At 71.5% G+C, this 114797-nt stretch carries 98 protein-coding genes (1 of these 98 cut by a window edge); 32 read left to right on the plus strand and 66 right to left on the minus strand.

What is annotated here, in order from left to right; all coding sequences use genetic code 11:
- Positions 1-128: 128 nt before the first annotated feature.
- The gene (locus ACFV9D_RS00685) at positions 129-1790 is read right to left on the minus strand and encodes an amidohydrolase (protein ID WP_385138711.1); all 1662 of its coding nucleotides are present in this window, start codon (positions 1788-1790) and stop codon (positions 129-131) included.
- Positions 1791-1820: 30 nt separating this feature from the next.
- The gene (locus ACFV9D_RS00690) at positions 1821-3206 is read right to left on the minus strand and encodes a purine-cytosine permease family protein (protein ID WP_385138714.1); all 1386 of its coding nucleotides are present in this window, start codon (positions 3204-3206) and stop codon (positions 1821-1823) included.
- A 141-nt stretch (positions 3207-3347) separates the two neighbouring features.
- Here ACFV9D_RS00690 and ACFV9D_RS00695 point away from each other — a divergent pair, with 141 nt between their 5' ends.
- On the plus strand, positions 3348-3962 hold the full coding sequence (locus ACFV9D_RS00695) for a TetR/AcrR family transcriptional regulator (protein WP_385139409.1): 615 nt from the start codon (positions 3348-3350) through the stop codon (positions 3960-3962).
- 6 nt (positions 3963-3968) lie between these two features.
- On the opposite strand, the gene ACFV9D_RS00700 is transcribed toward ACFV9D_RS00695, so the two are convergent.
- Positions 3969-4838, minus strand: a complete 870-nt coding sequence (locus tag ACFV9D_RS00700) for a 3'-5' exonuclease (protein ID WP_385138717.1) — start codon at positions 4836-4838, stop codon at positions 3969-3971.
- Positions 4835-6286 (minus strand): dihydrolipoyl dehydrogenase family protein, encoded by a 1452-nt coding sequence (locus tag ACFV9D_RS00705; RefSeq protein WP_385138720.1) that lies wholly within the window; start codon positions 6284-6286, stop codon positions 4835-4837. Before ACFV9D_RS00705 ends, ACFV9D_RS00700 begins: the two co-directional genes overlap by 4 nt.
- Positions 6287-6450: 164 nt before the next feature.
- Here ACFV9D_RS00705 and trxA point away from each other — a divergent pair, with 164 nt between their 5' ends.
- Positions 6451-6816 carry a thioredoxin gene (gene trxA / locus ACFV9D_RS00710; RefSeq protein ID WP_385138723.1) on the plus strand — a complete coding sequence of 122 codons (366 nt, stop codon included), beginning with the start codon at positions 6451-6453 and terminating at the stop codon, positions 6814-6816.
- Between the two features lie 75 nt (positions 6817-6891).
- Here the strand turns inward: trxA and ACFV9D_RS00715 are convergent, their stop codons facing one another.
- The 3 genes from ACFV9D_RS00715 to ACFV9D_RS00725 form a co-directional block, all read right to left on the minus strand.
- Entirely contained in the window at positions 6892-8079 is a 1188-nt protein-coding gene (locus tag ACFV9D_RS00715; protein WP_385138726.1) for a thiolase family protein, read from the minus strand.
- 202 nt (positions 8080-8281) lie between these two features.
- Entirely contained in the window at positions 8282-8548 is a 267-nt protein-coding gene (locus ACFV9D_RS00720) for a hypothetical protein (protein WP_385138729.1), read from the minus strand.
- A 33-nt stretch (positions 8549-8581) separates the two neighbouring features.
- Positions 8582-9604, minus strand: a complete 1023-nt coding sequence (locus tag ACFV9D_RS00725) for a LacI family DNA-binding transcriptional regulator (RefSeq protein ID WP_385138732.1) — start codon at positions 9602-9604, stop codon at positions 8582-8584.
- A gap of 155 nt (positions 9605-9759) precedes the next feature.
- Here ACFV9D_RS00725 and ACFV9D_RS00730 point away from each other — a divergent pair, with 155 nt between their 5' ends.
- The 4 genes from ACFV9D_RS00730 to ACFV9D_RS00745 all read left to right on the plus strand — a co-directional run bounded on the left by ACFV9D_RS00730 (position 9760) and on the right by ACFV9D_RS00745 (position 13482).
- Positions 9760-11016 carry an MFS transporter gene (locus tag ACFV9D_RS00730; protein WP_385138735.1) on the plus strand — a complete coding sequence of 419 codons (1257 nt, stop codon included), beginning with the start codon at positions 9760-9762 and terminating at the stop codon, positions 11014-11016.
- Positions 11017-11041: 25 nt separating this feature from the next.
- Positions 11042-11749, plus strand: coding sequence for an alpha/beta fold hydrolase (locus tag ACFV9D_RS00735; RefSeq protein WP_385138738.1), 708 nt, complete (start codon positions 11042-11044; stop codon positions 11747-11749).
- A gap of 14 nt (positions 11750-11763) precedes the next feature.
- Complete coding sequence (locus tag ACFV9D_RS00740; RefSeq protein ID WP_385138741.1) at positions 11764-11982, plus strand: hypothetical protein; 219 nt, start codon at positions 11764-11766, stop codon at positions 11980-11982.
- Positions 11983-12063: 81 nt separating this feature from the next.
- A complete protein-coding gene (locus ACFV9D_RS00745) occupies positions 12064-13482 on the plus strand; it encodes a flotillin family protein (protein WP_385138744.1) in 1419 nt (472 codons plus the stop codon).
- A gap of 83 nt (positions 13483-13565) precedes the next feature.
- On the opposite strand, the gene ACFV9D_RS00750 is transcribed toward ACFV9D_RS00745, so the two are convergent.
- Positions 13566-13730 carry a hypothetical protein gene (locus tag ACFV9D_RS00750; RefSeq protein ID WP_385138747.1) on the minus strand — a complete coding sequence of 55 codons (165 nt, stop codon included), beginning with the start codon at positions 13728-13730 and terminating at the stop codon, positions 13566-13568.
- 114 nt (positions 13731-13844) lie between these two features.
- On the opposite strand from ACFV9D_RS00750, the gene ACFV9D_RS00755 reads away from it, so the two are divergent.
- The gene (locus ACFV9D_RS00755; protein WP_385138750.1) at positions 13845-14261 is read left to right on the plus strand and encodes a type II toxin-antitoxin system PemK/MazF family toxin; all 417 of its coding nucleotides are present in this window, start codon (positions 13845-13847) and stop codon (positions 14259-14261) included.
- Positions 14262-14279: 18 nt separating this feature from the next.
- Here ACFV9D_RS00755 and ACFV9D_RS00760 read toward each other — a convergent pair whose 3' ends face one another.
- On the minus strand, positions 14280-15104 hold the full coding sequence (locus ACFV9D_RS00760; RefSeq protein WP_385138753.1) for a TIGR02452 family protein: 825 nt from the start codon (positions 15102-15104) through the stop codon (positions 14280-14282).
- Positions 15105-15247: 143 nt separating this feature from the next.
- On the opposite strand from ACFV9D_RS00760, the gene egtA reads away from it, so the two are divergent.
- From egtA to egtD, 4 genes are read left to right on the plus strand one after another with little or no spacing between them, the layout of a single operon-like run.
- Positions 15248-16507 carry an ergothioneine biosynthesis glutamate--cysteine ligase EgtA gene (egtA, locus tag ACFV9D_RS00765; RefSeq protein ID WP_385138755.1) on the plus strand — a complete coding sequence of 420 codons (1260 nt, stop codon included), beginning with the start codon at positions 15248-15250 and terminating at the stop codon, positions 16505-16507.
- The gene (egtB, locus tag ACFV9D_RS00770; RefSeq protein WP_385138758.1) at positions 16504-17820 is read left to right on the plus strand and encodes an ergothioneine biosynthesis protein EgtB; all 1317 of its coding nucleotides are present in this window, start codon (positions 16504-16506) and stop codon (positions 17818-17820) included. The genes egtA and egtB overlap by 4 nt, the downstream gene beginning before the upstream one ends.
- The gene (egtC, locus tag ACFV9D_RS00775) at positions 17820-18572 is read left to right on the plus strand and encodes an ergothioneine biosynthesis protein EgtC (protein ID WP_385138761.1); all 753 of its coding nucleotides are present in this window, start codon (positions 17820-17822) and stop codon (positions 18570-18572) included. The genes egtB and egtC overlap by 1 nt, the downstream gene beginning before the upstream one ends.
- Positions 18569-19534: an L-histidine N(alpha)-methyltransferase gene (egtD, locus tag ACFV9D_RS00780; RefSeq protein WP_385138764.1), complete on the plus strand. Its 966-nt coding sequence runs from the start codon at positions 18569-18571 to the stop codon at positions 19532-19534. Before egtC ends, egtD begins: the two co-directional genes overlap by 4 nt.
- Here the strand turns inward: egtD and ACFV9D_RS00785 are convergent.
- From ACFV9D_RS00785 to ACFV9D_RS00820, 8 genes are all read right to left on the minus strand, one after another.
- Positions 19429-20307 (minus strand): lysophospholipid acyltransferase family protein, encoded by an 879-nt coding sequence (locus ACFV9D_RS00785; RefSeq protein ID WP_385138766.1) that lies wholly within the window; start codon positions 20305-20307, stop codon positions 19429-19431. The genes egtD and ACFV9D_RS00785 overlap by 106 nt on opposite strands.
- Entirely contained in the window at positions 20304-21176 is an 873-nt protein-coding gene (locus ACFV9D_RS00790) for a GNAT family N-acetyltransferase (protein WP_385138769.1), read from the minus strand. The genes ACFV9D_RS00785 and ACFV9D_RS00790 overlap by 4 nt, the downstream gene beginning before the upstream one ends.
- A 139-nt stretch (positions 21177-21315) precedes the next feature.
- Positions 21316-22566 (minus strand): extracellular solute-binding protein, encoded by a 1251-nt coding sequence (locus tag ACFV9D_RS00795; RefSeq protein WP_385139412.1) that lies wholly within the window; start codon positions 22564-22566, stop codon positions 21316-21318.
- A 215-nt stretch (positions 22567-22781) separates the two neighbouring features.
- Positions 22782-24239 carry a cellulose binding domain-containing protein gene (locus tag ACFV9D_RS00800; RefSeq protein WP_385138772.1) on the minus strand — a complete coding sequence of 486 codons (1458 nt, stop codon included), beginning with the start codon at positions 24237-24239 and terminating at the stop codon, positions 22782-22784.
- A complete protein-coding gene (locus ACFV9D_RS00805) occupies positions 24236-25738 on the minus strand; it encodes a beta-N-acetylhexosaminidase (protein ID WP_385138774.1) in 1503 nt (500 codons plus the stop codon). Before ACFV9D_RS00805 ends, ACFV9D_RS00800 begins: the two co-directional genes overlap by 4 nt.
- 9 nt (positions 25739-25747) lie before the next feature.
- Complete coding sequence (locus ACFV9D_RS00810) at positions 25748-26581, minus strand: carbohydrate ABC transporter permease (RefSeq protein ID WP_385138777.1); 834 nt, start codon at positions 26579-26581, stop codon at positions 25748-25750.
- Complete coding sequence (locus tag ACFV9D_RS00815) at positions 26578-27480, minus strand: carbohydrate ABC transporter permease (protein WP_385138780.1); 903 nt, start codon at positions 27478-27480, stop codon at positions 26578-26580. The genes ACFV9D_RS00810 and ACFV9D_RS00815 overlap by 4 nt, the downstream gene beginning before the upstream one ends.
- The gene (locus ACFV9D_RS00820; protein WP_385138782.1) at positions 27477-28736 is read right to left on the minus strand and encodes an extracellular solute-binding protein; all 1260 of its coding nucleotides are present in this window, start codon (positions 28734-28736) and stop codon (positions 27477-27479) included. The genes ACFV9D_RS00815 and ACFV9D_RS00820 overlap by 4 nt, the downstream gene beginning before the upstream one ends.
- A gap of 176 nt (positions 28737-28912) precedes the next feature.
- On the opposite strand from ACFV9D_RS00820, the gene ACFV9D_RS00825 reads away from it, so the two are divergent.
- From ACFV9D_RS00825 to ACFV9D_RS00835, 3 genes are read left to right on the plus strand one after another with little or no spacing between them, the layout of a single operon-like run.
- The gene (locus tag ACFV9D_RS00825; RefSeq protein WP_385138785.1) at positions 28913-29680 is read left to right on the plus strand and encodes a GntR family transcriptional regulator; all 768 of its coding nucleotides are present in this window, start codon (positions 28913-28915) and stop codon (positions 29678-29680) included.
- A 31-nt stretch (positions 29681-29711) separates the two neighbouring features.
- On the plus strand, positions 29712-30476 hold the full coding sequence (locus ACFV9D_RS00830) for a GntR family transcriptional regulator (protein ID WP_385138788.1): 765 nt from the start codon (positions 29712-29714) through the stop codon (positions 30474-30476).
- A 26-nt stretch (positions 30477-30502) separates the two neighbouring features.
- Positions 30503-30718: a dodecin gene (locus ACFV9D_RS00835; RefSeq protein ID WP_385138791.1), complete on the plus strand. Its 216-nt coding sequence runs from the start codon at positions 30503-30505 to the stop codon at positions 30716-30718.
- Between the two features lie 9 nt (positions 30719-30727).
- Here ACFV9D_RS00835 and ACFV9D_RS00840 read toward each other — a convergent pair whose 3' ends face one another.
- Positions 30728-31216, minus strand: a complete 489-nt coding sequence (locus ACFV9D_RS00840) for a hypothetical protein (protein ID WP_385138795.1) — start codon at positions 31214-31216, stop codon at positions 30728-30730.
- 47 nt (positions 31217-31263) lie between these two features.
- Here ACFV9D_RS00840 and ACFV9D_RS00845 point away from each other — a divergent pair, with 47 nt between their 5' ends.
- Positions 31264-32295, plus strand: a complete 1032-nt coding sequence (locus ACFV9D_RS00845; RefSeq protein ID WP_385138798.1) for an LLM class flavin-dependent oxidoreductase — start codon at positions 31264-31266, stop codon at positions 32293-32295.
- Between the two features lie 9 nt (positions 32296-32304).
- Entirely contained in the window at positions 32305-34659 is a 2355-nt protein-coding gene (locus ACFV9D_RS00850) for an ATP-binding cassette domain-containing protein (RefSeq protein WP_385138801.1), read from the plus strand.
- Positions 34660-34694: 35 nt separating this feature from the next.
- Here the strand turns inward: ACFV9D_RS00850 and ACFV9D_RS00855 are convergent, their stop codons facing one another.
- The 4 genes from ACFV9D_RS00855 to ACFV9D_RS00870 form a co-directional block, all read right to left on the minus strand.
- A complete protein-coding gene (locus ACFV9D_RS00855) occupies positions 34695-36305 on the minus strand; it encodes a serine/threonine-protein kinase (RefSeq protein ID WP_385138804.1) in 1611 nt (536 codons plus the stop codon).
- A 102-nt stretch (positions 36306-36407) separates the two neighbouring features.
- Positions 36408-37157, minus strand: coding sequence for a succinate dehydrogenase/fumarate reductase iron-sulfur subunit (locus tag ACFV9D_RS00860; protein ID WP_385138807.1), 750 nt, complete (start codon positions 37155-37157; stop codon positions 36408-36410).
- Positions 37154-39100, minus strand: a complete 1947-nt coding sequence (locus ACFV9D_RS00865; RefSeq protein ID WP_385138810.1) for a fumarate reductase/succinate dehydrogenase flavoprotein subunit — start codon at positions 39098-39100, stop codon at positions 37154-37156. The genes ACFV9D_RS00860 and ACFV9D_RS00865 overlap by 4 nt, the downstream gene beginning before the upstream one ends.
- Before the next feature lies 1 nt (position 39101).
- Positions 39102-39824 (minus strand): succinate dehydrogenase, encoded by a 723-nt coding sequence (locus ACFV9D_RS00870; RefSeq protein WP_385138813.1) that lies wholly within the window; start codon positions 39822-39824, stop codon positions 39102-39104.
- Between the two features lie 72 nt (positions 39825-39896).
- Here ACFV9D_RS00870 and ACFV9D_RS00875 point away from each other — a divergent pair, with 72 nt between their 5' ends.
- Positions 39897-40775, plus strand: a complete 879-nt coding sequence (locus tag ACFV9D_RS00875; RefSeq protein ID WP_385138816.1) for a LysR family transcriptional regulator — start codon at positions 39897-39899, stop codon at positions 40773-40775.
- A gap of 338 nt (positions 40776-41113) precedes the next feature.
- Here the strand turns inward: ACFV9D_RS00875 and ACFV9D_RS00880 are convergent, their stop codons facing one another.
- From ACFV9D_RS00880 to ACFV9D_RS00890, 3 genes are all read right to left on the minus strand, one after another.
- A complete protein-coding gene (locus ACFV9D_RS00880) occupies positions 41114-43276 on the minus strand; it encodes a putative bifunctional diguanylate cyclase/phosphodiesterase (RefSeq protein ID WP_385138819.1) in 2163 nt (720 codons plus the stop codon).
- Positions 43273-44085 (minus strand): SAM-dependent methyltransferase, encoded by an 813-nt coding sequence (locus tag ACFV9D_RS00885; protein ID WP_385138822.1) that lies wholly within the window; start codon positions 44083-44085, stop codon positions 43273-43275. The genes ACFV9D_RS00880 and ACFV9D_RS00885 overlap by 4 nt, the downstream gene beginning before the upstream one ends.
- Before the next feature lie 266 nt (positions 44086-44351).
- Positions 44352-45338 (minus strand): SCO0930 family lipoprotein, encoded by a 987-nt coding sequence (locus ACFV9D_RS00890; RefSeq protein WP_385138825.1) that lies wholly within the window; start codon positions 45336-45338, stop codon positions 44352-44354.
- A 207-nt stretch (positions 45339-45545) separates the two neighbouring features.
- Here ACFV9D_RS00890 and ACFV9D_RS00895 point away from each other — a divergent pair, with 207 nt between their 5' ends.
- The 3 genes from ACFV9D_RS00895 (at position 45546) to ACFV9D_RS00905 (ending at position 47632) form a co-directional block, all read left to right on the plus strand.
- A complete protein-coding gene (locus tag ACFV9D_RS00895) occupies positions 45546-46097 on the plus strand; it encodes a hypothetical protein (RefSeq protein ID WP_385138828.1) in 552 nt (183 codons plus the stop codon).
- 20 nt (positions 46098-46117) lie between these two features.
- Positions 46118-46882 carry a hypothetical protein gene (locus ACFV9D_RS00900; RefSeq protein ID WP_385138831.1) on the plus strand — a complete coding sequence of 255 codons (765 nt, stop codon included), beginning with the start codon at positions 46118-46120 and terminating at the stop codon, positions 46880-46882.
- A gap of 189 nt (positions 46883-47071) precedes the next feature.
- A complete protein-coding gene (locus tag ACFV9D_RS00905) occupies positions 47072-47632 on the plus strand; it encodes a hypothetical protein (RefSeq protein ID WP_385138834.1) in 561 nt (186 codons plus the stop codon).
- A gap of 132 nt (positions 47633-47764) precedes the next feature.
- On the opposite strand, the gene ACFV9D_RS00910 is transcribed toward ACFV9D_RS00905, so the two are convergent.
- Positions 47765-48295, minus strand: a complete 531-nt coding sequence (locus tag ACFV9D_RS00910; protein ID WP_385138836.1) for a hypothetical protein — start codon at positions 48293-48295, stop codon at positions 47765-47767.
- Between the two features lie 366 nt (positions 48296-48661).
- On the opposite strand from ACFV9D_RS00910, the gene ACFV9D_RS00915 reads away from it, so the two are divergent.
- On the plus strand, positions 48662-49321 hold the full coding sequence (locus tag ACFV9D_RS00915) for a class F sortase (protein ID WP_385138839.1): 660 nt from the start codon (positions 48662-48664) through the stop codon (positions 49319-49321).
- Between the two features lie 64 nt (positions 49322-49385).
- Here the strand turns inward: ACFV9D_RS00915 and ACFV9D_RS00920 are convergent, their stop codons facing one another.
- Together ACFV9D_RS00920 and ACFV9D_RS00925 are read right to left on the minus strand one after the other, a co-directional pair.
- A complete protein-coding gene (locus ACFV9D_RS00920) occupies positions 49386-50264 on the minus strand; it encodes a polysaccharide deacetylase family protein (protein WP_385138842.1) in 879 nt (292 codons plus the stop codon).
- Between the two features lie 123 nt (positions 50265-50387).
- The gene (locus ACFV9D_RS00925; RefSeq protein ID WP_385138845.1) at positions 50388-51584 is read right to left on the minus strand and encodes a CapA family protein; all 1197 of its coding nucleotides are present in this window, start codon (positions 51582-51584) and stop codon (positions 50388-50390) included.
- 261 nt (positions 51585-51845) lie between these two features.
- On the opposite strand from ACFV9D_RS00925, the gene ACFV9D_RS00930 reads away from it, so the two are divergent.
- The 3 genes from ACFV9D_RS00930 (at position 51846) to ACFV9D_RS00940 (ending at position 53569) form a co-directional block, all read left to right on the plus strand.
- On the plus strand, positions 51846-52403 hold the full coding sequence (locus ACFV9D_RS00930) for a sigma-70 family RNA polymerase sigma factor (RefSeq protein ID WP_385138848.1): 558 nt from the start codon (positions 51846-51848) through the stop codon (positions 52401-52403).
- A 10-nt stretch (positions 52404-52413) separates the two neighbouring features.
- A complete protein-coding gene (locus tag ACFV9D_RS00935; RefSeq protein ID WP_385139415.1) occupies positions 52414-52827 on the plus strand; it encodes a PaaI family thioesterase in 414 nt (137 codons plus the stop codon).
- Positions 52828-53062: 235 nt separating this feature from the next.
- The gene (locus ACFV9D_RS00940) at positions 53063-53569 is read left to right on the plus strand and encodes a hypothetical protein (protein ID WP_385138851.1); all 507 of its coding nucleotides are present in this window, start codon (positions 53063-53065) and stop codon (positions 53567-53569) included.
- Here ACFV9D_RS00940 and ACFV9D_RS00945 read toward each other — a convergent pair.
- The 8 genes from ACFV9D_RS00945 to ACFV9D_RS00980 form a co-directional block, all read right to left on the minus strand.
- Positions 53551-54768 (minus strand): sensor histidine kinase, encoded by a 1218-nt coding sequence (locus ACFV9D_RS00945; RefSeq protein WP_385138854.1) that lies wholly within the window; start codon positions 54766-54768, stop codon positions 53551-53553. The two genes, ACFV9D_RS00940 and ACFV9D_RS00945, sit on opposite strands and share 19 nt — an antisense overlap.
- Entirely contained in the window at positions 54765-56600 is a 1836-nt protein-coding gene (locus ACFV9D_RS00950; protein WP_385138857.1) for a cation acetate symporter, read from the minus strand. Before ACFV9D_RS00950 ends, ACFV9D_RS00945 begins: the two co-directional genes overlap by 4 nt.
- A 15-nt stretch (positions 56601-56615) precedes the next feature.
- Positions 56616-57029 carry a hypothetical protein gene (locus ACFV9D_RS00955; protein WP_385138860.1) on the minus strand — a complete coding sequence of 138 codons (414 nt, stop codon included), beginning with the start codon at positions 57027-57029 and terminating at the stop codon, positions 56616-56618.
- Between the two features lie 106 nt (positions 57030-57135).
- Positions 57136-57891, minus strand: coding sequence for a LytR/AlgR family response regulator transcription factor (locus tag ACFV9D_RS00960; RefSeq protein WP_385138863.1), 756 nt, complete (start codon positions 57889-57891; stop codon positions 57136-57138).
- A gap of 52 nt (positions 57892-57943) precedes the next feature.
- Positions 57944-58816 (minus strand): Fpg/Nei family DNA glycosylase, encoded by an 873-nt coding sequence (locus ACFV9D_RS00965; RefSeq protein ID WP_385138866.1) that lies wholly within the window; start codon positions 58814-58816, stop codon positions 57944-57946.
- A gap of 76 nt (positions 58817-58892) precedes the next feature.
- Positions 58893-60254, minus strand: a complete 1362-nt coding sequence (locus tag ACFV9D_RS00970; RefSeq protein ID WP_385138869.1) for a wax ester/triacylglycerol synthase family O-acyltransferase — start codon at positions 60252-60254, stop codon at positions 58893-58895.
- A 63-nt stretch (positions 60255-60317) separates the two neighbouring features.
- A complete protein-coding gene (locus ACFV9D_RS00975; RefSeq protein ID WP_385138872.1) occupies positions 60318-62420 on the minus strand; it encodes a SpoIIE family protein phosphatase in 2103 nt (700 codons plus the stop codon).
- Positions 62421-62488: 68 nt separating this feature from the next.
- Positions 62489-63697 (minus strand): DUF6777 domain-containing protein, encoded by a 1209-nt coding sequence (locus ACFV9D_RS00980; protein WP_385138875.1) that lies wholly within the window; start codon positions 63695-63697, stop codon positions 62489-62491.
- A 170-nt stretch (positions 63698-63867) separates the two neighbouring features.
- On the opposite strand from ACFV9D_RS00980, the gene ACFV9D_RS00985 reads away from it, so the two are divergent.
- From ACFV9D_RS00985 to ACFV9D_RS01000, 4 genes are read left to right on the plus strand one after another with little or no spacing between them, the layout of a single operon-like run.
- On the plus strand, positions 63868-64722 hold the full coding sequence (locus ACFV9D_RS00985) for a YndJ family protein (protein WP_385138878.1): 855 nt from the start codon (positions 63868-63870) through the stop codon (positions 64720-64722).
- Positions 64710-65255: a DUF1990 family protein gene (locus tag ACFV9D_RS00990; protein WP_385138881.1), complete on the plus strand. Its 546-nt coding sequence runs from the start codon at positions 64710-64712 to the stop codon at positions 65253-65255. The genes ACFV9D_RS00985 and ACFV9D_RS00990 overlap by 13 nt, the downstream gene beginning before the upstream one ends.
- A 53-nt stretch (positions 65256-65308) precedes the next feature.
- Positions 65309-65479, plus strand: a complete 171-nt coding sequence (locus ACFV9D_RS00995; protein ID WP_385138883.1) for a hypothetical protein — start codon at positions 65309-65311, stop codon at positions 65477-65479.
- A 33-nt stretch (positions 65480-65512) separates the two neighbouring features.
- Entirely contained in the window at positions 65513-66970 is a 1458-nt protein-coding gene (locus ACFV9D_RS01000) for a lipase maturation factor family protein (protein WP_385138886.1), read from the plus strand.
- 11 nt (positions 66971-66981) lie between these two features.
- Here ACFV9D_RS01000 and ACFV9D_RS01005 read toward each other — a convergent pair whose 3' ends face one another.
- From ACFV9D_RS01005 to ACFV9D_RS01015, 3 genes are all read right to left on the minus strand, one after another.
- Positions 66982-67152 carry a hypothetical protein gene (locus ACFV9D_RS01005; RefSeq protein ID WP_361431199.1) on the minus strand — a complete coding sequence of 57 codons (171 nt, stop codon included), beginning with the start codon at positions 67150-67152 and terminating at the stop codon, positions 66982-66984.
- A gap of 248 nt (positions 67153-67400) precedes the next feature.
- Positions 67401-68876 (minus strand): SDR family NAD(P)-dependent oxidoreductase, encoded by a 1476-nt coding sequence (locus ACFV9D_RS01010; protein ID WP_385138890.1) that lies wholly within the window; start codon positions 68874-68876, stop codon positions 67401-67403.
- A gap of 62 nt (positions 68877-68938) precedes the next feature.
- A complete protein-coding gene (locus ACFV9D_RS01015) occupies positions 68939-69652 on the minus strand; it encodes a (2Fe-2S)-binding protein (RefSeq protein ID WP_385138892.1) in 714 nt (237 codons plus the stop codon).
- A 164-nt stretch (positions 69653-69816) separates the two neighbouring features.
- On the opposite strand from ACFV9D_RS01015, the gene ACFV9D_RS01020 reads away from it, so the two are divergent.
- Both ACFV9D_RS01020 and ACFV9D_RS01025 read left to right on the plus strand, forming a co-directional pair.
- Positions 69817-70536 carry a carbonic anhydrase gene (locus ACFV9D_RS01020; protein WP_385138895.1) on the plus strand — a complete coding sequence of 240 codons (720 nt, stop codon included), beginning with the start codon at positions 69817-69819 and terminating at the stop codon, positions 70534-70536.
- A gap of 117 nt (positions 70537-70653) precedes the next feature.
- On the plus strand, positions 70654-71637 hold the full coding sequence (locus ACFV9D_RS01025; protein WP_385138897.1) for a DMT family transporter: 984 nt from the start codon (positions 70654-70656) through the stop codon (positions 71635-71637).
- Here ACFV9D_RS01025 and ACFV9D_RS01030 read toward each other — a convergent pair.
- The 18 genes from ACFV9D_RS01030 to ACFV9D_RS01115 form a co-directional block, all read right to left on the minus strand.
- Positions 71518-72879 carry a transglycosylase family protein gene (locus ACFV9D_RS01030; RefSeq protein WP_385138899.1) on the minus strand — a complete coding sequence of 454 codons (1362 nt, stop codon included), beginning with the start codon at positions 72877-72879 and terminating at the stop codon, positions 71518-71520. The two genes, ACFV9D_RS01025 and ACFV9D_RS01030, sit on opposite strands and share 120 nt — an antisense overlap.
- Before the next feature lie 379 nt (positions 72880-73258).
- Positions 73259-73939: an arylsulfatase gene (locus ACFV9D_RS01035; protein WP_385138902.1), complete on the minus strand. Its 681-nt coding sequence runs from the start codon at positions 73937-73939 to the stop codon at positions 73259-73261.
- Positions 73936-74283: a GNAT family N-acetyltransferase gene (locus ACFV9D_RS01040; protein ID WP_385138905.1), complete on the minus strand. Its 348-nt coding sequence runs from the start codon at positions 74281-74283 to the stop codon at positions 73936-73938. The genes ACFV9D_RS01035 and ACFV9D_RS01040 overlap by 4 nt, the downstream gene beginning before the upstream one ends.
- A 27-nt stretch (positions 74284-74310) precedes the next feature.
- Positions 74311-74736 carry an aspartate 1-decarboxylase gene (panD, locus tag ACFV9D_RS01045; RefSeq protein ID WP_385138908.1) on the minus strand — a complete coding sequence of 142 codons (426 nt, stop codon included), beginning with the start codon at positions 74734-74736 and terminating at the stop codon, positions 74311-74313.
- A 396-nt stretch (positions 74737-75132) separates the two neighbouring features.
- A complete protein-coding gene (locus ACFV9D_RS01050) occupies positions 75133-77232 on the minus strand; it encodes a SpoIIE family protein phosphatase (protein ID WP_385138910.1) in 2100 nt (699 codons plus the stop codon).
- Positions 77233-77657: 425 nt separating this feature from the next.
- Complete coding sequence (locus ACFV9D_RS01055) at positions 77658-78317, minus strand: hypothetical protein (protein ID WP_385138913.1); 660 nt, start codon at positions 78315-78317, stop codon at positions 77658-77660.
- A gap of 13 nt (positions 78318-78330) precedes the next feature.
- Entirely contained in the window at positions 78331-78846 is a 516-nt protein-coding gene (locus ACFV9D_RS01060) for a hypothetical protein (RefSeq protein WP_385138916.1), read from the minus strand.
- Positions 78847-78851: 5 nt separating this feature from the next.
- Positions 78852-80042 carry an MCE family protein gene (locus ACFV9D_RS01065; protein ID WP_385138918.1) on the minus strand — a complete coding sequence of 397 codons (1191 nt, stop codon included), beginning with the start codon at positions 80040-80042 and terminating at the stop codon, positions 78852-78854.
- A complete protein-coding gene (locus ACFV9D_RS01070) occupies positions 80039-81337 on the minus strand; it encodes an MCE family protein (RefSeq protein ID WP_385138922.1) in 1299 nt (432 codons plus the stop codon). Before ACFV9D_RS01070 ends, ACFV9D_RS01065 begins: the two co-directional genes overlap by 4 nt.
- Positions 81334-82491, minus strand: coding sequence for an MCE family protein (locus ACFV9D_RS01075; protein ID WP_385138925.1), 1158 nt, complete (start codon positions 82489-82491; stop codon positions 81334-81336). Before ACFV9D_RS01075 ends, ACFV9D_RS01070 begins: the two co-directional genes overlap by 4 nt.
- A complete protein-coding gene (locus ACFV9D_RS01080) occupies positions 82488-83471 on the minus strand; it encodes an MCE family protein (protein WP_385138927.1) in 984 nt (327 codons plus the stop codon). The genes ACFV9D_RS01075 and ACFV9D_RS01080 overlap by 4 nt, the downstream gene beginning before the upstream one ends.
- A complete protein-coding gene (locus ACFV9D_RS01085) occupies positions 83468-84514 on the minus strand; it encodes an MCE family protein (protein ID WP_385138930.1) in 1047 nt (348 codons plus the stop codon). Before ACFV9D_RS01085 ends, ACFV9D_RS01080 begins: the two co-directional genes overlap by 4 nt.
- Positions 84511-85743: an MCE family protein gene (locus ACFV9D_RS01090; protein WP_385138932.1), complete on the minus strand. Its 1233-nt coding sequence runs from the start codon at positions 85741-85743 to the stop codon at positions 84511-84513. The genes ACFV9D_RS01085 and ACFV9D_RS01090 overlap by 4 nt, the downstream gene beginning before the upstream one ends.
- Before the next feature lie 6 nt (positions 85744-85749).
- Positions 85750-86568 carry an ABC transporter permease gene (locus ACFV9D_RS01095; protein ID WP_329113395.1) on the minus strand — a complete coding sequence of 273 codons (819 nt, stop codon included), beginning with the start codon at positions 86566-86568 and terminating at the stop codon, positions 85750-85752.
- A 2-nt stretch (positions 86569-86570) separates the two neighbouring features.
- Positions 86571-87341: an MlaE family ABC transporter permease gene (locus tag ACFV9D_RS01100; RefSeq protein WP_385138934.1), complete on the minus strand. Its 771-nt coding sequence runs from the start codon at positions 87339-87341 to the stop codon at positions 86571-86573.
- Complete coding sequence (locus ACFV9D_RS01105) at positions 87338-88270, minus strand: ABC transporter ATP-binding protein (protein ID WP_385138937.1); 933 nt, start codon at positions 88268-88270, stop codon at positions 87338-87340. Before ACFV9D_RS01105 ends, ACFV9D_RS01100 begins: the two co-directional genes overlap by 4 nt.
- 99 nt (positions 88271-88369) lie before the next feature.
- Positions 88370-89422 (minus strand): sigma-70 family RNA polymerase sigma factor, encoded by a 1053-nt coding sequence (locus ACFV9D_RS01110; RefSeq protein WP_385138940.1) that lies wholly within the window; start codon positions 89420-89422, stop codon positions 88370-88372.
- A gap of 59 nt (positions 89423-89481) precedes the next feature.
- Entirely contained in the window at positions 89482-90516 is a 1035-nt protein-coding gene (locus ACFV9D_RS01115; RefSeq protein WP_385138943.1) for a lytic transglycosylase domain-containing protein, read from the minus strand.
- Positions 90517-90836: 320 nt separating this feature from the next.
- Here ACFV9D_RS01115 and ACFV9D_RS01120 point away from each other — a divergent pair, with 320 nt between their 5' ends.
- Entirely contained in the window at positions 90837-91181 is a 345-nt protein-coding gene (locus ACFV9D_RS01120) for a hypothetical protein (protein ID WP_385138946.1), read from the plus strand.
- A gap of 490 nt (positions 91182-91671) precedes the next feature.
- Here the strand turns inward: ACFV9D_RS01120 and ACFV9D_RS01125 are convergent, their stop codons facing one another.
- Entirely contained in the window at positions 91672-97980 is a 6309-nt protein-coding gene (locus ACFV9D_RS01125) for an RHS repeat-associated core domain-containing protein (protein WP_385138949.1), read from the minus strand.
- 187 nt (positions 97981-98167) lie between these two features.
- Here ACFV9D_RS01125 and ACFV9D_RS01130 point away from each other — a divergent pair, with 187 nt between their 5' ends.
- Positions 98168-103975 carry a discoidin domain-containing protein gene (locus ACFV9D_RS01130; protein ID WP_385138952.1) on the plus strand — a complete coding sequence of 1936 codons (5808 nt, stop codon included), beginning with the start codon at positions 98168-98170 and terminating at the stop codon, positions 103973-103975.
- Between the two features lie 394 nt (positions 103976-104369).
- Here the strand turns inward: ACFV9D_RS01130 and ACFV9D_RS01135 are convergent, their stop codons facing one another.
- From ACFV9D_RS01135 to ACFV9D_RS01170, 8 genes are all read right to left on the minus strand, one after another.
- Positions 104370-105959 (minus strand): alpha/beta fold hydrolase, encoded by a 1590-nt coding sequence (locus tag ACFV9D_RS01135; protein ID WP_385138955.1) that lies wholly within the window; start codon positions 105957-105959, stop codon positions 104370-104372.
- Complete coding sequence (locus ACFV9D_RS01140) at positions 105959-107317, minus strand: alpha/beta fold hydrolase (RefSeq protein WP_385138957.1); 1359 nt, start codon at positions 107315-107317, stop codon at positions 105959-105961. The genes ACFV9D_RS01135 and ACFV9D_RS01140 overlap by 1 nt, the downstream gene beginning before the upstream one ends.
- Before the next feature lie 497 nt (positions 107318-107814).
- Positions 107815-108720 carry a DUF4436 family protein gene (locus ACFV9D_RS01145; RefSeq protein WP_385138960.1) on the minus strand — a complete coding sequence of 302 codons (906 nt, stop codon included), beginning with the start codon at positions 108718-108720 and terminating at the stop codon, positions 107815-107817.
- A 266-nt stretch (positions 108721-108986) separates the two neighbouring features.
- Entirely contained in the window at positions 108987-109988 is a 1002-nt protein-coding gene (epsD, locus tag ACFV9D_RS01150) for an exopolysaccharide biosynthesis glycosyltransferase EpsD (protein ID WP_385138963.1), read from the minus strand.
- 112 nt (positions 109989-110100) lie between these two features.
- Entirely contained in the window at positions 110101-111141 is a 1041-nt protein-coding gene (locus tag ACFV9D_RS01155) for a glycoside hydrolase family 113 (protein WP_385138966.1), read from the minus strand.
- Positions 111142-111206: 65 nt separating this feature from the next.
- Positions 111207-112709, minus strand: a complete 1503-nt coding sequence (locus ACFV9D_RS01160; RefSeq protein WP_385138969.1) for an O-antigen ligase family protein — start codon at positions 112707-112709, stop codon at positions 111207-111209.
- Complete coding sequence (locus ACFV9D_RS01165; protein ID WP_385138972.1) at positions 112706-114214, minus strand: oligosaccharide flippase family protein; 1509 nt, start codon at positions 114212-114214, stop codon at positions 112706-112708. The genes ACFV9D_RS01160 and ACFV9D_RS01165 overlap by 4 nt, the downstream gene beginning before the upstream one ends.
- A protein-coding gene (locus tag ACFV9D_RS01170) for a WecB/TagA/CpsF family glycosyltransferase (protein ID WP_385138975.1) crosses the window boundary here: on the minus strand, positions 114160-114797 show its 3' portion. The gene runs 133 nt beyond the window's last position; 638 of the gene's 771 nt are visible here — the last part of the coding sequence; the start codon falls outside the window, past its right edge; it ends in the stop codon at positions 114160-114162. Before ACFV9D_RS01170 ends, ACFV9D_RS01165 begins: the two co-directional genes overlap by 55 nt.

Raw genomic sequence — 114797 nt, forward strand, 5'->3', positions numbered from 1 at the left:
GCCCCGGTATGTTATGGCCCCCCACCGTTTATCTCGGTACCGTCCATACCCCTACCCACCCTCCCCCCCTCTTACGGGGTCAGCCGGTCGCGGCGGCCCTCCCTTCCCCGGGAGGGCCGCCGCCCACCTCAGCCGTGCGCGCCCGTACGGACGACCTCGCCACCCACCACGACCGTCTCTGCCACCGTTCCCGGAATCCGTTCCGGGTCGACGCGGAGGATGTCGCGGGAGAGGACGACGAAGTCGGCGAGCTTGCCGACGGTCAGCGAACCCCGCTCCTGCTCAAGGAAGTTCGCGTACGCCGAGCCCATGGTGTAGCCCTCGATCGCGGTGGCGACGTCGATCGTCTCCTCCGGGACCCAGGGCTCCCCGCCGCCGAGCGGGCGGCGGGTGACCGCCGTGTAGATGCCGACCATGGGGTCCATCTCGGCCACGTTCCAGTCGCTGGAGAGGGCAAGGACCGCGCCGGCGGTCCGCAGGCTGCGCAGGGGCCACGCCTTGTGCCAGCGGTCGGGGCCGATGTTCTCGGCCCAGTCCTGGCCCGGGCCCGCGATGTCGGGGGCGGCGTGCCGGGGCTGCATGCAGGCGACGACGCCGAGTTCGGCGAAGCGCGGGGTGTCCGCCGGGTCGAGACATTCGACGTGGACGATCTGATGGCGGGCGTCGCGCGGCCCGTTGGCGGCGCGGGCGCGGGCGACGGCATCGAGGACCGTACGGATGCCGCGGTCGCCGGTGGCGTGCACGAAGCACTGGAAGCCGCGCGCGTCGAGGCCTGTGAGCAGGTCGGCGAACTCCTCCGGCGGGTAGAACGTGTCGCCGCGGTGATGGCCGCAACCGGCGTACGGCTCCAGGAGGGCGGCCGTGCGGGGTTCGACGACGTCGTCGATGTACAGCTTGAGGGGGCCGACGCGCAGCCGGTCGTCGTCGAACTTCCGTGCCGCGGCGGCGAATTCGTCGAGGTCTCCCTCGGTGGTGCCGCGCGGGTGGAAGAGGGCGGCGACGATCCGGGAGCGGAGCCGGCCCTCGGCGCGGGCGCGCTCGAAGAGGGCGACGTCGTCGAGGGAGTTCTGAGGTTCGACGACGGTGGTGATGCCGTAGCCGATGGCGTCGTCGAGGCTCCTGGCGAGTCGGCCGTACTGGCGGTCGGGCGCGGCCCACGGTACGCCGAGCTCGCGCAGGGCGCGGTGGCCCGCGCGGGAGAGGCCCTTGACGGCGAAGTCCTTGACGAATCCGGTGGGTTCACCCGTCTCGGGGTCCGTCACGGCGGTGCCGAAGGGCAGGTCGAGGTGGTCCCGGTCGATGCCGAGCCGGTCCAGGGCCGCGGTGTTGAGCCAGGCGGTGTGCACGTCGTAGCTGAGGACCAGGGCGGGTATGGCTCCGGTGGCGGGGTCGAGATCGGCGGCGGTCGGCATCCGTCCGCCGGGGATCGCCGAGTAGTCGAAGGCCTCGGCCTCGATCCACGCGGCGTCGGGGTGGGCGGCGCGCCACGTACGGATCCGCTCGTGGATCTCGTCGAGGGTGCGGGCGCCGGCGAGCTGGACGCAGGCGTCGTCGGAGCCGAGGCGTACATGGTTGTGCGCGTCGATGAACCCGGGCAGGACGAGTCGGCCCCCCGCGTCGAGGATCCGGGTGTCGGGTCCGACCCAGGCGGCCGCTTCGGCGTCCGGGCCGAGCCAGACGATCCGTCCGTCGCGCACGGCGAGTGCCTCGGCCTCGGGCAGGTCGGGGTCGACGGTGTGGATTCGGGCCCGGGTGAGGACGAGATCGGCGGCGGGGGTGGTGCTGTTCATACGGGCGGACTCCAGCTTCTTCCAGGGGTGTTACGGCCGCACGGGGGTGACGCCGCGGCGGGCGAGGAGGACGTAGACGAGCGCGGAGACCGCCGCGCCGAGGAGGGTGAGGTCGGCGCCGCCGAGCGGGGCGACGAGCGGGCCGGTCCAGAGTTCGGAGTCGCAGGTGAGCGCGGCGAAGACCATGCCGGCGAGCAGCGCGACGGTGCCGGCGGGGTGCCAGCCGGAGCGGTACCAGTAGGCGCCGTGTTCGCCGCCGAACAGCGCGTCGGAGTCGTAGGTGCAGCGGCGCAGGACCATGTCGGCGAGGAAGACACCGCCCCAGGGGGCGAAGACGATGATCAGGAGGGAGAGGAAGGAGAGCAGCGAGGTGGTGAAGTCGGTGAGGAAGAGGGCGCCGAGCGAGCCGAGGGCGGTGACCGCTGCGCTGATCACGATGGCCCGGGCGCGGCTCCACGGAATGCCGAGGACCTGGAGGTTCAGGCTGGAGGAGTAGAGCGTGATGATCGAGTTGGTCACCGAGCCGCCGAGCACCAGGGCGAGGAAGAGCGGCTGGAACCAGCCGGGGAGCAGCCCTTCGGCACCCGCGACCGCGTCCGTCATGTCGGCCTGGGTCGCGGCGGCGACGCCGGCGACGCCGAGTGCGACGGACGAGAGGAAGCCCCCGAGCGCGCCGCTCCAGGTGAGGGCCTTGAGCGAGGTGGTACGGGGCAGGTAGCGGGTGTAGTCGGCGGGCATCGGGAGGTACGAGAAGGGGCCCGCGAGCATGACGACGAAGGCGAGGCTCCAGCCGGAGGCGCCGGGCGCCGCGGCCGGTGCGGTGGTGTCGGCGCCGGGGAGCACGAACACCAGCAGGGCGGCGAAGCCGAGCGCGAGGGCGTAGGCCATCCAGCGTTCGGCGAACTGGACGGTCGCATGGCCCCAGAGGGCGACGGCGAAGGTCATCGCGAGGGTGACGACCAGGGCGAGGGCGCGGGAGCCGTGGCCGCCGCTCCAGCCGAGGTCGGCGAAGAAGGCGTCCAGGGCGAGGGTGCCGACGACCGTGTTGACGATGGTGTAGCCGATGCTGACGACCCAGTTGAGCAGACCGGCGGGCCAGTTGCCGCGGACACCGAAGGCGGCGCGGGAGAGGACGAGGGTGGCGGTGCCGGTGCGGACGCCGCCGAGCCCTGCGGCGCCGATGGCGAAGAAGGACAGTCCGCCGATGACGACGACGGCGGTGGCCTGCCAGAAGGAGAGGCCGAAGGCGACGGCGAGGGCGCCGTTGATCACGTAGGTGAAGGTGAGGTTGGAGCCGAACCAGAGCCAGAAGACGCTGCCGTGGCGTTCGGCGTCCGGGATGGGGTCGATCCCGTGGCCCTCGACCTGGAAGACCTCGTCGCGGACCGTGTCCGCCACTCTCTCCTCTTGCAGCATGCGCACTCCCCAGACTTTGAATGCCGTTCTAGAACTTAGAACGGCATTCAAGATGTGCGAGCGGGGACCGTCGCGTCAAGACCCTGGGGACCTGCGGTTAAAGTCGTGACCATCGGGTCTGGGGCGACGGAGGCGGAGCGGGTGGCAGGGGCAGCGCGACGGCGCGACGGGCACATCGCCCAGGAGCGGATGCTCGAGGAGGCCATGGCGGCCATCGCCGAGGGAGGCCTCGCGTCGCTGACCATGTCGGCGCTGGCCGAACGCCTGGGCACGAGCGGCGGCCACATCCTGTACTACTTCGGCAGCAAGGATCTGCTGCTGCTCGCCGCGCTGCGCTGGAGCGAGGCCGCCCTCGCCGAGGAGCGCCGGGCGCTGCTTGCCCGCCGACTGACGGCGGAGCGCAAGCTGGACCTCTTCCTGCGGCTCTACCTCCCGCGCGGTCCGCGCGATCCGCGCTGGACGCTCTGGATCGAGCTCTGGGCCCGCACCCCGGCGAACGACGCCCTGCGCGAGGCGCAGCAGGAGCTGGACCGCGGCTGGCAGGAGGACCTGGAGGCGCTGCTCGCGAAGGGCGTGGCCCAGTCCCGTTTCGCGCCGATGGACGCGGCGGACGTCACGGCCCGCGCCTCCGAACTCCTCGCCCTCCTCGACGGATTGAGCACCCGCGTGGTACTTGGCCAGGAGACCGGACGGGATGTCCGCCCGGCGATCGACGCGGCGCGGGCGGCGGCCGAACGCCTGGTCCCGCGGAGCTGAGACGCCTCACCGGGCGGGCGGGGCCTCCCAGGGCAGGGGTTCGTCGGCGGCGAACGGCCATTCCAGAGCATCCGGGTGGCGCCGCATCTGGTCGGCGTACCAGCGGATCTGCTCGGTGTGGAGCGCGGGGCGCGACAGCTTGGCCAGGGAAGGGTAGGAGTCCGCGATCACCTGGGCGAGCGCGAGAGCGGCCTCCGCGTCGGACGCCGCGTCCCCGGGGTGAGGATGCGGCACGCCGTACCAGGCGGCGACTGCGGACAGTGAACGGCGGCCGGCGCGGTAGCGGTCGGCGTGGCGGTCCAGGACGAGGGGGTCGCAGACGGGTGCCACGCCGTGCGGGAGCCGGTCGGTCAACGGGGCCAGGCGGTGGCGCAGAAGCTCGGCGTGGAGCGTGCTCAGGACGTGCGGGGCGAACCACACGACCAGCACCTCGTTCGAGGCGAGGTGTTCGGCGAGGACGGTCGCGAGTTCGTCGAGGGCTCGCGACGCGGGGACGCCCTCGGCGCGGGCCCTTTCGATGGCGGCGCCGAGCCCCGTACCGGACACCGGATCATGGAGATTGGATCCAGGATCCATGATCCAATCTCCGATGCTGCCGTCGCTGACCCGCACCGAAGCGGCGAGGATCCGGTCCACGGCCGTCCGGTAGCCGGTCGTCACGATGTCCAGCGCCATGAGTCGGCGGTGGTGCCACCCGGGCAGGTTCTGCCGGGCCGGCGGCGCGGGCTCGGGCACGTGACCCGGGTGGAAGACCTCCCACCCGTCCTTCGGGCCGTGCCCGTGCCGGAGCACCCCCGCACCGGCCGGTACGAGGGCCCCGCACACCGCGCAGGGACCGTCGTACTCGTTGGTGAGGTCGGGGGCGCCCTCGCTCATGACGTCCCCGCACCGTCCCGGTAGGCCTCCAGGAGCCGCAGCCACGCCTCGCTCAGCGTCGGGTACGCGGGGACGGCGTGCCAGAGCCGGTCGATCGGCACCTCGCCCGCGACGGCGACGGTGGCCGAGTGCAGCAGTTCGCCGATGCCCGGGCCCACGAAGGTGACCCCGAGGACGGTCTCGCGGTCCAGGTCGACGACCATGCGGGCGTGGCCGCGGTATCCGTCCGCGTAGAGGCCCGCGCCCGCCACGCCCGAGAGGTCCAGGTCGACGGCGCGGACGCGGTGTCCGGCGCGCTCGGCCTCGGCGAGGGAGAGGCCGACCGACGCGCCCTCGGGATCGGTGAAGACCACCTGCGGCACGGCCGCGTGGTCGGCGGTGGCCGTGTGCGCGGCCCAGCGGGCGGTCTCCTGGAGGGAGGTGCCGGCCGCTCGGGCGGCGATCGCGGCCCCGGCGATCCGCGCCTGGTACTTGCCCTGATGGGTCATCAAGGCACGGTGGTTGACGTCCCCGACGGCGTACAGCCAGTCGCTGCCGGTGACGCGGAGGCTGTCGTCCACGGGCAGCCACGAGCCCGGCTCCAGGCCGACGGTCTCCAGGCCGATGTCGTCGGTGCGCGGGGTGCGGCCGGTCGCGAAGAGGACCTCGTCGCCCTCGACCCGGTCCCCGCCCTCCAGGACCACGGTGACCGGACCCGTGCCCCCGTCGCGTACGACAGCGGCGACGGTGACGCCCGTACGGACGTCGGCGCCGCGCTCGACGAGCGCGTCGGCGACGTGTTCGCCGACGAACGGCTCCATCCGGGGCAGCAGCCCCTTGCCCCGTACCAGGACGGTCACCCGCGAGCCGAGCGCCTGCCAGGCGGTCGCCATCTCCGCGGCGACCACTCCCCCGCCGACCACGATCAGCCGGCCCGGGACGCGGTGGGAGCTGGTGGCCTCGCGGCTGGTCCAGGGCCTGGCCCCGGTCAGGCCGGGCAGATCGGGCAGCGCGGCGCGGGTCCCGGTGCAGACGGCGACGGCGTGCCGCGCGGAGAGGAGATGGTGTTCGCCCTCGGGTCCCTCGACGGCGAGCTTGCGGGCGCCGCGCAGCCGGCCGTGGCCGCGGTAGAGGCGGGCGCCGGTGGAGTCGAGCCAGCGGACGGCGCCGTCGTCCTTCCAGTCGGAGACGTAGTAGTCGCGGTGGGCGAGCACCGCCGCCGCGTCCAGCGGCCCCTGGACCAGCTGGCGCAGCCCCGGCACCTTGCGGGCGTCGGAGCGGGCGATCGCCGGGCGCAGCAGCGTCTTGCTGGGCATGCACGCCCAGTACGAGCACTCGCCGCCGACCAGTTCGCTCTCGACCACCGCCACGCTCAGTCCGGCCGCCCTGGCCCGGTCCACCACGTTCTCTCCGACCGGCCCCGCTCCCAGGACCACCACGTCGTACTCGTGCTCCACCGCTCGCGTCATGGGCCCCAGTCTGGTGGCAGGTGTGCGCGACGGCCACAGGGGAAGGCGCGGCCGTGCGCGCCCCAGGACGAAGCGGAATAGCGCGGCTCGATCCGCCGTTGTGCGGGGCGAGTCCCCAGGGGACCGTGAGGACACCCGCCAGGAGACCCGGAGAGGTATAAAGCATGAGCACTGTTGAGCTCACCAAGGACAACTTCGACCAGATCGTGAGTGACAACGACTTCGTTCTGATCGACTTCTGGGCTTCCTGGTGTGGTCCCTGCCGGCAGTTCGCGCCGGTGTTCGAGGCGGCGTCCGAGCGCCACGAGGACCTGGTCTTCGCCAAGGTCGACACGGAGGCGCAGCAGGAGCTGGCCGCCGCGTTCGAGATCCGCTCGATCCCGACGCTGATGATCGTGCGCGACAACGTGGCCGTGTTCGCACAGCCGGGGGCGCTGCCGGAGGCCGCGCTGGAGGACGTGATCGGTCAGGCGCGCAAGCTCGACATGGACGAGGTCCGCAAGTCCATCGAGAACGCCCAGCAGCAGTAGGGGCAACGCCCGCGCGGAAGCGGCGGTACGCGGAGGGGCGGTACGGGAGCACCCGTACCGCCCCTCCGTCGGTTCTCAGCGCTCCAGGACGAGGGCCAGGCCCTGGCCGACGCCGATGCACAAGGCGGCCAGTCCCGTGCCCGAGCCCGCCGCGGCGAGCTGGTGGGCGACCGAGCCCGCGAGCCGTGCGCCGGAGGCACCCAGCGGGTGGCCGATGGCGATGGCGCCGCCACGGGGGTTGACGATCTCGGGGTCGAGTTCCGGCCACTCCGCGAGGCAGCCGAGCGACTGGGCGGCGAAGGCCTCGTTGAGCTCGAACGTCGTCAGGTCGGCGAAGGAGCGTCCCGACTTCTCGAGCGCGCGCCGGACCGCCTCGACGGGCCCGAGGCCGAAGAGCTGCGGCTCGATCCCGCTGACGGCGGAGGCGCGGATCCGCGCGAGCGGCTCGCGGCCGGTCTCCCGCAGCCCCTCCTCGTCGACGAGGAGCAGGGCCGCGGCGCCGTCGTTGAGCGGCGAGGCGTTGCCGGCGGTGACGGTGCCTCCCTCCGCCCTGAAGGAGGGCTTCAGCTTGGCGAGGGCCTCGATCGAGGTGGTGTCGCGGATGCACTCGTCGCGCGCGAGCTCCACGCCCGGATACGGCACGGCCTCGCCGTCGTAGAGCCCCTTGCCCCATGCCGCCGCGGCCTTCTGGTGGCTCGCCAGGGCGAACGCGTCCTGCTGCTCGCGGGTGATGCCGTGCTTGTCGGCGACGAGCTCCGCACCCTCGCCGAGCGCCACCGTCCACTCGGCGGGCATCTTCGGGTTGGTCATGCGCCAGCCCAGGGTCGTGGAGTGCAGCTGCTGGTGGCCGGCTGGGAAGGCGCGTTCGGGCTTCTGCAGGACCCAGGGGGCGCGGGACATGGACTCGACGCCGCCCGCGATCGCCACGGAGGCGTCGCCGAGCGCGACGGCGCGGGCGGCCTGGATCACGGCCTCCAGACCCGAGCCGCAGAGGCGGTTGACGGTGACGCCCGGGACGGAGGTGGGGAGCCCGGCGAGCAGGACGGCCATGCGGGCCACGTCGCGGTTGTCCTCGCCGGCGCCGTTGGCGTCGCCGAAGTAGACGTCGTCGATGCGGGCGGGGTCGAGGTCGGGCGCGCGGTCCACGAGCGCCTTGACCACGTGCGCGGCGAGGTCGTCGGGGCGTACGGAGGAGAGGGCGCCCCCGAACTTGCCGATCGGCGTGCGGACGGCGTCGACGATGTAGACGTCGCGGATGCTCATCGGTTCTCTCCCACGTGACCTTCGGTACGACGATCGGTGCACGATGTTCGCCTGGTGAATTTTCCTTCAGTATCGTGCGCGCCGAGTCTCCGCCGGGCGGCGCCTTCTGTCAACGGTCCTGGACGCGGTCCGGGACGATGATGCGTGGCGGATGAACCGATACCGCCGGAAGCCGGAAGCCGCCGGCCGGAGCCACGGTTCCCTACCCCGTCGTGTGCCGGATCAGCGCCGTCAGACCGTAGTCGAGCTCGCGGCCGTCGACCAGCAGCGCCTCGACCGTGCGGGTCTCGGGGTCGATGTCCGCGACCAGGCCGTGGCCCTCGTAGCGCGGGTAGCCCGACGAGCCCATGCGACCGGTGGCCTCGACGACCGCAGACCGGACCGCGCTGTCCTCGACGGACGCGCCGCCCCGGTCCTCCACGTGCTCGGGAACGAGGAGGATCTCGAAACGCCTCGGAACTGTGCTCATGACTCGACGCTAATCCGCCGCGACGCCGAACGCTCAGCTGGACTCCCGGGGGACGACCCGCGCGGCCATCAGCTCCTGAGCCTCCGGTGTGCCCTCCGGATCCCGCACCGCGTTGTCGACGAGCTCCGCGAGGCGCTTGCCGATGACCATGTCGATCTCGACCGTGGTCAGCCGGGGCCGCAGCAGCCGCCCGAGCAGCAGATCGTCCGAGCCGACGACCGCCACCTCCTCCGGCACGGAGATCCCGGCGTCCTGCAGGGCGCGCATCAGCAGCATCGCGTACTCGTCGTTGTAGGCGAAGACGGCGTCGAGGCCCAGCTCGCGCCACCGCCCGGCGAGTTCGTTCGCCGACTCCTCCTCGTACCGCAGCGGCAGGGGTACGACGGTGGCGCCCGTCCCCGTCACCGCCTGCCGCGCGCCGTCGAGCCGGGGGCCCGAGAACATGTCAAGGCCGGGCTCCTCGGGAACCACCACGCCGATCCCGCGCCGGCCCCGCTCGAGAAGGTGCTCGGCGGCGACACGGCCGACTCTCCCCTGGTCCATGACGAGGGCGTGCGTCCCCGGGACCCGCTGCGGGCCGACGGTGATCACGGCCTTCGCTCCCGACCGCTTGAGGATCTCCACGCCGTTCGGGGTCAGTTCGACCTCGCCGAAGGAGACCACCGCGACCGGGCGGAGTTCCGCCCAGGCGCGCGCGGCCTCGTCCCCGGCGAGGCCGAGGCTGCCGTACTGCACCACGGTGTAGTCGAGGCGACGCAGGGCCCATTGCAGTTCGTTGAAGAACTGGCTGTAGAGCGGCCCGATCGGCACCTGCGCGGTGGGCAGCAGGACCATGCGGCTGTGACCGGCCCGCAGGCTGCGGGCCGCGGCGTGGGGTACGTACCCCAGCTCCTCGGCCGCCTCGCGCACGCGTCGGCGGGTCGGCTCGCTGATCCGTACGGCCGCGGTGTTGTTCAGCACGTACGAGACGGTGGCTCTGGACACGCCCGCGAGGCGCGCGACGTCGGCACTGGTCGGGACGGGACGTTCGGCGGACTGTCTGGGTGACTGGCTCATCGCTCCGGCATCTTTCCAGACCAATCCGGCCCAGGGTCTGGCGGATGGCCGGATTTGAGTGCTACACAATGCTGACGCGTGTCAGTGACACGTGTAAACGATCCCTCACTTCCGCTCTCGCCCCCGCACCCGGGCGATCTCATCAGGAGGGCACTGTGGCCCTTTCCTCCCAGGAATCCGGCACCGGCACCACGCCCGGCGTCGACTCCCCCTCGGTTCCCCGGCCGACCCGCGGTCTGCTGTCCCTGCTGCTCACCGGCAACACGGCGATGTACGCGCTGTACGTCGGCGTCCCCGGCATGCTCCTCGCGCTCCAGATCGAGGACATCGATCCCGCGAACAAGGTGGCCAACTTCGGCCTGGTCTCCGGCGTCTCCGCCATCTTCGCCACCGTCTTCAACCCGGTGGCCGGCGCGCTCTCGGACCGCACGGGGCGACGCAACCCCTGGATCCTGGCGGGCGGCCTGCTCGCGATACCCGTGATGTTCCTGCTCGGCAGCGTGCACACGATCCTGCTGGTGATGATCGCGTGGTGTCTCGGCCAGGCCGTCATGAACATCTACCAGGCCGCCATCACCTCGGTCGTGCCCGACCGGGTGCCCGTGGCCTCGCGCGGCAAGGCCTCGGCGGCCGTCGGGCTCGGCCTGCCGATCGGCTCCACCATCGGCGCGCTGATCGGCGCGGCCTTCTCGGAGGACTACCGCACCGGCTACCTCGTCTTCGGCGTCATCGTCGCGGCCGCCGCCGTCCTGTTCACCACCTGTGCCCGCGAGCAGCGGATGCCCGCCAAGGCCCCGCTGCCGGTGAAGCGGCAGATCGCCGCCTTCGGCAGCGCGCTGAAGGACCACGACTTCCGCTGGGCCTTCATCGGCCGCGCGCTGCTGGTCCTCGGCTACTTCGCGGTCTCCGGCTTCCAGCTGTACATCCTCAAGGACCACACCGAGCTGCCGGCCGGCCTCACGGCCGAGGAGGCCGTGGCGCTCCTGATGCCGCTCAACGCCGTCGCCATGGTCGTCTCCACCGTCCTGGGCGGCTGGCTCTCCGACCGCTACGACCGCCGCAAGCTCTTCGTCGGCGCTTCGGCGGCGCTCGCCGCCGTCGCCCTCGTCATCCCCGCGGTGTCGACGAGTTGGACCGCGATGCTCGTCTTCTCCGTCGTCAACGGCCTTGGTTTCGGCTGCTACATGGCCGTGGACACGGCGCTGGTCACCATGGTGCTGCCGAAGGCGGAGGACGCGGCCCGCGACATGGGCGTGCTCAACGTCGCCAACGCCGGCCCGCAGATCGTCGCGCCGTTCGTCGCCTCGCTCGTCGTGTCGCTCAGTGGCGGATACACGGTCCTGTTCCTGGTCGCCGCCGTACTGTCGGTCCTCGGGGCGCTCGCCGTGCGCCCGATCCGTACCGTGCACTGAAGACGACACACCGAGAGGCATCGACGTGCGACTGAACACCACCACGTGGGGATCCGGTGACCGGATCGCGCTCCTGATCCACGGCATCATGGCCGACCACCGCACCTGGCGGCGGGTCGGGCCGGCCCTGGCCGAGCGCGGCTACCGGGTGATCGCCGTGGACCTGCGCGGCCACGGCGCGAGCCCGCGCGCCGCGGGTCCCGAGGGCTACACCCCGGACGAGTACGCCGACGACCTCGTCGAAACCCTCCCCGCCGGGGCCGAGTTGGCCATCGGCCACTCGCTCGGCGGGCTGACGCTGGCGGCCGCCGTGGAGCGGCTCGCCCCGCGCCGCGCGGTCTACTCCGACCCCGCCTGGCATCTCCCGGCCGGGGTCGGGGGCTACCGCCCGGAGCTGTTCACCCGGGGCAAGTCCCTCACCCGCGAGCAGATCCGGGGCTTCAACCCCCGCTGGGCGGCGGCGGACGTCGACATCGAGCTCGAGACGCTGACGCTCTGGGACGAGGGGACCGCCCACGGTCTGGTGGGGTTCGCGGGCCGGGACATGTGGCCCGTGCGGCCGCTGGTCCCTTCGTTGATCACTCTGGCCGACCCGAGCTTCCTGGTCTCCCCCGAGAACGCTCAGATGCTCAAGGAGCGCGGCTTTGAACTCCGTACGGTCGTCGGTGCGGGTCACACGATCCACCGGGACGACTTCGAGGGGTTCATGACCGCCCTGGAGGGCTGGATCTGACGTACCTTTTGGTCATGGACGACGTCTCGATGGTGGGCTTGCTCGGCCGGGTCACCGGCACCGTCGGACCGGGCCTCGTGGGCGAGGTGATCGTCCGGATCCGGGGCGGCGCCGAGCACTTCCTCGCCCACCCGGCCAACCCCAAGGAGCGGATCGATCCCGGAACGGTCGTGATGGTCATGGAACATCTCCCTCCACGCACCGTCTATGTCACAGCCGCGTACGACAGTTGACCGATCCATTGAGCGCCCGCCCACCGAGGCGCACACTCCCTTCACCGGATCCGCACGGATCCGGTGAAGGGGGAGCTGCCCATGGGCATCGGCATCCTGGCGGGCGGCGTCGTCGCCGCCGTCCTCGTTCTCATCGCACTGTTCAAACTCATGTGGCGCGTCGCTGAACCCAACGAGGCGCTGATCATCTCCGGCTCCAACCACAAGATGGAGGGGCTCGGCGAGGGGATGGGCTTCCGGATCGTCACCGGGCGCGGCACGCTCGTGCTGCCGGGCGTCCAGGCGGTACGGAAGCTGTCGCTCGACCTCAACGAGACCCAGCTGCAGGTGGAGTGCGTCACCCACCAGGGCATTCCGCTCAAGGTCCGCGGTGTGGTGATCTTCAAGGTGGGCGACGACTTCGTGTCGATCGCCAACGCCGCCCGCCGTTTCCTCGACCAGCAGAAGCTGATGTCGGAGCGGGTGCACATCGTGTTCGCCGGTCATCTCCGCGCCATCGTCGGCGGGTTGACGGTCGAGGACATGATCCGTGACCGGGAGAAGCTGACCGGGCAGGCCCGTTCGGCCTGTGGCACGGAGATGGAGAAGCTCGGTCTGATCGTCGACTCGCTGCAGATCCACGAGATCGAGGACCCGACCGGGTACATCAAGAACCTGGCCGCGCCGCACGCCGCGGCGGTCCAGCGCGACGCCCGGATCGCGCAGGCCGAGGCCAACCGGCGGGCGACCGAGGCCGAACAGCAGGCCGCGGCCCGGATGTCGGAGGCCACCCGGGACAGCGAGATCCTGCAGGCCGGCTACCAGGCGGAACGGGACCAGGCGTCCGCGAAGGCCCGGCAGGCCGGTCCGCTGGCCGAGGCCGGGGCACGTCAGGAGGTCGTCGTCCAGGAGACCCGGGTCGCCGAGCTGGAGGCGCACCGCAAGGAGCAGCAGCTCCAGGCGGACGTCCGCAAGCCCGCGGACGCGAAGGCGTACGAGACCAGGACGCGGGCCGAGGCCGAGCGTGACGCCCGGATCTCGGCGGCGCAGGCGGAGGCCAAGGAGACCGAGCTGGCCAGTGCCGCCAGGGCGACGGCGACCCGGCTGACCGGTGAGGCGGAGGCGGCGGCCCAGCAGGCCAAGGGCCTCGCGATCGCCGAGGCGACCCGCGCCAAGGGGCTCGCCGAGGCCGAGTCGATCAAGGCCAGGGCGGCGGCACTCGCCGAGAACCAGGAGGCCGTGGTCGCCCAGCAGCTGGCCGAGAAGTGGCCGGAGATCGTCGAGGCGGGCGCGTCCGCCTTCGGCAACGTGGACCAGATGGTCCTGCTGAACGGCGCCGACGGCATGGCGGAGATGTTCGCCAAGGCGCTGACCATGGGCGGAACGGGTCTCGGACTGGCCCGTCAGTTGCTGGCGAACATGAATCCGGGCGCCCAGCCGTCGGTGGCGGCTTCGGTGAACGGTGTGGCGCCGCCGGCGCCCGCGGTGGAGGCGATCCCGGTCGGCGACGACCAGGAGTAGCCGACAGCAGCGGTACGTCACGGAAACAGGCCGGGCCCGGCGCCGTACTGGCGTCGGGCCCCGGTCGTTGCGTCCGCGGAAGGTCAGTTGTGGCCGAACTTCCGCTCCTTCTTGTGGGAGACGTGCTCGATGATCGGCTGCGGGGTCTCCCGTACGACCGGTGTCTGTTCCTTCGCCGTCGCCTCGGTCCTGTGCTCGTGGCCGCCCGTACGGGCACCGCGGTTCACCCGGGTCTGTTTCTTGCCCACGATCGTGCCTCCTGTTGCCGGAACTCGGACGCTGGGGCCGTTTTCAGCCTCGCACGCGGGTACGGACACCGCATGTCAGGGCTCCGCGCCCGGCCGGGCTCTACGGTGGTCCCCGTGACGACCTTCCAGCACTCGACGACCGAGGCCGACCCTCACTCGATCGGCCCCGTCCGCACGTCCTACGCCCCCGACCGCGACGGCGCCCCGGATCCCGGGGAGATCGTCTGGACCTGGGTGCCCTTCGAGGAGAACGACGGGCGGGGCAAGGACCGCCCGGTCCTGGTGGTGGCCCGGGAGCCTGCCGGGACGCTGCTTGCGGTGCAGCTGTCCAGCAAGCGGCACGACCATGACCGCGAGTGGGTGGCGATCGGTGTCGGGGCCTGGGACAGCGCCGGTCGCGAGTCGTGGGTGGACCTCGATCGGGTGCTTCGGGTCCACGAGGCGGGGATGCGCCGGGAGGCGTGCGCCCTGGACCGGCCGTGTTTCGACCGGGTCGTGGAGCGCCTGATCGAGCGCTACGGCTGGTCCTGACCTGCTCGGACGAGCCGGTCAGGCGCCCGCGAGCACCCGCTGGAACGCGCCGAGCGTCGTCCGCTCCCTGGTGCGGTCGAGGATCGCGAAGACGATCTCGTCGAAGTGGCCGGCGAACCGGCCGCCGTTCGTCAGCAGCGCGCGGAAGGCGCCCGCGACCTCGGCCGGGTCGTTCTGGAAGACGCCGCAGCCCCAGGCGCCCAGGACGAGCCGGCGGTATCCGCCCGCCACGGCCGTCTCGAGGACCCGCTCGGCGCGGGCCGCGAGAACGGCCGGGACGCGGTCGGCGAGCGCGGGGTTCTGCCGGCGGATCACGCCCGCGTTGGGCGCGGGCGAGGTGAGGAAGCCGACCGTGAACGGCTCCTTCAGGAGCCCTCCGCGGTCGTCGCGGAAGACCGGGACGCCTGGGGAGAGGATGACCCGGTCCGTGTAGAAGGCGTCCCGCTCGGCGCGGTGGTGCTCGTAGTACTCGGGGGCGCGCAGGAGCGTGGTGTAGAGGGCGGAGGCCCGGCAGACGGCCTCCTCCTGTGCCTGGGCGCCGTTCAGGTAGCCGCCGCCGGGGTTCCGGGCGGAGGCGAAGTTCAGGACGGCCACCGGGGCGGCATCGGCCCTGGTCAGCCGTTGCGCGGCGACGATGCTGCTCTCGTCGGTGACCGTGATGACGGCGGTACGGTCGGTGTCCGGGGTGACGGGGACGGGTTCGGGGCCGTAGAGCCTGGTTCCGGCCACCGCCGCTTTCAGTTCCGCCTCGATCGAGACCGTCCGGCCGTCGGGGGCCCGGTAGCGGCCCGCCTCGACGATCTCCTCGGTTTCCTTCGCGATCCCCCGCAGTCGTGCACTCATGCCCGCAAGCTTGATCGAATCGGCTTCTCCGGGGCAACGGGATATTCACCGGGATGTTCACTGTGTGGCCGAGGGGGCGCTCTTGCACGCCCGTCGGCGGTGGCTTTAGGTGGAACCAGCGCCTTCCGAACAGGAGGAACGACATGTCGTCGAGCGGCATACCGCAGAGCGGTCCCGCCCTCACCGAAGACGAGGCCGAGGACCTGCTGCGATGTATCTGCTTCAAGACGGGCCCACCCCGCGTGCTCGGGGTGGAGGTGGAATGGCTCGTCCACGAGCTGCGTGACCCGCGGCTCCCCGTCCCGCCCCACCGGCTGGCCTCGGCCATCGACACCGTACGGTCCCTGCCGCTGGCCTCGGCTCTGACCTTCGAGCCCGGCGGACAGCTGGAGCTCAGCTCGCCGCCCGCCGTCTCGCTCATGGGGTGCCTCGACACCCTCTCGGCCGATCTCCGCGCCGTGCGCGACGCGCTCGCCCCGCTCGGACTCTCCCTCAGCGGCTACGGGGTCGACCCGTGGAACGCTCCGCGGGACCGGCTCCTCCACGAGCCCCGGTACGACGCGATGGAGGCCGCCCTCGACCGTACGGGACCGTCCGGCCGGGCCATGATGTGCGACTCCGCGTCGGTGCAGATCTGCGTGGACGCCGGTCACGAGGAGCCGGGGCCGCTCGGCTACCACCGCCGCTGGCAGCTGGCCCATCTGCTGGGAGCGGTCTTGGTGGCCGCGTTCGCCAACTCCCCCGTCCACGGCGGCCGTCGGACCGGCTGGCGTTCGACCCGGCAGGCGCTGTGGACCGATCTCGACCCGGCGCGGGCGCTCGCCCCGGCGCCGGACGGCGAGCCCCGGGCGGCCTGGGCGGCGCACGTGCTGGACACCCCGGTGATGTGCGTACGCGGCGAGGAGGCACCGTGGGAGGTGCCGGAGGGGCTCACGTTCCGGGAGTGGCTGCGCACCGGCCGTCCCCGCCCGGCCGACGAGGACGATCTGCGCTATCACCTGACCACGCTGTTCCCGCCGGTGCGGCCGCGCGGACATCTGGAGCTGCGGATGATCGACGCCCAGCCCGGTCCGGACGGCTGGATCGTGCCGGTGGCCGTGACCGCCGCGCTGTTCGAGGACCCGGAGGCCGCCGAGCTGGTCTACCGGGCGGTCAAACCCCTGGCGGAGCGGGCCGGTTCGCTGGCTGCGCCGCGCAATCCGCTCTGGCTGGCCGCGGCCAGGGACGGACTCACCGACCCCGATCTGCACGCCGCCGCCCTGGTGGCGTTCCCCGCCGCTCTGGAGGCGCTCCCCCGGATCGGGGCGAGCCCCGCCGTCCGGCAGGCGGTGGCCGCCTTCCACGAACGGCACGTGCTGCCCGGCAGCTGTCCCGCCGACGAACTCCAGGAGGTGGCGTCATGACCGTGACGACGGACCCCTCGGCCCTGCGGAGGCGGGCCCTCGACGCGCTCACCACGGCGCGGGAGCGGACCGCGCTGCTCACCTCCTGTGTCGAGGACGACGAACTCACCGCTCAGCACTCCCCGTTGATGTCCCCGCTCGTCTGGGACCTGGCTCATATCGGCAATCAGGAGGAGCAGTGGCTGTGGCGGGCCGTCGCGGGACGTGACGCGCTGCGTCCGGAGATCGATTCGATCTACGACGCCTTCGAGCACCCTCGCGCCAGCCGCCCGTCCCTGCCCCTGTTGCCGCCGGCCGAGGCCCGGGCCTATGCCTCCGATGTACGCGGCCGGGTCCTGGACGTCCTGGCGGCGACCCCATTGGAGGGCCGGCCGCTGGTCGAGGCGGCCTTCGCCTTCGGCATGATCGCCCAGCACGAACAGCAGCACGACGAGACGATGCTGATCACCCATCAGCTGCGGAAGGGGCCGCAGGCGCTGACCGCTCCCCCGCCCCCCGCCACGGACATCGGCCCCCTTCCGGCCGAAGTCCTTGTCCCCGGCGGGCCGTTCACGATGGGCACCTCGGACGAGCCGTGGGCGCTGGACAACGAGCGCCCCGCACACACCCGGATGGTCCCGGCGTTCTTCATCGACACCGTCCCCGTCACCAACGGCGCCTACATGGCGTTCGTCGCGGACGGCGGCTACACGGACGAGCGCTGGTGGCAGGCGGAGGGCTGGGCGCAGATCCGGCAGCACGACATCGGCGCCCCGCTGTTCTGGCGGCGTGACGGCGGGCAGTGGATGCGCCGCCGGTTCGGCGTGACGGAGCCGGTGCCCGAGGACGAGCCGGTGGTGCACGTCAGCTGGTACGAGGCCGATGCCTACGCCCGCTGGGCGGGCCGCAGGCTCCCCACCGAGGCCGAGTGGGAGAAGGCGGCCCGGAACGATCCGGCGAGCGGCCGCTCGCGCCGCTACCCCTGGGGCGACACGGACCCCGAGCCCGTACACGCCAATCTCGGCCAGCGGCATCTGCGGCCGGCGCCGGCCGGAAGCTATCCGGAGGGCGCTTCGCCGCTCGGCGTACGGCAGTTGATCGGGGACGTGTGGGAGTGGACGTCGAGCGACTTCCTGCCGTATCCGGGGTTCACGGCCTTCCCGTACAAGGAGTACTCGGAGGTCTTCTTCGGTCCGGCGCACAAGGTGCTGCGCGGCGGGTCGTTCGCCGTGGACCAGGTGGCCTGCCGGGGGACGTTCCGTAACTGGGACCTGCCGGTGCGGCGGCAGATCTTCTCCGGCTTCCGGACCGCACGGGACGCGGAGCTCGCCTGATGTGCCGCCATCTGGCCTTCGTCGGTGAGCCGGTGCCGCTCGGCGAGCTGCTGCTTCGGCCGCCGCACTCGCTGGAGCGGCAGGCGTGGCAGCCGCGCAGGCAGAGCAGCGGACTTGTGAACGCGGACGGCTTCGGCGTCGGCTGGTACGCCGAAGGCGATCCGGTGCCGGCCCGCTACCGCCGGACCGTGCCCATCTGGGGAGACCTCTCCTTGGCCGATCTCGGGCGGGTGGTGCGTACGGGTGCGCTGCTCGCAGCGGTCCGGGGGGCCACCCGGCCGGGCGCGGACGGGGAGGCCGCGGCGGCCCCGTTCGCGGCGGGGCCGTGGCTGTTCAGCCACAACGGAGCGGTGGCGGGCTGGCCCGAGTCGCTGACGGGCCTGGCCGCGTCCCTGCCGGCCGGCGAGCTGGTCGCGCTGGAGGCCCGTACGGACTCGGCGCTGGTGTGGGCTCTCGTCCTGCACCGGCTCAGGGCCGGTGACGCGCCCGGGCGGGCGCTCGCCGACACGGTACGGGAGGTCGCCGAGGCCGACCCGGAGTCCCGGCTCAACCTGCTGCTCACCGACGGGACGGAGATCACCGCCACGACCTGGGGGAACTCCCTGTGGTACCTGAGGCGTCCCGACCGCACGGTCGTGGCCTCGGAGCCGTACGACGACGATCCGCGCTGGCGCGAGGTGCCGGACCGCACCCTGCTGACGGCCACCCGTACCGATGTCACCCTCACCTCGCTCAAGGAGCCCTCCTCGTGAGCCCGTTCCAGCTGACCCGCACGCTCCCCGTGGACGCCACCGACGCCGATCTGCGCGCCGACGTCCTGCACGGTCTGACCCGCATGCCCAAGGAGCTGCCGCCGAAGTGGTTCTACGACGCGCGCGGCAGCGAACTGTTCGAAGAGATCACCCGGCTCCCCGAGTACTACCCGACCCGCGCGGAGCGGGAGATCCTGATCGCCCGGGCCCATGACATCGCGGCGGCGACCGGGGCGCGGACCCTGGTGGAGCTGGGTTCCGGTTCCTCCGAGAAGACCCGGTTCCTGATCGACGCGCTCCTGCCCGAGCTGGACAGCTACGTACCGGTGGACGTGAGCGAGACGGCGCTGACGGGCGCCGCCGAGGCGCTGCTCGCGGAGCGGCCCGGGCTCCACATCCACGCCCTGGTCGCCGACTTCACCCGCGGGCTCGCTCTGCCCGGGACGCCGGGTCCCCGCCTGGTGGCGTTCCTCGGCGGCACGATCGGCAATCTGCTGCCCGCGGAGCGCAAGGTGTTCCTGCGCTCCGTGCGGGCGATGCTGGCGCCGGGCGACGCCCTGCTGCTCGGCACGGACCTGGTGAAGGACGAGGCCACGCTGGTCGCCGCCTATGACGACGCCGCCGGGGTGACGGCGGCCTTCAACAAGAACGTGCTGGCCGTGATCGCGCGCGAGCTGGACGCGGACGTGCAACCGGACGACTTCGACCACGTGGCGCTCTGGGACCGCGAGCAGGAGTGGATCGAGATGCGGCTGCGGGCGCGTCACGCGCTCACCGTGAAGATTCCCGAGCTCGATCTGGTGGTGCCCTTCGAGGCGGGTGAGGAGGTACGGACGGAGGTGTCGGCGAAGTTCCGTCAGGCGGGCGTCCGCGAGGAGCTGGCGGAGGCCGGGCTCGAGCTGACCCGCTGGTGGACGGAGAAGGAGGGGCGGTTCGCACTGTCGCTGGCGACGGCTCGCTGAGCCGCCAGAGCCAGGGCGCGGCGGTCCGCGTAGGGACCCGTGGATATCGGATCCAGTATCCGGATCTCCGCGGTGAGTCCGCGGGCCGCCGCGATCCGCCAGAGCGAGGCGGCGAGGGGATCGTCGCCGACGAACGCGGCGGGCCCGGTCGGCCGGTACTCCAGCCGTACCGGCTGGACGGGGACGGAGGCGTCGAGGGCGGCCTGGAATGCGGCCGGCCGGAAGGCGCCCCCGCCGCGGCCGCACCAGGTCGACCCCTCCGGGAAGACGATCACCCGGCCCCCGCCCGCCATGGCCCGCGTCATCGCGCGGACGGTGCCGGGCAGGGCCCGTAGCCGGTCGCGGTCGATGAAGAGGGTGCCGCCCCGCGCCGCGAGCGGCCCGAGGACCGGCCAGGCCCGGATCTCCCGCTTGGCGAGCATCCGGCCGGGCAGGACGGCGGCGACGAGGGGGATGTCCAGCCAGGAGATGTGGTTGGCGACGATCAGCGCAGGACCCTCGGCGGGGACGGGGACTCCGGTGACCTTCAGCCGGACGCCGAAGGCCCGGAGCACCAGCCGGCACCACCGGCGGGCCAGCGCCCGCCGGCCGGCGGCCGGCACCAGCGCCGCCAGGGGTGCGAGCAGCACCCCGGCGAGGACGGCGGCGACGCCCACGGCCAGCCGGGCCGCGGCCCGTACGGGCCCGACGGTCCGACCCGTGTGCCGTGCGCAGGGATCAGGGGCGCACGGCGAGGTCGGCAGCCACGGCGAGACGGAGCCGGCGGCGGTCACTGGGCCGGTGCGAGGGAGAGGAAGTGGCGCAGGTAGCGGGGGTTGGTGTTGCGCAGCGACAGCAGGACGTAGAGGTCGGCCACGCCGAAGTCCACGTCGTGGGCGGGCGCGCCGCAGACCCACGCGCCGAGTCGCAGGTAGCCGCGGAGCAGCGGCGGCAGCTCGACTCGGCCCTCGGGGCGGGCGATGCCGTCCGGGGTCCAGAGCTTGTGCGGGGTGACCCAGTACTCCTCGGGGGCGAGGTGCTTGGCCTTGACGGTGTCCCACGTGCCGGCGGCCAGGGTGCCCCCGTCGGCGAGCGGGATCGAGCAGCAGCCGGCCAGCCAGTTGTGGCCGGTGCGGGTCATGTAGCGGGCGAGCCCGGCCCAGATCAGGGCGATGACGGCGCCGTTGCGGTGGGCGGGGTGGACGCAGGAGCGGCCCACCTCGACGAGGTCGTCGCGGACAGGTGCGAGACGGCCGAGGTCGAACTCGCTCTCCGAGTAGAGGCGTCCGGCGATCCGGGCGCGGTCGGGCGGCAGGACACGGTACGTGCCGACGACCTCGCCGGTCTCCTCCTCGCGGACCAGCAGGTGGTCGCAGTACGCGTCGAAGGCGTCGATGTCGAGGCCCGGCTCGGGTCCGTCGAGGCGGGCGCCCATCTCACCCGCGAAGACCTGGTGACGCAGGCGCTGGGCGGCGCGGACGTCGTCCTGGGTGCGGGCGAGACAGACGATGTAGCGGGGCTCCTCCGCTGCGGACCGGGCCGCGGACCGGGGCTGCGGCTGCGGCTGGGCCGGGATCCCGGCGAACGGGGCGGCCGAGACGGGGAGACCGGCGGGGACGGGGACAGCGGGGGCCGCGGCGGCTGCGGGCGACGGTGCGGGCATGTCGGGCTCCTCCGGCGTACGGAAGGGGGGACGGTGAGGGCCGGACCGCGTGAGCGGTGGTCCGGCTCCTTACTTCTTCCGTGACCGGCTGGATTCGACATGACCGTTCGGGGGATCGCGGGTGTGCGGTCGCTGAATGCTATTCGGCGAGGGCCTGCGTGATCTGGTCCGAGGCTGCCTTGGCGGCCTGCTTCGGGTCGTCTCCCTGGAGGACCGCGGTCATGTACGGCTTGATCGGATTCGACGCCTCGACGTCGGCCCACTGCGGGGAGTTGGGTGTGGCCTTGCCGCGTGCCGCGCCGACGGCCATGACGGCGGTGGCCTCCTGACCCTCGACGACGGAGGCGAGGGAGGTCTTGTTGGGGACGTAGTTCATGGCGCGGGCCAGTTCGGACTGCCACTTCTCCCCGGCGAGGGCCTTGACGACGTCGATGGCCGCCGTCCGCTCGGGTGCGTTCTCCGGGACGATCAGGTCGGAGCCGCCGGTGAAGACGGCGCACGGCTGCCCGGCCTTCTTGCCGGGTATGGGAAAGAAGCCGAGCTTGTCCTTGAGTGCCGGGTTGGCCTTGGTGATGGCGGCGACGGCGCTGGGGGTGGCGATGATCTGGGCGACATCCCCCTTGGCGAAGACCTCGGCCTGCGGCGGGGTCTGCTCGTCGGCGTCCTTCGGCCCGGAGCCGAGCGACTGGAGTTCCTTGTAGAAGTCCATGCCGCGCAGCGCGGCCGGGCTGTCCAGCGCGCCGGTCCAGTCCCCGCCCTTGTCCTCGGCGAGTTCGCCGCCCTCGTCCCAGATGAATCCGGCGAGCGTGTACCAGTCCTGTCCCGCGAGGTAGATGCCCTGGGAGCCGTCGCGGTTGAGCTTCTCTGTGTCGTCGAGCCACTGCGCCCGGGTGGTGGGCGGCTTCTTGAGGCCGGCCTGCGCGAAGAGGTCCTTGTGGTAGATCACGACGCGGTTGGCGGCGTACCAGGGGATGCCGTACTGGGACCCGCCGATCCGGCCGGGTTCGGCGAGACCGGGCAGCCAGTCCTCGCTGCCGAGGTCGCGCACGGACTCCAGGGTGAGGTCGTAGAGCTTGTCGGTGTCGGCGTACTGGGCGACCTGGGTGTTGCCGACCTCGATGACGTCGGGGCCGCCCTTGCCCTGGATCGCCCCGGTGACCTTCTTGCCGATTCCCGTCCACTCCTGGATGGTGAACTCCAGCTCGATGCCTTCGTGCTCGGCCTCGTACGCCTCGGTGAAGCGGGTGAGGAAGTCCTCGCTGACGCTGTCGCGCATCAGCCAGATGTCGACCGTGCGCGTCTGATCGGCGTCGCCGGGGAGGAGCCCGCAGCCCGCGAGCGCGAGGGCGGTCGCGGCGGCCAGGGGACAGACGAGATGGCGGTTCTTCACGTAGGTCACCTTCTGCGTTCCATGACATGGAGTACGGCATGGGGAGCTGACCCGTCGTGGGGGGACCGAACGGGGTGTTCGCGCGGGCGTGTGGCCTGGATTCTGGTCTGGACCAATCGGTTGGTCAAGCCCTGGACGATCCGGTTCCGGGCGGGCGCGCCGGGCACGCCCGCCCGTTACTGCCGGTAGGAGCGTCGGCGAGGCGGGGGCCGGTGCTACGGAACGGCGGGTACGGAGTCCTCGAAGGCCCTGCCCGTCGTGCGGTACGCGGCGACCTTGGCGGCCACCTGGGCCGGGGTCAGCACCTGGTCCTTCACGTGCAGGACGTAGTCGACCTTCTGGTCGTAGGCGCGCGCGGTCGTGGAGCTCTGGCCGGCGAGGTCGATCAGCCACTGGTTGAAGTTGATGGACATCGGGCGCTCGGGGAGATAGCGGGCGTCGTGGCGGCCGAACTCCTGGCCGTCGACGTAGTAGACGATCGTGTTGTCGTCGATGGTCAGGACGAGGTCGTGCCAGCCGGCGTAGCTCGCCCGGACCTCGGAGTGCTGGTTGACGGCCTCCCAGGGGTCGGGCCGGTAGGTCTCCCACGAGGTGGTGTAGAGGATGTTGGCGGGCTCGCCCCAGCCTCCGTTGGGCAGGTACTCGAAGTCGTACTCGGCGTAGTCGTCCGCCATCGGCGCCTTGAGGTCGTTGATGGTGAAGAAGGTCTGGACGAGGTGGTCGCCGTCCGGTCCGGAGAGCGGCGCGTCGGAGAAGTGGACCCGGGCCGCATAGGTGCCGTTCCTGAACTTCATGGAGCGGGTGAGGATCTCGGTCTGACGGGTGGACTCGGCGGTGCCGGCGGTCGAGGTCCTGAGGTTCATGATCGAGTTCGTGCCCTCCTTGGCGAAGGTGACGTTCTCGGGGGCCCAGGTGGCGCCGGGCACGCCCGGTCCGCCGGAGTTGGAGCGCACGCTCCAGCCGTGGGCGGCGATCGACGGGTCGGTGTGGCCGGTGTAGTCGAAGTCGTCGAAGAGGGCGGCACCGCCGGTGGGCGGCGGGGTGGTCGGATCCGTCGGCGTCGGCGTGGGCTCGTTGCCCGCGGGGGCCGTGCCCCAGACCTGAACGCCGCCGACGGTGGCGGTGACCTTGCTCCAGTTCGCGTAGGTCGTCTGCGCCGGGCCGAAGGAGTAGTCGTCGTTCTGGTTCAGCGGCTGCCAGTTGGAGCGGTGGAAGCGCAGCTGCATGTCGCCCGTGTCGGCGCCGGGGGCGAGACTGCCGGCGCCGGCGGTGAAGCCGACCTCCAGATAGCGGTCGGCGGTGGCGGTGGGGTTGGCGAGGGTGCCGAAGGTGCCGGTGAGGTTGGCGCAGCCCTTCACCGCCCAGGAACAGGCGTAGGTGTACGAGGCTCCCGCGTCGGCCTTGAAGTAGTACCGCACCTTCACCTGGCTCAACGGGACGCTCGAGGAACCGGTGTTGACCACCTTGAACCAGGGCTCGACCTGGTCGCTCCCGGTGGCGCTCTGCCGGTACTGGACGGTGACGGCCTCGCCGGCCGCGGCGGCCGGGAGGGCGGTCAGCGCGGTGGCGCCGAGGCCGGTCACGGCGGCGACGGCGAGTGCGGCGCGTATCCGCAGTCCGGCGCCGATCGGTCGGCCAGTGGCCGGCTGGACACTCGTCGGTCGGGTACTCATGAGGATTCCTCTCCTTGGACGGAGGTGGGGGAAAGGCGGCGCGGCACCCGGAGGGTGTCGAGCCGGGTCCGGTGGTGGCGCAGCCTGGCCCGGAAGCCGGGCCAGTCCCGGCGCCCGGTCCAGGCGGTCTCGGCCAGGGCGCAGAGCCGGGGGAAGGCCAGGTACTCGGCGTGCGCGGCGGTGGGGACGTACTCGGTCCAGAGCTGGGCCTGGGTGCCGAGGACCCGCGCGGACTCCTCCGGGCTCCAGTGGGCGGGCGCGGGATCGGTGCCGTGGACGGCGCGCAGGTCGACGACGGCGCCCGGCTGGCCGGGCGGCTCGTCGGGGCTCGCCGACTGGGGGTAGTCGAGGTAGGTGGAGCGGTGCGGCGCCATGACGACGTGGTGGCCGCGGCGGGCGGCGGTGCGTCCGTGGGCGGTGTCCCGCCAGGGCATGACCGTGAAGTACGGGGGGAGGTCGGCGCCGGTCTCGGTCCAGCCGAGCGGGCGGCGGCCGGCGTCGAGGAGATGGCGCCCGACCTGTTCCATGAACCAGCCGTGCAGGGCGTCCGGGCCGTCGAGCCCCTGCTCCGCGACGCGCCGGCGGGCGACGGTCGAGGCGTGCCATTCGGTGGTGGGGCACTCCTCGCCGCCGATGTGGACGTGGGGCGAGGGGAAGACGTCCAGTACCTCGTCGAGGACCTCGCGGCAGAAGGCGAGGACTTCGTCGTGGACGCCGAGGACGGTGTCGCACACGCCCCAGCGGTCCCAGACGCCGAGCGTGCGGTCCGGTCGGTTGCCGAGCTCGGGGTAGGCGGCCAGGGCCGCCCTCGCGTGGCCGGGCATCTCGATCTCGGGCACGACGGTGACGCCTCGCTCGGCCGCGTGCCGGACGAGATCGGCGAGTTCGGAGCGGGTGTAGGCGCCGCCGTGCGGATGCCCGCCGATCTCGGTGAGCCGGGGCCGGGCGGCGACCGGCATGCGCCAGCCCTGGTCGTCGGTGAGGTGGAGGTGGAGGACGTTGAGTTTGTGGAGGGCGAGGAGGTCGACGTACCTCCGGAGGAAGGAGACGGGCCGGAAGTGACGGGCGACGTCGAGCATCGCTCCGCGCCAGGAGAACCGGGGCACGTCGGTGATCTGTACGCAGGGCACGGACCACTCGACACCGCTGACGGGTTCGTCGAGAAGGGCCTGGACGGGGAGGAGTTGACGGAGCGTCTGGACTCCGGCGAGCAGGCCCCGGGGGCGGGCGGCGCGCAGCAGGACGCCCTCGGGGCCGACGGTGAGGCCGTACCCCTCGTCGCCGAGGCCGGTGAGGGCCGGGTCGAGGGCGAGGACGACGGGGCCGTCCGGGCGTTCGGGCAGCCGGAGCCCGGTGGCCGGCCGGACGAGGGTGCGCAGCAGCTCCGCGGCGCCGCCGGCGCCAGAGGCGATCCTGAGTGCGGTGGTGGCGTCGAAGGTGAACCTGCCGGGCAAGACGGTGAGTTGGGTGGGCTGCGGGACGAGCTGGGGCAGGGGCATGGCGGCGCGCTATCCCTTCACGGCTCCGCCGGTCATTCCGGCGGCGACCCGGCCCTGCAGGACCAGGAAGAGGACGAGGACGGGCAGGGCGAAGAGCGTGGACGCGGCCATGGTGGCGCCCCAGTCGGTGCCGAAGACGTTGGAGAAGGAGGAGAGCCAGACGGGCAGGGTCCGGTCGTCCTGGTTCTTGATGATGAGCATGTTGGCGAAGGCGAACTCGTTCCAGGCGGTGATGAAGCCGAAGAGCGAGGTGGCGAGCAGCCCGGGGGCGAGGAGGGGGAGGGTGACGCGGCGGAAGGCCTGGGTGCGGGTGCAGCCGTCGACCTGCGCGGCCTCTTCGAGCTCGGCGGGGACGGCGACGAGGAAGGAGCGCAGGGTGACGATGGTGAACGGCAGGGTGATCATGAAGTAGATCAGGGTCAGGGTGCCCAGCCGGTCGAGCAGGTCGGCGTCCCTGGCGATGACGTACATGGGGATCAACAGCGCTTCCCACGGTGCCACTTGCGCGAGGAACACCATGAGGATGAAGGCGCGTCGGCCGCGCCAGCGCATCCGGGCGACGGCGAAGGCCGAGCCGAGCGCGACGACGAGCGCGAGCAGGACGCAACCGGCGGTGACGATCAGGCTGTTGCGCCAGAAGAGCCAGAATCCGTCCGCCTCGACGGCATGCGCGAAGTGCTCCAGGGTGAGGGAGGTGGGGAGCAGGACCGGGGTCTCGGCCTGGATGTCGGGGGTGGGTTTGAAGGCCGTCGAGACCATCCAGTACACCGGGAAGACGGCGAGGACGAAGACGGCCAGCGCGGCGGTGTTGAGGGGGATGCGGCGCAGGGCGCGGCGGTTCACCGGTCGGCCTCCTGCCGGAGCAACTGGCGGAAGTAGGCGATGAGTACGGCGACCAGAATGAGCACCGTCAGGGTCGAGACGGCCGAGCCGAGGTCGTAGCGGTGCAGCGACTGGGCCACCCGGTAGGCGTAGACCGGCAGGGTGGTCGTCGCCTCGCCGGGGCCGCCCCGGGTGACGGCCCAGATCTGGGCGAAGCACCGGAAGACCCAGATGACTTCGAGACACAGGACCAGTCCGAAGATCGGCCGCAGCAGCGGAAGGGTGATCGAGCGGAAGATCCGCCAGGCCCCTGCTCCGTCCAGGCGGGCCGACTCGTACAGCTCCTCGGGGACGGTCAGCAGGGCGGAATGCAGGGTGATGGCGGCGAAGGGGACCGACTGCCACACCACGAGCAGGACGAGGACGGTGAAGGCGGCCGTGCCGTCGGCGAGCCAGGAGTATCCGTCGAAGGACGTGAACCCGAGGCGTACGAGGACCCAGTTGACGATGCCGAGGCGGGAGGCGAAGAGCCACTGGAAGACGGTGGTGGTGGCGATGACCGGGCTGGCCCAGGCGAGGACGAGCCCGCTCGTCACCAGGATCCGCATCCGCCGGCCGAGCCTGCGCATCATCAGGGCGACGAGCGTGCCGATCACCATGATCAGGACGACGTTGACGAGGGTCCACCAGAAGGTGCGTTGTACGACCTCCCAGAACTCCGGGTCGGCCAGGACCGTTCGGTAGTTCCGGACGCCCACGAACGCGGCGCCGCCACGGATGAGTTCGCCCATGCCGTAGTGCTGGAAGGAGATGAGCAGGTTGCGGACGAGGGGGTAGCCGAGGAGCAGGGCGCCGCCGAGGACGGTCGGGGCGACGAGGAGATAGGGCCACAGGGCCGCCCCGCGACGCGGGCCGGTCACGAGCCGAGGGTCTTGGTGATGCTCTCCGACGCGTCCTTGGCCGCGCGTGCCGGGTCGGCGCCGGTGAGCACGGCGGTCATGAACTGCTTGATCGGGTTGGTGGCCTCCACGGCCGCCCACTGAGGGGAGTTGGGCGTCGCGCGGCCCTGCGCGGCGCCGGCGGCCATGGCCGCGGTGCCCTCGTCGTCCTGGATCACATGGGCGAGCGAGGTGCGGTTGGGGACGTAACTCATCGTCCTGGCCATCTCCGTCTGCCACTTCTCGCCGGCGAGCGCCTTGACGACCTCGTAGGCGGCGTCGGGGTGGGCGGAGGCCTCGGGGACGATGAGGTCGGAGCCGCCGGTGAAGACCGCACCGGGCTTGTCGGCCGTCTTGCCGGGGATCGGGAAGAAGCCGAGCTTGCCCTTGAGCGCCGGATTGGCCTCTTCGACGATCTTCGCGCCGCCGGGTACGGCGATGATCTGGGCGACGTCGCCCTTGGCGAAGACCTCGGCCTGCGGCGGCTTGGCCTCGTCGGAGTCCTTGGGGCCCTTGCCGAGGGCCTGGAGCTGCCGGTAGAAGTCCATGCCCGCGAGGGCCTGCGGGGTGTCGAGGGCGCCCTTCCACGTCGTGCCGTCCTGTACGGCGAGGTCGCCGCCTTCCTCCCAGATGAAGCCGGACAGGGTGTACCAGTTCTGTCCGGGGAGGTAGATGCCCTGCGTCGTGCCCTTGTCGAGCTCGGCGGTGACGGTGAGCCACTCGGCGCGGGTCTTGGGCGGGGCGGTGATGCCGGCCTGGGCGAAGAGATCCTTGTGGTAGATGACGACGCGGTTGGCGGCGTACCAGGGGATGCCGTACTGCTTGCCGTCGACCTTCCCCGGCTCGGCGAGTCCGGGCAGCCAGTCGGCCCCGTTGAGCTCGGCGACCTCGGCGCTGAAGTCGCGCACACCGCCGCTCGCCGCGTACTGCGCGACCTGGGTGTTGCCGACCTCGATGACATCGGGGGCGTCCTTGCTGGCCAGGGCCGCGGTGACCTTCTCGCCGATGCCCTCCCACTCCTGGATCTGGATGTCGAGGGTGACGCCCTTGTGCGTCGCCTCGAAGTCGGTGCGGAAGCGGGTGAGGAACTCGTCGGTGACGCTGTCCTTCATGATCCAGACGGTGACCTTCCCGGCCCCGTCGGCTGTCGCCGAGTCGTCGGTCGAGCCGCAGGCGGTGGCGCAGAGGGCCAGGGTCGCCACGAGGGCGACGGGGCCGGCGAGGGAGCGAATCTTCACGGACACCTCAAGGGAGGAGGTTGACCAATTGGTCAGGTGGTCAGATGCGTGACCAGAAGGTGGCATGGACCAATGGAGGCGTCAACCCCTTTGAAAAATATGCGCTGTTCATGCACTCGACGGCTGAAGGGTCTGGCTAGGATGCTGTTTACCAGTTGACCAGTCAGGGAGAGCACATGAAGGACGGCCCCTCGGGCGGGGTGCTGAAGAGGGAGCGCGTACGGGAGCATCTGCTGGGCCTGATCGAGGCGGGCCGGCCCGGGGACGCCATCCCCTCCGAGCGCACCCTGTGCACCACGCTCGGTGTCTCACGCCCCACCCTGCGCGCCGCCGTCGACGAACTCGTCGCGACGGGTGCGCTGGTACGGGAGCACGGGCGCGGCATGTTCGTCGCACCGGACAAGATCACCCAGCAACTCGCCCCGGACGACGCCGCCTTCACCGTTCCGCGCGCCGCCGGCAGCTGGTCCAGCACGGTCCTGGAGTCGGCCACGCTCCGGGCCGGCGCGCGCATCGGCCGCAAGCTGCGCGTCTCCCCCGCCGCGGAGCTCCTCTACATCGCCCGCCTGCGCCTGGTCGACGGCTCCCCCATGGCGATCGAGCACCTCCACATCCCGGCGGACCTGGTCCCCGCCGCGCTCACCGCGCAGGAGTTGGAGGCCGGCGACCTCTACGACCACCTCAGGGACCACCACCGCGTCCACGTCCGGGAGGCGACCCAGTCGATCGAGCCCACCGTCGTCAGCGAGGCGGAGGCCGCCCTCCTGGACGTCCCCGTCCTCTCCCCCGCCCTGCTGATCGAACGCCTCACCCTCGACACCTCGGGCCGACCGGTGGAGTACGTCCACTCGGTGTACCGGGGCGACCGCTACCGGATCGTCTCCCGGCTCGACTTCACCCGCGACGGCGTCGTGACCTCCTCGACGGCAGGGGATGCATACTGACCGCCGGACGACAGGCCGGGGAGGGCACGCGATGGAGCTCAAGCGGGAGCGGGTACGGGAACATCTGCTGACCGTGATCGACGGGCGCCGGCCCGGGGACGCCATCCCCTCCGAACGCACCCTGTGCGCCACGCTCGGCGTCTCGCGCCCCACCCTGCGCGCCGCCGTCGACGAGCTGGTGGCCACGGGCGTGCTGGTACGGGAGCACGGGCGCGGCATGTTCGTCGCACCGGCCAAGATCACCCAGGAGCTCGTCGCCGAGGACCACGCGGCGGGTGCGCCCAGGAGCCGCGGCAGCTGGACGAGCACGGTGCTGGAGTTCCGTACCGTACGGGCGGGCGCCCGGATCGGCCGGAAGCTGAGGGTCTCCCCCGCGGCGGAGCTGCTGTACGTGGCCCGGCTGCGCCACGTCGACGAGGCTCCGATCGCCCTCGAGCACCTGCACGTCCCCGCCGATCTGATGCCCGGCATGACCGCCGCGGACATGGAGCGCGGTTTCTACGCCCATCTCCGGGAGAAGTACCGCATCAAGGCGGCCCACGCGGTCCAGTCGATCGAGCCGACCGTCCTGAGCGAGGAGGAGGCCGCGCTGCTCGACGTCCCCGTACTCTCCCCCGCCCTGCTCTTCGACCGGATCACCTCGGACACGGGCGGACGGCCGGTGGAGTACGTCCGCGCGCTGTACCGGGGCGATCGCTACCGGATCGTCTCCCGGCTGGCCCTCGGCGACGGCGCCGCCGACCACCCGGCGCCCGACGTGTCGCGGACCGGGGCATGGTGGGGCACCGTGGAATAACCACGAAGGAGAGGAGTTCGGCCCCCATGTCGAACCACACCTACCGCGTCACCGAGATCGTCGGCACCTCCACGGAGAGCGTGGACCAAGCCATTCGCAACGGCATCGAACGGGCCTCGCAGAAGCTCCGCGGCCTCGACTGGTTCGAGGTGACCCAGGTGCGCGGCCACCTCGTCGACGGGGGGATCGGGCACTACCAGGTCGGCCTGAAGGTCGGGTTCCGGCTGGAGGACGGCGACTGACCCGTCCGGTCAGGTCCGTCCCTCCTTCTCCTGGGCGTCCTTGAGGGCCTCCGACGGAGCGGCCCAGCGGGCGCGGACGACCCGGAAGCCGGCCTGTGCGGCCGCGTCGCAGACCAGCTCGTCGTCGTCGACCAGCATCCGGATCTCGCGGTCGCGGCCGAGCCGTCGCAGGATCTCCAGCTTGGTGTGGCGCGCGGGGCGGAAGTCGCTGTTGCGCCGCATGTGGATCCGGCCCTCGGGCAGTCCCTGCGCTGCGAGCCACGCGACGGTGTCGCGGCGGCAGCGCTCGGGACGGCCGGTGAGGTAGACGACCTCGCACTCCTCGGCGGCCTCCTGGCACAGGGCGACGCCCCGCGCGAGCGGCGGATCCTCGGGCGCTGCGGCGAAGAAGCCCGCCCAGTCGCGCGGGCGGCGTTCGAGGAAGTGCTGGCGGTGGGCGGTGCCGGCGAGGGTGTTGTCGAGATCGAAGACGGCTATGGGTCTGGTGTGTCGCGTCACCCGGACAGCCTAGGGAATCCTCGGAGCTCCCCCGCGTTGAACCCTTCGTGACCCTTTCTCTCGACGGCATCCGTCTCTCCGTCCTCGACCGCTCCCGGACCCGGGAGGGCGAGGACGGGTCCGTCGCGCTGCGCGACACCGTGGACCTCGCACGCGAGGTGGAGGCGCTCGGATACCACCGGTTCTGGGTCTCGGAGCACCACAGCGTGCCGGGCGTGGCGGGCTCCGCACCCGCCGTCCTTGCCGCCGCCGTCGCCGCCGCCACGTCCTCCATCCGGGTCGGCACCGGCGGGGTGATGCTCCCGAACCACCAGCCGATGGTGGTGGCCGAGCAGTTCGGCGTCCTCGAATCGCTCTTCCCCGGCCGGATCGACATGGGGCTCGGCCGCTCGGTCGGCTTCACGGACGGGATCCGCCGGGCGCTCGGCCGGGACAAGGACGACGCCGAGCGGTTCGGGGAGCAGCTGACCGAGCTGCTCGGCTGGTTCACGGGCACGCAGAACGCCCACCCGCAGGTGCACGCCCGCCCGGCCGAGGGCCTGCGCGTGCCGCCGTACGTCCTCGCGACCGGCGAGGGCGCGACGATCGCCGCCGAGGCCGGTCTGCCGCTGGTCATCGGGGATCTGCGGGGCCGGGAGCGGATGCTGCGCGCGATCGACGCCTACCGGTCCGCCTTCCGCCCCTCCGCCTGGTCCGAGGAGCCGTACGTCGTGGTCGCGGGCACGGTCGCGGTGGCCGGGACGGAGGAGGAGGCCAGGCGCCTGCTGATCCCGGAGGCGTGGTCGCTCGCGTATTCGCGCACCGAGGGTGTCTTCCCGCCGCTCCTGCCCGTCGAGCGGATCGAGGGGCTCGCGATGACGGAGAAGCAGCGCGACTTCTTCGAGTCGGGCCTGAAAGGGCATGTGTACGGCACGGAGGAGCAGGTCGCCGACGCGCTGGAGCGTGTGGTGAAGGAGAGCGGGGCGCGGGAGGTGCTGGTCACGACCAGTACGTACGATCGCGAGGCGCTGCGCGACTCCTACCGCAGGCTCGCCCGTGTCGCCAGCCTGAGTACCGGCCTGACCAGCGCAAACGCCTAGTATCGAGGAATGCCCCACACCTCCGGCGACCACCGTCACGACCCGTACGTCCGCGTCCGCGGCGCCCGCGAGCACAACCTCACGGGCGTCGATGTCGACATTCCGCGGGACGCGATCGCGGTCTTCACCGGGGTGTCCGGCTCCGGGAAGTCCTCGCTCGCCTTCGGGACGATCTACGCGGAGGCCCAGCGCCGCTACTTCGAGTCGGTCGCCCCCTACGCGCGGCGGCTGATCCACCAGGTGGGCGCGCCGAAGGTCGGCGAGATCACCGGCCTGCCGCCCGCGGTCTCCCTCGAACAGCGCCGTTCCTCGCCGAACGCCCGCTCGTCGGTCGGCACGGTCACGACCCTGTCGAACTCGCTCCGGATGCTGTTCTCCCGCGCCGGCTCGTACCCGGAGGGGGCGGAGAGGCTCGACTCCGACGCGTTCTCGCCGAACACCGCCGCCGGGGCCTGCCCCGGCTGCCACGGTCTCGGCCGGGTCCACGAGACCAGCGAGGAACTGCTCGTCCCCGACCCGGGGTTGTCGATCCGGGACGGGGCGATCGCCGCCTGGCCGGGCGCCTGGCAGGGCAAGAACCTCCGTGACGTCCTGGACACCCTCGGGTACGACGTCGACCGGCCGTGGCGGGAGCTGGACGCGAAGGACCGGGAGTGGATCCTCTTCACGGACGAGCAGCCGGTCGTGACGGTCCATCCGGTACGGGAGGCGGACCGCATCCAACGCCCGTACCAAGGCACGTACATGAGCGCACGGCGCTATGTGATGCACACCTTCTCCGACTCGAAGAGCGCGACGCTGCGCGCGAAGGCGGAGCGCTTTCTGACCAGTGCGCCGTGCTCGGTGTGCGGCGGCAGCAGGCTGCGCCCGGAGGCCCTTGCCGTCACCTTCGCCGGACGGACGATCGCCGAGTTGGCGGCCCTCCCGCTGACGTCACTGGCGGAGATCCTCGGAGCGCACGACGGTTCGGAGACCGCGCGGGTCCTCACGGAGGACCTGCTCGCGCGGATCGGCACGGTGACCGAACTCGGCCTCGGCTACCTCGGCCTGGACCGCACCACGCCGTCCCTGTCCAACGGTGAACTTCAACGGCTGCGGCTCGCCACCCAGTTGCGCTCCGGGCTCTTCGGCGTCGTGTACGTCCTCGACGAGCCGTCCGCGGGACTGCACCCGGCCGACACCGAGGCGCTCCTGGTGGTCCTGGACCGGCTCAAGGCGGCCGGGAACTCGGTGTTCGTGGTCGAGCACCACCTCGACGTGGTGCGTCACGCCGACTGGATCGTGGACGTCGGCCCCCGGGCGGGGGTGCACGGGGGCCGGGTGCTGCACAGCGGCCCGCCGCACGAGCTTGCGGATGTCGAGGAGTCCGCGACCCGCCGCTTCCTCTTCGACCGCGCGGCCGTGCCCGAGCGGGCGATGCGCGAGCCCGCCGGCTGGCTGCGGACCGGACCGGTCACGCGCCACAATCTGAAAGCCCTGGACGCCGCCTTCCCCCTCGGGGTCATGACGGCGGTGACCGGGGTGTCGGGGTCGGGCAAGTCGACTCTGGTGGGCGAGCTGTCCGAGGAACTGGCGGGCGTCGGGCGGATGGTGACGGTCGATCAGAAGCCGATCGGCCGGACTCCCCGCTCCAACCTGGCCACGTACACAGGCCTCTTCGACGTCGTGCGCAAGCTCTTCACGGCCACGGAGGAGGCCCGGGCCCGTGGCTACAAGGCGGGGCGGTTCTCGTTCAACGTGCCGGGCGGCCGCTGCGAGACCTGTCAGGGCGAGGGGTTCGTCTCGGTCGAGCTGCTCTTCCTGCCGAGCACGTACGCGCCCTGTCCGGACTGCCACGGGGCCCGCTACAACCCGGAGACCCTGGAGGTCCGGCTCCGCGGGCTCACCATCGCCGAGGTGCTCGACCTGACGGTCGAGGCCGCGGCCGGGTTCTTCGCCGACACCCCGGCCGCCGCGCGCAGCCTGCGCACGCTGCTCGACGTCGGCCTCGGCTATCTGCGGCTCGGTCAGCCCGCGACGGAGCTCTCCGGCGGCGAGGCCCAGCGCATCAAACTCGCCTCCGAACTCCAGCGGCTGCGCCGCGGCCACACCCTGTACGTCCTGGACGAGCCGACGACCGGCCTCCACCCGGCCGATGTCGAGGTGCTGATGCGCCAGCTCCACGGCCTGGTCGACGCCGGGCACTCGGTGGTCGTCGTCGAACACGACATGGACGTGGTCGCCACGGCGGACTGGGTGCTGGACCTCGGGCCGGGCGGAGGCGAGAAAGGCGGCCGGATCGTCGCCGAGGGGCCGCCGCGCACTGTGGCCGCGTCGCGGGAGAGCCGGACCGCGCCGTATCTGGCGGCCCGGCTCGCCGACTGATCCCCAGAGGGCCGGTGGGCCCGCGGCGCGGGCGGTCAGAGGGTCAGGGTGCGCCAGCCCCGGGTGATCTCCTCGCGGACGGCGTCCACCTGCGTCGGCTCGTACTGCGGGCTCCCCTGGGACGTGAGCAGGTCCACCAGTGCCGCGCCGTCCGCCGGGCGGCCCGCGGGGTCGGCGGTCAGGGCCCGTCCGACGGCGGCCGCGAGCTCCGGGTCGAGTGCGTGCACCGCCGCCAGCGCGGCGGGCTCGGGGCCGGTGTCCACGATCCGCCGGATCACCGCGCCCGTACTGGTCGCCGCGAACGGGCTGGTGCCGTGGGCCGCGCAGACCACGCAGCACGCCCACGCCCACACGTCGGCGGCTGGGCCGACGCGCTCCTCGCCGAACTGTTCCGGCGCCATGTAGGTCAGGGTCCCCGGTCCGGCGCCGGTGCGGGTCAGCCTGGTGCCGTCGACGAGGTCCGCGATGCCGAAGTCGAGCAGGCGCGGCCCCGCGGTGGTCAGCATGATGTTGGCCGGCTTGAGATCGCGATGGACCAGGCCGAGCCGGTGGACCCCGGACAGTGCCACGGCCAGCGCGAGCGCCAGCGCCCGCAGCGCCTCGGGGGTGCGGATCTGCCCCTGCTCCTGCAGATGGACGTCGAGGGGCCGGCCGTCCAGCAACTCCATGGCCAGGTACGGCCGTCCGGCGTCGACCCCGGAGTCCAGGACACGGGCCGTGTAGGCACCGGAGACCATGGACAGCACCTCGGCCTCGCGCTGGAAGCGGCGCAACAGCTCTTCGTTGTCGAGGAGTTCGGGGTTGATCGTCTTCAGCGCGACCTGGGTCGCCGCGCCTTCGCGCCGCGCGAGGTAGACCGTACCCATCCCTCCGGCTCCGATACGGCCGAGGAGCTGGTAGCCGCCGATGGTCCGCGGCTCGCCCGCGTTCAGCGGCCGGTGGGCGATGTGCGGCACGGCGCCGGCACCCGGGTCGGGCTGCGTCGGCACGTACGCGACGGGCTGCGCGGGCCGGGCGGGCCCCGGCCCCACCGTCGGCGCGTCGGCGAGGGCCTGCCCGGCGGGGGCCGGAACGCGATCATCCGGGACCCCGGCCCCGTACCGGTACCTCCGGCTCACCCCGTAGGCGACGGCCTGGCACGCGACGGCGGCCAGAGCCAGACCCACCGGGAGAAGGAGCCCCAGTGCGATACGGAGGCCCACAAGGCCGGCAAGCCGCCGGCGCCCCGCGAGGGACGCGAGCCACGAATCCCCGGGAACCCCGGCGGTCAGCAGGGTGCGCAGGGTCCGGCCCCACAGCACCGGCCAGACCACCGACGCCAGGACGACCATGACGACGTACAGGGTCCACCCCATCGCCAGGGAGTAGCCGTAGTCCGCCGAGAGCCATTCTCCGGTATGGAGGACGACCGGACGCAGCAGGAAGGAGAACTCGGGGACGTAGCCGGAACCCAGCAGGAACCACAGGCCGATCCCGCCGGCCACTCCCAGGGCCAACTCCCCGGCGACCGCACCCGGAACCCTCCGCGGCACCGTCCCCGGGTCCGTCAACGCCTGTTGCCGTACGGCCCGCTGAGCCCGTGTCAGCAGAGGCAGTGTCGCCGCGCGCAGCGCCAGTGCCGGCCCCACCACTATCAGGACGTCCATACCCAACGACCCCGCGTACGCCTCAGCCATCAGTCCCCCGTGTCTCCCCTGTGCGGCCTGTCGGTAGAGCACAGGGAGTATAGGGGCGCTGCCGCAAACCCCCTATCGGCGGGCGGATTTGCGCTGGGCGCGCAGCCACTCCTTGTTCATGGCGGCGATCGACGGCAGCGGAATCCCCTTCGGGCAGGCGGTCGCGCACTCGCCGGTGAGGGTGCAGCCGCCGAACCCCTCCGCGTCCATCTGGCCCACCATGTCCAGGACGCGTGTCTCGCGCTCCGGGGCGCCCTGGGGCAGGACGTTCAGATGGTTGACCTTGGCCGAGGTGAAGAGCATCGCCGAGCCGTTGGGGCAGGCGGCCACGCACGCTCCGCAGCCGATGCACTCGGCGTGCTCGAAGGCGAAGTCGGCGTCGGCCTTCGGGACCGGCGTGGCGTGGGCCTCGGGGGCCGCGCCCGTCGGTGCGCTGATGTAGCCGCCGGCCTGGATGATGCGGTCGAAGGCGGAGCGGTCGACGACCAGGTCCTTGACGACCGGGAAGGCGGAGGCGCGCCACGGCTCGATGTCGATCGTGTCGCCGTCGCGGAACGAGCGCATGTGGAGCTGACAGGTGGTGGTGCGCTCCGGGCCGTGCGCGTCGCCGTTGATGACCAGGCTGCACGCGCCGCAGATGCCCTCGCGGCAGTCGTGGTCGAAGGCGACGGGGTCCTCACCGCGCAGGATGAGCTCCTCGTTGAGCGTGTCGAGCATCTCCAGGAACGACATGTCGGAGGAGATTCCGTCCACGTCGTAGGTGGACATGGCGCCGGGGGCGTCGGCGTTCTTCTGGCGCCAGACGCGCAGGGTGAGCTTCATGCGTAGCTCCGCTGGGTGGGGTGGACATACTCGAAGACGAGGTCTTCCTTGTGCAGGACGGGGGCTTCGCCGGTTCCGCCGAACTCCCAGGCCGCCGCGTAGGAGAACTCCTCGTCGCGGCGTGCGGCCTCGCCGTCCGGCGTCTGGGACTCCTCGCGGAAGTGGCCGCCGCAGGACTCGGCGCGGTTCAGCGCGTCGAGGCACATCAGCTCGGCGAGCTCCAGGTAGTCGACGATCCGGTTGGCCTTCTCCAGGGACTGGTTGAACTCCTCGCCGGTACCCGGAACCTTGATCCGGCGCCAGAACTCCTCGCGGATCTGCGGGATGCGGTCGAGCGCCTTGCGCAGGCCCTCGTCCGTGCGGGCCATGCCGCAGAACTCCCACATCAGTTCGCCCAGTTCGCGGTGGAAGGAGTCCGGCGTCCGGTCTCCGTCGATCGCGAGCAGCAGGTTCAGGCGGTCCTGCGTCTCGGCGAGCACCTCGCGGACCACCGGGTGCGTGTCGTCGAGGGGTTCGCTGGACGGGTGGCGGGCCAGGTAGTCGTTGATCGTGGAGGGCAGGACGAAGTAGCCGTCGGCGAGGCCCTGCATCAGCGCGGAGGCGCCGAGCCGGTTGGCGCCGTGGTCGGAGAAGTTGGCCTCGCCGATGGCGAACAGGCCCGGGACGGTGGTCTGGAGGTCGTAGTCGACCCAGAGTCCGCCCATCGTGTAGTGCACGGCGGGGTAGATCCGCATCGGGACTTCGTACGGGTTCTCGGCGGTGATCCGCTCGTACATGTCGAAGAGGTTGCCGTACTTCTCCTCGACCGCCTTGCGGCCCATCCGCCGGATCGCGTCGGCGAAGTCGAGGTACACGCCCTGGCCGCCGGGGCCGACGCCGCGGCCCTCGTCGCAGACGTTCTTGGCGGCGCGGGAGGCGATGTCGCGCGGGACGAGGTTGCCGAAGGAGGGGTAGATGCGCTCCAGGTAGTAGTCGCGCTCGTCCTCGGGGATCTCGGCGGCGGGGCGGGTGTCGCCCTTCGCCTTGGGGACCCAGATGCGGCCGTCGTTGCGCAGCGACTCGCTCATCAGCGTGAGCTTGGACTGGTGGTCGCCGGTGCGCGGGATGCAGGTGGGGTGGATCTGGGTGAAGCAGGGGTTGGCGAAGTACGCGCCGCGCCGGTGGGCCCGCCACACGGCGGTGGCGTTGGAGTTCATGGCGTTCGTCGAGAGGTAGAAGACGTTGCCATAGCCGCCGCTGGCGAGGACCACCGCGTCCGCGTAGTGGGTGGAGATCTCGCCGGTGATCAGGTCGCGGGCGACGATGCCGCGGGCCCGTCCGTCGACGACGATCAGGTCCAGCATCTCGGTCCGGGCGTGGAGTTCGACGTTTCCGGCCGCGATCTGCCGGGACAGCGCCTGGTACGCGCCGAGCAGGAGCTGCTGGCCCGTCTGGCCGCGGGCGTAGAAGGTACGGGACACCTGGACGCCGCCGAAGGAGCGGGTGTCGAGCAGTCCGCCGTACTCGCGGGCGAAGGGCACGCCTTGGGCGACGCACTGGTCGATGATCTCGACCGAGATCTGCGCGAGGCGGTGGACGTTGGACTCACGGGCCCGGAAGTCGCCGCCCTTGACGGTGTCGTAGAAGAGGCGGTGGACGGAGTCGCCGTCGTTGCGGTAGTTCTTCGCCGCGTTGATGCCGCCCTGCGCGGCGATGGAGTGGGCGCGGCGCGGGGAGTCCTGGTAGCAGAACTGGACGACGTGATAGCCCTGTTCGGCGAGGGTCGCGCCGGCGGAGCCGCCGGCGAGGCCGGTGCCGACGACGATGACGGTGTGCTTGCGGCGGTTGGCGGGGTTGACCAGCTTGGCCTGGAATCGGCGGGTGTCCCAGCGTTCGGCGATGGGTCCTGCGGGGGCCTTGTGGTCGACGACCGGCTCACCGGTCGCGAAGTCGAGGAAGCTCATGTCAGCTCACCACTCCGGTCATGACGGCTACGGGTACGGAGACGAAGCCCACGGTCAGGACGAGCGCGAGACCGTTCGCGAGGGCCTTGAGCAGCCGCTCGCGGCGGGCGTTGCCGACACCGAGCGTCTGGGCCGCGCTCCAGAAGCCGTGGCGGATGTGCAGGCCGACGGCGAGCATGGCGACGATGTAGATCACGTTGCCGTACCAGGTGGAGAAGGTGTCCACGACGTTCTGGTACGGGTGGCCTTCCTGGAAGCCGCCGGGGTGGACGGTGCCGGTGGTGAGGTCCAGGACGTGCCACACGATGAAGAGGGCGACGATGATCCCGCCCCAGCGCATGGTGCGGGTGGCGTAGGAGGACCGCTTGCGGCGGTGGGCGTAGGCGGCCGGGCGGGCCTTGATGTCACGCCGGCTGAGCTGGTACGCGGAGACGGCGTGGGCGACGACGGCGGCGAGCAGCACGATCCGGACGAGCCACAGGGCCCAGGAGTAGTGCAGGACGGGGTCGCCCATGGTGCGCAGCCAGTGGCCGTAGGCGTTGAACTCCTCGGGGCCGAAGAAGACCTTGAGGTTGCCCATGACGTGGGCCACGAGGTAGCCGAGCATGAGCAGACCGCTGACGGCCATGACCGTCTTCTTGCCGATCGTGGATGCCCAGAAGCCGCGTGAGCGCGTGGGCGACGGTGGTCGTTCCGTCGGTGCCGTCTTCGATGCCAGAGCCATACCCACGACGCTAGGGCCGAAGGGCCCGAGAGGTCCAAGACATGGTCCGGCTCATCTCGATAGGCTGAGCCTATGCAGTTCCAGCAGCTTCTGTACTTCGTGGCCGTGGCCGAGACCCGGCACTTCACCCGCGCCGCCGAGCGGGTGCATGTGTCCCAGCCCTCGCTCTCGCAGCAGATCAAGGCCCTGGAGCAGGAGCTGGGGGCGGAGCTCTTCAGCCGGGCGCGGGGGAACATCGCGCTGACGGACGCGGGCGAGGCGCTGCTGCCGCTGGCCCGGCGGATCCTCGCGGACACGGACACCGCCCGGCACGAGGTGCAGGAGCTGGTGCAGCTGAAGCGGGGACGGGTGCGGCTCGGCGCGACGCCGAGCCTGTGCACGGGACTCCTGCCGGACGTGCTGCGCGCCTTCCACGATCTGCACCCGGGGATCCGGCTGCTCATCGAGGAGGGCGGCTCGCACGATCTCGTACGGGAGCTGGCGCGCGGCGCGCTGGATCTGGCGCTGGTGGTGCTGCCGCTGCCGACGCCGTCACCGGCGCTGACGACGGTGGAGCTGCTGCGCGAGGATCTGGTGGTGGTGTCGAGCGCGGCGGCGCCGGCGCCGGGGCGGCCGGTACGGATCGCGGATCTGCGCGAGCAGCCACTGGTGATGTTCCGGCACGGCTACGACCTGCGGGAGCTGACCGTGGCGGCGTGCCGGGCGGAGGGCTTCGAGCCCACGTTCACGGTGGAGGGCGGGGAGATGGACGCGGTGCTCGGCTTCGTACGGGCGGGTCTTGGGGTGGCAGTGGTGCCGGCCATGGTGGCCGCCCGTGCGGGCCGCGACCTCCGCGTCACGTCTCTGGCGCGCCCGGGGCTGCGCCGCACGATCGCGCTGGCGCACCGCAGCGACGTGGCCCCACCGCGAGCGGCGAGGGAACTCCAGAAGCTCCTGCTCCACTCCACGTGACCCCACCCTTCCGGTCGTGGGCAATCCCCCACCTGGGCGGAGCCCACCTCAACCGCCGCCCCCGGGTTGTGGGCAGGCGTTCCGCAGGGCGGAACGGGTGGGCACAACCCACGACGGCGCCGCACCCGCGGGCACCGCAGGCACCGCAGGCACCGGAAGCCTGGGCCCGGCAAGGGCGCCGTCCCGTGTGCCCACCCGTCCCGCCCCAGCGGGACAGTTGCCCACACGGGCGTGGGGTGGCGGGAGGCAGTGGTGGGGCACCGCCCCCGACGACTTGTCCACACACGACGAGGGCGGGGGCCGACCCGGTGGGGCGGGTGACCTCGAACAGGTGGGGACTACACCGCGTCCGCCAGGACCAGGGCGTGGATGCGGTCCGGGGCGCCCGGGCGGGCGTAGTACCAGCCCTGGGCCGTGTCGCAGCCGAGCTCACGGAGCTGCTGCGCCTGCGCCCCCGTCTCCACCCCCTCCACCGTCACCGCCAGTTCCAGGCTGTGCGCCAGCGAGACGATGCCCTCCACGATCTTGAGGTCGACCGGGTCCGCCGGATGCTGTTGCATGCCCCGCGTGAAGGACCGGTCCAGCTTGAGGACGCTCACCGGCAGCCGCCGCAGGTTCGCCAGGTTCGAGTACCCCGTACCGAAGTCGTCCAGCGCGATGTCCACGCCCATCTCTGCGAGCTGCCGCAGCGGCTTCAGCAGGTCGTCGTCCGCGCCGATCAGCGCCGACTCGGTGACCTCGAGGCACAGCGCGCCCGGTTCCAGGCCCGAGCGCTCCAGGACGTCGACCGTGTCGGCGACCAGCCGCGGGTGGTGCAGCTGGGTCGGCGAGAGGTTGACGTTGATCCGCAGCGGGCCGCCGTCGGAGTGCCGGGCCTGCCAGAAGCGGGCCTGGCGGACGGCCTCTTGGAGGACCCAGCGGCCCAGCGGCACGATCAGCCCGGTGTTCTCGGCGAGCGGGATGAACCGGTCGGGCCCGAGCACACCGTGCTGCGGGTGGCACCACCGTACGAGCGCTTCGGCGCCGTGCACGCTGCCGTCGCCGAGGTGCACCAGCGGCTGGTACTCGATGAAGAACTCGCCGCGCTCCAGCGCCGCCGGCAGCGCGGTGGTCAGCCCGTGCCGGGTGATCGCGCGTGCGTCGGCCTCCGCGTCGGCGAACTCGAAGCGGTTGCCGCCCGCCGACTTGGCGCGGTACATCGTGATGTCGGCGCTGCGCAGCACCTCGGCCGGGGTCCGCTCCCCCGCCGGTCCCTCGACGACACCGATGCTGCCCCGCACGGTCAGTTCGCGGCCGTCGATCCGGACGGGCGAGGCGAGCGCGCCGAGGATACGGTTCGCCAGCTCGGCGACCTCCCGCTCGGTGCCACGGCCGGTGGTGAGGGCGACGAACTCGTCGCCGCCGAGCCGGGCCACCATCTCGCCCGGTGCCGTGGCGCAGCTCTGCAGCCGGTCGGCGACCTCGACGAGGAGGCGGTCCCCGGCCGAGTGGCCCAGGCTGTCGTTGATGGCCTTGAAGCCGTCGAGGTCGAGGTAGCAGAGCCCGAAGCGGGCCCCGTCCCCCAGGGCGAGCGCCTTCTCCAGGCGCTCGAAGAACAGGGTCCGGTTGGGCAGGCCGGTGAGCGCGTCGTGGGTCGCCTCGTACCGCAGTCGCAGGTTCAGCAGCCGTCGCTCGGTGGTGTCCTCCATCAGCGCCAGCTGGTACTGGGGGAAGCCGTCGGCGTCGCGGAGCAGCGAGACGGTGAGGTTGGTCCACAGGACCGTGCCGTCGCCGCGGTAGTACGGCTTCTCGACGCGGTAGTTCTCCCGCTCGCCGCGGACCAGCTCGTCGTAGAGCCGCCAGACGTGCGGGCCGTCCTCGGGGTGCACCCACTCGCTGACGTTGCGGCTGCGGACGTGCTGCTCCAGGCCGCCGAACATCCGGGTCAGAGTCTCGTTGACCTCCAGGATGTTGCCCTCGAGATCGGCGATGCCGATGCCTATCGCGGCCCCGTCGAAGACCGCCCGGAAGCGGCTCTCGGTGGTGTGCAGGGCGACTTCGGCGGCGGTGCGGGCGGAGAGCGCGGAGCGGGCGATGGCCTCCTGCTCCAGCAGCGTCCGCTCGCGCAGCGCCTGGGCGAACCCGGCGGCGAAGGCGTGCTGGAGTCGCGAACTGCGGGCGCGCAGCTCGTCGGCCGGTGTGTCCCCCTCGCCGCAGTACAGCACCAGGTAGGAGTCGATGACCCCGAGGGTGCGGCTGAGCGCGTCCGGGTCGGTGCAGTGGGCGGCCACCAGCGCGGCCCCCGTGCGGTGGGCGGGGGCCGTGTCGAAGGGCCGGGCGTGCAGCGCGTCGCACAGCGTGCGGGCGAGCGGCTGCAGATGGAGCTCGAAGTCGGCGCGGGTCAGGGAGGTCGCGGTGACGGGGAAGATGGCCCGGCTCCAGATGGTCGCGAACCGCCTGAGTCTGTCCTCCGGGCCGTCCGGCTCCGCGCCGGAACCGGACGGCTGAGACGGCACCTTCACGCCTTGCGCCCCACCCCTGCGAAGCCCGAGAAGGCGTATGGATCCTCCTCGTCGGTGGGGCCGTCGGGCCGCCAGTCGGGCATGGACACCAGGCCCGGCTCGATCAGTTCGCAGCGGTCGAAGAAGCGGCTGATCTCGGCGTGCGAGCGCATGACGAGCGGGTTGCGGATGGTGCGGTAGACCCCGACGGTGCCTTCGGCCTGGTCCTGCGTCAGCGGGATGCCCTCGTAGGAGGCGTGGGTCAGCCCGACCAGGCTGCCGGGGGCGAGGGCGTCGACGAGTTCGGCGACGGCCCGCCCGGGCTCGTCCTCGTCCTCCAGGAAGTGCAGGACGGCGACGAGGAGCAGGGCCACCGGCTTGTCGAGGTCGAGGAGTTGCCCGACCTCGGGGCTGTGGAGGATGTCCTGCGGCTTGCGCAGGTCCGCGGAGAGGACGGCCGCTTCGTCGTTGCCTTCGAGGACGGCTCTGCTGTGCGCCACGGCGACCGGGTCGTGGTCGACGTACACCACCCGGGCGCCGGGGGCGGCGGCCTGGGCGACCTCGTGGACGTTCCCGAACGTCGGTATGCCGGAACCGATGTCGAGGAACTGGGTGATCCCGTTGTCGACCGCGAAGCGGACCGCTCGCCGCATGAAGGCACGGTTCGCCTGCATGATCTTGGGGAGTCCAGGCATGAACTCCATGGCCTTCCGGGCCGCTTCCCGGTCCACCTCGAAATTGTGCGAGCCGCCCAGATAGAAGTCGTACATACGGGACACGCTCGGCACCGAAATATCGATACCCGGCGGAGCCCAGGCGGGACGCTCCATCAATGTCTCCAACAAGTCGCCACGGGGATACGGCCATGTGTTCGCGGCCGGTGTTCGAGCCGAGGCTACTGATCGCCCGCCGAGAGGGCGAGTAGAAACGGAAATTCGCGGTCCGTTCTTGGTCACACGCCATTGGCACGTGCACGCGGAGCGGAGAGTTCACGCCTTCAGGTCGTGCAAATTCACGTGCATATGGACGTGCGCCGACCCGCCGTCACGCGAGGAGTGACGGCGGGCCGGCAGGCCGGAAGCGCGGCGCGGGGGACCTACTTGGGCGCTCCGACCAGCTTCCCCTCGGGGGACACGGCGTACCAGGTGCCGCCCACACCTTGGCCGTTGGTGTCTCCGGGCGCCTCGTCGCCGGCGAAGGTGTAGAGCGGCCAGCAGTCGATCGTCTGCTGCTTGAGGCCGTCGGGGCGGCTGAAGGTGACGAAGCCCTTCTTGGTGATGCCCTCGGTGTCGTTCTTGTCGACGGGGGCGACAACCGGCCACTTCTCCAGGCAGGCGCCGGTGCAGGCAGTCTTCATGGGCCAGGCGGAATCCTTCTTGAAGCGGTAAACCGTCATTCCGCGCGAATCGACCACGATGTCACCGAGCTTGGGATCCTTGCGCACCGAGAGCCCGGCGCCGGGCGTACCGGAATCCTCGCCACCGCCCGCGTCCGCCCCGCCGCCCGCGGCCGGCGCGGCCTTCTTTCCGTCGGGGGCCGCGGCGAACCAGGTGCCGCCGACGCCCTGGCCGTTGAGGTCGCCGGGCTTGGTGTCCTTGGCGTACCGGTACATCGGCCAGCCGTCGAGGGTGAGTTGCTTGCTGCCGTCGGTCCGCGTGACCTCGCCGAGCAGCGAGGGGTCCACGCCGGCCGGCGGCTTGGCTCCCGAAGCGCTCACGACGGGCCACACCTTGGCGCAGTCGCCCTCACACGTGGCCGTGGGCGGGGAGGAGGAGTCCTTGTCGAAGCGGTAGAGGGTGAAGCCCTCGCTGTCCGTGACCACCTTGCCGAGTTGCTTGGTGTCCGCCACCGCCAGCTGCCCGGCGGGCTCGGCCGCGCCCCCGCCGCCGGCGTCGGATCCGTAGCCCCCGGAGGCGTATCCGCCGCCGGAGCTGTAGCCGCTGTCGGCCGGCGCACCGGCCGGGTTGGCCGCTCCGGCGGGCTGTCCGCCCAATGACTCGCCCTTCTCCTGACCGCACGCCGTCGTCAGCGCGAGAACGGCCGCCGCCGTCAGCGCGAGTGCCGCGTTCCCCCAGGTCTTCATGTCGACTCCCCTTGTTCCATGGCTTGTTGGTGCGGCGCCGGACGCCGTTCCCGGCATTGGATACGGGGCCCGGGCGCGTCGTACTCAACGGGCCGCGAAAGAATTTCCGCAGGAACGTCAAACCAGCGCCCTTCAAGAACCCCTCCATCCGGGGAATCCAGGCGATTCCCGGCGTGCTGCGCCGGGCTTGTGATCATGCTCTTCGGCGTGTCTCTGTACGGATCGTCTCTCGCGCGGCCTTTGGCGGCCGCCGCGCTGCTGTGGCTGCTCGCCGCACCGGCGCCTGCCGCCGCCGATGCCTGCGCCTACGCCACGACCGGGCCCGGCGGCTCGAACACCTCGGTCGCGGTCATCGGGCCGGGCGCGTGCTCGCCCACCCCGACTCCTCCCCCACCGACGCGACCGGCGCCCACACCGACGCCGAAGCCCCCGCCTCCACCGGCGCCACCGCCGCCTCCCGTGCGCGCGGACCCCCCGCCCCCGCCGGTGAAGGCGCCGCCGGAGCCGGAGCCGGTCCCGTCGCGACCCGCCCCGGCGCCGCCCGAGGCCGCCCCCGCGCCGCCCGCACCGCCCGCGCCGCCGGCCCCGACGCCGTCGCTGCGCCACCGCCCGCCGGCCCCGACCCCCGTCGCCCTGCCCGCCTACCGCCGCGCTCAGCGGCCCGAGCCCAAGAGCGGCCCCTCGCTCGTGTCCATGACGCTGCTCGTCACCGCCCCCGCGGTGCTGGCGACCGCGATCCTGCGTCCCCGCTCCCGCTGAGCCCCGCCGAAGGAATCACCATGTCCGAATGGCTTGTCCTGACCATCGCGATGGCGGCCGCCTGCGCCGTCGTCCTCACCATCGTCGTCATCAACAACCGCAGGGTTCCCGACGACGACGATCCCAGCGAGACCCCCGACGTCATGGAGTACATGACGATGATGATCGGCGTGATCTACGCGATCGTGCTCGGTCTCGCCATCGCCGGCGTCTGGGAGGCGCGCGGCGCGGCCCAGGAGACCGTGCGCCAGGAGGCCCAGGCACTGCACGAGATCTCGGCGCGGGTCGAGGTGTACCCGGCCGACGTGCGTACCCGGATCCGCGCCGATGTCGACGCGTACGTCTCGTACGTGGTCGACGAGGAGTGGCGCCACATGTCCGACCACGGCGAGCTCAGCGAGGAGGGCACCCGGCTCCTGGAGCAGGTGCGCCGGAGCGTGACCGACTACCGGCCGGCCGACGACCACGAGGGGCAGGCGTATCAGCCGCTCGTGGACCAGGTGGCGGTGGTGGACGACACTCGGGGCACGCGGGGCCAGAACGCGGCGCCGACCATGCCGGGGGTGGTGTGGTTCGGCCTGATCATCGGAGCGCTGGTGACGGTCGGCCTGATCTTCACCCTGCAGATCCGGCGCACCGGCCGTGAACTGCTCCTCGCGGGTCTGTTCAGCGCGCTCATCGCCTTCCTGCTCTTCCTGATCTGGGACTTCGACGCGCCCTTCGGGCGCGGGATCTCGGCGACGGCCGCCCCGTTCACCGACCTCTTCCCGCACCTCACGAGCTAGGGCCTGTCCCACTGATCGGGCCGGGGCGACACACGTGTGGGCCACTCGGGGGACACGGGTGCCCCATTCGCCCGCCTGGGATCGCGGCTGTGATAGAGGGCTCCTAGCGTTTCGGGCATCGAGGTGCATGTCTGGCCATTTGTGGAAACCGCTTCCGCAGCTGCTCCTCGGGGACCCGGAGGATTCACCATGCGCGCGATACGTGTCGCATCCACGGCCGTGCTGGGGGCGGCAGCCCTCGCCCTGGCCGCTCCCGTCGCCTCGGCGGCGGACGGCGCACCCGCACCGAACCCGAAGGCGGCACGAGCGCAGGCGCCGGGCGACTTCGTCGTCTCGCCCTCGCTCGTGGCGCCGGGCGGTCGGGTGACGCTCAGCGCCCCCGGCTGCAGGAGCACCGCGACCGCGTCGGCGAGCATCTTCGACCTGGCGACCATCGCACCCGGATCCAGGGCCATCGCCACGGTGGACTTGGACGCCAGGCGGGGTGCCGTCTACAGGGTCACCTTCAACTGCACCGGCGGCATCACGGACACCGTCAACCTGACCATCAGCGGCACCACCGCGACCCCGACGACGCGCTCGACCGTCCTCGCCACCCCACGCGGTGTCCAGGGCGGTCTCGGCGGTTCCGTCGGCGGGGTCGACACGGCGACTCTGGTGGCCGGCGCCGGCATGGCCGTCGCCGCGACCGCCGGCACCGTCTTCGTCGTACGGCGCCGGTCGCACCTCGACCGGGGCCGACGGCACTGACGGGAGGGGACGGTGGCTCCCCCTCACCACCCGCCGTACACGCCCGTCGCCCCCGAGTCCTGATCCACAGGATTCGGGGGCGACGGGCGTGTCGTGAGGGCGAGCGGACGGCCGACCGGGAGGTTCGACCGGTCAGACCCTCGCGCCACCCATACGACGTCGGCGGGCGATGAAGAGACCACCGCCCAGTGCGGCCGCCGCGACGAGCGAACCGCCGACGGCCATCTCCGTGGAGCTGGGGGCCAGCGAGCCGCCGAGACCGCCCTGCGCGCCCTGACCGGACAGGACGCGGAACTGCTGGGTGAGCGTCCTGCCGTTGGGGCACTGGATGGTCAGCGTGTGCTGGCCGGGCGTGGCGTGGTTGTGGATCCGGACGGTGGCGGTGGAGATCCCGTTGTTGTTGCCGGAGAGGGTCGTCGTCGGGAAGGCGGCGGACGTCACCGTGCCCCCGGCGCAGCCCCTGGCGGTGATCGTGAGGGTCGCCCCCTGGTGGACGGCGAAGGGCGTGACGGTGACAGCGTTGTTGTCGTCACCACCTCGGTTGACCTCGAACGTGTTGACGGTGACGTTGCCGGGCCCGTTGGTGGCGGCGGCGAGGGGGGCCGCGAGCCCGACCGCCGCGATCGCGGTGGCGGCCACCGCCAGAGTGCGTGCAGCACGCATGGTTGAACCTCCAGTGGAAGACGCCCCAAAGCGGTGCTCCGGGAAGTTCGACGAGTACGCCTTCCATGACGAACCCTCACAAGGAGTGGCAACCCGCGCATTTCGGCACTGGTCCACCCCGGTGAGGCGACACGCGGGGGAAACGGCCGCGAATCTGACGGAGCCGCAGGTCACAGACCGTCAGGACGCTTATCTGACGATTACTCGGATGGGTCATCGTCCCCGTCACCCGCCCGCGCTTCGGGTACCACAGAGCCCGGGCCGTTCTCCCGCTCCCGCGGCGTGCCCGCCACCCGTTCGCCCCGCTCCGATCGCCGGTCCGCGCGGTCACCCTTACCGTTCTGACGACGCCACGAAGGGAGAACCATGAGCCCCAAGGACTTCAGCGTCCTTGAGCCGAGGAGACGCCGTCCGTGGGGCGTCCTGGCCCTCGTCATGCTGTCCGGCCTGGCGATGATGCGCAACGGAGTCGACGTCGAGCTCGGCCCGCCGCAGCCCGCGGCGGCCGCCGCTCCGGCCAACCGCCCGATCGGGGCTCCGCCCACCACACCCCGCGGACTGGAGCCGCTGCCGTACGCCCCGGCCTCGCGGGTGCGCATCCCCGCCATCAGGGTCGCCGCCCCGATCATGGACGTGGGTCTCGACCAGGACGGCTGGATCGCGGCCCCTCCCCCGGAGGACCCCAACCTGGCGGGCTGGTACCAGAACGGCGTCTCGCCCGGTCAGCGCGGCACGGCCGTCATCGTCGGCCACGTCGACAACGCGACGGGCCCGGCGGTCTTCTACGGACTCGGTTCGCTGGAGAAGGGCCAGCACATCGAGGTGGAGCGGTACGACGGCCGGGTCGCCGTCTTCGAGGTCTACGGCATCGAGGTGTACGCGAAGAACAACTTCCCCGGGGTGCAGGTCTACTCCGACACCGGGGCGCCCGAACTGCGGGTCATCACCTGCGGCGGCGGCTACTCACGGGCGAACGGCTACGACGGCAACGTCGTCGTCTACGCCCGCATGGTCGGCTCGCTCTGACGCCCGCGAGGACGTACGGAGAAGGCCCCCGGGTTTCCGGGGGCCTTCTCCGTACCCGCGCCGCTCAGCGGCGCGGGACGGTGATGCGGTAGCCGGCGTCGAGCAGTTCGGGCAGATAGCGCCGGAGGGCCGCCACGCTCTGCGAGCGGTTCCCACCCGCGTCGTGCGAGAGCACGACGACCCCGGGCGCCGCTCCGTCCAGGACCCGGCGCACGATGCTCGCGGTGCCCGGCTCCTTCCAGTCCAGGGTGTCCACGGTCCAGGCGAGCGGCTCCATGCCCAGCTCGGCGCCGATCTCGAAGGAGAGCCGGTTCCAGGCCCCGAACGGGGCGCGGTACCAGAGCGGGGCCGAGCCGGCGACCTTCTCGACGAGTTCGCTGGTGGAACCCAGCTCGTCCCGGATGCGCGAGGGTCGCAGCTTGGGGATCAGCGGATGGGACCACGAATGGTTCCCGACCACGTGCCCGTCCGCGACCATCTGCCGTACCAGGTCCCGGTTCTCGGCGACCATCTCGCCGCAGACGAAGAACATCGCCCGGCAGCCGTAGCGGCGCAGAGTGGCGAGGATCTCCGGGGTGTAGCGGGGGTCGGGCCCGTCGTCGAAGGTGAGCACCATCGAGCGGCCGACGCCGGACATCTTCAGGAACGGCCGCTGCCGGACCGGAGGCATCGCCTTGCGGTAGGCAGGCGGCGCGTAGGCCGTCATCGGCTGGAGCCGGTACGCGGAGGGCTTGAGCCGGCTCCTCACCGGTGACCCCGCCGCGGGTCCCTTGCCCGCTGCCGGAGCATCGGCACCACCGGCAGCCTCCGGCGGGGTGCCGGGCGGGGTACCGGGAGGAGCGCCGGGCACCCCGCCGAAGCGGTCCGCCGTGAGGACTCCGACCGTGGCTGTGGCCCCGAGGGCGGCCGCGATGCGCAGCACGGCCCGGCGCCCGTTGGGCATCTGATCCTTTTTCATGACTAATAGCTCGCACGGCCGAACGTCGACGCCCCTCATCCACACCGAACGCCCGCCCCGAAACACCCGATGGGCGGATACCGCAGAACGCCCTGCCGGGGCCGGGCGCTACTCCCCCATCACCAGACCGTCCCGTGCCGCGCCCCGCTCGAGGACGACGTCGCGGATGGTGTCGCGTACGGCGGTGAGGGGTTCGCCCTTCTTGATGGCGGCGTTGAGGTCGACCACCCGGCCCCGGCCGGTGTCGAACCACTGCGGGAGGAACTCGGCCTTGGTGACCTCCCAGCGCGCGCCGGGGGCGGTCGGCGGGGCGAAGGTGAAGCGCCCGAGGGTGCCCTGGTTGCCGCGCGGGTCGAAGACGCCCTCGTGGTTGATCATCTCGCCGGCGATCTGGTCACCCATGCCGTAGACGACCCAGGTGCCGTTGACCTTCTCGTACGCCTGCGGGACGTGGGCGTGGGTGCCGAGGATCAGGTCGATGTCGGGCCGGCCGTCGGTCCGCGAGGCGGTGAGGGACGCGCCGAGGGCGAGCTGGTGGTCGTCGGGGGCGGTCTGCCACTCGGTTCCCCAGTGGACGCTGACCACGACGACATCGGCGCCGGCCTTCCGGGCCGCCCGGGCGTCGGCGATGATCTTCTGCTCGTCGATCAGGTTGACCGCCCACGGCTGCCCCTCAGGCAGCGGGTAGCCGTTGGTGTCGTACGTGTACGCGAGCTGGGCGACGGTCGCGTCCCCCGCCTTCAGCAGGGTCGGCCGGGCCGCCTCCTCGGCGGTGCGGGCCGAACCGGCGTGCCGGACGCCCGCCTTGTCGAGCGCGTCCAGGGTGCGCCGGAGGCCGTCGGCACCGTCGTCCAGGGTGTGGTTGGAGGCGGTGGAGCAGGAGTCGTACCCGGTCTCCTTGAGGGCGGGGGCGATCTCGGGCGGGGACTTGAAGGCGGGGTAGCCGGTGTAGGGCCCGCGCTCCTGCCCGTACACGGTCTCCATGTGGCAGATCGCCAGATCGGCCCCGGAGACCACGCTCTTCACGCCGGACAGCATGGGGCGGAAATCGTGTCCCCGGCCGTTCGCGTCCATGGCGGCCTGGTTGATGATCGAGGCGTGCGGCAGGACGTCGCCGGAGGCGACGAGCGTGAAGCCGGTCCGGGCGGAGGCCGCTCCGCCGACCGCGGGAGGATCCACGGGGCTCGCCGTGTTCTTCCGTGCGGGTGGGGCCTCGGGGGCGCGTGCGCCGCCCGCGCAGCCGGTCGCCGCCGTCAGCAGAACGGTGGCGAGGGCCACCGCCCCCTGTCTCGTACGCTGGGTCATCTACCGGCTCCGCCCGATTCATGTGATGAACATCTGTCCAGATGAATTCACAGGGCGGATAAGCCGCAGTCAAGAGTCAAAGCCGCAGTGAGCGCCAAACCCTGCCGAAACGGACGAAGAGCCTCCGCGTGACCGTTCACCGCACCATTCGCCGCTCGGTGCGACCGCTCGTCGCAGACACGTGTGCGTTCCCTGTCCCTTGCCGCCCACATGCGTTCGTATACGCCCCGGGACGAGGAGCCGGCAGGAGAGGTGCGGAGCATGACGACGGCGACGACGGACGAGAGGGCTCTCGCGGAGCTGCAGCGTGACCACGGCCAGGCCCTGCTCGGCTTCCTGCTCGGCCTGACCTACGGCGACCGACAGCGCGCGGAGGACCTGGTACAGGAGACGCTCGTCCGCGCCTGGCTCCACCCGGAGGCCTTCGACGGCCCCTACGAGTCGATGCGCCCCTGGCTGTTCACGGTGGCCCGGCGGCTCGCCATCGACGCCCGGCGCTCCCGGCTCGCCCGGCCCACCGAGATCGGCGACGGGATACTCGCGGCCACCCCCGACCCGGCCGACGCCACGGAGTCCGCGGTCGCGGCGCTCGATGTACGGGCGGCCGTACGGGGGCTGAGCCCCGAACACCGAGCGGTCCTGGTGCGGCTGTACTTCCACGGTCTGACCGTCAACGAGGCCGCCGCCGATCTCGGCATCCCGGCCGGAACCGTCAAGTCCCGCTCGCACTACGCGCTGCGGCAGCTCGGGCACTGCCTGCCCGGCTACCGGCCCCGGCGCCGCACCGTTGCCCGCTCGCGGGCCACGGCCGCACAATGAGCGCGTGACGCTGACGCTGACTCTCGCCGCCGCGGAAAAGGTACTCGCCGACAACTTCGCCCCCTGGGTGCTCGATCTGGGGCTCTCGGTGGTCTCGGTCGACGGGCAGGAGGCGGTCCTGCGCCTCCCCTGGTCCGATCGGCTCGCCCGGGAGGGCGGCGGCCTCTCGGGTCAGGCCCTGATGGCCGCCGCCGACACGGCGACCGTGATCGCGGTCGCCGCGTCCCGCGGCGGCTTCGTACCGATGACGACGGTGCAGCAGTCCATCAGCTTCCAGCGGGCGGTGCTCGCCGCGGACGTCCTGGTGCGGGCCCGGCTCACCAAGGCGGGCAAGCGGATGGCGTTCGCCGACATCACGATGACGGCGGAGGGCTCGGAGGAGACGGCCGCCCACGCGACGGCGGTGTACGCGCTGCTCGGCTGAGCCCCGCAGAGCCGCCGCTCCCACCGACCCCGCCGGCCCTGGCACCACTACGCCCGCCACACCCTCCCCGGACGTCTCCTCTTTCCCCACCTCTCCCACCGGCACCGATCCGGCGGAGAAACGTATCCGAAACCACACGGGCGAGTTGAGCAAAGAGCCGCCCACGCACGTCTTCCTCGGTGGAGGCTCGTGGTCGGGGGTCGTCGACCGACATGTCCGGGAGAAGGTGGGAGCGTTGCTGCCCGAGAGTACGAACGGCACCAGCGGAGGCGGGCTCGCCGTCCCGATGGCCTGGCTGTGTGCCGAGTTCACCGCGGACGATCTGCTGCGTACGGGATGCCTGGTCGCACCCGGCACCCTGGAGTACCGGGCCGGCCGGCAGACGCTGGCCCTCACCATCCACCTCTGCGCCGACCCGGACACCTCCGCCGGGGCCTGGTCCGCGGGGCTCATCGACGAATGGCTCTCCCGGACCTCCTACGACCACCCCTGGCCGCAGTGGGTCCGCGAGCAGCTCGCCGCGCGGGCCCGTACGGGTGCGGAGAGCCCCGACCTCGCGATGGCCCTCGAGACCTGGCGTCTCCTGGAGGCGACGCAGGTACGCGCCGCCGATCTGGGCGGGCTGCCGTCGGCCGGGTCCGTCCCTCCGGTCGACGAGGCGGAACAAGTGTGGCTTCCCGCCTGGAAGTTGGGCCTCCCACTCGGCCATCTGGCCCTGCATCTCTACGGTGCGGGCGGCTGAGGGGCCGTACGGTGCACCCCTGAGCGGTACTTGGGGATCCGTACCGTCACCTTCATCCCCGCACCGACCCCGGTCTCGATGACGAGGCCGTGCTCGGCCCCGTACACCTGGCGCAGCCGCTCGTCGACGTTGGACAGGCCGATGCCCGAACCGGTGGGCCGCTCGCCGAGCAGGATCGCGCGCAGGGCGGCCGGGTCCATGCCCACGCCGTCGTCCTCGATCACGACCACGGCCTCCGCGCCCGCGTCCCGGGCGGAGATCGTGACCCGGCAGACGTTCACGCTGTCCTCCAGCCCGTGCTTGACGGCGTTCTCCACCAGCGGCTGGAGACAGAGGAACGGCAGGGTGACCGGCAGCACCTCGGGCGCGATCTGGAGCGTGACCTTGAGCCGGTCTCCGAAGCGGGCGCCGGCGAGCGCCAAGTACTGCTCGATGGAGCGCAGTTCGTCGGCCAGCTGGGCGAACTCCCCGTGCCGCCGGAAGGAGTAGCGGGTGAAGTCCGCGAACTCGAGGAGCAGCTCCCGCGCCCGCTCGGGGTCGGTGCGGACGAACGAGGCGATGGCGGCGAGGGAGTTGAAGATGAAGTGCGGCGAGATCTGGGCGCGCAGGGCCCGGATCTCCGCCTCCACGATCCTGGTCCGCGAGCGGTCCAGCTCGGCCAGCTCCAGCTGTACCGAGGCCCAGCGGGCGACCTCGGTCGCGGCCCGCACCAGCACGGCCGACTCCCGCGAGCCGTAGGCGACGAGCGTGCCGAGCACCCCGTCCTCTCCGGTGAGCGGGGCGATCACCGCCCAGCGCAGCGGGCAGGTGACGTCGGCGCAGCCGGTGTGTTCCGACCTGCTGCGGCCCGAGTCGAGGATCCCGGCGACCTGGTCCATGACGTGCTCGCGGTGGTGCCCCTCGCCGGGGCCGTCCCAGGCGAGGACGGCGGACCTGTCGGTCAGGCAGAGCGCCTCCGTGCCGAGGAGCGAGCGCAACCGCCGGACGGCCTTGCGCGCGGTCTCCTCGGTGAGTCCGCCGCGCAGAGGGGGCGCCGCGAGCGAGGCGGCGTGCAGGGTCTGGAACGTGGCCCGTTCGAGGGGGGTGCCGAGGTCGAGGTCGGCGGCGCCACGGCGGGCGGCGAGCCGGCCGAGGACGAAGCCGATGGCCAGCAGGACCGCGCCGGCGGCGGTGGCCGCGGCGATCACGATGGGGGTCATCGGCCCCGCCCTCCCGACCGGCGTTCGGCGTCCCGGGACCGTTGCCCGGCCCACGGCGCGGTTTCCGTGCCGCGTCCGGCGGCCGCCCGGGGCTCGGGTTCGGGCATCTCGTCCCTGGGACCACTCCGGCCCGTGAACTCCTCCGGCAGGTGGAGCCGGGCGAGCAGCACCGGTGTGGAGGCCGGGATGTGGCGAGGGGTGGCCAGCGACACCAGGACCATCGTGAGGAAGCCCAGCGGCACCGACCAGACCGCCGGCCAGGCCATCAGGGTGTGCGGCCAGCCCTCGTCCGGCAGTCCGGCCCGGGTCGCCATCACCGCCGCGAGTGCGGAGCCGCCGCCCAGCAGCAGTCCGGCCATGGCGCCGGGCGGTGTGAGCCGCCGCCACCAGATGCCGAGGACGAGCAGCGGACAGAAGGAGGAGGCGGAGACGGCGAAGGCGAGGCCCACGGCGTCCGCGACCGGGACCTTCGAGGCGAGGATCCCCGCGGTCAGCGGGACGGCGGTGGCGAGCAGGGTCGCGAGCCGGAAGTGCCGTACACCCCGGGACGGGAGAACGTCCTGGGTGAGGACTCCGGCGACCGACATCGTGAGCCCCGAGGCGGTGGAGAGGAAGGCGGCGAAGGCCCCGCCGGCGAGGAGCGCGCCCAGCAGGTCGCCGAGCACGCCGCCGAGCATCCGGTCCGGCAGGACGAGCACGGCGGCGTCGGCCGCTCCGGTGAGCGCCAGTTCGGGGGCGTAGATCCGGCCGAGGGCCCCGTACACCGGCGGCAGCAGATAGAACACACCGACAAGACCGAGGACGACGAGGGTGGTACGCCGCGCGGCGCGGCCGTGGGGGCTGGTGTAGAAGCGGACGGCGACATGGGGCAGTCCCATGGTGCCGAGGAACGTGGCGAGGATCAGCCCGTACGTGGCGTACAGCTGGTGGCCGTCGCGTCCGCCGGCCAGCGGTTGGGACCAGCCGAGGGGATCGGCGCCGGTGGAGGCGCGTGCGGGGACGGGCGCGCCCGCGGCGAAGGCGAGTTCGGTGCCGCCCTCGACACGGTGGGCGCCCTTGTCGAGGGTGACGGTCCGCCGCTCGTACGCGGTGGCGTCGACGCGGCCGGTGACGGTGAGCGTGAGCGGGGCGTCGACCTCGATCCGTACGGTGTCGGCGACGCGTACGACGGTGTGCTCGCGGAAGACGGCCGGGGCGTCGAAGCGGACGCGGGGGGTGTCGTCGCCGAACCAGGCCGCGGCGAGGAAGAGGGCGGGCACGAGCAGGGCGGTGAGCTTGAGCCAGTACTGGAAGGCCTGGACGAAGGTGATGCTGCGCATGCCGCCCGCGGCGACGATCCCGGTGACGACGAGGGCGACGAGCAGTCCGCCGACCCAGTCGGGCGCGCCGGTGAGGATCTCCAGGGTGAGCCCGGCGCCCTGGAGCTGCGGGAGGAGGTAGAGCCAACCGATACCGACGACGAAGAGGCTGGCGAGGCGGCGGGCGGGCGGGGATTCCAGCCGGGCCTCGGCGAAGTCGGAGAGGGTGTACGCCCCCGAGCGGCGCAGCGGGGCGGCGACCAGGACGAGCAGGACGAGGTAGCCGGCGGTGTAGCCGACCGGGTACCAGAGCATGTCCGGGCCCTGGACGAGGACGAGTCCTGCGATGCCGAGGAAGGAGGCGGCGGAGAGGTATTCGCCGCTGATGGCGGCGGCGTTGAGGCCCGGGCGTACGGTGCGCGAGGCCACGTAGAAGTCGGAGGTCGTGCGGGATATCCGCAGGCCGAGGGCGCCGATGAGCACGGTCGCCAGGACGACGGCGGTGACGGCGGCCACCGCGTAGGTGTGGTTCACGTCCGGCCCCCGCGGTCAGCGGCCCTCGACGAGGCCGGTGAAGTCGCGTTCGTTGCGTTCGGCGCGGCGGACGTACCAACGGGCGACGGCCCAGATGACCGGATACACGCCGACACCGAGAGCGATCCAGACGACGGCCTCGGGTGCGGGGAGGGCGAGGAGCAGGGGCAGCGGACCGACGAGGAGGGCGAGCGCGCCGAGGGCGGTGAGGGCGGCCTTCAGCTGGCTGCGCATCAGGGAGCGGACGTAGGTGTGACCGAGGGTGGTCTGCTCGCTGATCTCGGAGCGGGCGGGGGGATGCCCGGGCGGACGGCCGGGCGAGTGCGGCGAGACCAGCCCCGTCGCGCGCAGCGCGGAGGCGTGCGTGACGATCTCGCGCCGCGGCCGGCGCGGCGTCGGTTCCTCGGACGTCGGTGTCCGCTCCGGCATCTGGCGACCTCGCAGTGGCTGTGGAGTGAACGGAGTCTACGCAGCGGTCATGACGCACGGTAGAGGCGTCACCCACCTCCCGGCGGGACCGCCGGGACGGGGAACATCAGCCGCCCGCGCGGCGCATCAGGAGGTCTCTCAGTTGGCGGGCGTGGCGGCGGCTGACGGCCAGTTCCGTGGTGCCGAGGCGGACCGAGGTGGCGCCCCCGTCGAGGCGCAGTTCGTCGATGCGGGCGAGGGCGACGAGGTGGCTGCGGTGGATGCGGACGAAGCCGCGTTCGGCCCACCGCTCCTCCAGCGTGGACAGCGGGATGCGGACGAGGTGGCTGCCCTCGTCCGTGTGCAGGCGGGCGTAGTCGCCCTGGGCCTCCACGTAGGCGATGTCATCGACGGCCACGAAGCGGGTCACCCCGCCGAGTTCGACCGGGATCTGCTCGGGTGCCGTGAGCGGGGCCGCGGGTGCGGCGGAGGCGTGGACCAGCTCACGGACCCGGCGGACGGCCTCGGCGAGCCGCTCGCGCCGCACCGGCTTGAGCACGTAGTCCACGGCCTTGAGGTCGAAGGCCTGGACGGCGAAGCCCTCGTGCGCGGTGACGAAGACGATCAGCGGCGGCCGCGCGAAGCCGGCGAGCAGCCGGGCGAGGTCGAGCCCGGTGAGGCCGGCCATGTGGATGTCGAGGAAGACGACGTCGATGGCGTCGTCGCCGTCCGGCCCGGCGTCGAGGGCCCGGCCGATCCTGCGCAGCGCCTCCGTCGCGTCGGTGGCACCCTCGGCGCTGCGGACCCGCGGATCGGCACGCAGGAGGTAGAGCAGCTCTCCGAGGGCCGGCTCTTCGTCGTCGACGGCCAGTACGCGCACCATGCGGCGGAGTCTATGCGAGCGCCCGCGGGCGGTTACGGGCGGTCACGCGCGGTCATTTGAGCAGTTTCGACATCCTGCGGTCGGCGAGCGGCTTGCCTCCGGTCTGGCAGGTGGGGCAGTACTGGAGCGACGAGTCGCTGAAGGACACCTCGCGGATCGTGTCCCCGCAGACCGGGCACGGCTCGCCCGTCCGGCCGTGGACCCGCAGACCGCTCTTCTTCTCGGCCTTGAGCTTGCCGGCGGCCAGCCCGTGGGACCGCTCGACGGCCTCCCGCAGGGTGGTCCGCATCGCCTCGTACAGGCCGGCGGTCTCCTCCTCGGTGAGGTTCTGCGTGGGTTTGAACGGGGACATCCTCGCCACGTGCAGGATCTCGTCGCTGTACGCGTTGCCGATGCCGGCGATCAGGCGCTGGTCCCGCAAGGCGCCCTTGATCTGGCGCCGTTCCCCGGTGAGCAGGGCGGTGAAGGCGGCGAGGTCGAAGTCGTCCGCGAGCGGATCGGGGCCGAGCCGGGCGACACCCGGCACCTCCCGCGGGTCGCGGACGAGGTGGACGGCGAGGCGTTTGGTGGTGCCGGCCTCGGTGAGGTCGAAGCCGTCGCCTCCGGTGAGCGCCGTCCGCAGGGCCAGCGGCCCTTTGCCCGGGCGCGGCGGCCCCGAGGGGAGGGGGTCCTTCCACTGGAGCCAGCCCGCGCGCGCGAGATGGGCGAGGAGATGGAGTTCGCCCGCCTCCCCGTCGGTGGTGATGTCCAGGAACTTGCCGTGCCGGGCGACCCCGGTGACGGTGGCGCCCTCGACGGCGCTCAGGGGCGGGTCGTACGTCTTGAGCACGCTGATCGCGACGGGCAGGACGCGGGCGATCTCCTTGCCCACCAGATGCTCGTCGAGGAACTCTCGCAGCGCTTCCACCTCGGGCAGTTCGGGCATGGCTCCACCCTGCCGCAAGGGCGCAGCCGGTGCCAACGCTCGGTGCGGAGCCGATGACGGCCGCCCGGCCGCGCGCTCAGCGGCCCCCGTCCAGGTGCGCAAGGAGATCCAGTTCCTCGCCGAGGGCCGCGGCGAGCGCGCCGAGGTCGGGGACGGCCTTGCCGTCGGCGACCAGGCCGACGTGGACCCGGCCGCCGTACGGGGACATGGCGACGGCGAGCGACTGGCCGCGGGCGAGCGGGGCCATCGGGAAGAGTTCGCGCAGCGGGGCGCCGCCGAGGGAGAGGGCCGAGCGGGGCAGCGGGACGTTGGTGACCAGGACGTCGAAGAGGAGCCGGGCGGCTCCGGAGGCCAGCGGTGCACCGAAGCGATGGGCGAGCGAGGGCAGTTGGTCGGCGAGCACGGCAACGGCTCCGGCCCCCCGCAGCGGCCCCTCGGCCTTGTTCCGGTCCATGGCACGTCGTACGGCGGACAGCCGGGTCGCGGGGTCGGGCTCGGTGACGGGGAGGGTGAGGAGGTAGGCGGAGAAGCTGTTACCGGAACCCGCGGGTGCGCCGGGCCGCCGGCGGGAGACCGGCACGAGGGCGCGCGGGTCGGTGCCGGGGAGCGGTTCGCCGCGTCCGTCGAGCCAGCGGCGCAGGGCGCCGGCGACGACAGCGAGGAGGACGTCGTTGGCGGTGCCGCCCGTACTGCGGCGCACCTCGTGGACGCGCTCCAGGTCCAGGACGGCGGTGGCCACGCGGCGCGTCCCGCTGGAGTGGGCGGCGAGTGCGGAAGGGACGCGGCCATCGAGCAGGCCGGCGCGGACGACGGAGGCTCCGACCACGGAGGCCCCGACCTCGACAGCCCGGCCGAGGTCCCCGATGCGGTCCCGGGCGGCGCCCATGATCCGGCCGGGGCCCGGGAGCCAGGAGCGCGGGGGCACGGCGCGTGGGCGGCGACCGGCCGGCCTGCGGGCGGCGGCGATTTCGTCGAAGATGCCGGCGCCGATGGCGACGGCCCGCATGCCGTCGGCGAGGGCGTGGTGGAGTTTGACGAGGACGGCGAACGAGCCGTCGGGGGCGCCCGTGAGCAGGTACATCTCCCAGGGCGGCAGTCCCCGTTCGACCGGCCGTTCCATCAGCTCGCCCGCGAGCCGGGCGGCCTCGGTGGCGAAGTCGGCGCCGGGCAGCGCGATCTCCCGCACGTGCCGCGTCACGTCGAAGTGCTTGTCCGTGCTCCAGGCGGCGCCTCCCACGGGCAGCAGGACGTCGCGGACCCTCATGCGCAGCCGGGGGATCGCGGCGGCGCGGCGGGCGAGCAGGTCCAGGACGGTGGACGGATCGCCCTCGGCGGGGAGCGGGCCGAAGTGGACGAGGGCGCCCAGATGCATGGGGTGGTCGGTGGATTCGAGATGCCAAAAGGCCAGATCAAGAGGTGCCAGAAGCTCACTGCTCAAGGGATCCTCGTGTCCTAGGAGGGCGGCAGGGGATCGAAGTCAATCGCGCACGGTCGGTTACGGTCAAGTACGATCGATGTACGCTGAGTTAACAATGAATTCGCACCAGACGCATTTGCCACTGCCGCGCGATTCCACGCCCCACACGTCCGAGATCCGGTCCACGAGCATCAGTCCGCGGCCCGAGACGCCCGATTCCCCCGCCTCCCTCCGGCGCGGCAGCGCGCTGGAGCGGTCCTCGACCTCCACCCGGAGCCGCCGCTCGGGCCCCGACAGCATCCGCAGGGTCACGATCGCCCCGCCGTCGGTGTGCATCAGCGCGTTGGTGATCAGCTCGTCGGCGGCCAGCTCGATCTCGTCCGAGCGCTCTCCCGCGCCCCAGGCCCGTACCGCCGCCCGGATCATGTGACGGGCGGAGCTGAGCGCCTCCGGGTCGCTCTGCCCCACATGCTGCTGGAGCCGGCCGCCGGACTGCGGGAAGTACGCACCCTGGCGCCGCAGCAGCAGGATCGCCACGTCGTCCTCGCCGCCCCGCTCGTCCACGACCTCACAGAGGTGGTCGGCGAGCTGCTGAAGATCCCGCGGCCCGCGCCGGACCAGCGAGGAGAGCCACTGCAGGCCCTCGTCGAGATCGGCGCCCGGCTTCTCCACCAGACCGTCGGTGTACAGCAGGAGGGTCTGTCCCGGGGAGAGCTCCAGGGTGGTCACCGGATGGTCGAGGCGGCCGAACTCGGCCGAGAGGCCGAGCGGCAGTCCCCCCTCCACCGGCAGCCGACGGCAGCTGCCGTCGGTGTCCTGGAGCAGCGGGTCGACGTGCCCGGCGCGCACCACCTGGACGACTCCGGTGGCGGGGTCCGCCTCGACGTAGGTGCAGGTGGCGAAGCGGTCGGTGTCCAGTTCGTGGAGGAAGACGGAGGCCCGGGCCATCACGGTCGCCGGGGTGTGCCCCTCGGCGGCGTAGGCGCGCAGCACGATCCGCAGTTGTCCCATGACGGCCGCCGCGTGGGTGTCGTGCCCCTGTACGTCCCCGATGACGGCGCCGACCCGGCCCCCGGGCAGCGGGATGATGTCGTACCAGTCGCCGCCGATGTCCCGGCCGAGGCGGGCCGAGCGGTACCGGACGGCTATCTGGGCCCCTGGGACGTCGGGGATGCGACGGGGCAGCATCGCCTGCTGGAGCCCCTCGGCCAGGTCGTGCTCCTGCTCGTAGAGCATGGCCCGTTTGAGGCTCTGCGCGATGCTGCTGCCGAGCGCCACCAGCAGATTGCGCTCGTCGGCGCTGAAACCGGTCTTGTCGCTGTAGAGCAGTCCGAGCGCGCCGATCGGTCGGGCCTGGGCGATCAGCGGGAGATAGGCCGCCGAGGTGATGCCGAGCCCGCTGATGTGCGGCCACAGGATCGGGTACGAGTCGGCGAAGTCCTTCGGCGACTCGATGAACCGGGGTCGCAGGGTCCGGACCACCTCGCTCATCGGGTACGGCTCGTCCACCCGGGTGAATCGTGTGCCGGGCACGAAGGCTCCGGCGGGCCCCTCGGCGACCAGATGGATGCGGCCGGCCTCCAGGAGCCCCATGACGAGGCTGGTGGCGCCGAAGTACTGGAGGCCGTGCGAGGCGTTGAGCAGGTCGATGATGTCCTGCACGGTCCGCGCGTGGGCCAGGGCCGCGGTGGTGCCCTCCACGACGCTGGTGCGTCTGCGCCGCCCCTCGTCCAGGCCGAGCCGGGCGGCTTGCTCGGTCACCTCCTCCGAGGCGTCCCGGACGATGCCGATGATCCGGCGGGGTCGGCCGGTCTCGTCGCGCTGGATCAGGCCCTCGGTGTGGGTCCAGCGCGGTCCGCCGCCCCGCAGCCGGACGCGGAAGTAGGCGCCGTAGTGGTCGCTGCCGTCCTTGAGCGCGTGGCTGACCAGCGTGTCGAGCTGCCGCCCTTCGTCGGGCATGACGCGGGAGGAGAGGGTGAGCGGATCTCCGTCGTACTCCTCGGGGCGGAGGTCGAAGACGCTGAGGGCGCCCTCGTCCATGGTCATCTGACCGCTGACGAGGTCCCAGTCGAAGCTGCCCATGCGGAACGCCCGACCGTAGTCACGGAGGAAGCAGCACGTCACACCCCCTTCGCCCGATCCGCAGCGGCACCGCTCCGCCGCCCCTCCCCCTGTGCCCGCGTTCATGGGGCCACGCTAGGCGCAGGCCCGGCGCCGCGCACGGCGGAGATCTGGGTGGGGCCGGGGGTCACCCCTCATCCCTCGAAGGTCTCCGGTTGCTGCGCGCCGGTGTCGCTGGGGAACAGGTCCTCGAAGGAGGGAGCCTCGGGCTCCGGCTCGACCGGCGGCTCCGGGGTGGGCGGGGAGGCCGGCTCGGACCAGGTCGGGGTCGGACACCCGGGAGGGATCGACGGGCTCGGTGACGTCGGGCTCGGGGAGCTCGGGTAGGGGGTCGTCGTGTCAGGAGACGCCGTGTCCGGCGTTCCGGTCCGGGTCTCGGACGGCGGCAGCGACGGGCAGTCGGTCGGCGACGGGGACGCGGTGTCGCCGGGGGTGGTCGAACCGTCGGGCCTCACGGGCGCGCTGCGCTCGGGTGCGGGCGAGCTGTCGGTGACCGAAGGAGACCGCACCGGGGCCGGCGGTTCGGTGAGGACGCAGGCGGCGGGGTCGCAGGGCGGGACGACGACCGGATGCGCGTCCCGCTCGCCGTCCGTGCCGGTCTTCCGCTCGATCCAGGTGTTGTTGACGACGTTCACGATGACCAGGCTGTTGACGACCGTCGTGGTCGGCCTGATGACGACGACCCGGTCGCGGTGGTAGCCGCGCCAGGGCTGCCCGCTGTGCCTGGCGCCCTGGACGGCGACGGGCGAGCGCAGCGGATTTCCGCAGGCACAGCGGACGCGGGGCGCGCCGTACTGGTCGACGAGCACCGCCGTACCGGCCTGGAGGACGGACTGGAACGCAGTGGCGGAACCGTCGCGGAAGCCGTGGTTGGTGACGCGGGTGTCGGAGCTCAGGACGACGGGGGTGAGGCCGCGCAGCCAGTCGGCGAGAGCGGACTCGGGGATGCCGGCGGCCTCGGCGAAGGCATGGGCCTTGGCCTGGTCCCCGGCGAGGAAGGCGACCTGCCGCTCGACGTCGCAGCTGGCGACGGAGCGGGTGCCTCCGTAGAGGCCGGGGGTGGAGCCGGTGACCTCGCGGATCGTCTGTGCGCTCGCGGTGGGCGGTGGGGTGTCCGGCGCGGCGGCGGTGGGGGCGGGGGCGGCGGCCTTGGCCGTGGAGGCGGTGAAGGGGTCGGGGCCCTGGGCAGCGACGGGCTGGAGGAACACCTCCTGCGAGGCCGCTTCCAGGCCGGCGGCGCCGCTGTCGCCGCCGGACGAGCAGCCCGCGAGGAGCAGCGCCGACACCAGCGCGGCAAGTGCGGTGACGTGGGGCCGTCGCGGCCCGCGTATGGATGAGCGCACGTGGATCTCCCGCCTCTTTCCACTCCGAGACATTCCTTCATGTCTGTCGCACCGCACGGGCGCGCGCAAGCGGAGTACGGCCGACCGGACGACACACTTGAACACGTTCAAGAAAGGCCCTAGGCTCGACCCCAGAAGCTTTGAACACGTTCAATCAGGGGGTGGGGGGCATGTCCGTGCTGGTCGGTCTCATCGTCATGCTCGGCATGTTCGTCATCGTCCCGGTGGGCCTTGACCTGATCGACGGCCCCCGGCCGCGGGGGCTGCGGATGCTCCGCCGCGCCTGGCCCCTGCTCGCCGCACCGGGCGCGCTCGCCCTCTGGCTCCCGCGCTCCCCCACCGCCGCCGCGCTCGCCGCCGTCTACGCGCTGGCCACGCTCGCGCTGGCGCTGTTCGCCCCGGCCCGGCTCGTGGCGCGCCCCACGCTCCCGCCCTCGGAGATCGCCGTGCTCACCGCGCTCGTGACCCCTTCGGTCGCGGGCCTGGCCCTGGTCGCCGAACGCGCCGGACACGAGCTTCTCGGCTTCGACCTCGACATCCTGGCCCTGACCGTGCCCCACTTCCATTTCGCCGGCTTCGCCGCGGCCCTGGTGGCCGGCCTGGTCTGCCGTACGTCCGACGGGCCCGCCACGCGCTTCGCCGCGCTCAGCGTGCCGCTCGGCACGCTGCTCGTGCTGGTCGGGTACTTCGTCGACGACTGGGCCGAGCTCCTCGGAGCGCTCGTCCTCACCGCCGGGATGTGGGCCGTCGCCCTGTCGACCTGGCGGGACCTGCGGACCGGCGCCCGCGACCCGGTCACCCGCGGGCTCCTGGGCGTCTCGGCCGTGGTCCTCGTGGCGACCATGCTGCTGGCCCTGAGCTGGGCGCTCGGCGAGGCCACCGGACAGCCCCACCCGAACCTGACCTGGATGGCCGCCACCCACGGCCTCGGCAACGCCCTCGGTTTCGCGCTCTGCTCGCTGCTCGCCTGGCGCCGCCTGCGGGCGGCCGCCCCCTCGAAGGAGACCGCATCATGGCCCGTCTGATCCGCGACCTCGCCACCCCGGCCTCCCCCGCACCCCTGAACTATCGGGAGGTCGGCGCCACCGGCCGGGACCGCCTCCCGGCGGGCTACCACCACCTCCACCACACCGTCCGCATCGGACGGGGCCGGGACGCCTTCGAGACCGCCGGGGCCGCCGTCACCACGTGGCGGATGCACCGCGCCTCGGGCGCCCGGGTCCGCAGCGAGGCGGTCCGCGCCGAACCCGGCGCCTTCGTCGAGGTCTCGCTCGGCCTCGGTCCGGTCCGGTTCGCCGCGCCCTGCGAGGTGATCTGGACGGCGTACGAGACGGACCGCACCGGCTTCGCGTACGGCACCCGCACCGGCCACCCCGAAAGCGGCGAGGAGTCCTTCGTCGTCGATCTCCACCCCGACGGCTCGGTCTGGTTCACGGTCACCGCCTTCAGCCGCCCCGCCGCCTGGTACACGCGCCTCGGGGGACCACTCGTCCCCGTCCTCCAGCACGCCTACGCCCGCTGGCTCGGCCGCACGCTGCAACGCGTCGTCGCCGGATGACGTGCGGGGTTACGCTCCCTCTATAGGCATACGTCCCGACCCAGGAGGCGGCCGTGAGCCAGTACCAGTACGACGAATACAGCACCCCCTCGCAGGCCGAGGGAGAGCGCCTCGAAGAGGACATGGACGCGCTCCAGCGGGACCACCGGCACCCGGCGACCGTACGCACCACCCCGTCCCAGGCCGAGGGCCAGCGCACCCTCGACGAGGAGGAGAAGGTCTGACGTCCGGACCGGACGGCGCCGATACTGGAAGGGATGGAGTGGTTCACGGCACCGGACTACTGGCTGAGCCGGATCGTCTTCCAGCGGGGGCTCGCCGGGCTCTATCTCGTGGCCTTCCTGTCCGCGGCTCTCCAGTTCCGGGCCCTGATCGGCGAGCGCGGCATGCTCCCCGTACCGGAGTATCTGCGCCGGGTGGAGCCGCGTCAGACCCCCAGCCTCTTCCACTGGCACTACTCGGACCGACTGTTCGCAGCGGTTTCGTGGAGCGGCGTGGCCCTGGCGCTCGCCCTGGTGGCGGGCGCGGGGGACGCCGTCCCGCTCGCCGTCTCGATGCTGCTGTGGGCGGCGCTCTGGGCGCTGTACCTCTCCATCGTCAACGTCGGCCAGACCTGGTACAGCTTCGGTTGGGAGTCGCTGCTCCTGGAGGCCGGCTTCCTCGCTGTCTTCCTCGGCAACGACGACACCGCGCCGCCCGTCCTCGTCCTGTGGCTGCTGCGCTGGCTGCTCTTCCGCGTCGAGTTCGGCGCGGGGCTCATCAAGATCCGCGGTGACCAGTGCTGGCGGAATCTGACCTGCCTCTACTTCCATCACGAGACCCAGCCGATGCCCGGGCCGCTCAGCTGGTTCTTCCACCATCTGCCCCGTCCGCTGCACCGGGTCGAGGTGGCGGCCAACCACGTCGTCCAGCTGCTGGTCCCAGTACTGCTCTTCACCCCGCAGCCGGTGGCGACCGTCGCGGCCGGTCTGATGGTGGCGACCCAGCTCTGGCTGGTGCTCTCGGGGAACTTCGCCTGGCTGAACTGGCTGACGATCGTCCTCGCGCTCTCCGCCATGGACGGCTCGCTCCTGGTGGGCGAGCACCCGCAGCCCGCCCCGCCGGTCTGGTACGTGGTCGTGGTCGTCGCCGTGACCGCGCTGGTGCTCTTCCGCAGCTACGGCCCGGTCCGCAACCTGCTCTCCCGGCGCCAGGCGATGAACCGCTCGTTCGACCCGTTCCACCTGGTCAACACGTACGGCGCGTTCGGCACGGTCGGCCGGATCCGGGACGAGATCGTCATCGAGGGCACCGACGACCCGGTGCAGCGCGCGGGCACGGTGTGGAAGGAGTACGGCTTCAAGGGGAAGCCCGGCGATCCGCGCCGGCTGCCGCGCCAGTTCGCCCCGTACCATCTGCGGCTCGACTGGCTGATGTGGTTCGCGGCGCTCTCCCCCGCGTACGCGCGCGACTGGTTCGGGCCCTTCGTCGAGCGGCTCCTCGACGGGGACCGGGACACCCTGCGGCTGCTGCGCCACAACCCCTTCCCCGACGAGCCGCCGGTCCGCATCAGGGCCCGCCTGTACCGGTACCGCTACACGACCTGGCGGGAGCTACGGGACACGGGGGCGTGGTGGCATCGCACGCTCGTACGGGAGTTTCTGCCTCCGGTCGAGCTGAGGACCCCTGGTCACACCCGTGCCCCCGGGCGCGGGGGCGGCCGGGGGCACGGGTGAAGAGGTACGACTCAGTCGATACCGGGCAGGATGTGGGGCTCCGCGAGGTCGTCCTCGTAGCCCGCCAGCCGGATGGGGGCCGCGTGGGCCCACACGTCCAGGCTTCCCAGCTCGCCGGGACGGTGGGGCCGCTCCGGACGTTCGGCCGGTCGCTGTTCCTGCTTCGTCAGTTCTGGTGTCACCGCGCACTCCCTTGTGTCGCGTACCTATGAGGACATGGCCGTTCGGTCGCGGTGGCGCCGTTCTTCGGGCGGGACCGCGGCCTTGGTGGTGGGCCAGTCCCCAGGCCGACCGTGAGGGTTTGGTGAAACCCCGGTGGCCGACCGTGGACCTCAGACTAACCAAATGAGCGGGCCAGCGCTCTATGGGGCCGGGAAGTGTGACGCAATCGAGTGAATTTCGGACACCCGAGCGGGTTTATCCAGCCGATCTACCAGTTGGCGGGCGCGTAGTCCTTGAGGAAGCAGCCGTACAGGTCCTCGCCCGCCTCGCCGCGCACGACCGGGTCGTAGACGCGGGCGGCGCCGTCGACCAGGTCGAGCGGGGCGTGGAAGCCCTCCTCGGCCAGGCGGAGCTTGTCGAAGTGCGGACGCTCGTCGGTGATCCAGCCGGTGTCGACGGAGGTCATGAGGATGCCGTCGCTCTGGAACATCTCCTGGGCGCTGGTCCGCGTCACCATGTTCATCGCGGCCTTCGCGGCGTTGGTGTTCGGGTGCCCGGCGCCCTTGTAACCACGGCCGAAGACGCCCTCCATCGCCGAGACGTTGACGACGTACGCGCGCCCGCTGGCCGCCTTCTTCGCGGCGTCGGCCATCACCGGCCGCAGTTTGCTGATCAGGATGAACGGCGCCGTGTAGTTGCAGAGCTGGGTCTCGAGCAGTTCGACCGGGGAGATCTGCTCGATGGTCTGCACCCAGGTGTTGGTCTCGACGACGTCCGGCACCAGGCCGCCCGCGTCGATGGCGCTGCCGTCGCGGTGCCGCTCGACGCTGGCGTTGCCCGCGACCAGGGCGAGATCGGCGACCTTCTGCGCGTCCAGGCCGCTGACGCCGACGGGCAGCGCGGCAAGACCGTCCACCGCGCCGGAGTTGAAGGCGCCGATCACGTGGTGGGCCGGGAGCTCCCCGGCGGGCAGCGGCGCGCTCTCGCCCTCGACCAGGGCGGCGTAGGCGGAGGGCAGGCGGCGCACGGTCTGCGTCGCGTTGTTGATGAGGATGTCCAGCGGACCGTCCTCGGCGATCTGATCGGCCAGGGCGACCGCCTGCGCCGGGTCGCGCAGGTCGATGCCGACGACCTCAAGGCGGTGCATCCAGTCCGCCGAGTCCTCCATGGCCTTGAAGCGGCGGATGGCGTCCTTGGGGAAGCGGGTCGTGATCGTGGTGTGGGCGCCGTCGCGCAGCAGCCGCAGCGCGATGTACATGCCGATCTTGGCCCGGCCGCCGGAGAGCAGCGCGCGCTTGCCGGCGAGGTCGGTGCGGGCGTCGCGGCGGGCGCGGTTCAGGGCCGCGCAGTCCTGGCAGAGCTGGTGGTAGAAGTAGTCGACCTCGACGTACCGCGTCTTGCAGGTGTAGCAGGACCGGGGGCGCTGGAGTATCCCGGCGATCTGGCCGGCCTCGGTGACGGAGGAGGGCAGGATGCCCTCGGTCTCGTCGTCGATCCGCTGGGCGGAGCCGGTGGCGGTGGCCTCGGTGACCGCCTTGTCGTGCGCGGTCTTCGCGGCCCGGCGCTCCTGGCGGCGGCGCTGCTTCACCGTCCGGTAGATACCGGCGGTGGCGCGCCGGACGGCGATCGCGTCCGGGTGGTCGACGTCCAGCTCGTCGAGCTCGTCGAGCACGCTCAGGCAGACGGCCAGGCGTTCGGGGTCGATACCCGGCCCGTACTCCTGGGTTTCTTCGGTCACCGTCATGGCCTCTGTCGTTCCTCGATCGCTCGTACGCTCGCGCGCGCCCATATCCCAAAAGACGGATTTTACGGAGCGGGGGGCCGTGTCTCCAAACCCGTACCGGGAGCGTGGTCGAACACACAGTCGCCGCAGAGTCCGCCGCCGGGGCAGCGGTAGTAGAGGCAGCAGCTGGTACGGCGGAGGGCGGGGCCCTGGACCGTGCGTGCCAGGTCCGGGTGATCGAAGAGCCCGGAGACGAGCTCGGCGGCGCGGGCGGCGACCTCGGGCCGGTCCTGCGCGCGGGCCCAGCGGGTGAGCTCCCGCAGCGCTCCGGCGAGCGCGGAGCCGGCGTTGCCCCAGAGCAGCCGGGGCGAGATGCGCCCGTCGCGGCGGAAGGCCTCGTGGAGCGGGACGAGGTGGGCGAGCTGGACGGCCTCGCGGAGGTCGGCCACGGTGGCGGGGCGGGTGTCGGTGCCCGCCCACCACAGGTCGTCGGGAGAGGTCAGGGCGCCGTCCCAGTACAGGTCCGCCGGGTCGAGAGCCGGGAACCTGCCGTGCAGGGCGGCCGGGCCGAGGGCGATCGACCACAGCCGGGCGGCGAGCCCGAGATGGGCGATCGAGGCGGCGACCCGTCGCTCGGGGGTACGAAGGCGGGCGCCGACGCGGTCGACCCGGGCGGTGAGGGGGTCTTCCTCACCCGCGTACAGGCGCGCGAGCGGCACATGCTCGCCGCCCGTCTCCGGCGTGGTCGTCCGGAGCGCGAAGAAGCCACCCACCGATGTGCTCTCGACGAGATCCACCGTCACCGCCTCCTGTGTGGTCGGACTTCCTGGCACGGCACCGGTAAAACTCCGGTCGAGTTTGGATCATGCATGGTCATGTTCGAGTCATGCATGGTCATCTTCGGGTCATGCTCACCCCAAGTGCGGCTCCGCGACCGCCGATCACCGTAACGCTCGACGGCATGACACCTCCCACCAACCCCCTTGCCTCCGCGGCGCCGGCCCGGCGCGCGGTGCTCGCACTGACCGCCGCCGCGGCCGTGACCGCGGGCGTCCCCGCGTCCGCCCGGGCCGCGGTGCCCCCGGCCCGTCGGCCCCGGCCGGACGGTCCGCTCACCGCCGCCCGGGCCCTGGCCCAACTCCGGGCCGGGAACGCCCGGTTCGCGGCGCTCCGGCAGATCCACCCGCACGAGGACGCCGCCCGGCGCGCCGCCGTGGCCGTCTCCCAGCACCCGTTCGCCCTGGTCCTCGGCTGCGTCGACTCGCGGGTGCCGCCCGAGCTCGTCTTCGACCAGGGGCTCGGTGACCTCGTGACCATACGGTCGGCCGGGCAGGCCCTGGACGAGGCCGTGCTCGGCTCGATCCAGTTCGGCGTCGAGGAGCTGGGCGTCCCGCTGGTCCTCGTCCTGGGGCACGAGCGGTGCGGGGCGGCGACCGCCGCCGTGGAGTACGTACGGACGGGCAAGCCCGTCGAGGGGCACCTCGCCCGCGTCGTCGAGGAGATAGCGCCGGCCGCACGCGCCGCCCGCGACCTGCCGGGCGACTGGGTGGAGAACACGGTGCGGGCCAATGTGGCCCGGATACGGCGGCGACTGGCTCGGGATGAGGCGTTCGACAAGGCCCTGATCGTCGGCGCCCGCTTCGACCTGGATACCGGAAAGGTCGCTTTCCACCCCTCCTGACCTGCGCGGGTGTACATCCCAAGGCGTACGTCACGGTCCCGTACTGCGACGGCAGTACGTCCGAATGCGTTCCCAGGTACGACGACGTGAACGCTCGGAAGAGAGATCGTTGTATGTATGAGCCCCCTCCTGCTGTCCGTGCTCCTGTCACTGGTCTCGGCGGTCGCCTACGCGGCCGCGGCGATCGTGCAGGAGCGGGTCGCGGCCGCCGCCGGCGGCCCCACCTACGCGCCGCTGCGCAGCCCGGCCTGGTGGGGGTCCGTCCTGCTCAACGGTCTCGGCGCGGCGCTCCACGTCGCTGCGCTCGCCTACGGTCCGCTCAGTCTGGTCCAGCCGCTGGGCGCCCTCACGATCGTCTTCGCCCTGCCCATGGCGGCCCTCTTCGTGGGCCGCCGGGCCGGGCACACGGCCTGGCGCGGCGCGCTCATGGCCACGGTCGGCCTCGCCGGGCTGCTCAGCCTGACGGGCAGCGCCGAGTCGCAGTCGCTGGGCGGCACCGAACGCTGGCTGCTCGCCGCGGCGACGTTCGGGGTGGTGGGCGGACTGTTCACCATCGCGCACCTGGTGGGCCGCTCGGTGCTGCGCAGCATCGTCCTGGCGGCCGCGGCGGGTGTGTCGTTCGGTATCGCCTCCGTCTTCACCAAGACCGTGGCCGTGGAGTGGTCGCCCGACGCGCCGCTCGCCCAGTGGACGAGCCTGCTGGTCCTCTCGGCCCTCGCGATCACCGGGCTGCTGCTCTCCCAGGCCTCCTACCGGGGCGCGGGCCTGGCGGCTCCGCTGGCCACGGTCACGGTCGTCAACCCGGTGATCGCCGCCGCCGTGGGCCTCACGCTGTTCGGCGAGACCTTCCGGTACGGCACGGCCGGCACCGTCGCCGCGCTGATCTGCGGTGCGGTGGCGGCGGGCGGTCTGATCCAGCTCACGACGGACCGCCTGACGGCCTCCGACGACTCGCTCTCGGTGTCAGAGGACCGGACCGTGTCAGATCGCGACGCCCCGCGCCCTGAGGTAGGCCAGGGGGTCGATGTCGGAGCCGTACCCGGGACCCGTCCGCACCTCGAAGTGGAGATGCGGTCCCGAGCTGTTGCCGGTCGATCCTGAACGGGCGATGCGCTGCCCGGAGTTGACCCGCTGGCCTTCGCGGACGGTGAGCGCGGACAGGTGCGCGTACTGGCTGTAGCGCCCGTCGTCGTGGCGGATGACGACCTCGTATCCGTACGCGCCGCCCCAGCCGGCGGAGACGACCTTGCCGGTGGCGACGGCCTTCACGGACGTGCCGGTGGGGACGGGGAAGTCGACACCGGTGTGGTAGCCGCTGGACCAGGAGGAGCCGGACACGCGGTAGCTGGTGCCGATCGAGGCGGAGACGGGGGCGCTGAAGCCGTCGGCCTGGGGTGCGGGCCGGGTGGCGGGCTTGGTCGCGGGCTTGGGGGCCGGTTTTGTCGCAGGCTTGGTGACGGGCTTGGCGGCCGGCTTGGTGACCGGCCGTGCGGCAGGTCGGGTGGCGGGCTTGGCCTGCGGGGCGGCGGGAGCCTTCGTGGCCTGCGGTGAGCCCTTCGGGGTGGTCGTCGACGTGCCCTTCGGGGCGGTCGACGGCGTGCCCTTCGGGACCGGCGGGTTGCCTGCCGAGGGCCTGGCGGCAGGCGTCCCGGTCTGCGGCGGCTTGACGGGGGCGGTGATGCGGAGGGTCAGCTTCTGGCCCGGATGGATCAGGTCGGGGTCGGTGCCGACCACGCCGCGATTCGCCTCGTACAACCGCTGCCAGCCGCCCTTGACGCGCTCCTCCCGGGCGATGCGGGAGAGCGAGTCGCCGGGGGCGACCGTGTACATCTCGCGGACCGTCGGCACGGTGGTCGGCGTCGCGGCCGGGGGCTTGGCCGCCGGGGTCCGCTGTGCGGCCGCGGTGCGCTGCGCCGGCACGGACGCGGGCGTGACCCCGCCCTTGGCCTTCTCCTGACCGCGCTCCGCGCGACCGAGCCCGGCGCGCGACGAGCAGGTCGGCCAGGCGTCCGGCCCCTGCCCCTTGAGCACCTTCTCCGCGATGGCGATCTGCTGGTCCTTGGAGGCCAGGTCGGCGCGCGGCGCGTAGTGCGTACCGCCGTACCGTTCCCAGGTGGACTGGCTGAACTGCAGCCCGCCGAAATAGCCGTTGCCGGTGTTGATGCGCCAGTTGGAGGAGGACTCGCAGGCGGCGACCTTCTCCCAGACGTCGAGAGAGGCGGCCTGCGCGGTCCCGGCGCCGACCAGCGGCAGCGCCATCCCGGCGCCGCCCGCTGTGACGGTCAGCGAGGCGCGGTTGATCCGGCTCGGCTGGTACCGGCGGTGTCGTCCCCGTGCGGCCATGGGCCCCCCTCGAACGCGTCAGCAGATACGCATCGGCAGTCGCCCAAGGTAAGGGAAGGTCACAGGCCGTGACAAGGGCCTTGGGGAATCCCCAAGTCCCTTGTGTCACCTACGAATCAGAGCCCGGCGGGCCCCGGCTCGGGCTGAGGCTCGGGTTCCGGTACGGGAGTGGGGCCCGGGGGCTCCGGAACGGGGTTCGGGGGCGGCACGGGAGGCGGTTCCGGCACCGGAGTCGGTGGCGACGGGACCGGCCCCGGCGGCGGGATCGGCGAGGGCGGCACCGGGTCGGGGTACGGATGGGTCATGACGGGCCTCTCGGTCGACGGGCGGGACGGCTCCAGGCTCTCCCGGAGCGTGTGCCCGCGCCCGCCGGGGCCATTCATCCGTGTCGGCGCACCACGCTCGCCGCGGCGGCGAGGCCGAGGCGGGGGCTCGAGAGGACGGGCAGCGGGGTCGTGGTGCGCTCGGCGGCGTCGGCCATGGAGGCCTGGGCGAGGACGATCACGCCGCCGCCGACCGGATCGACGGAGTCCAGGGCCCGGGCGACCGCGTCGAGGTAACCGTCGTGGTCGCCGGCCAGGAACCGCTCCCAGGCTCCGTCCACCAACAGCGTGGTGACCGTCGTGGTCCGCTCCCCCGACTCCTCCCGGAGCAGGTCGACCGTGGGCCCCAGGGTGGAGGCAGAGGTCGCGACGACCACGATCCTCCCCCGGCCTTCGGCCGGGGGGACCCCCATCCCGCTTCGCTCGACGCGCACTGCCTCGGCCGCCATCGGCCGGTCCACCCGCAGGACGGGCACACCCAGTTCGGCGGCGCTGCGCTCGGCGACGCCGCCGATGGTCGAGCAGGTGCACAGCACGGCGCGGGCACCGTCGGCGACGGCCTCGGCGAGGGCGTCACGGACGGCACCGGCCACGGCTTCCGGCCCCTCGGCCCGGGCCCGTTCGAGCAACTCCTCGTCTACGAGGTGCCGCAGGGCGAGCCCGGGGTGGTGCCGGTCGCGGAGCCCGTCGAAGACGGGCACGTGGACGGCGGAGGTGTGCAGCAGAGCGAGCGTCACCAGAGCTCCGGGGCGGCCCTGAGCTGCGCCTTCGCCGCGCGAACGACCTCGGCGGGCGGCACCGGGGCCTCGTCGGGGTGCTTCTCGGCCCACTTGGCGGCGTACGGGCAGAGCGGCACGACGGGGACGCCCTCGCGGGCGGCCATCTCGTAGAACTCCCGCACGAGCGACCCGGCGATGCCCTTGCCCTCGTGCCCGTCCTCCACGATGGTGTGCACCGCGACGAGGGCGTGCGGGTCGGCCGTCAGGACGAAGTAGACGATGACGCCGACGTACGTCGTCCCGTCCTCGAAGGCCTCCAGACGCCCCTTCTCCCGGTCGTCCCTGAGCTGAAGATCGGCCATGCGATGGGTCTCCTCGGACTGGCTGGTTCAGGCGGGTGCGGGCACGGCGTGCGGGCTGCGCGCGGTGTCACTGCCGGGCACCGGCGCGGACGCGTCGGACCCGAGCTCCACGATCCGGTTGTCCGCGTCCACGTGCACCACACGGGGGACGAACGAGCGCGCCTCGGCGTCCTCGACCTGCGCGTAACTGATGAGGATCACCAGATCCCCCGGGTGCACGAGGTGCGCGGCGGCACCGTTGATCCCGATGACCCCGGAGCCGCGCTCGCCCTCGATGACGTAGGTCTCCAGCCGGGCGCCGTTGTCGATGTCGACGATGTGCACGAGCTCGCCGGGCAGGAGATCGGCCGCGTCCATCAGATCGCCGTCGACGGTCACGGACCCGACGTAGTGGAGATCGGCCTGGGTCACGGTGGCCCGGTGGATCTTCGACTTGAACAGGGTGCGAAGCATGGAGAAACTCCCGATGTGTCTGCTCCCTGCCTGCTCTCTGCAGGTCAAGGGCGGTCTTCGGAGACTACAACGATTCGCATGTTCGGTCAGCTGTCCCCAGGTGTTGCAGACCTCACGCTGACCCGTTGCCGACTTCTCTGACGCACCATCGGACCGACGCGGGTGCCGTACTGCGCGTTCCGCCCCCTGCCACGATCACCGCCCGCCGAGCGGGCCATGGATCGCCATGGAGGACTGCTACCCCATGGAGATCCTCGCCGGCCGCGGGCGGGCGATGACGCCATCCGGGCTCGTTCCGATCGAGGCCAGCGCGCGGCAGTCGCGGGGCGGCCATCCCGTGGGCCTGAGACTCACGAGGACTCGGTGTACGGGCAAGACGCTGTCGTTGATCCGGCCTCAGGTCGGGTCTCTCGCCTCTCCACCCAGGTGAGGGTTGGTGAAACGAGCGAGCAGCAAGGCAATGTCGTCGTCCGCGGAGCCCGGCACGAGGTGCGTGAGGAGGCTGTCGCACAGTCCGGTCAAGGACGGGTGGGGTTGGGTGAGGAGATGGATGAGTTCGGCGAGGCGCTCGTCGATGTCGCTGCCGCGGGACTCGATAAGACCGTCCGTGTACAGAACGAGGAGGCTGCCCGGTTGCAGGGTGGTCTCGGTGGTGGTGAAGCGAGTGCCGCCGACGCCGAGCGGGGTGCCGGGCGGCAGGTCGAGGAGAGCGGCGGTGCCGTCGGGGCTGACGACGGCGGGCGGCGGATGGCCGGCGCGAGTGATGCGGCAGCGACCCGTTGCCAGGTCGGTCACGACGTAGAGGAAAGTGGCGAGCATCGGCTCGGCAAGGTCGTCGAGTGCCGCTTCCAACTGGTGGAGCAGTTCCTCGGGTTCGAGGTCGAGCCTGGCGAGTGCCCGGACGCTGGCGGAGAGCCGTCCCATCACTGCGGCAGCCGGGGTGCCGTGGCCCATGACGTCGCCGATGAGCAGTGCCGCCCTCCCGCCGGGCAGGTTGAGCACGTCGTACCAGTCGCCGCCGACCTCGTTGACGTCGCTGGCGGGCAGGTAGCGGTGGGCGACCTCGAGCCCGGCAGGTGGGGTGATGTGCTGGGGCAGCATGCTGCGCTGCAGGGTCAGCGCGGTGTCGTGTTCACGGTGGTAGAGGCGGGCGTTGTCGATGCTGAGGGCGGCGCGCGCGGCGAGCTCGCCGGCCAGAGTCACGTCGTCGGAGGTGAACGGGCCGATCGGACGGCTGCGGTAGAAGGTCGCCACGCCGAGCACCAGGTCCCGCGCGAAGAGCGGCGCCATCATGAACGAATGCACGCCAAGCTGCAGCAGCTGCGCGGGCCTGCTGGTATGGCGGGCGGCGGGGGCGATGGCCCTCTCGTCGAGGACGGCCAACAGGAACGGCTCACGTCTGGACAGAGCCTGGGTGTAGGGGGCGGCCGCCGGGAAGTCGAGGGTGCGGCCGAGCGGGGCGAGGACATCGGTGACCGCGGAGCCGGTCAGCGGGGCCTTGCCCAGGCGGCGCAGGGCGACACCGCCGGCCAGCCCCATGCCGGGATCGTCGCCTCGGGCGAGGGTGTCCAGGACATCGACGGTGACCGCGTCGGCGAGGTGAGAAGCGGCGAGGTCGGCGAGTTCCTGGGCGGTGCGCTCCAGTTCCAGGCTGGAACCGATCCGGATGGACGCCTCGCTGAGCAGTGCGAGCCTGCGCCGTCCCATCTCGGCTTCGGTGTGGGCGCGCTGCTGGTCGGTGATGTCGAGCAGCGAGGCGATGACCCCGATGGCCCGACCGCCCGGGTCCTCCACGCGGACGTAGGAGCACGACCACACCCGATCATGGTCGGGCTCGGCCGGGGTACGGCCGATGCGGCGGCGGTCCAGGACCGGCTCCCCACTGTCCAGGACCTGCCGCATCGCCGCCTCCATGTCCTCGGCGTTCACCTCGGGCAGCAGCTCGGACAGGCTCCGGCCGACATGGGCCGACTCCGCCAGGCCGTTCATCCTCTCCAGGGCCGGGTTGACCCGCAGGAACCGCAGCTGTGCGTCCAGGACGGCGATGCCGACCGGAGAGCGGGCGAACAGCCCGTCCCACACGGCCGACGATCCGCGGATACGCCGCGCGGCGTGGGCATCGGCAGCGAAGAGCAGGACCGCGGAGGCGTCGTCACGCCGGTCGGAAACGGGGCTTGCCCAGATCTCCACTTCCACGGGGTGCCCGTCTCGGTGCCAGGCGGTGACCGTGCCCATGACCCCCCGCCCGCCGGCCGCGGCCTCCCAGAGCGACCGGCCGAGGCTCCTGTCCGCGCCCGGGTGCAACAGCTCGGCGATGTGCCGTCCGATCACCTGCTGGGGGCTGTAGCCGAGCAGCCCTTCGGCGGCCCGACTCCAGCGCACAATCGTTCCATCGGCACTGGTGGCCACCTGCGCCACCGGCAGCGCACCCAGCCAGCCGCCGGCGTCCTGGGCCGCACCGCTGACCAGCTCCTCGACCGGGGTCGGCTCACTCATCCCGCGCCTCCCCGTGGGGAAGGGCGCGGGCGTTGCGGCGCCTCGCAGCGCCGGCAGTCCTCGGCGGTCAGCACCAGGCTCTCGGACCAACCGGTGCGGAACTGCTCCAGCAGCTCCTTGCAGCCTGAAAAGTCCAGGTGGCGCCGCGCCCTACCGCTGCCCGCGAGCAGCAAGGGTGCCGCCATCAGCCCCTGAGGCCGCCCGCCCGGAGCGGCCACCGGATGCGCTTCCTCCATGCTTCCCATGGTCACCCTGCCGGCACCAGACCGCTCTCTCGCACCAGCCGTCCGCTTCACTGCCCGCAGCCAGTCGATCACCCACCGATGTGGTGCCCTTGGCAACGTCACGGCGCACCCGCACGACCCAGGCGGTCAAGAAGGCCCTGGACGCTCCCCTTGATCAGATCTTCAAGCGCTCGAACCGCGCTACAGCGCGTCCAAAGCGCTGACCTTCCAGCCTTGGGGGGTGGAGATGAGGGTCATGCGGACGCGGTTGAGGTCGAGGCGGGGAGTGGTGACCTGGGTGCTGGTGGTCAGTTGGTTCATGAAGAGCAGGATGACGGCCCTGTCCGGGGAGGCCGACACCACCGACGCCGCCGGGGCGGCGTCGCCGCCCGGGGGCTTCGCGACCGTGGCCTTGACCACGCCGCGGTACTGCTTGGCGGTGGGGGCGACCACGGTGTGGGTGGTCTTGGCGTACTGGTCGAGGAACGGGTCGGTGAGGTGGGTGCGGGCCGCGGCGAAGTCGCGGTCCAGGTGGCGGTAGTCGTACGAGAGGACGGCCGGGGCAGCCTTGTGTGCCGCGGTGAGCGCGGCCGTGCGTGCCTGGGCCGTGCGTTCGGCCTCTCGGTACTTCCACCCGAGCATGGCGGTGGCGACCACGCCCAGTACGACCAGGACAGCGAGCACCGCGCCGAGCCGGCCGGGGCGACCCGCCGTCTGGGCGGTCGCCTTGGCGGTCGACTTGGGGGTCCGCTTGGGCTTGGGGTCCGGGCTGGCCTCGGGCTCGTTCGGCTGCCGCGCCGCCCTCTCGGCGCGTTTGGCGGCGGCGCGGAGGGTCGCCGTTCGAAGGGTCGTGTTCGCCACGTTCTGTCTCCTGTCAGCCGACGAATTCGACGTTGGACGTCAGCCACTGCCCGTCCTTCAGGACGAGGTCGAGCTGAAGGCGGTAGTTGCGGGACGTGCCCTCGGGGGCGGCGACGTTGGTGACCTTGCTGTCGGCCACCACCAGGACGCGGGCGGTCCGTTCGTCGGCCCGCGCGATACCCGCGTCGAGGATCTGACCCTCCGAGACCGACTTGTTGTCGGCGACGATCTTCGTCAGCTGCGTGGTCTGGGCCGCGAACTGCTTCTTGAAGTCCCCGGTCGCGCCGTTCAGGACGTTCTTGCTGTCGCGGTCGTAGTGCCGGTAGTCAAGCGAGGTGAAGTTGAGCGCCGACTGGCGGGCGGCGGCCAGGATGTCCTGGTGCCGCCGTTCCTCCTCGTGGCGCTCGTACAGCCGAACACCCAGCCATCCCGAGGCGGCCGTCAGGACGGCGGCCAGGACGGCGAGCACCGCCACCGACCATCGGTGCCGGAGCGGCCGGGCCGCGTGCGTGAGGAGTACACGGGTCATGCCGTTCATGCCATGGGTCCCACGAGCAGCCATTGCCAGGAGTCCTTTCCGAACACGGTCTGTGCTCCGCCCGTCGAGCCGATCTGGACGGACCTTCCGGGAGCGTTCTGGGCGCCACGGACCGACGTGTCGCCGCCGCGCGGGGCCGCGCAGTGGGCGTCTGTATTGGCCCGCCGGTCGGAGGTGTCGGCGGGGTCGCGGCGCTGGGTGGTGCCGTATCCCTGACGGCAGGGCGGCGGGTCGTCGGCGTTGACGACCATGCCGAAGTGGGTGGTGCCGTCGCCGGGGACCACGGTGTAGCTGCCCGCGACGACCACGGGGAAGGTGACCAACGTCTGTTCCACGCCGGGCAGCCGGGCGAGGGTGATCTGACCGCCGCTGATCAGGTTGCCGAGGAGGACCGGGAGATGGGGCCGGTTGTCCTTCATGAGCGCGTCGACCTCCCGGGCGGCGGAGGTGCCGCCGGCCATCAGGGCGCGGATGTCCCCGTCGCTCGCCTTCACCTGGGCGGTGAGCGCGGCCAGATCACGCGAGAAGGAGGTGATCGCCGAGCCCTGGTCGGCCTGCGTCCTGAGGACCTTCCTGGAGTCCTCGATCAGCGCGATCGTCTCGGGCAGCGAGCCGGACGCCGACTCGACCAGGGCGTTGCCCGAGTCCACGAGCCGGGTCAGATGCGGGCCGGTGCCGGAGAACGCCTTGCCGAGTTCGTCGACCGTGATCCGCAGGTCCTGCTTGTCCACCGATTCGACCAGCCGGTCCAGACTCAGGATCATCTCGGTGGTGGGCACCGGCACCCGGGTGTTCCGGCGCGGGATGGTGCTGCCGTCCCGCAGTTCGGGGCCGTTCGCGGAGCGCGGCTGCAGATCCACGTACTGCTCGCCGACGGCCGAGCGGTTCGCCACCACGGCCAGGCTGTCCGCCGGGATGGTGGGTGAGTCCTCCAGAAGGAGGGCCACCGACACGCCGCCGGACTCGGTCAGCCGCAGCTCGCCCACGCGGCCCACGGGTACCCCTCGGTAGGTGACCTCGGCGCCGGAGTAGATGCCTCCGGAGTCGGGGAACTCGGCCCGTACGGTGTATCCGCGGTTCAGGAGGCGGTCGACGAGGCCGGTGTACTCCGCACCGACGTAGGACACGCCGACGGCGGTGATGAGCGCGAAGGCGAGCAACTGGGCTTTGACCGTACGGGTGATCACGGCACCAGTCCCTTCATCAGCAGCTCGGCGAGCGCGAGGTCGACGCCGGGCGGGAAGGGGCTGTCGCCCTGACGGTGGTACGAGACGGGATCGGCCGGGGTGCAGAGCGGCAGGCACTCCAGGTCGGCGTCGCCGCCGGGAGCCTCCGGAGCGCTGGGGGTCCCCGAAGGGAGAGGGGTCTTGGGGAGCGCCGGGCTGGGGACGCCCGGGAGCGAGGGGGTGGTGGGGAGCCCGGGCAGCCCGGGAGCCGCGGGGCCTCCGGGCTGCTCTCCGGGCGTCCCGGGCTTCGCGGGCTCGTCGGCCAGGTTGCCGTAGACGCTGCGCAGGTCGAGATCCGCGGTGACCTTGAGGTTGACGTAGTCCCCCTTGATCGCGTCGACGACGTTCCGGGGGAAGGGATAGGTCGTCAGGAGTTCAAGGGCGTTGGGCAGATCGGCGCCCGCCTTGTTCAACTGGCTGAGGATCGGCTGAAGGGCGCGGAGATTGGCGATCACGTCGGCGCGCGACGCGTTGATCACCTTCGTACCGGTCGTGCCGAGCTCGGACAACGACGTGAGCATGGCGGTCAGCTTGGTCCGCTGGTCGGCAAGCACCTTCAGCGCGGGCGCCACAGTGGTGAGGGCCTGGCCGATCGTCCTCTTCTCCTTGGCGAGGGTGGCGGACAGCTTGTCGATGCCCTCCAGCGCGCGGACGATCTCCTTCTTCTGGGCGTCGAGTCCGCCGATGAAGGTGTTCAGCTCACCGAGCAGGGACGTGACCCGGTCCTCCCGGCCCTCCAGCGCCTTGTTCAGCTCCGTGGTGATGGTCTTGAGCTGAGCGACACCACCACCGTTGAGGAGGGCCGACAGGGCCGACAGAACCTCCTCGATCTCCGGGTTGCGGCCGGAGCGGGACAGCGGGATCCTCGCGCCGTCGTCAAGTCTGCCGACCGGCTTCTCGGTTGTCGGTGCCGACAGCGACACGTACTTCTCGCCGAGCATGCTGGTCTGCCTCAGTTCGGCGATCGCGTTGCCGGGCAGCTTGACCGAGTCGGCGACGCGGAGGCGCACGCGGGCGTGCCAGCCGACCAGTTCGACCGTCTCGACGGCGCCGACGGTGACGTTGTTCACCTTCACCGTGGACTGCGGTACGAGATCGAGGACGTCCCGGAACTCGACCGTGACCCGGTAGCTGTCGCCGTCGGCGGCCGCGCCGCCGGGCAGCGGCACGTCGTAGAGGCCGTTGAACTCGCAGCCGGTGGTCAGCAGGAGCGAGCCGGCGGCTGCCCACAGCGCGGCCTTGCGGGGAGCTCTCATGTACGGGCCTCCAGGATTCCGCCGAGCGTCTTGTCCATCGAGGGCGCTCCGGCCACGGGGAGCGCCGCTCCGGTGACCGGGTCGGCCTCGGGCAGCTTCGGCAGGGAGTCGAACAGCTTCTTCAGGTTCTGACAGTCTGTGGCCTTCCCCTTGGCCTCCTCCCCGGTCGTCTTCAGCAGGGAGCACAGCAGGGTGGCCGGGTCCTGGAGCTGCTCGGGATTGCTGCGGGTGTCGAGCGTGCCGGACGCCGGGTTGTAGGCGTTCTGCAGATTGGAGAGACCGGCGGGGACGACGTCGAGGAGCTCTTCGAGGGCGGCGCGCTGCGTGACCAGCACACGGGTCACCTTGGAGAGGCCCTTCACATCGGCGGTCAGGGCCTTCTTGTTCTTCTTCACGAAGTCGGACACGTCGGCGAGTGCCGCCGCCAGGTGCGTGATCGCCGCGGCGAGGTCCTTGCGCTCCCCGGCCAGCTGCTCGGCCACCTTGGCCAGGCTGTCGTTGAACGACCGGACGGAGGCGTCGTCGGCCGCCAGCGCGGCGGTGAAGACCTGGAGGTTCCGTACCGTCCCGAACAGGTCCTGGCGGCCGTCGGACAGGGTGGTGACGGCCTGCGAGAGGTCCTCGACCGTCCGGTGGAGCTGCGTGCCCTGTCCCTGGAGGTTGTCCGCGCTGACGGCGAGCAGCCGGGACAGCGAACCGTCCTTGTTGGCGCCTTGGGGGCCGAGCGCGTCCGATGTCGTACGGAGGCTGTCGAAGACACGGTCCAGCTCGACGGGCACGGCCGTGCGGTGCAGGGGGATGACGGCGCCGCTCTTCATCTCCGGGCCGCCGCGGTGGACGGGGAGAAGCTGGAGGTAACGGTCGCTGACCACCGAGGAGTTGATGATCGCGGCCTTGGCGTCGGGCGGGACCTTGTACTCGGCCGCGTACTCCAGCTCGACACGGACCCGGTCGCCCTCCGGTGCGATCTCCTTGACCTCGCCGATGCGGACGCCGAGTACGCGCACGTCGGAGCCGGGGTAGATGCCGACCGTACGGGGGAAGTAGGCGGTCACCCGGACCGTGGGCTCCTGGGGCAGGTACACGACGGCGAGAGCCGCGGCCACGACCAGGAGAGTGGCGAGCGCGATACGGCGGATGATCCGCTTGTTCATCGTGATCCTCCTGTCCGTGGGGTCACCGGTGTGGGGGCGACCAGGTTCTGGATGTAGCTGTCGAACCAGCGGCCGTTGCCGAGGGTGTTGGTGAAGACCCTGGCGAAGGGGGCGAGGAGCTGGACGCTGCGGTCGAGGCTCGCCTGGTTGCGTTCCAGCATCTTCACCACGGTGTTCAGGCGGGTGAGTGCCGGTCCGATCGCCGCGCGGTTGTCGCCGACGAGGCCCGAGAGCTGGATACCGAGGGCGACGGAGCTCTTGAGCAGCGCGTGGATGACCTTTCGCCGGGACTCGATCTCCTTGAACAGCTTGTCGCCGTCCTTGACCAGCTTGCTGAACTCCCCCTTCCGTGCGGCGAGTACACCGGTGACGCCGTTCGCGTGGTCGAGGAGTTCGCGCAGTGCCTCGTCGCGGGAAGCCACGGTGCGGGAGATCTTCGACAGCCCCTGGATGGAGGCTCTGACCTCGGCGGGCGAGTCCTCGAAGGTGGTGGAGAGGGTGTCGAGGGCGGTGGCCAGCTGCTGCTTGTCGATCTGTTCGGTGGTGGTGGTGAGGTCGCTGAAAGCCTCCACCACGTCGTACGCCGGGACGGTCCGGCTCAGCGGGATCTCGCTGCCCGGCTTCAGCCGGCCGGTGCCTTCCGGCTCAAGGGCGAGGTACTTGGCGCCCAGGATCGTCTTGATGCGGATGGACGCGCCGGTCCTGGTCCCGAGCTCCGGGTCTCCCTCGACCCTGAAGGTCACTTTGACGTGGTCGCCGGCCAGCTCGACCTCGTCGACCTTGCCGGTCTTGACGCCGGCGATCCGTACCTCGTCGCCGGGTCGCAGCCCGCCGGCTTCGGAGAAGGCCGCGCTGTACGTGTCGCCACCGCCGATCAGCGGAAGGCTCTCGACGTTGAACGCGGCGGCGATCAGCAGCGCGAGGGTGGTGAGGCCGACTGCCCCGATCGTCACGGGATTCCGTTCGCGGAAGGGAATCACCGGCCGCACCTCGCCCGGGCGACATGGAGTTCGGGGGTGATGACCTCGTCGGTCTTCGGCAGGACGATGCGGCCGTCGAAGTCGCAGAGGTAGAAGTTGAACCAGGAGCCGTACGACGCGGTGCCGGTCAGCTTGTTCAGCTTGTTCGGCAGGCGCTGCAGGACGCCCTCCACGGTCTTCTCGTGGTCGTTCAGGGTTCCGGTGAGCTCGGCCAGCTCGGCGATATCGGTCTTCAGCGGCGGCCGGGCGTCCTTGAGGAGACCCGAGGTGGCCTCCGTGAGGCCGTTGATGCCCGCCAGCGACTCCCCGATGGGCTTGCGGTCGGCCGAGAGCCCCGAGATCAGCCGTTGCAGCTGGGTGATCAGGTCGGAGAAGCGGGTACTGCGCTGGTCCACCGTCTTCAGCACGGTGTTGAGGTTGGTGATCACGGACCCGATCAGCTTGTCGCGTTCGGCGAGCGTCGTGGTGAGCGAGGCCGTGTGCGCGAGCAGGCTGCGGACCGTACCGCCCTCACCTTGGAGGGTCTTGACGATCTCGGTGGCGAGCTGGTTCACGTCCTCGGGGCTGAGCGCGGCGAACAGCGGCTTGAAGCCATTGAGCAGCGCGTTGAGGTCGAGTGCCGGTTCGGTACGGGAGAGGGGGATCCGGCCTCCGGGAGCGAGTCGCTTCCCGTTCCCCGCGCCCTCGGTGAGGGCGACGTACCGCTGCCCGACCAGGCTGCGGTAGCGGATGACGGCGCGGGTGCTGGTGAGCAGGGGCCGGTCGCGGGAGACGCTGAAGGTGACCTCGGCAAGCGCCCGGTCCTTGATCCGGATCCCTTCCACCTCCCCGACCCGCACGCCCGCGACGCGGATGTCGTCGCCCTCCTCCAGGCTGGTGACATCGCTGAACACGGCGGTGTACGTCTCCTGGGGGGTGAAGGAGAGGTTGACGATGGTGGCCGCGAGGACGGCGGTCGCCGCGATGGTGACGACGGCGAAGATGCCGAGCTTGGTGAGCTGAGGGGCCATGGAGCGGGCGTTCGTACGCATCCCGGAACTCATGCGTGGCTCACCGCCGTTCCCCGTGCCAGCGGTCCGAAGAGCAGGGTCGTGACGGCCGGGACCTCGTCGGCGGGCACGCCCATGACCGGGGCCACGAGCGAGGCGACGGCGTGCTGTTCGGCCGGTGTCCCGGATACTGGCCCGGCCGAACTCTCGGCCGACGTACCGTCGTCGAGCTTGATCGGCGGTGCCGGGATGTGGGGGTGGGGCAGACCTCTGCAGTTCGGGCCTGAGCGGTCGGCATAGCGCGGTTCCTCGCCGGGTCGGTAGGGGGGTCGGGGGCGGACGAACTCCAGGGTGATGCGCATCTTCCCGCCCCTGAACGCCTCTTCGGAGGCCGCTTCCTGGCGCACGAGACCGGCCAACAGGCACGGGTACTCCGGCGAGTAGCGGGCGAACAGGGCCAGCGTGGGGCGGGAGACGCGGCCCAGGGTGATGAGCCGGGCGGAGTTCTCGTCGAGTACGCCCTCCGTGGTCTTCGCGGCGGTGGCGGTCCAGGTGAGGAGCGAGGAGAGCTGCTCCTGCTTCTCGACGATCGTCCGGCTGGTGGTGAGGGTGTTGTCCAGGATGCGCAGCAGGTCGGGGGCGGCCTCGCCGTACACCTCGGCCACGTCGGCGAACCGGGAGATGTCCTCCTTGAGGGAGGGCATGTGCGGGTTGAGCCGGCGCAGGTAGGCGTCGAGGCGGGTGAGGTTGTCGCCGATGTCCTCGCCGCGTCCTTCGAGCGCGGTGGAGAACGCGGAGAGCGTGGCGTTCAGCTTCGCGGGCTGCACGGTGCTGAGCAGCGGCAGCAGGTCGTTCATCAGTCGCTGGAGCTCGATGCCGACCGTGGTGCGGTCCTGGGTGATGACGTCACCGGCGCGGATGGCCCGGGTGGACGACGTGGGTGGTGCGACGAGGTCGACGTACTTCTCGCCGAACAGGGTCTTGGGCAGCAGCCGTGCGTGGACGTCGGCCGGGATGAGGGAGACGTGCTCCGGCTTGAGCGCGATGCCGAGCGTGGCCTTCTCGCCGTCGGCCCGCACCTCGCGCACCTCGCCCACGAGCAGCCCGCGCAGCTTGACGTCGGCGCGCGGTTCCAGCTGGTTGCCGAGGGTGTCGGCCTCCAGGGTGATCCGTACGACCGGGGTGAACGCCTGCTGGTAGACGGCGACGGACAGCGAGAGGAGCAGGGCGACGACGACGATGAAGACGATCCCGTACAGCCTCAGTGTGATGGTGCGACGCATCTGCCCCTACCCCGCTATCCGTACGGTCGTGTGGGAGCCCCAGATCGCCAGGCTGAGGAAGAAGTCGAGGACGTTGATGGCCACGATGGACGTCCGTACACCGCGCCCGACGGCGACGCCGACGCCCGCCGGGCCGCCGCTCGCGTAGTAGCCGTAGTAGCAGTGGACCAGGATGATCACGAGGGCGAAGACGATGACCTTGCCGAAGGACCACAGCACGTCGACCGGCGGCAGGTACTGCTGGAAGTAGTGGTCGTACGTCCCGCTGGACTGGCCGTAGTAGCCGGTGGTGATGGTCCGGGCGGCGAAGTAGGAGGACAGCAGCCCGATCACGTACAGCGGGATCACGGCCACGAAGCCGGCGATCATCCGGGTGGTGACCAGGAACGGTAGTGAGGGGACGCCCATCACCTCCAGCGCGTCGGTCTCCTCGCTGATCCGCATCGCGCCGAGCTGGGCGGTGAATCCGGCGCCGACCGTCGCCGAGAGTGCGAGCCCGGCGACGAGTGGGGCGATCTCGCGGGTGTTGAAGTACGCGGAGAGGAAGGCCACGAAGTTGGAGGTGCCGAGCTGGTTGAGCGCGGCGTAGCCCTGGAGGCCGACCTCGGTGCCGGTGAAGAAGGAGAGGAAGGCGATGACGCCGACCGTGCCTCCGACGACGGCCAGCGCGCCACGGCCGAAGCTCACCTCGGCCAGCAGGCGCAGGACTTCCTTCTTGTAGCGGCGCAGGGTGCGGCCGGTCCAGGCGAGGGAGCGGCCGTAGAAGACCAGTTGCGTGCCCAGCTCCTCCAGGGAGTGGAGTGGGCGGTCGAGAAGTCGTCGCACAACTAACCTCTCTGCGGGACGATTTGGAAGTACACCGCGGTCAGCACGAAATTCGTCACGAACAGCAGCATGAAGGTGATGACCACGGACTGGTTCACGGCGTCGCCGACGCCCTTCGGACCGCCCTTGGCGGTCAGGCCCTTGTACGAGGCGACGATCGCCGCGATGGCGCCGAAGACGAGCGCCTTCAGTTCGGCCGCCCACAGGTCCGACAGCTGGGCGAGGGTGGTGAAGGAGGCCAGATAGGCGCCGGGGGTGCCGTTCTGCAGGACGACGTTGAAGAAGTAGCCGCCGGCCACGCCGACCACCGAGACCAGGCCGTTGAGCAGGACCGCTACCAGCATGGTGGCCAGTACCCGGGGTACGACGAGACGGTGGATCGGGTCGATGCCGAGGACCTGCATCGCGTCGATCTCCTCCCGGATCTTGCGCGCCCCGAGGTCGGCGCAGATCGCGGTGCCGCCGGCGCCCGCGATGAGCAGCGCCGTGACGATGGGGGACGCCTCGCGCAGTACGGCGAGTACGGAGGCGGCGCCGGAGAACGACTGGGCGCCGAGCTGCCGGGTCAGGCCGCCGATCTGGAGCGCGATGACGGCGCCGAAGGGGATGGACACCAGGGCGGTGGGGAGGATGGTGACGCTCGCGATGAACCACGCCTGCTGGATGAACTCCCGTACCTGGAAAGGGCGTCGGGGGAGGGTCCGTAGAACGTCGAGGGCCATGGCGAAGAGGCTGCCGGAGTGGCGGAGGGCTCCTGTCGGGGAGAGGCTCATGCGTCAGCCGCCTCCGGTGTGTGGAGCTTCGCCTCGCGGTCGGCGATCGCCTGCCAGCGGGGCGGCCGGGTGATCCCGGGGCTCGGCAGCAGACGCGGCGTCATGGCGGGGGCGGGGTGGTCGCCGTCGTTCAGGCCGGCGAGCTCCTGCTCGACCTGGGCGGCGTCCTTCTCCTCGGCCATGCCGATCGGCCCCTGCATACGGCCGTTGAGGAACTGTCGTACGACGGGCTCGTCGCTGGTGAGCAGCTGCTCCCGCGGGCCGAACATCACCAGCTCGCGGCGGAAGAGCAGTCCGATGTTGTCCGGGACCTGGCGAGCCGAGGCGATGTCGTGGGTGACGATCAGGAAGGTCGCGTCGATCTGCGCGTTGAGGTCCACGATCAGCTGGTTGAGGTAGGCCACCCGCACCGGGTCGAGCCCCGAGTCGGGCTCGTCGAACAGGATGATCTCCGGGTCGAGCACCAGCGCCCGTGCCAGGCCCGCCCGCTTGCGCATACCGCCGGATATCTCGCCGGGCAGCTTCTCCTCTGCCCCGATCAGACCGACCATGTCCATCTTCTCCAGGACGATCCGTCTGACCTCGCTCTCCGGCTTACGGGTGTGCTCGCGCAGCGGGAAGGCGATGTTGTCGTAGAGATTCATGGACCCGAAAAGGGCGCCGTCCTGGAACAGCACACCGAAGAGCTTGCGCACCTCGTACAGGTCGTGTTCGCGGAGCTCGGTGATGTCCTGTCCGGCGATCCGGATCGATCCGCGTTCCGGCTTGAGCAGGCCCACGAGCGTCTTCAAGAACACCGACTTCCCCGTGCCCGAAGGGCCGAGCATGACGGACACCTCGCCGGCGGGCAGCGTCAGTGACACGTCCTGCCAGATGACCTGGTGGCCGAAGGATTTGGTCAACCCTTCCACGCAGATCTCGACACCCATCCGGTTCACCCTTCAGCGCGGAGCAGCTCGTACGTCTGCTCTACGGGGAGGGGCGGCGGGTCCGTCGCGGAGAATCGAAGAATTTTTACGCGGCGGACATCAGGGGCGTACAGGGGTGTGGGGCAGGGCGTCCGAGACGGCCTCCGCGACGGCACTGGCGTCAGGGAGCGGAAGCGGAAGCGGCGGTGCCGACACGACGGGGGTGGCCGGCAGGGACGGCAACGGAGCAGACACCTCGGGCACGGCGACTTCAGGCACGGCGGCTTCCGGCAGGGCCACCTCGGGCACGGCCACCTCGGGCACCGTCACCGTCACCGGCGCCGGAGAGGGCTTCTGCGGGACGGCGGTCGGCGAGGGCGCGGCCTCGGCGGACGGCGGCGTCGGCCGTACGGAGGGGGCGACGGCCGGCACCTCATAGCCGGCCTTCTCCTCCCCCACCTCCACCGCCTCCGAAGTGGCGGGGCGGGCGGGGCGCGCCGTATCCGCCTCGTACGCGAACGGGATGATCAAGCCCACCACGGCCAGGGTCGCGGCCGCCGATGTCGCGACCAGGGCCTGGGCGGGCACACCCGCCTGACTTGCCTGGTCCCGGCCGCGCCCGATCAGCCACAGGCCGAGGGCCAGCGTGCCGGCCAGCGAGTTGCGCAGCGTACGCCGGGCCCTGGCCAGCAGGGACTCGACGGCCTGGTAGCTCAGCCCCATCTCCTGGGCGATCTGGTCGACGTCCCGGTCCTCCGCCTTCAGCCGGAGGGCCTCCGCCTGGCGAGCGGGCAGCTCCCTGCTCCGGAACGCCACCCAGCTGGCCTCCGCCCGGTCGCACACCGCCTCTTCGACGGGAACGGGGCCGGGGACGGTGAGCTTCGGAGTCCTGCCCACCTCGGCCTCGCGGTGGACCTGCCGGTACCGGTCGACGCACAGGCGCATGGTCACGGTCGTCAGCCATGCGCCGAGGCGCGCGTCGTCCAGATGTGCGTTCTGCGCGCCGCGCAGCATCGCCTCCTGGACCGCGTCCTCGGCGTCCTCGGCGCTCATGGACCTGCGGCGCGCCACCTTGAGCAGTTGCTCGCGATGGCTCCACATGCGCTGCCACCGCAGGTGGGCTGCTTGGTCCCCCGGTCCGGTCGAGCGGGCAGGATGCATGTCCGTCGTCATGGCCGGGGACGTTACCGCCGGGTATCCGGTCGTGGGAGGGGGTGGCGCGCGAGTGAGTCCTAACCGTTGCCGGGAAGCGCTCCCGGCTCGGGCAAGACCTGCCCGACGCCGGGGTCAGGGCCGGTGACCAGGGACGGCAAGGGGGTTGGCGCGGTCGTCGGCGACGCCGGTGTCGGCGAGGGCTTGGGCGTCGGCTGCGACGGGGGATTCGGCCCCGCCGAGGGCGAGGGCGCCGAAGGAGAGGGTGAGGCGCCGGTACGCGGCCCGGGGTCGGCCGTCCCGGTCCGCGCGGTTCCCGGGAACGAGCCGGACGAGGCACCCGTGCCGGAGTCCGTGGCGACATCGGAGCCGCTCAGATCCGGCACGACCCGGTGTCCGTCCCGGAAGTAGCCGTACCAGGACAGAACGACACTCAGGTACTCCTGGGACCGGTTGTAGGAGAGGATCGCGCGGTCGAGGTCCTGCGGCCGGGAGAGGTCGCGTCCGCCCGCGCACAGGTAGTGCCCGGCCGCGAGCGCCGCGTCGTGGACGTTGTGGGGATCGGCCCTCCCGTCGCCGTTGCCGTCGGCGCCCCACCTGGCCCAGGTCGAGGGGATGAACTGCATCGGGCCGACGGCGTGGTCATAGGACGGGTCACCGTCGTACGCGCCACCATCGGTGTCCCGGATCAGGGCGAAGTCCTGGCCGTTCAACTGCGGGCCGATGATGGGCGCGTACGTCGTGCCGTCCGCGTCCACTCTCCCGCCCCGCGCCTGGCCCGACTCCACCTGCCCGATCGCGGCGAGCAACTGCCAGCGCAGCGCGCAGCCCGGGCTGGACCGCGCAAGCGCCGCCTCCGCCCGCCGATACGCGGCGAAGACCGTGGCGGGAAGGGCCCCGCGGTCGGCCACGGCCACGAAGACGGCGCGGGTCGGGGACGGCGCCGGCGTGCGGACCAAGAGCGGGGGAAGCTCGCTCAGGTAGGACGAATCACCGGATGTCCCCGAGTCCGGTGTCGTGCCGGCCTTCGGGGCGGCGGCCGATGCCGCGAGGCCCGGCGCCTGCGAACCGGTCAGCGCCGCCATGGCCGTCACCGCGACCGCCGTACCCCTCATGCCTCTGGATATCCGCCCCGACACACGTCCCGCCATCCCTCGGTCCCCTCCCGGTCACGCCACTCCTGTCATCCGCTCTACGGGGCGAGCGGGCGGGTCCGTCGCGTCGGTCGTCGGATTCTTTCCTCGGGTCCTGGTTTCGGAGTGAATGATTCTGGGACCTCGTGTGCGGCTGTCGAACACCCGTCACGTTCCCGACTTCGCCACCGTGCAGCCCGCCTTCACGGGCGAGCAGCCGACGCGCCGGCGAACACGCCCTCTACGTCAGTGCGATGCGCGAGGGGACACCGTCCGAGGCCGCACGGACCACCTTCCGGGTCATGCCGGACGCGCGGGTCGAGTGGCAGGTCGTCGACCGCAACTCCCGGGCGGATCCGGCGGCCTGGCGCCCCGCCACGGGCGTGGACGACTGGTCGCTCAGCCGGACGACATCGGCGTACGGGGAGGGCCACAAGACGCTCGTCGCACGTCTGGTGGAGCGCGACGCCGAGACGGCACGGAGCACCGCGCGGGCCCGGTTCCGGCAAGGCGATCGCGGGCCGGCCTGCAGGAGGCCGTCCTCCCCTGCCGAAGCATCGCTTCGGCAGGGGAGCGTTCAGGCAAGCCGCCGCGCCCGGCCGATCCATGTTGAATGGGATGCTGGCGTCGACCGACACGTCACCTGACACAACGGTGGTTCCCCGTGGTCAGCACCGCGGCAGGGCTCCATTCGCCTCCAGGTACCACCGGCGCCGCGCTCCCTCCAGAGGCCATGCGACTGCTCTCCGCCGAGGTACGGGGATTCTTCCCCTGCGTCACGCCCGGGCAGCGGATGCACCCGCGGGGATCCCTTGCTCACGCCAGAGACTCGGCCTACAACGATTCGCATGTTCGGTCAGCTGTCCCCAGGTGTTGCAGACCTCACGCTGACCCGTTGCCGACTCTTCTGACGCATCGCCAGGTGCGGTCGGGGGTCACGGCCGTCTTTGCGGGATCGACCGGCGGCGGAGCTTCAAGGTGGGGTCAGGGTGCCGGCCTCCACCAGGCCATTGGCGATCGACGGACGTTACGGGAGGGAGACGAGGGGGCTGTACGGGGAGTGAGCCGGAGCGTATGACAGCGGCCCGGTACCCCTCCACGAGAGGGGTACCGGGCCGCTGGTTCATCGGGCGGGGATCAGCAGCCGCTCACGCAGGTGCCGTTCACCCACGAGCGGTTGATCTTTCCGATCGGCTCTGTGGGGAAGGAGCCGCTTCCGCTCGGGTCGGACATGCTGTCAAAGGCGATCAGCCGTGGTTTCACGCCCTTGCGGTACTGGAACACTTCCATGTCCGGATAGGGGTCGCCCTTCCGTGTGATCTTCACGTCCGTCTTTGTCGCCTCAACCGTGAGCTTGGCGTCCACGGCGAAGATCCTCCACAGGCTGTTGACGGCGTGGATGCCCACGTCGAGCTTCTCCGGGGACACGCTTGCCCCGTATTTGTGCAGGTCGACGACGTTATGGCCCTTTATGAACGTGTCATTCTGGTACGCGTCGACGTCGATCGGGCGGGCCGGAAGCATCTCGCTGGGTTTGGTGCCCACCTGCCGGCTCTTGTCCTCCATGGTCCGGAACAGCGGGTCGCCTGGGACTCTTTTCCTCGCGTAGACCGGCTTCTCCGGTGTCTCCGACGCGCCGATGGTGAACAAGCACTGGCCCGTGGCGGTGTCCCACAAAAGTGTCATCCGGAACGGCGCGTTCGGATCGTCGGTCGATTCGCGGTCGTCGCCGACGAGCGCGCCCAGGGCGGCCTTCTCTGTGTGGATGTAGAAGCGGACCATGATGATGCCGCGGTCCTCTCCCGGGCCGACCTCGAACGGCACCCATTCGGAGCCTTCCGGGTGGTTGTTGAAGAGGTCCACGACCTCCTCCCAGTCGTCCTCCTCGGTCTCGTCCTGCTTGAGCCGGTCCCCGGCGCACTCCGACCGGTTCTGCTGGCAGTAGTCCCTCATGTCGGGGTCGTACAGGCCCGTCGGATCGCTGGAGGAGAGCGGGTTGTTGTGGGCGTACGCGTACCCGTTGATCTGCTGGGTGTCGCTGAGGTCCATCACCGGGTCGGCGGAGATGAAACGGCCGATCGCCGGGTCGTACTCACGTGCCCCGAGGTGGGTCAGTCCGGTGGACGCGTCGCGCGTGCCCCCGATGAAGCCCCGGTCCCCGGTCCACCCGGCGGGCTGGGCACCCCGGGCGGCCCCGAAGGGCATCGTCCGCCGCTTGGCGACGGAGTTCGTGGCGGAGTCCACCTGGATCGTGCCCGTGCCGTGGTGGTCGGTGAGGGTGAAGAACAGCTTGCCCTGGCTGCGTACCGCGACGGTGCCGCCGTTGTGGGCGTAGTAGCGCGTGCCCACCAGGGTGTTGTCCGGCTTCATCAGCACCTCGGTGCCGCCGGGCAGGGTGAGCGTGGACCCGGAGGCGTCCTTGCGGATCAGCCGCTGTCCCTCGCTGTCGTAGACGTACGAGGTGGTCTTGGTGCCTTCGGTGACCTTGGCCAGGTGCCCTTCCTTGTCCCATGCCAGCACCTGGTCGCCCGACGGCAGCTGCCTGCGGACGGTGTTGCCGGTGTTGTCGTACGTGTAGGTCTCCTTCTTCCCGTTGTCCGGGCCGCCGGAGATGGAGACGGACGGCAGCCGGCTTCCGGTGACCGGCGTGCCGTAGGCGCGGGTGACATCGGCGGTCGGACCACCCGTCACCTTGTGCTGCACCTCGGTCTTGCGGTTGCCGATGGCGTCGTACGTGTACGAGGTCCAGTACGCGTCCGGGCCTCCGACGGTGGTGCCCGACGGGGCGGCGGCGCAGCCGTCGTTCGCCGTCCACGCCTCGGTGATGCGGCTCAGGCCATCGATGCCGAAGCACTGGGTGTCCGTGGTCAGCTGGGCGTCCTGGCCCGAGGCGGTGACGACCTTGGTCAGGTTCCCGGCGAGGTCGTACCCGTACCGGGTGTCGTCCAGGCGCTGCGGAGCCGTCTCGCGGTCGGTGACCGTGCGGGTCAGCCGGCCGGTGTGCTCGTCGTACTCGTTGACCTGCCGGACCTTCCTGCCGACCTCGCCCAGCTCGGTGCTGATGGTCCGCCCGTAGTGGTCGTAGGTGGTGGCACCGGCCAGCATGGCACCGCCGACCGTCGTGGCGACGGGCAGACCGTCGCCGTCGTAGCGAATCGCGACCCTCTCCTTGGGGAGGCCGCCGACCGCGGGCTCCTCGGAGTACTCCGGCTTGCCCGTGTTGGCGTTGAAGCCGGCGGTCCACTTGTAGACGCCGGCCAGGGCGCCCTCCACGGCCGGGATGGTGAGCTGTGACGCCGTGGCCTGGTAGCGGTTGTTGTACCAGGTCACCTCGGAGACGTAGGCCTGGCCGTCGACATAGTGCTTGGCCGCGGTCTGCTTGCCCTTGGCCACGGTGTCGAAGACGTATTCGGTGGTCAGGACGCCGTTGACCTTGACCGCGGTCTTGCGTCCCAGGGCGTCGTAGTCGGTGTGGTGGACGGTGCCCAGGGCGTTCTTCGTGTCGGTCTCCCGGTCCCCGATGTCGTACGTGATCAGGGTGGTGCCGGTGTCCGGGTCGCTGACGGAGGTCTTGCGGCCCCGGACGTCGTAGCCGTACGTCCAGTTCCGCCCGGCCGCGTCGGTGACCTTCGCCAGGCGGCCGAGCCGGTCGTAGCCGTAGTGGGTGGACTCGTAGGCCGTGCGCGCGGCGTTCGTGTACTCCCGGGTCTCGACGGTCCGGCCCAGGTTGTCGGTGAGGGTGGTCCTGGCGGTGCCGCCCGCCGGCGGGACGACCGTGGTCCGGTCGCCCTCGTCGATCGAGGTGGTCCGGCTCTGCTCGTCACCGAACTTCTTGCTGACGACGGCGGTGACGCGGCCGGCGCCGTCGAAGAGGGACTCGGTGGCGGCCGGGTAGCTCAGCTCCGCCCCCGTGACCAGGACGTTGGAGGGGTTGCCGGCGGCGTAGTACTTGCCGGAGTTCTTCCAGTTCTGGTTGAGGGTGTTGAAGAACGACTCGGTGACCAGCCTGCCGCCGCCGGGGGAGGGCTCCTGGATCTGCCGGCTGCGCAGCAGGCCGTCCATGAACTCGTACGTCGTGCGGTAGCTGCTGGTCTCCGTGAGGGTGCTGGTCGCCACGACGATCGGGCCGTCGGTGCGTACCAGGTAGCTGTAGGAGAAGTGCGGGCTGTCCGGGTACGTGGCGGCCGCGCGGCCCGGGAGCCAGACCTTGGTCACCCGCCCGAGAGCGTCGTACTGGGTCGTGGAGATCTTCTTGTTGAGGTCCTCCTGGACGATCGGCTGGGAGCGCAGCGGCTCGTAGGTGGTGGTGGCGACATGGTTGAGCGGGTTGGTCACCACCGTCTTCGTGACGACCTCGCCCGTGGCCGGCGTGTAGTCGGTCCGGGTGCTCTTGCCGTAGGGATCGGTGACGGTGGTCGGGCGGCCGTACACGTCGTACGCGGTGCTGCCCTTGGGCGAGTAGCCGTTGCCATCGGGGTTGATCACCTCGGTGCGGGTGACATTGCCCTGGGTTGGCGCGTCGCCGAAGGAGCCGCCGTCGTACACATTGCGGTTGTCCGAGATGACGTCGGCCGGGCGGCTGACGGCGGCGTCGCAGGAGACGGCCACCGTCTCGACCCGGGACACCAGGGCGAGCAGGTTCAGGCCGGTGTTGCGGGCGTACTCGGTGCGCGTGCACTTCTCGTCGCCGCTCTTGGACTCGTCGCCGGAGTCGGTGGAGGTGACCTCCATGCCGACGGAGTCGAAGGTGCGGGTGGTGGAGGCCGTGCGCTCCCCGGTGGAGGTCTTGACCCGGGTGATCTCCCTCTCGACGCCGCCGAACCGGGCCTCCAGGTCGGGCAGCCCGTCCCGCTGCCGGGTAGCGGTCACATCGGACCGCCACGGGATGCTGGAGGTGGCCTTGACCCAGGCGCCGCCTTCCCCGTCGTACGAAATGGTCTCGCGGATCTGGCCGGCGAACTCGGGCCGGTCGGTGACGGCGGCCCCGGTCGAGTCGGCGACCTGCGCGCCGTCGATCCCGCGGAAGTAGCGGGACTCGGTGAAGGAACGGCGGTCGAGGCCGTCGCCCTTGCGGACCTGGATCCGGCCGTAGCCGCGGAAGTCTCCGTACGTGCGGTCCTCGGGCTTGGTGAACTCGTCCTCGCCCTTGGCCCAGGCGGCGCCGCCGAGGTAGCTGTAGCGGGTGACGACGTCCGGGGTCTCGGCCAGGTTGTCGCCCTCGTCGACCTCTTGGACGAGGTACTTGTTGAACCAGTCCAGCTTCGCGGTCTCGCCCTCGAAGGCCCACTTCACCGGGTAGCAGGTGGTGGTGTTCGTCGCGTCGGCCGGCGGCAGGGTGGTGGCGGTGCAGCCGGGGGCGGAGTAGGTGACGCCGATGCTGCCGCCGGTGTCGGTGTTGATCTGGTAGACGCGGTAGCGGATGAAGGGCGCGAGCCCGTCGCCGAGCTTGTCGACGCGGTTGGCGAGCTGCTGGCCCAGGAAGGTCACCTTGGGCAGGGTGATGCTGCCGTTCGTGTGACCGGTGCGCTGGATGGTGGACAGCCACAGGGGGCGTGCGGTGCCGTCACCGGAGGGCGGGAAGGTCTGCTCCAGGGCCCAGGAGTCGACGTCCTTGTACGCGCCGCCGGTCAGTACCTTGGCGGTGATGCCGGTCAGCCGCTTCTTCGACCAGTAGGTCGGGCTGTAGTGGCCCTCGCACTGCGCGGCGCCGTCGGCACAGTTCTGGTCGACGGGTACGTCGGGCCAGTTGTCGGAGTGGTCCTTGTCGAACAGGGTGCACTCCGCGGTGCAGCGGTCGGCTACGTCGAACTTCACCTGCGCCATGGCCGGGGCGGAGTACACGGAGTTCGAGCGCAGACCGTACTCGATCCGGTCGAGCCAGCCGCCGCGGGTGTACGCGGTGGGGGTGCCCTTGTCCGCGCTGGCGACGGCGCCGCGGTCGTAGTTGTTGGTCTCGGCGTTCCAGTAGTACGCCTGCGCGTTGCCACGGACGTCGACGACGTGGTCCAGCTGCCAGCGCCAGGCCTGCTTGCACCAGCCGTCGGCGAAGGAGGTGTTGTGGCAGGGCTCCCCGGCATGGTTGCCGTAGACCGGCACGGTCCAGGCGGAGTTGGTCTCGGACGTGCCGTCGGACCAGCCCGGGAGGCGGTTCAGCCCGAAGAAGTACTGGGTGCCGTCGGTCCCGGTGACCTTCCAGTACTCGCCGTCGTCATCGCCGTTGGTGGCGCCGGTGAGCTTCTCGATCCGCTCGCCGTTCTCGGACTGGGCGTGCCAGCCCTTGCCCTCCTCGAAGACGAGTTCGGTGGTCCGGCCGCCGAGGCTCAGAGTGGCGTTGTCGTTGAACCAGCATTGGTCACCGGACTTCTCGGTGTTGGTGCCGCCCTCCATGTCGTCGTTGCAGGAGCGGTAGCGGCGTTCGATGAAGCCGGGCTCCATCGACCACCCGTCACCGACCCAGCCGGGCTGGTTGTTCGAGGCGGAGGTCCGGCCGTCCACGCTCTGCGAGGAGTAGCCGAGCGACAGCTTGGGCGCCGAGCCGCCGGGCACGGCGGGGAAGGCGAGGGGGTAGTTCCAGCTGAAGCCGCCCGAAGAGCTGCCCGCGCTCCAGGAACCGGAGGCCTGGAGGGAGGTGGCCTTGTAGTCGCCGTTGGTGCCGGAACTGCCGGCCTCGGCGGCCAGGACGGTCGCCTCGGCGCTGGAGAGGAGTGAACGGGCGGAGGAGGCAGCGACCTTGGGGTCCGCGGTCACGGGGGCCGTGGTGGTCAGTGTGCCGGTCTTGGTGTCGTTGACCGTGGGCAGGGGGGTGCGCACGCGGCAGCGCGGTACGGCGGGGGTGGTCAGCGCGCAGCCCGGGAGCTGGACCAGGCGCAGGCGGGAGGCCCAGTCGCCGCCATAGGCGCCCCGGAGGGCGGAGTAGTCGACGCGGATCTTCGCCCGGCCCGGGGCGGTCGAGGTGCCGGCCATGCTGAACAGCAGCCCCTGGACTCCGGAGGCCCGGGCGGCCTTGTGGTCGGCGACGGTCACCTTCACGCGCTGAGAGGGCTTCGCGGGTGCCGCGTAAGGCGCTCGGCCGGAGAGCGAGACCAGGGTGACGGGGAAGGACCCGGTGACCTTGGCGCCACTGGCCACCAGCTCGGCGGAGTCCGGTTTCGGCAGAAGGTGACTCGAAGCCGACTGACGCGACTTGGCCACCTTGGCCAGGGCCAGCGCCGTCTGGTCCGGCTTTTTGAGAGCAGCGCTGTGGCCGGTCTTGGCCGGGCTGACGGGTATCGCCGAGGGCTGCTTGAGCTGTGGCGGCTGCCAGCCCGAGGCGGTCACGGCCGCGGCGCTCGCTGGGACAAGCCCGGCGATCACCAGGGTGGAGGCGAGAGCGTGCCGTACGGCCCAGCTCAGTGGCCTGCGTACCCGGGGCGAGCCCCCCGCGGAACGTCTTGTGAACCTACTCACTTCAACTCCCAGGCTGAACCACATGGTTGGAGGCAGGTACGCTAACACCGCCGGATCAACCGTAGTTGATTCCATCACAACTGGAATTGATGACCTCCATTTGGGACAGCCGAAAGTGAGCGATTGGCGCGATCCATGGTGGGGCGGTCATGGTCCGCCGCAACATCAGCCCACAAAGGAGCAGTAGGTGTCTGCCTTGCGAGAAAGACCGTCCTTGCGGTTCCTCGGCCGCCGGGTCGTGGCCGCCGGATTGGCGACCGCCATGCTGGGCGCCGTCGCCGCCCTGCAGTCCCCGATACCGCAGGCACCGAGCCTGCTCCCCGTCGCCGACGCCGCCCCCACCGGGGCCGAACCCACCGAGGCGGAGACGGCCTCGGCCCAGGCGAAGGCGACCGGGAAGCGCGTCGAACTGCTCTCCCGCCGGACCGAGAACTCGGACACCTGGGCCAATCCCAACGGCTCGTTCTCGGTCGACCGTTACGGATCAGCGGTCCGGGTGCTGGTGGGCCAGGACTGGGCGCCCACCGACCCCACCCTGGCCTTCGCCGCGGACGGCCGGGTCGTCCCCAAGGCCGCCACGGTGGCCATGTCCTTCTCCGGCGGCGCGGGCCCGATGGCCCAGGTCGCCGAGGACGGCCGGCAGTTGGAGCTGAGCTGGCCCAAGCCGCTGCCCAAGCCGACCTTGAACGGCAACGTCGCGACGTACGCGGGCATCCTCCCGGACGTTGACCTTCAGCTGAAGGCGGACGTCGACGGGTTCTCCCAGCTGCTGGTCGTCAAGACCCCCGAGGCGGCCGCGCATCCGGACCTGGCCACCCTCAAGCTCGGCATCGGCACGGTGGGGCTCTCCGTCACCGCCGACGCCACCGGCAACCTCTACGCCCGCAACCCCGCCGGCCAGGCCGCCTTCGTCAGCCCCGCTCCGATGATGTGGGACTCCTCCGAGTTCACCTCGACGGGGTCCGGGACGGCGCAGGCGACGACCGGGGAGGGCGCCGACGACCCCTTCGAGCCGGCCCCCGGCGCCAAGGACGCGCTCATGACCACCAAGGTCGTGGGGCAGTCACTGGAGATCACCCCCGACCGCAACCTGCTGACCGACCCGGAGACGGTCTACCCCGTCTTCATCGACCCGTCCTGGGCCGAGGGCAAGCGGCAGAACTGGACCCGTGTCTCGGCGGTGTACAAGGGCAACTCGTACTGGAACGCGAACGACGTCGCCCGCGTCGGCTACGAGAACAAGACGAACGGGCTGTCCCGCTCCTTCTTCCAGCTGGACACGTCCAACATCAAGGGCAAGGACGTGAAGGCGTCCACCTTCCGGATCAAGAACACCTGGTCCTGGTCCTGCCAGGCCCGCGTCGTCCAGCTCTGGGACACCACCGGCGGCATCCACGCGGGCACCAACTGGTACAACCAGCCGGACCAGAGGACGCTGCTGGCCTCGGTGAACGAATCCAAGGGCTGGAAGGGCAGCTCCGACTGCCCCGAGGGCAACCTGGAGTTCGACGTCACCAACAAGATCCGCCAGGTCGCGGCGGCCGGTGACAACTCGGTCACTCTGGGCATGTACGCCGCCGACGAGGGCGACACCTTCGCCTGGAAGAAGTTCGACCCCAAGACGGCCGTCCTGTCCACCGAGTACAACACCGCCCCGGACGTCCCGACGGAGCTCGGCACCAACCCGAGCAACCCGCTGATCGGCAACACCAACATCAGCGTCCACGCACTCATCAACGACGCCGACGCCGGAAACCTCCAGGCCAACTTCCAGGTGTGGCAGCCCGGCCAGGCCCCCGTGGTCGACGAGCACATCTCCGCCCAGCGCGGCCGCATCGCCACCCTCGCCCTGCCCGACGCGAAAATCCCCACCGGTTCGTACCAGTGGCGGGTCCGCGCGAAGGACCAGGACGGCGCGTACTCCGGCTGGAGCGCGGTCAAGTCCTTCGAGGTGGACCGCGAGCGGCCCAGCAAGCCGCCGACGGTGGCCTCTCCCGAGTACCCCAACGGCGACGCGGGCTGGCCCGCCGTCACGGGCAAGGCGCGCGTCACCGCCGGTAAGTTCACCTTCGGCGCGGCCGGCATCGGCGACGTGGTCGCGTACCGCTACCGCACCAGCTGGGACCCGCAGGAGCGCGGCGTCAACGTGAGCAGCGCGCCGGGCAGTTCGGCCACCGTCACCATCACCCCGCCCGCCGTCGGCCCCGGCTACGTCTACGCGTACAGCCTGGACCGGGTCGGCAACCGCTCGGACGAGCGCGCGTACCTGCTGTACGCCAACGGCACCGGCGCCAAGGACCGCCCCGGCGACCTCAATGGCGACGGCAACTCCGATGCCTGGTCGCTCGACCCCTCCGGCACCCTGCGCAGCTACCTCGGCCAGGGCAACGGCAAGTTCGGCACGGCCGCCTACGGTGGCGCGGCCCTCCAGGGCGGCCTGATCAGCCACCGCGGCGACTGGAACAACGACGGTATCGAGGACCTCCTGGTCCGCCGGTACGACGACGTGGACAAGCGGCAGAAGCTGTACGTCTACCCCAACACGGGCTACGGCATCGTGCGCCCCGAGGACGCCTACGAGCTCACCGTGGCCTGCCCGCGCCACGCCGCCGAGGCAGGCGACTGCCAGGGCCCCGGCACGGACTTCTGGCACGACGACGACACCCAGATCCTGGCCATCGACGACCTCACCGGCGGACCGCGCTCCCTCAACGGCACCCACGCCCTCGCCGACCTGCTGGTCCGCGAGGGGGACAAGCTGTGGCTCTACTACGGCTCCGAGAGCCGGTACCTGGACGAGCAGAGCGACCCCATCCAGATCGGCGGCAACAGCTGGCGCGGTCACACCCTGATCGCTCCCGGCGACACCACAGGCGACGGCATCGCCGACCTGTGGGTGCGCAAGAACGACACGGGTGACGTCTACCAGTACGTCGGCAAGAAGACCCCGGACGGGCGCTTCGACCTCGGCTCCTGGGGCGAGTCCGCCCAGCCCGTGAAGATCCTCACCGGGGCCGGCGCCTCCACCTACCCCGAGCTGTCCTCCAGCACCGACCTGACCGGCGACGGCCGCCCCGACCTCTGGGGCCGCGCACAGGGCAACTCCCTGACCGTCTGGCCCGGCAAGGGTTCCACCCAGGGCGGCTACACGTTCGACACCCCGCTGACCGCCGGCTCCACCCACACCGGGCCCAACCTCGCCAAGGGCGTCCAGGTGACCGCCACCGCCAGCTACGAGGCCGACGGATGGAGCAAGAGCGCCCTGGTCGACGGCCGGCGTGACTCCGCGCCCGGCTCGAACGGCTGGAGCACCACCACCGCCAGCCCCAACAGCGACCGCACCGAATCGGTGACCGTGGATCTCGGCGTACGGCAGGCCCTGAACTCGGTCGACCTGTACCCGCGCAACGACGGCGCCAACACCGGCATGGGCTTCCCCGTCGACTTCACCATCGAGGTCTCCGAGGACGGCACCACCTGGGACAGCGTGATCGAGCGCACCGGCTACCCCAAGCCGGGCAACTCCGCCCAGTCCTTCTCCTTCGAAACCGCCAACGCCCGGTACGTCAAGGTCACCGGCACGAAGCTGTCGACCGACCCGCACGGCGACTACCACCTGCAGTTCGCCGAGCTGGAGGTCTACGGACCCCAGAAGCTCGCGACGGGTGCCTTCAACTTCGCCAAGGACATGACCGTCACGGCCAGCAGCAGCTACGAAGGCTCCGGATGGACCCTGAACGGCCTGGTGGACGGTAGCAACAAGGGCGGCTGGAGCAGCGCCGACAACACGGGTGTCAGCCACACCGAGTCCGTCACCGTCGACCTGCGGGCACCGCGCTCGGTCAACTGGATCAACCTGCGTCCGCGCGGTGACGGCGCCAACACCGGAGCCGGCTTCCCTGTCGACTTCACCATCGAGGTCTCCCCGGACAACACCACCTGGACCAAGGTGGTGCAGCGGACCGGCTACCCGCGCCCGGACGCCGCCGCGCAGGAATTCCCCTTCGACACCCAGCAGATCCGCTACATCAAGGTCACCGGCACGAAGCTCTCCAAGGACAATCTCGGCAACTACCACATGCAGTTCGCCGAGCTGGAGGCGTTCAGCGACCAGGCCTACGATCCGCGAGTCCCGGACCTCGCCGTGGGCACGGCCGTGACCGCGAGCAGCAGTGCCGCGAGCGGACCCGCCGGCGCCCTCGTCGACGCGAACGCCTCCACGTGGTGGAGCAGCGACACGTACTTGGCCAACCACACCGAATCCGTGACGGTGGACCTCGGCGCGAGCCAGTCGCTCAACTGGGTCAACCTGCGCCCGCGCAACGACGGCGCCAACACCGGTATGGGCTTCCCCGTCGACTTCACCGTCCAGCTGTCGGGCGACGGCACCACCTGGGGGACCCCGGTCGTCAGCCAGACCGGTTACCCCCGGCCCGGTGACGCCGGCCAGTCCTTCTGGTTCCAGGCGCAAAGTGCCCGCTACATCAAGGTGACCGGCACCAAGCTGTCCCAGGACAACTTCGGCCGCTACCAGATGCAGCTGGCCGCGCTGGAGGCGAGCGGCGGCCGCTACCTCCTCTCCTCCGCCGTCAACCTCGCCAAGGGCGCCCCGGTCACGTCGACGAGCAGCTACGAGGCCGACGGCTTCAGCCGCTCCAACATCGTGGACGGCAAGCGCGACTCCACCGCTGCTTCGCAGGGCTTCAGCAGCAACGACAACACCGGCGCAAACCACACCGAGTCCGTCACCGTGGATCTGGGCACCCGCCAGTCGGTGAACTGGGTCAACCTCTACCCGCGCACCGGCACACCGGAGTCCACGGGCTACAGCTTCCCGGTCGACTTCACCATCGAGGTGTCCGAGAACAACACCACCTGGACCAAGGTCGCCCAGCGCGCCGGCTACCCCCGGCCCGGGAACGCCGTCCAGCCCTTCCCGTTCAACAATCGCAACGCGCGCTACGTCAAGGTCTCCGCGACCAAGCTGGCGGTTCCCGGCGACTACCGGCTCCAGCTGGCCGAGCTCGAGGTGTACGGCCAGAAGGCCTTCAACTCGGCGGCGCCCAACCTGGCCCTTGGCGCCGCGGTCACGGCCAGCAGCAGCTACGTGGACGCGACCTGGAGCCCGGGCGGCCTGGTCGACAACAACACCGCCACCGGCTGGAGCAGCTCGAGCGACACCGGCGCGAGCCACACCGAGCACGTGACGGCCGACCTCGGCACCCTCCAGAGCCTCAACTGGATCACGCTGCGGCCGCGCACGGACGGGGCCAACGCCGGAAACGGCTTCCCCGTCGACTTCGCCATCGAGGTCTCCCAGGACGGTACGACCTGGACGAAGGTCGCCCAGCGCACCGGCTACCCCAAGCCCGACGGCTCGCCGCAGCACTTCCTCTTCGAGCCGCGGCCGGGCAAGTTCATCCGGATCACCGGAACGAAGCTGAGCACGGACAGCCGCGGCGAGTACCACATGCAGTTCAGCGGACTGGGGGCGTACAGCGGCAAGTCGCTGCCCCGGGAGAGCCGAAACGTCGCGAAGGGCGCGGCAGTGACCGCCAGCAGCAGCTATGCCGGCCCCGGTTGGACGGCCGCCGCGCTCACCGACGGCAACCCCTCCGCACTGCCCGGCCTGCAGGGCTGGAGCAGCGACAACACGCTCACGGCCAACCACCAGGAGTGGGCCGAGGTCGACCTCGGCGCGTCCCTGCCGGTGGGCTGGATCAACCTCTACCCGCGCAACGACGGCGCCGCCGACACCGGGAACGGCTTCCCCGTCGACTTCGCCGTCGAGGTCTCCCAGGACGGTACGACCTGGACCAAGGTGGCGCAGCGCACCGGCTACCCCAAGCCCGGCAACGCCGTCCAGCAGTTCCCGTTCCCGACCCAGAACGCCCGGTACATACGGGTGACCGGCACCAACCTCTCCAAGGACTCCTCCGGCCACTACCGGATGCAGTTCGCCGAACTGGAGGCGTACGACCCGTCGGCGTCCTAGCCGACGATCGCAGGACCGAGTGAAACAGCGCGGGGCCGCCGGTGTGACCGGCGGCCCCGTCGTGTCCGGCCCGACACACGGGTGCCCGCCCGCGGATCGTCCCGGGCGAGCCGCTGGGTGCGGCGTACGAAACCTCCGCGAGCGGCGGCCCTTTCCCACTCCGGTCCAGGGGCGCCGAGGCCGTCAGCCGGCCGTCGGCGAGCTTTGTCCCCGCCCGGCCTGGAGGCCCGGCACTGGGGCGACCGCGGGCAGTTTTGGAGCCGGTGCCGTCATGGCGGGGTGTCAGGTGGTTCCTCGCGTACCGCCGCCTCGGCATCCCCCGAGACGAACTACCCCCTTCTTCAACCGGGTTGCTGCGACAACCCGGCGGTGAATTGGATCTACCCAGCGCGGTTTACGGCGCGATCTCGAACGCCGGCGGTTGGAGGCCTGCGAGGCATGATCTGTCCGGCGCGGTCGGCGTGTTGAAGAACGAGCGGGTGATCGTCTGCGCGCACGGCGAGTCGGCGAAGACGACATGGGCGACGTAGGGGACCGTGACGGCGGTGGACCGGCTCAGCGTACGGGCGGCGTAGGCCCCGCTGCTCTGCGCCGTCTGGGCGTCGAACCCGCCGGACAGGACGAGCGCCGGGATGTCGCTGCGCGTCACGTCCCGGACCGAGGGCGGTGCCGCGGGGACGTTCCAGGCGCGGCAGTCCTCGTGGAGCCAGGTGAGAAACGGAGCGTTGGCGAGCACCGAGCGGGGGAACGACGGGAACAGGCGCTGCCCTGCCCGGATCACGTCGGCCTCACTCTCGTACGGTGTCCACTCGCTGCAGAAGATGCCGTAGGCGAGCCCGTGGGAAGTCCGCCCGATGGCCTGCGGGCTGAGCTTCCCGCCCGCCCACTGCTCGGCGATCCGCTGCGGGTTGCCGCGGGCCAGTTCGTCGATGGAGCGGGGCACTCCGGCCGCCACATGGGTGGCGGAGGCCAGCCAGTTCACCAGGACTCCGCCGTCCAGCGTGACCTTCACCGGCTGCGGTTGGCCCGGGACCGTGACAGTGGTGGTGACCGGTCTGGCCTCGACCTCACTGACGAGGCGCTCGAAAGTGGCCTTGAGGTTCGGATAGCGGGTGTTGCAGGCGGGCTGGTCCGCACAGGCCTTGAACAGGCCGTCGTAACCTTCACGTGCGGCCTGCCAGGTCACGGCCCCGCCGGCCAGGGACGGCGGCAGGACGCCGTCGATGCCGAACGACCGGATGCCTTTCGGGTGCAGGCGCACGTACTGGAGCGCCAGATTGGTGCCGTAGGAGATGCCGAACACGTTCCACTGCTTGAGGCCCAGCGCCTTGCGCAGACCGTCGTAGTCGGCGGCGCTCTCGGGGCCGTTGTACGCGCTGAGGTCGGCCCCGCGTCGCACCAGCTGGTCGCGACATTTCCGCGTCTCCTCGACGTGCAGGCGTCCGGTGGACGGCGCGCCGAAGACGAGATCGAGGGAGTCCGCGGCGAACTCGTCGACGTTCGGGCAGGTGAGCTGCGGGTCGGCCGAGTACGTCCCGCGCTGGGACATGAAGATCACGTCGCGGTCGCGGTTCAGGCCGCCGGCGACCGCCATCGGGATCTCGGAGACCGCGTCGTCGCCGGGCCCGCCGGCGAGCCACACGATCGGGTCGGGTGCCGGCTTCTTGGTGGCCGCGGGGATGATCGCGACCGCGAGGGTGATCTTCCGTCCCTTGCGGTGGGAGCGCTTCTCGGGAACGGTGAGCGTTCCGCAGCGGGCGCGCTCCAGATCGGGGATCGGGTCCGCCGTCCTCGGGCAGGGGCCCGGCTTGTAGCGGGCGTCACCCGCCGTCCGGGCGACCGTTCCGAGCGGCGCTCCGTCGCCGGACTCGGCTTGTGCGGGCATCGCGGCCAGGCCGACGACGAGGGCACCGGCCGTGGCTCCGGCCAGCGTGGCCGGGAGCCGGCGCAAGGCGCGCCGGTGTCGGGATGGGCAGAGGGACATCATGTTGTCTCCGGTTCAGGGGTGATGGTGAACGGTTTCGGCGCGAGTCCCGCCACGCAACCGGTGTCGGGCGCGGTCGGACGCGTGAGGAAGGAAGCCAGGACGCTCTGCGCGCAGGGCGACTGGGGGACCACGAAGTGGCCGATCCCGGGAATCTGCACGGCGGTCGAGCGCGGCAGCGTGCGGCCGGTGTACGGCCCCCAGCGCGCCCCCGTCTTCGAGTCGAAGGTTCCGGAGATGATCAGCGTCGGCACCTTGCTGAAGGTGGTCACGCGCTGGATCGCGGTGCGGTCCGGGACGTTCCAGACACGGCACAGGTCGTACTCGAAGGGCAGCTGCGGCGCCTGGGCCAGGACCGTGTCCGGCCACCCGGTGAACGCCCGGCGCCCCGCCTCCAGGATGTCGGCCTCCGAAAAGCCCGGCGTCCACTCGGCGCACGCCACCGAATGCGTCAGACCGTGGGCCTGGGCGACGTCGGGCGGCGTCGCTCCGGCGGCCTGTGCCTGCGCGAAGCGCTCCGGGTTACCGCGGGCGAGTTCGTCGAGCGCCGCGGGGACGTCGACGAACGGGAGGGCGGCGCCGTTGTGAACCAGCAGGTTCACCAGCGTGCCTCCGTCGAGAACGACCTTCACCGGGTTTCCGCCCCCGGGCCGCTGCACCGTCAGGGTCAGGGGGTTCGCCTCAAGGCGGCGGACCTGTTCCGTCAGCGTGCGCGGGAGGTCCGGGTAGCGGCTCTTGCAGCGCGGCTGGGCCTCGCACGCCGCGAAGATGTTGTTGATCCCCTCCTGCGCGCTGTCCCAGGTCCAGGGCAGGCTGACGATCTGCGGAGGCGAGACCGAGTCGATGGCCACCGAGCGGATCCCCTCGGGGTGCCGGCGCAGGTAGGTGAGGGCCAGGTTGGTGCCGTAGGAGTAGCCGTAGACGTTCCACTCCTTGATGCGGAGCGCCTTGCGCAGGTCTGCGAAGTCGGCGGCGTTCTCGGTGGTGTTGTAGCTGTTCAGCCGGATTCCGTCAGCTGTCAGACGGTCCCGGCACTCCTTCGCTGCGCGCACCAGGAGCCGCCCGGTCGAGGGCGCGTCGTAGGGCAGCCCCACGGCGGTCGCGTTGAACCGGTCGAGCTCCGGGCAGGCGAGGTACGGCTGTGAGTAGGGTCCGCCGCGCTGGGTCATGACGATCAGGTCGCGATCCCGGTTCACGCCGGAGTCGATCAGGAAGGGGATGGCCCCGATCGCGTCGCCGCCGGGACCCCCCTCCATGAACACCACCGGGTCCGCGGCCGGCTTCGTCGACGTGGCCGGAATGATGGCGACGGCCAGCTTGATGGTCCGTCCGCCGCGGTGGGTCCGGTTCTCGGGCACCTCCAGGAGCCCGCACCGTCCGGGGATCGGCTCGGGCGCCTGCGGGCAGGGACCGGGTGTGAACCGCGCCGGATCTCCTGGATGGGGCCCGGTGAGCGGGGGTGACACGGCACTGCTGGCTGTCGGAGCGACCGCACCCAGGAGTGCCAGACCGGCCGCGACCAGCGCCACCCCGGTGGGCGACCGCCGGGAGCGTCGCGGTGTGTATCGGCGCTGCGCCCGCCTTCGTAGGGACCTGCCGCTCCCGCGAGCGAACGGCAGGCAGCGTGTTCTGATGCCCTGTTCCGCCATGTGACTCCGTCTTTCTGACGACCTCGGCCGCGCCGAGACTGAGAGGATGCTGCGCGGCTCCGCCCGTCCCCGTACGCGTCGGGTGGCGGCCACCGCGTAGGCCAGCCTCTGCCGGTGGACCGACGCCCACCACTGGTGGGCTCCACTCGGAGCAGTCCGTCCTCGCCTGCTGACGGGGCCCGTCCCTCTGCGGCTGTGGTGCTCCGTCAGCCGATCGGCGACGACGTGTGGCGGGTGTCGTCTCGGGCGAGGGCTCTGCGAACGCCGGTGATCACCACGGCGATCAGGCAGAGGGCGATGATGGTCTCCGCCCACAGGAAGGCGAACCAGTCCAACACACAGCCGATCGGGGGCGTGCCGGGGGCGTTGTTGCGGAACGCCGAGAGGGCGAACAGGGTGGCGGCCATCCAGGCAAGGGCGGGCCAGACCAGGCCGCCCTGGCCGCGGGTCGTCAGGTACCAGGCCCCGATGAGGACGGACGCCGCCAGCGCCCACATCACGGCCATCATGAAGACCGCGAAGACGAGCAGGCTGCCCGATCGGGACAGCGCCAGCCCCACGGCGGCCTCTTGCGGGGAGGGCGTGCGTGTCGTGGAGATCGAGAAGAGCGTGTCGTTGTTGGAGAACATCACCCGCACCGGCACCTCCTTACCACCCAGCAGTGCCCAGAACTCGATGTCGGTCTCGTAGGTGTCGAACGGGTAGTCACTGATCGATCCACCGGTGATCGCGACCTCCACGTCCCTGGTCGCGAGCCGCTCGTGCGCCTTGAACGCCAGATCGCCGAGGGTCGCCTCGGAGGTCTGGAGGATGAGATCGGCCACCGGGGCGCCCCCCTCCTCCTCGCCGAGGGTCCCGCGCGGGGTGACCCGGACCCGCAGTACCAGCTCTCTGGCCGCGGCGTCCACGCGTTGGACGGTGGCCTCTACGTCCACACGGTCGGCGGCTCCGGATCCGACCATGTGGACCGTGTCGCGCGCCTTCTGCTCGGTGTACTGCAGCCACGACCCCACGGACACCGCCACGACGATCAGGACCGCGATGGGAAGCAGGACGGGAAGGATCGACGCCCCGGAGCGGCGTGGGCGAGGTGAGTCCGAGGGTGGGGCCATGGTGACTCCGACGAGGTGGGAAGGGGAACGGACTCGTCCGGCCCGACCCCGGGAGCGGGCCGCGGCGTCCACGCGGCGAGGTCTGCCGAAGCGGGGCACGATCGTCGCGGGCAGCCGTTCTCTCCGAGACACCGGGCGGTGGCCGCAGTGCGATCCTCGTCGACCGGGCCGACGATCCACCGCATCCGGGCAGGCGTGTCGGCGCCGACGGACAGCCCCATCCGACACCACGACGATCGAGCAGCCGACCCGTACCTCCTCCCCCGCTACGCCGGCTGCCGCTGGAGTCGCCCTGACGAGGCGGATGTCGCCTCCGCCAGGGCGCGGGTGTATTCGAGATCCCAGACCAGGCTGAAGGCCGCCAGCGACGGTCGATCGGCGTGTACGGCGTGGAGCAGGCATCCTGTTGCGATCGCGCCGGTGACGGCGCACCGGTGAGCCGCCGGCGGTCGGCAGACCCGACGGGCGAGGCGCAGCAGCCGGTGCCGATGACGCAGGTCGTCGCGCACCGACGACAGCCGTTGCGAATCGGGCACGAACTGATCGATGAGAACGTCGAAATGCGCGCTGAGGGCTGGGATGCGGGTCCAGTTCCGAAGGGTGCGATCGCTGTCGTGCCAGACGACCGCGACAGGATCGAACGCGAACCGGCAGCCCAGTCGGAAGAGCCGGAAGCCCAGTTCGATGTCCTCCTGTCTGGCCAGACGCTCGTCGAACCCGCCGACGGCGCGGAAGTCCGCGCGACGGACCGCGAGGTTGCCGGTATAGCAGTGCGTCCACGCCGGGGTGATCTCGCCGCGGCCCAGCCGAGCGTATTCCCGTCCCAGACGGTCGGCGTCCCAGTGCGTCCAGGGCGGCATGCGCCGCCCGGGCGGGGAGAGGATCGGGCCGAGGGACACCGCGGGTCCGGCGGCACGGTCCAGTGCGGCGTGGTGCCGGGCGACCAGCTCGGGATGGGAGATGCAGTCGTCGTCGATGAACAGCACGTACGGTGCGTCCGACAGGGCCACACCCTTGTTGCGGCTCGCGGCGGGCCCCGCCGATTCCGCGTTGCGGACGACCCGGATCCGGCGGGTGGGGTGGGACGCCTCGACGCGACGCGCCACCGGGTCCCGGCTGCCGTCGTCGACCACGATCACACCGAAGTGCTCGAAACTCTGGCGCCAGAGCGCGCCGAGACAGGCCGCCAGCTTGTCGGGCGGGCGGTCACGGGTCGCAATGACGACGTCCAGCTCGGTGTCTCGTCCTGGTCCCTGCATGTCCGCCATCACGTCCGCCTTCCCGGTACGCGCGTGTCCAGCGGCCGTCCACAGCCGCATCGCGGCGTCACCTGTCGTGCTCGGAGGGGGCGACGCACGCGGGGGTCGCTCGCGGCGTCGATCACGTCCACCATCGGCGCACCACCTTCTCGGCTTCCTTGCCGCGCGGCGTGTAGTCGAGCACGTCGTCCCGGCTGCCGTGGGGCGTCACGTCCCAGACCCACCAGAAGACACCGGCCCACCAGGGCTGGTTCCGGAAGCTCGCGAGCAGCGCCTCGTAGCCGGCCGCCTGCTCCGCCTGATCCGGCATCGTGCTGATCGTCCAGGAGTACGGGGCGGTGGTGGAACCGCGCTGGCTGACATAGCCGGCTTCGGTGAACAGGATCCGGCGACCATGTTCGGCCGCGAACGCCGCCAACTCCTCCCGGATGGGTGCCCAGGATCGTTCCAGCGCCTGCGCATCGTGGGTGGGCCGCGTGCTCAGGGGCCAGTAGGCGTCGACGCCGATCAGGTCCACGGCGTCCCAGAAGGCGACCCGGGGGTACTCGTCGTAGTTGGCCGCGTACACCAACGGTCCCGGATAGCGGGCACGCACGGCCCGGATGACGCCCAACCAACTGTCCCTGTCCCCCGAGACCCCCTCCAGTTCGGTCCCCACGGCGAATTGCTCCACTCCGGTCCGTGCCGCCAGATCCGCATAGTGGGTGATGAAGGCGGTGTAGGAGGCGAACCATGTCGCGCGGTCGCGTGGTCGGATGTTGCCCCGGCTCTCGGCGCCCGGCAGATCGACATGCGGTTTGAGCAGGACCTTCAGTCCGCGCTCGTGGGCCAGGGCGATCACCTTCCGCACCCCGGCGTCGTCGGGCGTCTGCCATACCGCACCGGCAGGCGCCCGGGTGATCTCGTCGGCATCGGCACCGGCCTGGTACCACGTGGGTGCGATCTGGACCCATCCCGCACCGACGTCGGCGATGCCGCGGAGGCGCCCCTCGAGTATCTGCGTGTCGCCGTAACCGTCATGGGAGTACGTGGGCAGGGCGAAACCGTGTTGTCGCTGCTGCGCCGGGCCGGGTGCGGGGTCTCCGGACCATCCGGACGTCGCCGTGGCGACGAGCACGATGCTCAGCACGACGCCGGCCAGGCACCGTGCGTGGCGCGTCAACGCGCCATGCGGACGGCGCCCCTTGTCACGAGAACACCTGGTGGCCGGCACGAGGCATCGTCTCCTCACATCCGCCGCACACGCGGCCGGGCCCGCTCCGGCGCACCGCTGCGGGGCGGCGACAGCGGTCTCCCCGAAGTGGCATCGGCACCGCCGCTGAAGCAGACGGCGACCAACAGGCCCATCACCGCGGTGACACCGAGGGCGTCGAAGGCCGGGAAGGTCACGCTGACGAGGAGAAGCGCGAGCAGGGCCGCTCGGCTGCCGATCCGGAGGGTGTGCCACCGCCACTCCTCCCCGGGCGGGCCCCGCCGGGCGACCGCCGCTGCGATCACGAGCACGAGGAAGGCCGCCGCCGGTATCCCGATCTTCCATGCCAGCCAGAGGTACCCGTTGTGGACGAAGGGGGTCGTCAGGGTGTTGAACGTATCGTCCTTGCCCCAGGTGATCGTGGCGCCGAAGCCCGATCCGGTCAGGGGCCGGCTCCTGATCTCCTCACCGACGATCTGCGACTCGATCACCCGGTACTCGTAGGACTTGTCGACCTCGAGCCGAGTGACCGAGAGCAGGCGTTCCACGGCCGTACGGACTTCGCCGGGTGCGAGCACGAAGAGGCCCACGAGCAGCGACACGGCGCCGATGGGCACCCACCTCGCCGCGATCCGGCGCGCATGGGCCCCCGACATCATCAGCACGACGGCGCAGGCCACCGCCGCGGCCACCCAGAAGGTCCGCTCGTACGTCAGCCAGGCGCAGAGCGCGTTCAAGCACACGATCGCCGCCAGCAGCCACCGCACCGGGCTCGACCGCACGCGACCGGACACCAGGGCGGCCCAGGCGAGGGCCACGGCGACCGGGTACGCGTACAGCCCGCCCTGCAGTGAGCCGCGGCCCGATGACGTGAGGTCCACGCCGTGGCGCACGCCGATATCGGCCGCGCTCGTGTAGCTGATGGAGAACCCCCACTGGAGCAGCCCCCAGGCCCCCAGAGCCAGCCCGAGACCGATCAGTGCCTTCTCGAGACGTCGTCGGGCCGCCTCGTCGCGGACCACCGGCCACGCCAGCACGAACGCACCCACTCCGAGCATCACACGACGGGCTTCATGGCCCGCCTCGCTGACGGCGGCTCCGTTTGCGATTCCCCACGCCAGGGCCCCGGTGAGCACCAGGGCGACGGCCGCGGCGGCGAGGAGCGGCGCGTCGATCCTCAGCCTGCGCGAAAGGATCAGCCATCCGACCCGGCACAGTCCGAGGACGAGGAGGACGTCGGCCAGCAGCAGCCCGGGGCGGCCGGATCCGCCGATGACGGAGAACTGGTCCTGTACGGAGAAGGGCACCAGCACGGTGAGGGCGAGCAGCGTGGACAGCGCGGCGACCGGAGCCCAGAGCGCCAGCGGGATCACCACGATCGCGGCGACGGCCGCGAGCGGGGCACTGGGGAGGAGGGCCCCGAACACGAGCGCCGTCAGCACGGCGACACACGCCGTGCCCGTGGCGCGACGGCGCGATCCCGACGCGGGCGGCGGCAGCCATGGCGCCCGGTTCCGTCCCACCGCTGCCCAGGTCACGGTGACCGCCTCCGGACGACGGGCCGCAGCAGCCAGAACCCGCATGCCGCCAGCCCGGCGGCGACCGCGGCGCAGACGGCGACACTGTCGGACGTCCCCGAGGCCCTCAGGGGGAAGAGCAGGGCGAAGGTCACCGCCAGCTGCCAACCCACCGCGGCCACGATCGGGCGCACGGCATGCCAGAGGTCTCGGGCTGTGGTTCCGGCGAGCCGTGCACCGACGGTGGCGTACACCGCCACGTACGGCAGGAAGACGACGAGGTGCGCGAGTGCGGCCCCACGGATCCCGTCGATCGACACGAGGATCCACAGGGCGACCGCGGTGGCGATGCAACGGGCGGCCATGACCTTCGCGCGGAAGGCGATGTGTCCGATCCCGGAGAGCGCCTCACCTATGCAGTTGTCGATGGCGTAACCGATGCCGGCGACCCACAGCACCTGGAAGGCGACCACCATCCCCGCCCATTCGGGCCCCAGGACCGCCGGAAGCACCACCGGTGCGAGCAGGATGCCGGCCGGCAGCAGCGGCAGCAGGAGCGCCGACATCAGGCGTACGGACTGCACCGTCCGCTCCCCGCTGGTCTCCGGGCTGGATGCGGCGGCGGCGAAGAGCACCTTGCCGACCTGCTCCGAGAATTGCGTCGTGGGCGCCATGGCGATCGTGAAGGCCAGGGCGTAGAGACCGACGAGACTGGCGTCACTGGAGAGGCCGACGATCAGGTAGTCGATGTTGGCGGCCACCATCAGGGTGGCGCCGAACAGGAAGAACCACCGATCGCCGGTGCGCTCGTGTTCCTGGGCACCGGAGGGGTACGGCAACGCCGACCGATGGCGGAGACCGGGCAGACACAACGCGGTGGTGAGCACCGCCAGCAGAGCGAACAGCACCACTTGACGTGCCACCAGCGACCAGACGCCCGCGCCGGCCAGGACCGCGGCCACGGCCACCGCGGCGGACACGATGTTGGCGGCGGCCGTCGCCCCGGCGAGCCGCCGGAACTGCATCGACTTGTGCAGCAGCGCCGTGGGGATGACGGAGATCGCGTGCAGAGGCAGGCAGACCGCGAGCAGCGCGACGGCGGGTGCGTCTCCGCCGTCCGCGAAGGTGCCCACCAGCGGCCCCGCAGATGCCGCCATCGCCGCGCCGAGTGCTGCTCCGATGAGGAAGCAGCGCCAGAAGGCGCGTACGAGGTAGGCCCGGGTGAGACGTGGATGCACCATGATGGCGCCGTAGGTGCCGCGTTCCACCAGCAGGGTCGCGATGTAGACCACGGCCGTTCCGACCGCCACGGTCCCGAAGCTGGCGGGCGGTAGACGTCGTGCGAGGAAGATGAGCGATCCGTACGCGAAGGCCTGGGCGACCAGATGGCTGCCGGTCATCCACGAAGCAGAGGCGATCAGGCCGCGCCCGGTCAGGTCGCGCGGCCTCGAGACCACGTCGGTGCGGACCTTCACGGCCGTGCCGGGCTGCCGGCTGACCTCGCCGATGTCGCATCGCGCTGCCACCGCACGCGCAGGGCGTCGACGGCCAGGCGAGCGGCGGGGGGAGCCCCTTGGATCAGGTAGCGGCGCCAGAGCCAGGGCTGCCGCGCGAGCCGCCAGGCCCACTCCAGGCAGAGCCGCCGCACGATGTCCGGGGGACGTGTGCGATCGCCGTTGATGAAGTCGAAACTCGAGCCCACACCCACGAACCAGGTGCCCGGCAGGGCGGGGCGCAGATCGGCCATGACCGATGTCTGGCTCGCGAAGGGCAGGCCGAGGAAGACGATGTCCGGCGACGAGGCGATCAGTGTGCGCGAGAGGGCCGCCAGTTGTCCGGCCATGGTGTCGGGCCGGACGTAGCACGGGTAGGTTTCGGCGCGCAGCCCCGGGTTCACCTGAGTGAGACGGTCGGCGGCCCGCTGTGCCTCGCCGGGACGCCCCCCTGCGAGCAGGATCGAACGCCCGCGCGCACCTGCTCCCGCGGCCAGTGCCCAGAGCATGTCCGTGCCGGTGATCTGCCGGGGCACCGGGGTTCTCTGGATCCGCAGCGCGACCACCAGCGGCATTCCGTCGGTGACGACGAGCTCGGTGTGTTCGAACATCCGCC

Origin of the sequence: Streptomyces sp. NPDC059875 (assembly GCF_042731085.1) — a bacterium.
GTDB lineage: Bacteria > Actinomycetota > Actinomycetes > Streptomycetales > Streptomycetaceae > Streptomyces.

Bases quoted from the DNA above. Each gene is read 5' to 3' on its own strand.
- ACFV9D_RS00965 (WP_385138866.1), bottom strand. From the start codon at position 58,816: ATGCCCGAACTGCCCGAGGTGGAAGCGCTGCGAGAGTTCCTCGACGAG.
- ACFV9D_RS00910 (WP_385138836.1), bottom strand. From the start codon at position 48,295: ATGCGTGCTGCACGCACTCTGGCGGTGGCCGCCACCGCGATCGCGGCG.
- ACFV9D_RS00805 (WP_385138774.1), bottom strand. From the start codon at position 25,738: ATGCCCCTGCCCCAGCTCGTCCCGCAGCCCACCCAACTCACCGTCTTG.
- ACFV9D_RS01110 (WP_385138940.1), bottom strand. From the start codon at position 89,422: ATGACGACGGACATGCATCCTGCCCGCTCGACCGGACCGGGGGACCAA.
- ACFV9D_RS00800 (WP_385138772.1), bottom strand. From the start codon at position 24,239: ATGAGTACCCGACCGACGAGTGTCCAGCCGGCCACTGGCCGACCGATC.
- trxA (WP_385138723.1), top strand. From the start codon at position 6,451: ATGAGCACTGTTGAGCTCACCAAGGACAACTTCGACCAGATCGTGAGT.
- ACFV9D_RS01040 (WP_385138905.1), bottom strand. From the start codon at position 74,283: ATGGCCGATCTTCAGCTCAGGGACGACCGGGAGAAGGGGCGTCTGGAG.
- ACFV9D_RS00865 (WP_385138810.1), bottom strand. From the start codon at position 39,100: ATGAGCTTCCTCGACTTCGCGACCGGTGAGCCGGTCGTCGACCACAAG.
- ACFV9D_RS01115 (WP_385138943.1), bottom strand. From the start codon at position 90,516: ATGAGGGGTACGGCGGTCGCGGTGACGGCCATGGCGGCGCTGACCGGT.
- ACFV9D_RS00835 (WP_385138791.1), top strand. From the start codon at position 30,503: ATGTCGAACCACACCTACCGCGTCACCGAGATCGTCGGCACCTCCACG.
- ACFV9D_RS00715 (WP_385138726.1), bottom strand. From the start codon at position 8,079: ATGAGCATCCGCGACGTCTACATCGTCGACGCCGTCCGCACGCCGATC.
- ACFV9D_RS00705 (WP_385138720.1), bottom strand. From the start codon at position 6,286: ATGACGCGAGCGGTGGAGCACGAGTACGACGTGGTGGTCCTGGGAGCG.
- ACFV9D_RS00945 (WP_385138854.1), bottom strand. From the start codon at position 54,768: ATGACCCCCATCGTGATCGCCGCGGCCACCGCCGCCGGCGCGGTCCTG.
- ACFV9D_RS00900 (WP_385138831.1), top strand. From the start codon at position 46,118: ATGTCCGAATGGCTTGTCCTGACCATCGCGATGGCGGCCGCCTGCGCC.
- ACFV9D_RS00870 (WP_385138813.1), bottom strand. From the start codon at position 39,824: ATGGCTCTGGCATCGAAGACGGCACCGACGGAACGACCACCGTCGCCC.
- ACFV9D_RS01105 (WP_385138937.1), bottom strand. From the start codon at position 88,270: ATGGGTGTCGAGATCTGCGTGGAAGGGTTGACCAAATCCTTCGGCCAC.
- ACFV9D_RS00885 (WP_385138822.1), bottom strand. From the start codon at position 44,085: ATGGAGCGTCCCGCCTGGGCTCCGCCGGGTATCGATATTTCGGTGCCG.
- ACFV9D_RS00975 (WP_385138872.1), bottom strand. From the start codon at position 62,420: ATGAACGCGGGCACAGGGGGAGGGGCGGCGGAGCGGTGCCGCTGCGGA.
- ACFV9D_RS01135 (WP_385138955.1), bottom strand. From the start codon at position 105,959: ATGTCCCTCTGCCCATCCCGACACCGGCGCGCCTTGCGCCGGCTCCCG.
- ACFV9D_RS01085 (WP_385138930.1), bottom strand. From the start codon at position 84,514: ATGAGTTCCGGGATGCGTACGAACGCCCGCTCCATGGCCCCTCAGCTC.
- ACFV9D_RS01070 (WP_385138922.1), bottom strand. From the start codon at position 81,337: ATGAGAGCTCCCCGCAAGGCCGCGCTGTGGGCAGCCGCCGGCTCGCTC.
- ACFV9D_RS01120 (WP_385138946.1), top strand. From the start codon at position 90,837: ATGCCGGACGCGCGGGTCGAGTGGCAGGTCGTCGACCGCAACTCCCGG.
- ACFV9D_RS01090 (WP_385138932.1), bottom strand. From the start codon at position 85,743: ATGCGTCGCACCATCACACTGAGGCTGTACGGGATCGTCTTCATCGTC.
- egtC (WP_385138761.1), top strand. From the start codon at position 17,820: ATGTGCCGCCATCTGGCCTTCGTCGGTGAGCCGGTGCCGCTCGGCGAG.
- ACFV9D_RS01145 (WP_385138960.1), bottom strand. From the start codon at position 108,720: ATGGCCCCACCCTCGGACTCACCTCGCCCACGCCGCTCCGGGGCGTCG.
- ACFV9D_RS01030 (WP_385138899.1), bottom strand. From the start codon at position 72,879: ATGGCCGCACGGGGACGACACCGCCGGTACCAGCCGAGCCGGATCAAC.
- ACFV9D_RS01010 (WP_385138890.1), bottom strand. From the start codon at position 68,876: ATGACGGTGACCGAAGAAACCCAGGAGTACGGGCCGGGTATCGACCCC.
- egtB (WP_385138758.1), top strand. From the start codon at position 16,504: ATGACCGTGACGACGGACCCCTCGGCCCTGCGGAGGCGGGCCCTCGAC.
- ACFV9D_RS01050 (WP_385138910.1), bottom strand. From the start codon at position 77,232: ATGAGTGAGCCGACCCCGGTCGAGGAGCTGGTCAGCGGTGCGGCCCAG.
- epsD (WP_385138963.1), bottom strand. From the start codon at position 109,988: ATGGCGGACATGCAGGGACCAGGACGAGACACCGAGCTGGACGTCGTC.
- ACFV9D_RS00790 (WP_385138769.1), bottom strand. From the start codon at position 21,176: ATGCCCGCACCGTCGCCCGCAGCCGCCGCGGCCCCCGCTGTCCCCGTC.
- ACFV9D_RS00960 (WP_385138863.1), bottom strand. From the start codon at position 57,891: ATGGTGCGCGTACTGGCCGTCGACGACGAAGAGCCGGCCCTCGGAGAG.
- ACFV9D_RS00690 (WP_385138714.1), bottom strand. From the start codon at position 3,206: ATGCTGCAAGAGGAGAGAGTGGCGGACACGGTCCGCGACGAGGTCTTC.
- ACFV9D_RS00875 (WP_385138816.1), top strand. From the start codon at position 39,897: ATGCAGTTCCAGCAGCTTCTGTACTTCGTGGCCGTGGCCGAGACCCGG.
- ACFV9D_RS00955 (WP_385138860.1), bottom strand. From the start codon at position 57,029: ATGCCGGAGCGGACACCGACGTCCGAGGAACCGACGCCGCGCCGGCCG.
- ACFV9D_RS00860 (WP_385138807.1), bottom strand. From the start codon at position 37,157: ATGAAGCTCACCCTGCGCGTCTGGCGCCAGAAGAACGCCGACGCCCCC.
- ACFV9D_RS00985 (WP_385138878.1), top strand. From the start codon at position 63,868: ATGTCCGTGCTGGTCGGTCTCATCGTCATGCTCGGCATGTTCGTCATC.
- ACFV9D_RS00725 (WP_385138732.1), bottom strand. From the start codon at position 9,604: ATGAGCCAGTCACCCAGACAGTCCGCCGAACGTCCCGTCCCGACCAGT.
- panD (WP_385138908.1), bottom strand. From the start codon at position 74,736: ATGCTTCGCACCCTGTTCAAGTCGAAGATCCACCGGGCCACCGTGACC.
- egtA (WP_385138755.1), top strand. From the start codon at position 15,248: ATGTCGTCGAGCGGCATACCGCAGAGCGGTCCCGCCCTCACCGAAGAC.
- ACFV9D_RS01060 (WP_385138916.1), bottom strand. From the start codon at position 78,846: ATGACCCGTGTACTCCTCACGCACGCGGCCCGGCCGCTCCGGCACCGA.
- ACFV9D_RS00905 (WP_385138834.1), top strand. From the start codon at position 47,072: ATGCGCGCGATACGTGTCGCATCCACGGCCGTGCTGGGGGCGGCAGCC.
- ACFV9D_RS01025 (WP_385138897.1), top strand. From the start codon at position 70,654: ATGAGCCCCCTCCTGCTGTCCGTGCTCCTGTCACTGGTCTCGGCGGTC.
- ACFV9D_RS00685 (WP_385138711.1), bottom strand. From the start codon at position 1,790: ATGAACAGCACCACCCCCGCCGCCGATCTCGTCCTCACCCGGGCCCGA.
- ACFV9D_RS00855 (WP_385138804.1), bottom strand. From the start codon at position 36,305: ATGGACGTCCTGATAGTGGTGGGGCCGGCACTGGCGCTGCGCGCGGCG.
- ACFV9D_RS01000 (WP_385138886.1), top strand. From the start codon at position 65,513: ATGGAGTGGTTCACGGCACCGGACTACTGGCTGAGCCGGATCGTCTTC.
- ACFV9D_RS00930 (WP_385138848.1), top strand. From the start codon at position 51,846: ATGACGACGGCGACGACGGACGAGAGGGCTCTCGCGGAGCTGCAGCGT.
- ACFV9D_RS01020 (WP_385138895.1), top strand. From the start codon at position 69,817: ATGACACCTCCCACCAACCCCCTTGCCTCCGCGGCGCCGGCCCGGCGC.
- ACFV9D_RS00915 (WP_385138839.1), top strand. From the start codon at position 48,662: ATGAGCCCCAAGGACTTCAGCGTCCTTGAGCCGAGGAGACGCCGTCCG.
- ACFV9D_RS00700 (WP_385138717.1), bottom strand. From the start codon at position 4,838: ATGAGCGAGGGCGCCCCCGACCTCACCAACGAGTACGACGGTCCCTGC.
- ACFV9D_RS01100 (WP_385138934.1), bottom strand. From the start codon at position 87,341: ATGAGCCTCTCCCCGACAGGAGCCCTCCGCCACTCCGGCAGCCTCTTC.
- ACFV9D_RS00825 (WP_385138785.1), top strand. From the start codon at position 28,913: ATGAAGGACGGCCCCTCGGGCGGGGTGCTGAAGAGGGAGCGCGTACGG.
- ACFV9D_RS00925 (WP_385138845.1), bottom strand. From the start codon at position 51,584: ATGACCCAGCGTACGAGACAGGGGGCGGTGGCCCTCGCCACCGTTCTG.
- ACFV9D_RS00990 (WP_385138881.1), top strand. From the start codon at position 64,710: ATGGCCCGTCTGATCCGCGACCTCGCCACCCCGGCCTCCCCCGCACCC.
- ACFV9D_RS00740 (WP_385138741.1), top strand. From the start codon at position 11,764: ATGGACGACGTCTCGATGGTGGGCTTGCTCGGCCGGGTCACCGGCACC.
- ACFV9D_RS00890 (WP_385138825.1), bottom strand. From the start codon at position 45,338: ATGAAGACCTGGGGGAACGCGGCACTCGCGCTGACGGCGGCGGCCGTT.
- ACFV9D_RS00760 (WP_385138753.1), bottom strand. From the start codon at position 15,104: ATGAGTGCACGACTGCGGGGGATCGCGAAGGAAACCGAGGAGATCGTC.
- ACFV9D_RS01075 (WP_385138925.1), bottom strand. From the start codon at position 82,491: ATGAACAAGCGGATCATCCGCCGTATCGCGCTCGCCACTCTCCTGGTC.
- ACFV9D_RS00830 (WP_385138788.1), top strand. From the start codon at position 29,712: ATGGAGCTCAAGCGGGAGCGGGTACGGGAACATCTGCTGACCGTGATC.
- ACFV9D_RS00720 (WP_385138729.1), bottom strand. From the start codon at position 8,548: ATGAGCACAGTTCCGAGGCGTTTCGAGATCCTCCTCGTTCCCGAGCAC.
- ACFV9D_RS00850 (WP_385138801.1), top strand. From the start codon at position 32,305: ATGCCCCACACCTCCGGCGACCACCGTCACGACCCGTACGTCCGCGTC.
- ACFV9D_RS00745 (WP_385138744.1), top strand. From the start codon at position 12,064: ATGGGCATCGGCATCCTGGCGGGCGGCGTCGTCGCCGCCGTCCTCGTT.
- ACFV9D_RS00920 (WP_385138842.1), bottom strand. From the start codon at position 50,264: ATGCCCAACGGGCGCCGGGCCGTGCTGCGCATCGCGGCCGCCCTCGGG.